The 115,343-nt window shown below is 69.8% G+C and carries 106 protein-coding genes, 2 tRNA genes and 1 pseudogene (2 of these 109 running past the window's edge); 64 read left to right on the top strand and 45 right to left on the bottom strand.

Going from position 1 to position 115,343, the window contains the following annotated elements; genetic code table 11:
- Both ACE1OA_RS17110 and ACE1OA_RS17115 read left to right on the top strand, forming a co-directional pair.
- Positions 1-56 carry the 3' portion of a relaxase/mobilization nuclease domain-containing protein gene (locus ACE1OA_RS17110; protein WP_432753005.1) on the top strand. 1,657 nt of this gene lie to the left of the window's left edge, so the window shows 56 of its 1,713 coding nt (coding positions 1,658-1,713); the start codon falls outside the window, past its left edge; its stop codon occupies positions 54-56.
- A gap of 52 nt (positions 57-108) precedes the next feature.
- Positions 109-978 (top strand): hypothetical protein, encoded by an 870-nt coding sequence (locus tag ACE1OA_RS17115; protein WP_432753006.1) that lies wholly within the window; start codon positions 109-111, stop codon positions 976-978.
- 75 nt (positions 979-1,053) lie between these two features.
- Here the strand turns inward: ACE1OA_RS17115 and ACE1OA_RS17120 are convergent, their stop codons facing one another.
- From ACE1OA_RS17120 to ACE1OA_RS17130, 3 genes are all read right to left on the bottom strand, one after another.
- Positions 1,054-1,290 (bottom strand): hypothetical protein, encoded by a 237-nt coding sequence (locus ACE1OA_RS17120; protein ID WP_362166062.1) that lies wholly within the window; start codon positions 1,288-1,290, stop codon positions 1,054-1,056.
- A gap of 133 nt (positions 1,291-1,423) precedes the next feature.
- Positions 1,424-1,993, bottom strand: a complete 570-nt coding sequence (locus ACE1OA_RS17125) for a peptide deformylase (protein ID WP_206302303.1) — start codon at positions 1,991-1,993, stop codon at positions 1,424-1,426.
- Positions 1,990-2,961, bottom strand: a complete 972-nt coding sequence (locus tag ACE1OA_RS17130; protein WP_432753007.1) for a helix-turn-helix domain-containing protein — start codon at positions 2,959-2,961, stop codon at positions 1,990-1,992. The genes ACE1OA_RS17125 and ACE1OA_RS17130 overlap by 4 nt, the downstream gene beginning before the upstream one ends.
- Before the next feature lie 144 nt (positions 2,962-3,105).
- On the opposite strand from ACE1OA_RS17130, the gene ACE1OA_RS17135 reads away from it, so the two are divergent.
- From ACE1OA_RS17135 to ACE1OA_RS17150, 4 genes are read left to right on the top strand one after another with little or no spacing between them, the layout of a single operon-like run.
- Entirely contained in the window at positions 3,106-4,260 is a 1,155-nt protein-coding gene (locus tag ACE1OA_RS17135) for a glycosyltransferase family 1 protein (RefSeq protein ID WP_432753008.1), read from the top strand.
- Positions 4,257-4,961: a hypothetical protein gene (locus ACE1OA_RS17140; protein WP_432753009.1), complete on the top strand. Its 705-nt coding sequence runs from the start codon at positions 4,257-4,259 to the stop codon at positions 4,959-4,961. The genes ACE1OA_RS17135 and ACE1OA_RS17140 overlap by 4 nt, the downstream gene beginning before the upstream one ends.
- Positions 4,958-6,193, top strand: coding sequence for a hypothetical protein (locus tag ACE1OA_RS17145; RefSeq protein ID WP_432753010.1), 1,236 nt, complete (start codon positions 4,958-4,960; stop codon positions 6,191-6,193). The genes ACE1OA_RS17140 and ACE1OA_RS17145 overlap by 4 nt, the downstream gene beginning before the upstream one ends.
- Positions 6,190-7,080, top strand: a complete 891-nt coding sequence (locus ACE1OA_RS17150) for a glycosyltransferase family 2 protein (protein ID WP_432753011.1) — start codon at positions 6,190-6,192, stop codon at positions 7,078-7,080. The genes ACE1OA_RS17145 and ACE1OA_RS17150 overlap by 4 nt, the downstream gene beginning before the upstream one ends.
- Here the strand turns inward: ACE1OA_RS17150 and ACE1OA_RS17155 are convergent.
- The gene (locus ACE1OA_RS17155) at positions 7,044-7,538 is read right to left on the bottom strand and encodes an AAA family ATPase (RefSeq protein ID WP_432753012.1); all 495 of its coding nucleotides are present in this window, start codon (positions 7,536-7,538) and stop codon (positions 7,044-7,046) included. The two genes, ACE1OA_RS17150 and ACE1OA_RS17155, sit on opposite strands and share 37 nt — an antisense overlap.
- 101 nt (positions 7,539-7,639) lie before the next feature.
- Here ACE1OA_RS17155 and ACE1OA_RS17160 point away from each other — a divergent pair, with 101 nt between their 5' ends.
- The 7 genes from ACE1OA_RS17160 to ACE1OA_RS17190 all read left to right on the top strand — a co-directional run bounded on the left by ACE1OA_RS17160 (position 7,640) and on the right by ACE1OA_RS17190 (position 14,938).
- On the top strand, positions 7,640-8,557 hold the full coding sequence (locus ACE1OA_RS17160) for an FkbM family methyltransferase (protein ID WP_432753013.1): 918 nt from the start codon (positions 7,640-7,642) through the stop codon (positions 8,555-8,557).
- Between the two features lie 91 nt (positions 8,558-8,648).
- A complete protein-coding gene (locus ACE1OA_RS17165; protein ID WP_432753014.1) occupies positions 8,649-9,128 on the top strand; it encodes an NUDIX domain-containing protein in 480 nt (159 codons plus the stop codon).
- A 155-nt stretch (positions 9,129-9,283) separates the two neighbouring features.
- Positions 9,284-10,186 (top strand): LLM class flavin-dependent oxidoreductase, encoded by a 903-nt coding sequence (locus tag ACE1OA_RS17170; protein ID WP_432753015.1) that lies wholly within the window; start codon positions 9,284-9,286, stop codon positions 10,184-10,186.
- A 227-nt stretch (positions 10,187-10,413) separates the two neighbouring features.
- Entirely contained in the window at positions 10,414-11,352 is a 939-nt protein-coding gene (locus tag ACE1OA_RS17175; protein ID WP_071267663.1) for a restriction endonuclease, read from the top strand.
- Between the two features lie 280 nt (positions 11,353-11,632).
- Entirely contained in the window at positions 11,633-12,802 is a 1,170-nt protein-coding gene (locus tag ACE1OA_RS17180; protein ID WP_432753016.1) for a DUF262 domain-containing protein, read from the top strand.
- Positions 12,799-13,920, top strand: a complete 1,122-nt coding sequence (locus tag ACE1OA_RS17185; protein WP_071267660.1) for an AAA family ATPase — start codon at positions 12,799-12,801, stop codon at positions 13,918-13,920. Before ACE1OA_RS17180 ends, ACE1OA_RS17185 begins: the two co-directional genes overlap by 4 nt.
- Positions 13,901-14,938 carry a hypothetical protein gene (locus ACE1OA_RS17190; protein WP_432753017.1) on the top strand — a complete coding sequence of 346 codons (1,038 nt, stop codon included), beginning with the start codon at positions 13,901-13,903 and terminating at the stop codon, positions 14,936-14,938. Before ACE1OA_RS17185 ends, ACE1OA_RS17190 begins: the two co-directional genes overlap by 20 nt.
- 66 nt (positions 14,939-15,004) lie before the next feature.
- Here the strand turns inward: ACE1OA_RS17190 and ACE1OA_RS17195 are convergent.
- Positions 15,005-15,250, bottom strand: a pseudogene (locus tag ACE1OA_RS17195) (LLM class flavin-dependent oxidoreductase); the annotation flags it as partial.
- 119 nt (positions 15,251-15,369) lie between these two features.
- Between ACE1OA_RS17195 and ACE1OA_RS17200 the strand changes: the two are divergent.
- A complete protein-coding gene (locus tag ACE1OA_RS17200) occupies positions 15,370-16,242 on the top strand; it encodes an HAD family hydrolase (protein WP_356601282.1) in 873 nt (290 codons plus the stop codon).
- Between the two features lie 126 nt (positions 16,243-16,368).
- Here the strand turns inward: ACE1OA_RS17200 and ACE1OA_RS17205 are convergent, their stop codons facing one another.
- The 4 genes from ACE1OA_RS17205 to ACE1OA_RS17220 all read right to left on the bottom strand — a co-directional run bounded on the left by ACE1OA_RS17205 (position 16,369) and on the right by ACE1OA_RS17220 (position 24,388).
- A complete protein-coding gene (locus ACE1OA_RS17205) occupies positions 16,369-18,084 on the bottom strand; it encodes a GAF domain-containing sensor histidine kinase (RefSeq protein ID WP_384867913.1) in 1,716 nt (571 codons plus the stop codon).
- A 198-nt stretch (positions 18,085-18,282) separates the two neighbouring features.
- Positions 18,283-21,819: a thiol reductant ABC exporter subunit CydD gene (cydD, locus tag ACE1OA_RS17210; RefSeq protein WP_386540725.1), complete on the bottom strand. Its 3,537-nt coding sequence runs from the start codon at positions 21,817-21,819 to the stop codon at positions 18,283-18,285.
- 37 nt (positions 21,820-21,856) lie between these two features.
- Complete coding sequence (cydB, locus tag ACE1OA_RS17215) at positions 21,857-22,861, bottom strand: cytochrome d ubiquinol oxidase subunit II (RefSeq protein WP_384867909.1); 1,005 nt, start codon at positions 22,859-22,861, stop codon at positions 21,857-21,859.
- A gap of 18 nt (positions 22,862-22,879) precedes the next feature.
- Complete coding sequence (locus ACE1OA_RS17220) at positions 22,880-24,388, bottom strand: cytochrome ubiquinol oxidase subunit I (RefSeq protein ID WP_356601286.1); 1,509 nt, start codon at positions 24,386-24,388, stop codon at positions 22,880-22,882.
- Positions 24,389-24,592: 204 nt separating this feature from the next.
- Here ACE1OA_RS17220 and ACE1OA_RS17225 point away from each other — a divergent pair, with 204 nt between their 5' ends.
- Positions 24,593-25,000, top strand: a complete 408-nt coding sequence (locus ACE1OA_RS17225; protein WP_386540724.1) for a cyclophilin-like fold protein — start codon at positions 24,593-24,595, stop codon at positions 24,998-25,000.
- A gap of 106 nt (positions 25,001-25,106) precedes the next feature.
- Here the strand turns inward: ACE1OA_RS17225 and hisC are convergent, their stop codons facing one another.
- On the bottom strand, positions 25,107-26,204 hold the full coding sequence (hisC, locus tag ACE1OA_RS17230; RefSeq protein ID WP_356601413.1) for a histidinol-phosphate transaminase: 1,098 nt from the start codon (positions 26,202-26,204) through the stop codon (positions 25,107-25,109).
- A gap of 378 nt (positions 26,205-26,582) precedes the next feature.
- On the opposite strand from hisC, the gene ACE1OA_RS17235 reads away from it, so the two are divergent.
- From ACE1OA_RS17235 to ACE1OA_RS17245, 3 genes are all read left to right on the top strand, one after another.
- Positions 26,583-27,689, top strand: coding sequence for a LacI family DNA-binding transcriptional regulator (locus tag ACE1OA_RS17235; protein ID WP_356601288.1), 1,107 nt, complete (start codon positions 26,583-26,585; stop codon positions 27,687-27,689).
- 418 nt (positions 27,690-28,107) lie between these two features.
- Complete coding sequence (locus ACE1OA_RS17240; RefSeq protein ID WP_432753018.1) at positions 28,108-29,340, top strand: metallophosphoesterase; 1,233 nt, start codon at positions 28,108-28,110, stop codon at positions 29,338-29,340.
- A 159-nt stretch (positions 29,341-29,499) separates the two neighbouring features.
- The gene (locus ACE1OA_RS17245; RefSeq protein ID WP_432753019.1) at positions 29,500-30,327 is read left to right on the top strand and encodes a hypothetical protein; all 828 of its coding nucleotides are present in this window, start codon (positions 29,500-29,502) and stop codon (positions 30,325-30,327) included.
- Positions 30,328-30,498: 171 nt separating this feature from the next.
- Here ACE1OA_RS17245 and ACE1OA_RS17250 read toward each other — a convergent pair whose 3' ends face one another.
- Together ACE1OA_RS17250 and thiC are read right to left on the bottom strand one after the other, a co-directional pair.
- Entirely contained in the window at positions 30,499-30,990 is a 492-nt protein-coding gene (locus tag ACE1OA_RS17250) for a hypothetical protein (protein ID WP_432753020.1), read from the bottom strand.
- Between the two features lie 148 nt (positions 30,991-31,138).
- Positions 31,139-32,926, bottom strand: a complete 1,788-nt coding sequence (gene thiC, locus ACE1OA_RS17255) for a phosphomethylpyrimidine synthase ThiC (RefSeq protein ID WP_356601291.1) — start codon at positions 32,924-32,926, stop codon at positions 31,139-31,141.
- Positions 32,927-33,136: 210 nt separating this feature from the next.
- On the opposite strand from thiC, the gene ACE1OA_RS17260 reads away from it, so the two are divergent.
- Complete coding sequence (locus tag ACE1OA_RS17260; RefSeq protein WP_386540719.1) at positions 33,137-34,495, top strand: YibE/F family protein; 1,359 nt, start codon at positions 33,137-33,139, stop codon at positions 34,493-34,495.
- Between the two features lie 112 nt (positions 34,496-34,607).
- Here ACE1OA_RS17260 and ACE1OA_RS17265 read toward each other — a convergent pair whose 3' ends face one another.
- The 4 genes from ACE1OA_RS17265 to ACE1OA_RS17280 form a co-directional block, all read right to left on the bottom strand.
- Positions 34,608-35,042, bottom strand: a complete 435-nt coding sequence (locus tag ACE1OA_RS17265; protein ID WP_356601415.1) for an SsgA family sporulation/cell division regulator — start codon at positions 35,040-35,042, stop codon at positions 34,608-34,610.
- Between the two features lie 138 nt (positions 35,043-35,180).
- Positions 35,181-35,951: an IclR family transcriptional regulator gene (locus ACE1OA_RS17270; RefSeq protein WP_356601293.1), complete on the bottom strand. Its 771-nt coding sequence runs from the start codon at positions 35,949-35,951 to the stop codon at positions 35,181-35,183.
- A gap of 281 nt (positions 35,952-36,232) precedes the next feature.
- Positions 36,233-36,451, bottom strand: coding sequence for a DUF5326 family protein (locus ACE1OA_RS17275; protein WP_356601294.1), 219 nt, complete (start codon positions 36,449-36,451; stop codon positions 36,233-36,235).
- A 214-nt stretch (positions 36,452-36,665) separates the two neighbouring features.
- Positions 36,666-36,983 (bottom strand): cupin domain-containing protein, encoded by a 318-nt coding sequence (locus ACE1OA_RS17280; protein WP_356601416.1) that lies wholly within the window; start codon positions 36,981-36,983, stop codon positions 36,666-36,668.
- Positions 36,984-37,032: 49 nt separating this feature from the next.
- Between ACE1OA_RS17280 and ACE1OA_RS17285 the strand changes: the two genes are divergently transcribed.
- The 5 genes from ACE1OA_RS17285 (at position 37,033) to ACE1OA_RS17305 (ending at position 40,709) form a co-directional block, all read left to right on the top strand.
- On the top strand, positions 37,033-37,410 hold the full coding sequence (locus ACE1OA_RS17285; protein WP_386540716.1) for a phage holin family protein: 378 nt from the start codon (positions 37,033-37,035) through the stop codon (positions 37,408-37,410).
- Between the two features lie 6 nt (positions 37,411-37,416).
- Positions 37,417-37,905: a low molecular weight protein-tyrosine-phosphatase gene (locus tag ACE1OA_RS17290; protein WP_356775147.1), complete on the top strand. Its 489-nt coding sequence runs from the start codon at positions 37,417-37,419 to the stop codon at positions 37,903-37,905.
- Complete coding sequence (locus tag ACE1OA_RS17295; RefSeq protein ID WP_384867895.1) at positions 37,902-39,053, top strand: cystathionine gamma-lyase; 1,152 nt, start codon at positions 37,902-37,904, stop codon at positions 39,051-39,053. Before ACE1OA_RS17290 ends, ACE1OA_RS17295 begins: the two co-directional genes overlap by 4 nt.
- Positions 39,054-39,297: 244 nt before the next feature.
- The gene (locus ACE1OA_RS17300; RefSeq protein ID WP_386540712.1) at positions 39,298-40,194 is read left to right on the top strand and encodes a LysR family transcriptional regulator; all 897 of its coding nucleotides are present in this window, start codon (positions 39,298-39,300) and stop codon (positions 40,192-40,194) included.
- Positions 40,195-40,229: 35 nt separating this feature from the next.
- On the top strand, positions 40,230-40,709 hold the full coding sequence (locus ACE1OA_RS17305; RefSeq protein WP_356601299.1) for an NUDIX hydrolase: 480 nt from the start codon (positions 40,230-40,232) through the stop codon (positions 40,707-40,709).
- A 14-nt stretch (positions 40,710-40,723) separates the two neighbouring features.
- Here the strand turns inward: ACE1OA_RS17305 and ACE1OA_RS17310 are convergent, their stop codons facing one another.
- Complete coding sequence (locus tag ACE1OA_RS17310) at positions 40,724-41,890, bottom strand: globin domain-containing protein (protein ID WP_384867891.1); 1,167 nt, start codon at positions 41,888-41,890, stop codon at positions 40,724-40,726.
- A 175-nt stretch (positions 41,891-42,065) separates the two neighbouring features.
- Positions 42,066-42,731: an HAD family hydrolase gene (locus ACE1OA_RS17315; protein ID WP_384867889.1), complete on the bottom strand. Its 666-nt coding sequence runs from the start codon at positions 42,729-42,731 to the stop codon at positions 42,066-42,068.
- 76 nt (positions 42,732-42,807) lie between these two features.
- Here ACE1OA_RS17315 and ACE1OA_RS17320 point away from each other — a divergent pair, with 76 nt between their 5' ends.
- The 4 genes from ACE1OA_RS17320 (at position 42,808) to ACE1OA_RS17335 (ending at position 45,220) form a co-directional block, all read left to right on the top strand.
- Positions 42,808-43,335, top strand: coding sequence for a DUF2269 domain-containing protein (locus ACE1OA_RS17320; protein WP_432753021.1), 528 nt, complete (start codon positions 42,808-42,810; stop codon positions 43,333-43,335).
- A 5-nt stretch (positions 43,336-43,340) separates the two neighbouring features.
- Complete coding sequence (locus ACE1OA_RS17325; protein WP_432753022.1) at positions 43,341-44,204, top strand: GNAT family N-acetyltransferase; 864 nt, start codon at positions 43,341-43,343, stop codon at positions 44,202-44,204.
- A 78-nt stretch (positions 44,205-44,282) separates the two neighbouring features.
- Positions 44,283-44,741, top strand: a complete 459-nt coding sequence (locus tag ACE1OA_RS17330; RefSeq protein WP_356601304.1) for a MarR family winged helix-turn-helix transcriptional regulator — start codon at positions 44,283-44,285, stop codon at positions 44,739-44,741.
- A gap of 26 nt (positions 44,742-44,767) precedes the next feature.
- A complete protein-coding gene (locus ACE1OA_RS17335; RefSeq protein ID WP_432753023.1) occupies positions 44,768-45,220 on the top strand; it encodes a GNAT family N-acetyltransferase in 453 nt (150 codons plus the stop codon).
- A gap of 67 nt (positions 45,221-45,287) precedes the next feature.
- Here the strand turns inward: ACE1OA_RS17335 and ACE1OA_RS17340 are convergent, their stop codons facing one another.
- Positions 45,288-46,682, bottom strand: a complete 1,395-nt coding sequence (locus ACE1OA_RS17340) for a serine hydrolase domain-containing protein (RefSeq protein WP_432753024.1) — start codon at positions 46,680-46,682, stop codon at positions 45,288-45,290.
- Positions 46,683-46,870: 188 nt separating this feature from the next.
- Positions 46,871-48,358: a replicative DNA helicase gene (gene dnaB, locus ACE1OA_RS17345; protein WP_147978767.1), complete on the bottom strand. Its 1,488-nt coding sequence runs from the start codon at positions 48,356-48,358 to the stop codon at positions 46,871-46,873.
- Positions 48,359-48,782: 424 nt separating this feature from the next.
- Here dnaB and ACE1OA_RS17350 point away from each other — a divergent pair, with 424 nt between their 5' ends.
- A complete protein-coding gene (locus ACE1OA_RS17350) occupies positions 48,783-50,120 on the top strand; it encodes an MATE family efflux transporter (protein ID WP_432753025.1) in 1,338 nt (445 codons plus the stop codon).
- Positions 50,121-50,222: 102 nt separating this feature from the next.
- On the opposite strand, the gene rplI is transcribed toward ACE1OA_RS17350, so the two are convergent.
- The 4 genes from rplI to rpsF all read right to left on the bottom strand — a co-directional run bounded on the left by rplI (position 50,223) and on the right by rpsF (position 51,947).
- A complete protein-coding gene (gene rplI, locus ACE1OA_RS17355) occupies positions 50,223-50,669 on the bottom strand; it encodes a 50S ribosomal protein L9 (RefSeq protein ID WP_147978769.1) in 447 nt (148 codons plus the stop codon).
- 18 nt (positions 50,670-50,687) lie between these two features.
- Complete coding sequence (gene rpsR, locus ACE1OA_RS17360) at positions 50,688-50,924, bottom strand: 30S ribosomal protein S18 (protein ID WP_005315025.1); 237 nt, start codon at positions 50,922-50,924, stop codon at positions 50,688-50,690.
- A gap of 58 nt (positions 50,925-50,982) precedes the next feature.
- Positions 50,983-51,582, bottom strand: coding sequence for a single-stranded DNA-binding protein (locus ACE1OA_RS17365; RefSeq protein ID WP_356601308.1), 600 nt, complete (start codon positions 51,580-51,582; stop codon positions 50,983-50,985).
- Between the two features lie 74 nt (positions 51,583-51,656).
- Positions 51,657-51,947, bottom strand: a complete 291-nt coding sequence (gene rpsF, locus ACE1OA_RS17370) for a 30S ribosomal protein S6 (RefSeq protein WP_004950685.1) — start codon at positions 51,945-51,947, stop codon at positions 51,657-51,659.
- Between the two features lie 285 nt (positions 51,948-52,232).
- Here rpsF and ACE1OA_RS17375 point away from each other — a divergent pair, with 285 nt between their 5' ends.
- The 3 genes from ACE1OA_RS17375 (at position 52,233) to ACE1OA_RS17385 (ending at position 54,882) form a co-directional block, all read left to right on the top strand.
- Positions 52,233-52,532 carry a hypothetical protein gene (locus ACE1OA_RS17375; protein ID WP_356601309.1) on the top strand — a complete coding sequence of 100 codons (300 nt, stop codon included), beginning with the start codon at positions 52,233-52,235 and terminating at the stop codon, positions 52,530-52,532.
- 114 nt (positions 52,533-52,646) lie between these two features.
- The gene (locus tag ACE1OA_RS17380; RefSeq protein WP_356601310.1) at positions 52,647-53,765 is read left to right on the top strand and encodes a lipid II:glycine glycyltransferase FemX; all 1,119 of its coding nucleotides are present in this window, start codon (positions 52,647-52,649) and stop codon (positions 53,763-53,765) included.
- An 85-nt stretch (positions 53,766-53,850) separates the two neighbouring features.
- Positions 53,851-54,882 carry an alanine racemase gene (locus tag ACE1OA_RS17385; RefSeq protein WP_147978773.1) on the top strand — a complete coding sequence of 344 codons (1,032 nt, stop codon included), beginning with the start codon at positions 53,851-53,853 and terminating at the stop codon, positions 54,880-54,882.
- A 122-nt stretch (positions 54,883-55,004) separates the two neighbouring features.
- On the opposite strand, the gene ACE1OA_RS17390 is transcribed toward ACE1OA_RS17385, so the two are convergent.
- A complete protein-coding gene (locus tag ACE1OA_RS17390; protein WP_432753026.1) occupies positions 55,005-56,498 on the bottom strand; it encodes a glycosyltransferase family 87 protein in 1,494 nt (497 codons plus the stop codon).
- A gap of 110 nt (positions 56,499-56,608) precedes the next feature.
- Complete coding sequence (locus ACE1OA_RS17395) at positions 56,609-59,335, bottom strand: transglycosylase domain-containing protein (RefSeq protein ID WP_432753027.1); 2,727 nt, start codon at positions 59,333-59,335, stop codon at positions 56,609-56,611.
- Between the two features lie 368 nt (positions 59,336-59,703).
- On the opposite strand from ACE1OA_RS17395, the gene ACE1OA_RS17400 reads away from it, so the two are divergent.
- From ACE1OA_RS17400 to ACE1OA_RS17410, 3 genes are all read left to right on the top strand, one after another.
- Positions 59,704-60,393 carry a PadR family transcriptional regulator gene (locus ACE1OA_RS17400; RefSeq protein WP_147978776.1) on the top strand — a complete coding sequence of 230 codons (690 nt, stop codon included), beginning with the start codon at positions 59,704-59,706 and terminating at the stop codon, positions 60,391-60,393.
- Between the two features lie 49 nt (positions 60,394-60,442).
- On the top strand, positions 60,443-61,525 hold the full coding sequence (locus ACE1OA_RS17405) for an inositol-3-phosphate synthase (protein WP_432753028.1): 1,083 nt from the start codon (positions 60,443-60,445) through the stop codon (positions 61,523-61,525).
- Positions 61,526-61,601: 76 nt separating this feature from the next.
- Positions 61,602-62,861: an MFS transporter gene (locus ACE1OA_RS17410; protein ID WP_384867869.1), complete on the top strand. Its 1,260-nt coding sequence runs from the start codon at positions 61,602-61,604 to the stop codon at positions 62,859-62,861.
- Between the two features lie 74 nt (positions 62,862-62,935).
- Here the strand turns inward: ACE1OA_RS17410 and ACE1OA_RS17415 are convergent, their stop codons facing one another.
- Positions 62,936-64,378 (bottom strand): CCA tRNA nucleotidyltransferase, encoded by a 1,443-nt coding sequence (locus tag ACE1OA_RS17415; protein ID WP_384867867.1) that lies wholly within the window; start codon positions 64,376-64,378, stop codon positions 62,936-62,938.
- A 191-nt stretch (positions 64,379-64,569) separates the two neighbouring features.
- Between ACE1OA_RS17415 and ACE1OA_RS17420 the strand changes: the two genes are divergently transcribed.
- From ACE1OA_RS17420 to trxA, 7 genes are all read left to right on the top strand, one after another.
- The gene (locus ACE1OA_RS17420) at positions 64,570-66,885 is read left to right on the top strand and encodes a DUF6049 family protein (protein WP_432753029.1); all 2,316 of its coding nucleotides are present in this window, start codon (positions 64,570-64,572) and stop codon (positions 66,883-66,885) included.
- A gap of 45 nt (positions 66,886-66,930) precedes the next feature.
- A complete protein-coding gene (gene murJ, locus ACE1OA_RS17425; protein WP_356775116.1) occupies positions 66,931-69,135 on the top strand; it encodes a murein biosynthesis integral membrane protein MurJ in 2,205 nt (734 codons plus the stop codon).
- Between the two features lie 117 nt (positions 69,136-69,252).
- On the top strand, positions 69,253-70,953 hold the full coding sequence (locus ACE1OA_RS17430) for a protein kinase family protein (protein WP_356775114.1): 1,701 nt from the start codon (positions 69,253-69,255) through the stop codon (positions 70,951-70,953).
- Between the two features lie 26 nt (positions 70,954-70,979).
- The gene (gene sigM, locus ACE1OA_RS17435) at positions 70,980-71,684 is read left to right on the top strand and encodes an RNA polymerase sigma factor SigM (RefSeq protein WP_356601318.1); all 705 of its coding nucleotides are present in this window, start codon (positions 70,980-70,982) and stop codon (positions 71,682-71,684) included.
- Complete coding sequence (locus ACE1OA_RS17440) at positions 71,681-72,595, top strand: hypothetical protein (RefSeq protein ID WP_432753030.1); 915 nt, start codon at positions 71,681-71,683, stop codon at positions 72,593-72,595. Before sigM ends, ACE1OA_RS17440 begins: the two co-directional genes overlap by 4 nt.
- 159 nt (positions 72,596-72,754) lie before the next feature.
- Positions 72,755-73,720 carry a thioredoxin-disulfide reductase gene (gene trxB, locus ACE1OA_RS17445; RefSeq protein WP_147978785.1) on the top strand — a complete coding sequence of 322 codons (966 nt, stop codon included), beginning with the start codon at positions 72,755-72,757 and terminating at the stop codon, positions 73,718-73,720.
- A gap of 50 nt (positions 73,721-73,770) precedes the next feature.
- A complete protein-coding gene (trxA, locus tag ACE1OA_RS17450) occupies positions 73,771-74,115 on the top strand; it encodes a thioredoxin (RefSeq protein ID WP_147978786.1) in 345 nt (114 codons plus the stop codon).
- Between the two features lie 102 nt (positions 74,116-74,217).
- On the opposite strand, the gene ACE1OA_RS17455 is transcribed toward trxA, so the two are convergent.
- The 9 genes from ACE1OA_RS17455 to rpmH all read right to left on the bottom strand — a co-directional run bounded on the left by ACE1OA_RS17455 (position 74,218) and on the right by rpmH (position 80,966).
- Positions 74,218-74,835 carry a GNAT family N-acetyltransferase gene (locus tag ACE1OA_RS17455; protein WP_356601320.1) on the bottom strand — a complete coding sequence of 206 codons (618 nt, stop codon included), beginning with the start codon at positions 74,833-74,835 and terminating at the stop codon, positions 74,218-74,220.
- A 153-nt stretch (positions 74,836-74,988) separates the two neighbouring features.
- A complete protein-coding gene (locus ACE1OA_RS17460; RefSeq protein ID WP_356601321.1) occupies positions 74,989-76,092 on the bottom strand; it encodes a ParB/RepB/Spo0J family partition protein in 1,104 nt (367 codons plus the stop codon).
- Positions 76,089-77,165 (bottom strand): ParA family protein, encoded by a 1,077-nt coding sequence (locus ACE1OA_RS17465; RefSeq protein ID WP_356601322.1) that lies wholly within the window; start codon positions 77,163-77,165, stop codon positions 76,089-76,091. The genes ACE1OA_RS17460 and ACE1OA_RS17465 overlap by 4 nt, the downstream gene beginning before the upstream one ends.
- A 267-nt stretch (positions 77,166-77,432) precedes the next feature.
- Positions 77,433-78,149 (bottom strand): 16S rRNA (guanine(527)-N(7))-methyltransferase RsmG, encoded by a 717-nt coding sequence (gene rsmG / locus ACE1OA_RS17470; protein ID WP_356601323.1) that lies wholly within the window; start codon positions 78,147-78,149, stop codon positions 77,433-77,435.
- 114 nt (positions 78,150-78,263) lie between these two features.
- Positions 78,264-78,779: a protein jag gene (locus ACE1OA_RS17475; protein WP_356601324.1), complete on the bottom strand. Its 516-nt coding sequence runs from the start codon at positions 78,777-78,779 to the stop codon at positions 78,264-78,266.
- Positions 78,780-78,792: 13 nt separating this feature from the next.
- Positions 78,793-80,109: a membrane protein insertase YidC gene (yidC, locus tag ACE1OA_RS17480; protein WP_356601325.1), complete on the bottom strand. Its 1,317-nt coding sequence runs from the start codon at positions 80,107-80,109 to the stop codon at positions 78,793-78,795.
- A 3-nt stretch (positions 80,110-80,112) separates the two neighbouring features.
- Positions 80,113-80,439 (bottom strand): membrane protein insertion efficiency factor YidD, encoded by a 327-nt coding sequence (gene yidD / locus ACE1OA_RS17485; protein WP_147978793.1) that lies wholly within the window; start codon positions 80,437-80,439, stop codon positions 80,113-80,115.
- Positions 80,436-80,807 (bottom strand): ribonuclease P protein component, encoded by a 372-nt coding sequence (rnpA, locus tag ACE1OA_RS17490; RefSeq protein WP_356601326.1) that lies wholly within the window; start codon positions 80,805-80,807, stop codon positions 80,436-80,438. Before rnpA ends, yidD begins: the two co-directional genes overlap by 4 nt.
- A gap of 21 nt (positions 80,808-80,828) precedes the next feature.
- On the bottom strand, positions 80,829-80,966 hold the full coding sequence (gene rpmH, locus ACE1OA_RS17495) for a 50S ribosomal protein L34 (RefSeq protein ID WP_015659252.1): 138 nt from the start codon (positions 80,964-80,966) through the stop codon (positions 80,829-80,831).
- 382 nt (positions 80,967-81,348) lie between these two features.
- Here rpmH and dnaA point away from each other — a divergent pair, with 382 nt between their 5' ends.
- From dnaA to ACE1OA_RS17550, 11 genes are all read left to right on the top strand, one after another.
- On the top strand, positions 81,349-83,127 hold the full coding sequence (gene dnaA / locus ACE1OA_RS17500) for a chromosomal replication initiator protein DnaA (protein ID WP_356775104.1): 1,779 nt from the start codon (positions 81,349-81,351) through the stop codon (positions 83,125-83,127).
- 974 nt (positions 83,128-84,101) lie between these two features.
- The gene (dnaN, locus tag ACE1OA_RS17505) at positions 84,102-85,232 is read left to right on the top strand and encodes a DNA polymerase III subunit beta (protein WP_356601328.1); all 1,131 of its coding nucleotides are present in this window, start codon (positions 84,102-84,104) and stop codon (positions 85,230-85,232) included.
- A gap of 100 nt (positions 85,233-85,332) precedes the next feature.
- Positions 85,333-86,211, top strand: coding sequence for a phosphogluconate dehydrogenase (NAD(+)-dependent, decarboxylating) (gene gnd, locus ACE1OA_RS17510; protein WP_356601329.1), 879 nt, complete (start codon positions 85,333-85,335; stop codon positions 86,209-86,211).
- Positions 86,212-86,267: 56 nt separating this feature from the next.
- Positions 86,268-87,389, top strand: coding sequence for a DNA replication/repair protein RecF (gene recF / locus ACE1OA_RS17515; RefSeq protein ID WP_356601330.1), 1,122 nt, complete (start codon positions 86,268-86,270; stop codon positions 87,387-87,389).
- 4 nt (positions 87,390-87,393) lie between these two features.
- Positions 87,394-87,942: a DUF721 domain-containing protein gene (locus ACE1OA_RS17520; protein ID WP_432753031.1), complete on the top strand. Its 549-nt coding sequence runs from the start codon at positions 87,394-87,396 to the stop codon at positions 87,940-87,942.
- Between the two features lie 416 nt (positions 87,943-88,358).
- A complete protein-coding gene (gene gyrB, locus ACE1OA_RS17525; protein ID WP_356601332.1) occupies positions 88,359-90,389 on the top strand; it encodes a DNA topoisomerase (ATP-hydrolyzing) subunit B in 2,031 nt (676 codons plus the stop codon).
- 41 nt (positions 90,390-90,430) lie between these two features.
- The gene (gyrA, locus tag ACE1OA_RS17530; RefSeq protein ID WP_356601333.1) at positions 90,431-93,019 is read left to right on the top strand and encodes a DNA gyrase subunit A; all 2,589 of its coding nucleotides are present in this window, start codon (positions 90,431-90,433) and stop codon (positions 93,017-93,019) included.
- Between the two features lie 99 nt (positions 93,020-93,118).
- Positions 93,119-93,691, top strand: a complete 573-nt coding sequence (locus ACE1OA_RS17535; protein ID WP_356601334.1) for a DUF3566 domain-containing protein — start codon at positions 93,119-93,121, stop codon at positions 93,689-93,691.
- Between the two features lie 99 nt (positions 93,692-93,790).
- Positions 93,791-93,864: transfer RNA gene (locus ACE1OA_RS17540), tRNA-Ile, on the top strand.
- Between the two features lie 157 nt (positions 93,865-94,021).
- Complete coding sequence (locus ACE1OA_RS17545; protein ID WP_003958712.1) at positions 94,022-94,156, top strand: DLW-39 family protein; 135 nt, start codon at positions 94,022-94,024, stop codon at positions 94,154-94,156.
- Positions 94,157-94,459: 303 nt separating this feature from the next.
- A complete protein-coding gene (locus ACE1OA_RS17550; RefSeq protein ID WP_384867847.1) occupies positions 94,460-95,734 on the top strand; it encodes a hypothetical protein in 1,275 nt (424 codons plus the stop codon).
- A gap of 43 nt (positions 95,735-95,777) precedes the next feature.
- Here the strand turns inward: ACE1OA_RS17550 and ACE1OA_RS17555 are convergent, their stop codons facing one another.
- Both ACE1OA_RS17555 and ACE1OA_RS17560 read right to left on the bottom strand, forming a co-directional pair.
- Positions 95,778-97,115, bottom strand: coding sequence for a serine/threonine-protein kinase (locus tag ACE1OA_RS17555; RefSeq protein ID WP_384867845.1), 1,338 nt, complete (start codon positions 97,113-97,115; stop codon positions 95,778-95,780).
- A 65-nt stretch (positions 97,116-97,180) separates the two neighbouring features.
- Positions 97,181-97,729, bottom strand: a complete 549-nt coding sequence (locus ACE1OA_RS17560) for a helix-turn-helix domain-containing protein (RefSeq protein WP_147978804.1) — start codon at positions 97,727-97,729, stop codon at positions 97,181-97,183.
- A gap of 129 nt (positions 97,730-97,858) precedes the next feature.
- Between ACE1OA_RS17560 and ACE1OA_RS17565 the strand changes: the two genes are divergently transcribed.
- The 3 genes from ACE1OA_RS17565 to ACE1OA_RS17575 all read left to right on the top strand — a co-directional run bounded on the left by ACE1OA_RS17565 (position 97,859) and on the right by ACE1OA_RS17575 (position 99,926).
- Positions 97,859-97,931, top strand: a tRNA-Ala gene (locus tag ACE1OA_RS17565).
- Positions 97,932-98,122: 191 nt separating this feature from the next.
- Positions 98,123-99,403 carry an MFS transporter gene (locus ACE1OA_RS17570; RefSeq protein WP_432753032.1) on the top strand — a complete coding sequence of 427 codons (1,281 nt, stop codon included), beginning with the start codon at positions 98,123-98,125 and terminating at the stop codon, positions 99,401-99,403.
- Positions 99,404-99,548: 145 nt separating this feature from the next.
- Entirely contained in the window at positions 99,549-99,926 is a 378-nt protein-coding gene (locus ACE1OA_RS17575; RefSeq protein WP_356775096.1) for a DUF6344 domain-containing protein, read from the top strand.
- 514 nt (positions 99,927-100,440) lie between these two features.
- Here ACE1OA_RS17575 and ACE1OA_RS17580 read toward each other — a convergent pair.
- Positions 100,441-101,172: a DUF5324 family protein gene (locus tag ACE1OA_RS17580; RefSeq protein WP_432754072.1), complete on the bottom strand. Its 732-nt coding sequence runs from the start codon at positions 101,170-101,172 to the stop codon at positions 100,441-100,443.
- A gap of 148 nt (positions 101,173-101,320) precedes the next feature.
- On the opposite strand from ACE1OA_RS17580, the gene ACE1OA_RS17585 reads away from it, so the two are divergent.
- Both ACE1OA_RS17585 and ACE1OA_RS17590 read left to right on the top strand, forming a co-directional pair.
- On the top strand, positions 101,321-101,848 hold the full coding sequence (locus ACE1OA_RS17585; RefSeq protein ID WP_356601339.1) for a peptidylprolyl isomerase: 528 nt from the start codon (positions 101,321-101,323) through the stop codon (positions 101,846-101,848).
- A 149-nt stretch (positions 101,849-101,997) separates the two neighbouring features.
- Positions 101,998-102,864 carry a rhomboid family intramembrane serine protease gene (locus tag ACE1OA_RS17590; protein WP_356601340.1) on the top strand — a complete coding sequence of 289 codons (867 nt, stop codon included), beginning with the start codon at positions 101,998-102,000 and terminating at the stop codon, positions 102,862-102,864.
- A 281-nt stretch (positions 102,865-103,145) separates the two neighbouring features.
- Here the strand turns inward: ACE1OA_RS17590 and crgA are convergent, their stop codons facing one another.
- Complete coding sequence (gene crgA, locus ACE1OA_RS17595) at positions 103,146-103,400, bottom strand: cell division protein CrgA (RefSeq protein ID WP_137988265.1); 255 nt, start codon at positions 103,398-103,400, stop codon at positions 103,146-103,148.
- 140 nt (positions 103,401-103,540) lie between these two features.
- Here crgA and ACE1OA_RS17600 point away from each other — a divergent pair, with 140 nt between their 5' ends.
- The 6 genes from ACE1OA_RS17600 (at position 103,541) to ACE1OA_RS17625 (ending at position 108,064) form a co-directional block, all read left to right on the top strand.
- Positions 103,541-104,308: a DUF881 domain-containing protein gene (locus ACE1OA_RS17600; RefSeq protein ID WP_147978809.1), complete on the top strand. Its 768-nt coding sequence runs from the start codon at positions 103,541-103,543 to the stop codon at positions 104,306-104,308.
- A 92-nt stretch (positions 104,309-104,400) separates the two neighbouring features.
- On the top strand, positions 104,401-105,111 hold the full coding sequence (locus tag ACE1OA_RS17605; RefSeq protein ID WP_432753033.1) for a class E sortase: 711 nt from the start codon (positions 104,401-104,403) through the stop codon (positions 105,109-105,111).
- A gap of 64 nt (positions 105,112-105,175) precedes the next feature.
- A complete protein-coding gene (locus ACE1OA_RS17610; protein WP_187282707.1) occupies positions 105,176-105,337 on the top strand; it encodes a hypothetical protein in 162 nt (53 codons plus the stop codon).
- The gene (locus tag ACE1OA_RS17615; protein ID WP_356601343.1) at positions 105,334-105,972 is read left to right on the top strand and encodes an aminodeoxychorismate/anthranilate synthase component II; all 639 of its coding nucleotides are present in this window, start codon (positions 105,334-105,336) and stop codon (positions 105,970-105,972) included. Before ACE1OA_RS17610 ends, ACE1OA_RS17615 begins: the two co-directional genes overlap by 4 nt.
- Positions 105,969-107,345 carry a class E sortase gene (locus tag ACE1OA_RS17620; RefSeq protein WP_432753034.1) on the top strand — a complete coding sequence of 459 codons (1,377 nt, stop codon included), beginning with the start codon at positions 105,969-105,971 and terminating at the stop codon, positions 107,343-107,345. Before ACE1OA_RS17615 ends, ACE1OA_RS17620 begins: the two co-directional genes overlap by 4 nt.
- Positions 107,346-107,383: 38 nt before the next feature.
- Positions 107,384-108,064 (top strand): class E sortase, encoded by a 681-nt coding sequence (locus ACE1OA_RS17625; RefSeq protein ID WP_356775090.1) that lies wholly within the window; start codon positions 107,384-107,386, stop codon positions 108,062-108,064.
- A gap of 107 nt (positions 108,065-108,171) precedes the next feature.
- On the opposite strand, the gene ACE1OA_RS17630 is transcribed toward ACE1OA_RS17625, so the two are convergent.
- The 5 genes from ACE1OA_RS17630 to ACE1OA_RS17650 form a co-directional block, all read right to left on the bottom strand.
- Positions 108,172-109,206 carry a restriction endonuclease gene (locus ACE1OA_RS17630; RefSeq protein ID WP_432753035.1) on the bottom strand — a complete coding sequence of 345 codons (1,035 nt, stop codon included), beginning with the start codon at positions 109,204-109,206 and terminating at the stop codon, positions 108,172-108,174.
- Between the two features lie 202 nt (positions 109,207-109,408).
- Positions 109,409-111,373: a Stk1 family PASTA domain-containing Ser/Thr kinase gene (gene pknB / locus ACE1OA_RS17635; RefSeq protein ID WP_356775086.1), complete on the bottom strand. Its 1,965-nt coding sequence runs from the start codon at positions 111,371-111,373 to the stop codon at positions 109,409-109,411.
- Between the two features lie 153 nt (positions 111,374-111,526).
- Positions 111,527-112,993 carry a peptidoglycan D,D-transpeptidase FtsI family protein gene (locus ACE1OA_RS17640; protein WP_432753036.1) on the bottom strand — a complete coding sequence of 489 codons (1,467 nt, stop codon included), beginning with the start codon at positions 112,991-112,993 and terminating at the stop codon, positions 111,527-111,529.
- Complete coding sequence (locus tag ACE1OA_RS17645; protein ID WP_386542531.1) at positions 112,990-114,414, bottom strand: FtsW/RodA/SpoVE family cell cycle protein; 1,425 nt, start codon at positions 114,412-114,414, stop codon at positions 112,990-112,992. Before ACE1OA_RS17645 ends, ACE1OA_RS17640 begins: the two co-directional genes overlap by 4 nt.
- Before the next feature lie 26 nt (positions 114,415-114,440).
- A protein-coding gene (locus ACE1OA_RS17650) for a Stp1/IreP family PP2C-type Ser/Thr phosphatase (RefSeq protein WP_356601349.1) crosses the window boundary here: on the bottom strand, positions 114,441-115,343 show its 3' portion. It continues 600 nt past the right edge of the window; 903 of the gene's 1,503 nt are visible here — the last part of the coding sequence; its start codon lies off the right edge, out of view; the stop codon is at positions 114,441-114,443.

The raw sequence follows: 115,343 nt of genomic DNA on the forward strand, positions 1-115,343 counted from the left end.
CCCAGCCCACCACAGCACCGGCGATACCCACCGCCCAGCGCCACCGACAGCGCTGACAACCACAAGGAGCACACCCTGAAGATCCACCCCGTCACCAGCCTGTTCCCGATGCTCAGCGAGGGCGAGCTGCTCGACCTCGCCGAGTCGATCAGGACCGAGGGTCAGCACGAGGACATCGTCATCGACGCCGACGGCGTCCTCCTCGACGGCCGCAACCGACTCGCCGCCTGCAAGATCGCCTGCGTCGAACCCCGCTTCACCACCTACACCGGCGACAACCCCACGGCACTGATCTTCACCAAGAACATATTCCGCCGACACCTCAGCAAGGGCCAGCAGGCCATGATCACCGTGATGGCCCGTTCATTTTCGGGACACTCCCTGCGTCGCGAGGCCAAGATCCACGGCCTCAGCCGCAGCCGCCTGTCCGCCGCCAACGTCGTCCTCAAGCACTCCCCCGACCTCGCCGAACAGGTCCGCACCGGCACCCTCAGCCTCGACAACGCCTACAACACAGTCGCCGAGCGCAAGGCTCGGGCCGCCGCCCTGCAGAAGCAGTACGACCACCTCCGCGAGCACGCCCCCGACCTCGCCGAGCAGGTCACCGAAAGCGAGATCACCCTCGCCGACGCCACAACGGCGCTGAACGGGCGGCTGGAGACGGAACGGCTCCGGCGGTACGTGATCAATGCCGACACCATCCGCATCGCCGATGGCGACACCACCCCGCCTCTGGCCGAGCTCGTCGAACGGGGAGACATCACCTGGCCCGAGGCCCACCAGCGCGCCGAGGAGTTCGCCGTCCACCGACGGGACACCATCCAGCGGTCCAGGCAGGCTCTCCATCTCATCGCCGAGAACTGGGGCGTCGTCCAGGACCTCTCCGCCCGCCCGAACACCGCCTACGCCCAGGAGATCACCAACGGCCTCAGCCCGGCTGCCCGGGCCCTCGTCACCCAACTGATCACGAGCAGCTGACACTCCGAGCACCCCGGCGGGGCCAACACCGAAACGTGTTGGCCCCGCCGTCGCTGGCTTTCCTGGATGGAGTGGTCAGTCGCCGTGGTTGAGGACGTTGCCGTTGGTGCAGTGGTTGAAGGTGTCGCCCGTCCACGCGCCACCCACAGGTACGACCGCCAGTTCCTGGAAGCAGACGGAGGCGGCGCTGAAGTTCCAGTTGTTGGCGGCGTTGACGCCGGGGCCGAAGTTGCTGTCGTCGTCGGCGTGAGCAGGAGCAGCCAGGGCGAGGGCCGCGAGGGCGAGTGCGGAGGCGGTGATGATCTTCTTCATGGTCCGCCCAACGACCGTCACCAGCCACAGTCACCGAACCTGCGCAGGAACCCTCCCGATGCCGCTCCGCATTCCCATTCCCGCTGGGTACGCCGACGCCGACGGCTCACCGCCCCTGTCGGCCCGGCAGGCGCTACTGCTCGTAGGCCCACGAGCGGCCGGTCTGGCGGTACTGCTCGACAGGAATCGGAGCGACGCCCGTCCGCATCCGGGCGGTGTAAAGCAGGCCGTCCAGGTGGTCGATCTCGTGGTGGATCAGTCGAGCGAGCCCGCGTTCGTAGGTGGTGGTCACCAGCTGGCCCTCCAGCGTGGTGGTCTCCACGGTGATCCGTAGCGGCCGGGGGACCAGGCCGCGGACGTCAAAGAACGACAGGCAGCCCTCGTACTGCTCGTCCTCGTCGTTGGAGCGGTCGGTGATTCGGGGGTTCAGCAGGACGATCGCCGGGGCGCCGGGGTCGGGGGGCTGGACCACGGCGGCGGCCCGGCCGATCGCGATCTGCGGGGCCGCGATGCCCATGCCCTTGGCGAAGGGGTGGACCTGCCCGATTCGCTCCATCGCGGAGAAGAGCTGCTCGATGACGTGCTCGGCTGCCTCGCGCTCGGCCGGCAGGTCGAAGGCGCGGGCAGGCTCGGCGAGGACGGGGGCTCCGTTCTGCACGACGCCGAGGCCACGCATCTGCTCGCTGGGCCGCACCTGGATCACCTGAACTCCCCTTGGTTCGCTTCACGTTCGGGTCGCGCCCGGAACCGCCATTCCAGACGGTACCGGGCATGGAGTGCGGGTGTGGACGTGCTCCAGGAGAAGACCCGCATCCCGTTCTCCTCGCGCTGGACCGGGGCCGTTCGCAGCGGTGCTGCCTCAGCGGTCATGGAGGTCTCGGTGCCCCACACCGCGGGGTCGAGTTCGGCGGGGAAGGCGAGTTCGACCGCCAGGTGCTCCGTGGGCAGGCGGACGGCGCGTTGGAACCAGCGGCCCCACTTCTCCTCGCCCACGGAGTAGGCGTACTCGATCCACACCGACTCGCCCGGGTAGAGAGGGAAGCGGCCCTGTTCGTTCTCGAACAGCAGCCACACCTCCTTGAAGGCGTCGCGGTCGTGCTTGGCCTGCCAGCGCATCTCCTCACCGCGGCAGGTCGCGGTCAGGGAGAGCTCGTCCCAGGTCAGCGGGTGCTCGCGGTAGTGGGCGTTGGAGCGTTCCGGCTCGCCCGGGTAGCGGTCGACGCTGATGCGGATCAGGTAGCGGGTGATCGGCTCACTGCCGGTGTTCCGCAGCAGCCGGCGCATCGTGAGCCGGTAGAGGTGCCCGTCGTAGTCGAGGCGGGCCGCGTCGTGCTCGACGACAATCGCCGAGCCGGTCGCGTACGGCTGCTCGGCCCTGCGAGGGGTCGGCACGGCCGCCACTGGCACCGCAGGAGCCTTGGCCGCCTCGTAGTCCAGCCAGCGCTTCCAGATGGCCTTGCCCGCGTTGAGGGCTTCCTCCGCACGGCGGGCGAAGTCCTCCGTCGGCTTGTGACGGCCCGATTCGACATGGCTCACGTAGGACGGGTCGAAGCCCATCCTCCGGGCTAACTCCCGCTTGGCCAGACCCCGCACCTCGCGCCAGTAGGCGACTTCCGCCGCGAACGCCTCGGCGGCCTGCTCGACCGTCAAGGCGTCGTCCCGCGCGTCCATCAAAGCCCCCGCCCTGGCCGTCGGATGAGATGAATGAACCGTGAGTGATCTCGATTCACCATTCTGTCACGGTCCCGGCTGCCAGTTTCCTTCCTTCACCGGCCCAGGTCGACCCCCGGGCCCCAAGAAGGAGGGTCCCCAGCGATGCGCGTGCTGTATCTGCTCAACGTCTCCAACTCCAGTCAGCTGTCCGCCGACTCCGGCTTCACCTTCGCCGACATGCTTGCCCCGGCCCTGACCGACGCCGGGGCAGAGGTGACCGTGGCCTCGCCGGTCCCGGTCGGCGACACCCGCGTGCACTTCGCGCCCGCCACCTCGCCGTCCACCAAGTACCGGGCCCGCTTCGACCCCGGCATGAACGCCCTGGTCACCCTGATCCGCGACTGGCGGCCCGAGGTAGTGGTGGCCAACCAGATCGAGGCCGCCCCCGCGATCCGGGCCGCACTCCTGGAAGCCGGGCTGGACGCGCTGATCGCCGGCTACTGCCACTACCTGCCGTTCTCCTTCACCGACACCGGCGTCCTGGAGCTGGATCCCGCAATGAACGACGGCAGCCTCGGTCGCAGCGTGCTGCTGGCCTTCGCCGCCGGCCTCGCGGCCTGCGACCGCATCCTGGTCCACTCCTCCACCGCCGCCTCCTGGACCACTGCGGCTGCCGCCCGCACCGGCGTCGACCTCGGCGACAAGCTGCACATCGTCCCCGCCCCCAGGGACGTACGGCTCGTGCGCGACCCGGCCGACATCACCCCGCCCGAAGGCCGGGCCACCGGCATCTACAACCACCGCCTGTACCGGCACTACGGCACCGCCCGATTCACCCAGCTCGCCCGCCGCCTCGTCGCCGACGCCCCGGTGCGGCTCACGGTGATGGACCTGTTCGGCACCCGCAGCCCCGAGCGCATCCGCCTCGACCCCAGCCCCGAACGGCACCTGGAGGAGCTTGCGACCACGGATGGCGTCACCATCGCCTCCGACCGCGGCGACCGCATCCGCTACCGCAACCTGCTGGCCGGCGCCCACTTCGGCATCGCCCCCTTCCGACCTGGCTGCCCCTGGTCGATGTCGGTGATCGACTGCCAGGCGATGGGCCTGCCCGTGATCGGCCCGCGTACCGGCTGGCTTGCCGAGCACATCGACCACGAGCTGCTGTTCGACACCGACGAGCAGGCCGTCCAGATCGCCGAGCGCCTCGCCACGGACGCCGAGTTCTACCTGGTGCACGCCAAGCGCGCGTACGCCTCCACCGCCGACCTCACGCCCGCCGTGGTGGCCGCCCGCTACCTGGAGGCGATCAAGTGACCGGCTTCGACGCGGTCCAGCTCTCCTACGATGAGCCGCTTGCCGGCTCCCTGCACACCCGCCTCACCCGGGTGCTGGGCGGCACCGTCAAGCGCCTGCACGGAGTCCGCGGGATGCGACGTGCCTACCGGCTCACCGCCGAGCTGGTCGACACCGAGCAGTTCTTCCTCGCCGACGGTGACTTCGCCATCGACCCCGAGTTCCCCACCGCCGCAGTCCAGCCGCTGGCCGACGGGGTGGCGATGCGGGTCTGGCAGGCCGTCAACCCGGTCAACGGCCTGACCTACGGCTACGGCGGGCTCAAGCTGATCCGCCGTACGGCGCTGAGGGAGATGGGCCAGGCCGTCGACGTGCTGGCCGCACTGCCCGGCCGGGTCGAGTTCTGCCGCCAGACCGCCGGGGTCACGCGGTTCAATCAGAGCCCGTTTCACGCGTGGAAGGCGGGCTTCCGCGAGTGCGCGATGCTCGCGCGCGGCAGCGAGTACGGCATGACCGACGCCTCCGCCCAGGAACGCATCGCCGCCTGGACGGCCAGCCGCGACGGCGAATTCGCCCCCTACGCGGCGGCCGGAGCCCGCGACGGAATCGCCTTCGCCCAGGCCGCCGCCCGCGACCCGCAGCGCTTCGAGGCGCTCAACGACCCGCCCTGGCTGCACCAGCACTTCACCACGCTGTACGGCGAGCAGGCGGTGACCGGATGAGCGCCGCCCCCGGGCCGCTGGTGCTGATCGAGCCGTACGCGCACCGGGGCGGCGGACACCACCAGCGCACGTTGGCGGCGCTCGCCAGCGCGCGGCCGGACAGCCTCGTCATCGCCCCGGGCGGCCTGAGCGAGGACCTGGGCCCGCTGGTGCGGGCCGGTACCCGGGTCGCTGTCGGTGCGGCCGGGCCCGCGGCGAAGATCCTTCTGGCTGCCGCGCGGGCGGCAGCACGGGTCTCCGCCGCCGGCCAGCAGGTCTTCGCCTCCCGGCGCTGGCCGCAGGCGGTCCGCAGGTCCCCGCACCAAGTCATCCTTCTCGCCCGGTGCCTGACCGAGGCCGCCTGCCTTCGCACCGCACGCCGCCTCGCCCCGAGGGCCTCGGCGGTGGTGATCCTCAGCGCGAGCGAGGCCCTGCACGGTGCCACCGCCCTGCTCGGCGGCACCCCGCACCTGCGGTTCATCCACGAGGCGGTCACCACCGAAGACCGTCCCGTCCGGTGGCTGGGCCGACTCGCCCGCGCAGGCGAGAAGCGGGTGATCGCGCTGTACCCGACCACCGCCGTCCGCGGCCAGGTCGCGCCAGCCTTCCCTCACCTTCGTGGTGAGGTGCGGGCGTTCGCGGTCGACGACGGCCGGCCGCTGACGGACGCCGAGCGCGACGGTGCTCGCACTGCCTTCACGATCCCCGCCGACGCGAAGGCGGTGTGCGTGGTCGGCGGCTGGTGGCCGTACAAGGACATCGCCACCGTCGACGCCGCCCTCGCCCGCCTCACCATCCCGCTGCACGTCCTGGTGTGCGGCGCCCCACTGGACGACGCCGTCCTCACGCGCTGGCACCAGCTCCCCAACGTCCACCTTCACACCGTGCCCGGTCCGGTCGGCGACCAGGTCCTGCGGCTCGTCTACGCCGCCGCCGACGCGGCCCTCGTCGCCCGGATGCCCGGCGTGGGCAAGGAATCAGGACTGGTCATGGACGCCGCCCGCCTCGCCGTCCCGCTGATCGTCTCGGCACACGACCCTGAGCTGACCGCCCGCCTCACCGGGGAACCGTGGGCCCGACTCTTCCCGGCAGGTGATCCGGACACCCTCGCCAAGACGCTGGACCACCTCACGGCCGACGCGCCCGCCCGCCCGGGACCATCGGCGCGCGGGGTCCTGGGCATGAACTCGGCAGCCGAGCAGGCCGCCTTCCTCACCGACACCTACACCCGTCTGACCAAGGAGTGCCGATGAAGCCGCCCGTCTCTCCCGCCCTGGTCGCGGTGGTCGGCCCGGTCGAACCGGCCCTGCTGGCCGCCTGGACCGCCCACTACCGCCGACTCGGCATCGAGCGGTTCCACCTCGCCTTCCACTTCCCCGATCACGTCCACGACGCCTGGCGACACCAGCTCCTCGCAGCCAGCCACGACCTCGGCATCGTCCCCGCCCGGATCAGCACCGGACCGTGGCACGAGCACACCAACACCCAGCTCCGCGACTCCTTGCGCGAGCAGGCCGGCGCCGGCTGGCACCTGATCGCCGACTCCGACGAGTTCCAGACCCACCCCGCCCCGCTCGCCGAGATGATCGCCCAGGCCGAGGCCGCCAGGCACAAGGTGATCGGCGGGCTGATGCTCGACCGCGCCACGAACGACGGCCGCCTGGCCATCTGGCGCCCGGAAACCGGACTGGACCGGGCCTTCCCGCTCGGCGGACACCTCACCCACCGGCTCCTCAAGGGCGACCCCCGCAAGATCGTCCTCGCCCACTCCTCGGTGACCGTGGCGTCCGGCAACCACTGGGCACCAGGCCACCGGCCCGACCCGGACACGCTCGCGTGCGTGCACCACTTCAAGTGGCGCTCGGGCGTCCTGGACGACCTGCGCCGGCGGGTCGACCGGTTCACCTCCGGCGAGTGGGCCGAGCACACCCCGGCCGTCCGCAGCGAGGCGTCCCGCCTACTGCAGCACATCGACCGCCACAACGGCCGCATCGATGTCGCCGATCCCCGTCTGGCCTTCCGCCGCGTCACCCTCGACCGCCTGCCGGACGGCTGGGCAGCCGAAGCCGCCAAGATCGCCACCACCTGGCGCCCCCACACTCCTCAGAGCCGCTCCACGATCTCCTCGCCCTCGCCCTGAGGCACTTCGAAGCGGGCGAAGAAGTCGTCCAGGGCCTCCGGCGTCACAACCAGTGCGTTCGCGTCCCCGCGCTCGTTGCGCTCCGCCAGCCTGCGCAGCAACTCGTCACGCTCCACCGGGAAGTACAGCAGCCGCCACCGCCCACCGGCCGACTCCACCAGCTCCTTCATCGCGTCGCGGTCCTTACGCGGCCACAGCCCGTGGTCCCACACCACATCCCGGCCCTCGGCAACCAGCTCGGCAAGCCGCTCGTGCAGCTCGGCGACGACCGGGGCCTCCTTCTCGAAGTAGGTGTTCTCCGGGTAGTCGACGCCGTACCGGCCGTGCCGCTCATAGACGACCTCGTCCACGGACAGCCGCACAGCACCCTCGGGCTCCAGCTTCCGCTGGGCATAGGTGGTCTTCCCCGAGCCGGTGAGCCCCACCAGCAGGAATACCACCGGAGTGCGCTCGGCCACCGCCAACTCCCCTCAACACCACCAGCGTTCCTTGGCCAGTCTGCCACCGCCGGCAAGCCCAGGACCCCGTTCCTCCTCACCACCACCCGAAGGAGCCGCCCGTGTCCGCCTCCGCACTCGCCCGCGCGCTACGGGCCTACGTCCGCCACGCCCCCGGAACGGTGGGCAAGGCCCGGCTCGTCGGCAGCTTCCTCGACGAGCACCTGCGCACCCACCCCGTCCGCACCACCGTCCGGCTGCGGTCCGGCGACAAGGTCGGCGTCACCACCAGCGACGTCATCCAGCGCTACCAGTACCTGTTCGGCGAGTGGGAGCCGAACCTGAGCGCCTTCCTGCGCGACCGGCTCCGCCCTGGGGACACCTTCATCGACGTCGGAGCCCACCGCGGCGCCTTCAGCCTCTTGGCCTCCCACGCCGTCGGCCCCCACGGCCGCGTCGTCACCATTGAGCCCTCCCCGCAGTTCCACAACGACCTGACCGCCGCGGCCACCGCCAACCACCGCACCAACATCCGGGCCGTCCGCTCCGCCGCCTCCGACACCCACGGCACCCTGACCCTCTACCTGGAGGACCCCGCCAACCTCGGCCACACCACCGCCGTCCGGCCCCGCCACGTACACACGGCCTTCGACGTGCCGACCGCACCCCTGGCCGACCTGATCAGCCGGCCTGAGCTCGCCACCACCCGCGTCATCAAGATCGACGTCGAAGGCGCCGAGGCAGCAGCCATCCGAGGGCTGCTGCCCGCGCTCGCGCACCTGCGCGACGATGCGGAACTCGTCGTGGAAGTCACACCCAGACTCCTGGCCAAGCAGGGCGAGAGCGCCGCCGACATCATCGACACCCTGCGCGAACACGGCTTCTACGCGTACACGCTCGCCAACGACTACGACCCGGCCACCTACCCCCGAGCCATGCGCCGACCGCAGCCGCCCGCCCGGTGCAACGAAACCCCGAAGGACATGACCGACCTGGTCTTCTCCCGCACCAACGCCGACGGCCTCACGCTCGGGCGCTGAGCAGCACCTCCACGTTCCAAGCGGCTCGGCCAGTCCGAGCCGCGCGCCAGGACCACCGACACCTTCCGGCACCTCGACGAGGAGTGGGCACGTGATCAACACCAGCGTGATGAACAGCCGCAACGCAGTCTGCGTGATCGTCCACGACAAGGACGCCGACACGATCGCCGCCGTGCTCTACGGAGCCCGCAACTGGTCCCCGCAGCCGGCCTGGACCCTCCCCGGTGGCAAGGCCGAACCCGGCGAAGCCCTCGACGAGGCCGCCGCCCGCGAACTCAAGGAGGAGACCGGTCTGCTCGTCGACCCGGCGGATCTCGCCCTCGTCCACGTCATCCACGTCGAACAGGGCTGGGACCAGGCCGGGCAGTTCGTCCTGTTCGTCTTCTCCACCGACACGTGGGCCGGTGAGCTGACCAACACCGAGCCGGACAAGCACCTGACGGCCGAGTGGGTCGCCGCGAGCCGCCTGCCCACCCCCGCGTTCCCGACCTCCACACAGGCCCTGGCGGCGTACCAGGACGAAGGCCCATCTTTCTCCCGCTATGGATGGTCGGTCACCGCTGCGCAATGAGCCGGCACCAGGGTGATCGGCGGGCCCGGCCGCCACACTGAGACGGCTCCGGCGGGCGCCGCCCACCTCGCACCAGGCCGGATCGCCGCAGCGTGAGGGCGTCACGCTCCGGAGTCGCATGGGAACACCCCTGGGTCCGACGTAGGCTCGGTGGCATGAGCCTGCGCCTGAGCACCGTGATTCTTCCCGTCGACCGCTGGCACGAGGGAGGCCGCGCGAAGTGGCAGCGCGCCGAGGAACTCGGCTTCCACGCCGCGTACACGTACGACCACCTCTCCTGGCGGACCTTCCGCGACGGCCCCTGGTTCGGCGCCCTGCCCACCCTTACCGCCGCCGCCACGGCCACGGACCGCCTGCGCCTGGGGACCCTCGTCACGTCGCCTAATTTCAGGCATCCAGTGACGCTCGCCAAGGAGCTGATCTCGCTCGACGACATCTCCGGCGGGCGGGTCACCCTCGGCATCGGGGCCGGCGGCAACGGCTTCGACGCCACCGCGCTCGGCCAGGAGCCGTGGACGCCGAAGGAGCGGGCCGACCGCTTCGGCGAGTTCGTGCCGCTGCTCGACCGCCTGCTCACCGAGGGCGCGGTCTCGCAGAAGGGCGACTTCTACACGGCGGAGGAGGCGCGGAACATCCCAGGCTGTGTCCAGCGCCCGCGGCTGCCGTTCGCGGTCGCGGCGACCGGGCCGCGCGGGCTGAAGCTCGCAGCGCGCCACGGGCAGGCGTGGGTGACGACCGGCGACCCGAAGCTGTACGAGGAGGGGACCCCGGAGCAGTCGGTAGCGGCCCTGCGTGGGCAGGTCGAGAAGCTCGGCAAGGCGTGTGCCGAGTCCGGGCGGGATGTCGCGGAGCTGGACAAGATCCTGCTGACCGGCTTCACCCCGGACCGCGGTCGGCCGCTGGAGTCTGTGGACGCCTTCGTCGACTTCGCCGGCCGCCACCAGGAGCTCGGCTTCACCGAGATCGTGATCCACTGGCCGATCCCCGACTCGGACTTCGCTGCCGACCAGCAGGTCTTCGAGCAACTCGCCTCCGAGGCCCTCACCCAGCTGAATTGATCAAGGGCCGTGCTGATGGCCACGCCGCTGCGTTCCACGTGGCTCCTGCCGCCGAACCACGTGGAGCAATCACCAGTGGACGGAGCTACGGGGCTGCTCCGACCACCCGACCGGGAGCGTGGTGGCGAGCGCCGTAGAGCGGCTCAACTGCCCCGCAGGACAGTAGAATCAATCAGATCATCCCGCAGTTGAGCAGCAGGTAAGCGAGCATAGATCTGGGGTGGGCCATGGTGGGGGCACAGTCGGGCGTTGCAAAGAAGATCCACTCCGACGCTTACGGGGCGCTCATCGAGGCGCTGACCACGATCAACTGGAACAAGGCCCCGTTCGAGCAGGACATTCGACGTAGGCTCCGAGAGCACCCCGAGTTGCTCATGCACCTCGACTTCGCCACGACGAAGCGCCAGACAGCAGCACAACTGGTGCACATGCTGATGGACCGGGAGTCGGAGTACCGGGACTTCACCATCGAGCTGATGATCGATGTGTCCAGGCTGGACACCTTCCCGAACCTGATGAAGCAGGTGGACGCCAAGGAGCTTCTGGCCGAGGCTCAGGCTGCCGTGGCGAACCTGGCCAGGTGGGTCGAACGGCATGCCGGTCTAGTCGAAGAGCGGGAGAGACTAGCTGCGGACCTCGCGGCTCACCAGGACGAAGCCAATCGGAGTCGCAGTTTCGCCCAGGTGCTACAGGAGCTGACGCAGGACTTCCTACGGCTCCATTCAATGGAGAACCGCCAGCAGGCGGGTCGCGAGTTCGAAACCTTCCTGCATCGGCTGTTCACCCTGTTCGATCTTGAGCCCACGCTCGCGTACAACCTGAAGGGCGAGCAGATAGACGGGGCGATCTACTACAACACGGACCACTTCATCGTCGAGGCCAAGTGGTTGGCCGGCACCGTCGAGGCCGAGGACCTGATGAAGTTCGACAGCAAGGTGCGTCTAAAGAGCAAGAACGCCCTGGGCTTGTTCGTGAGCGTGAACGGATTCTCCGCAGGTGGCCGCGACATCTTCAAGCGGGGAACGTCGTTCATCACCATCGAAGGCGGAGACCTCTACTGCGTGTTGGAGGGGCGCATCCGCCTGGACGAGCTGCTCAGCCGTAAGCTCCTCCACGCAAGCACCACCGGCAATTGCTACTACCCGGCAGCAGAGATACTGGGCTGATTCTGAGCCTGCCGCCTCGATGAGGCACCACCCGACCTGGCCGCCCGATCCGACAGCAGCCGCTGGAGACCGGGACGGTCACCCTGTGTCGCACCCGAGCGACTCCAGGCGACGGTGGGCGCCTCACGGGCGAAGAATCCATCGCACCGTTCGCCGCCCGGTCCTGTCCGTGAATAGGTTCTTCGCCCTCGCCAGCGGCAAGTGTCACGTCCTGTCGGGTAAAGCGGAGGAGGTCAGCAAACTCCTTCGGCCTGGGCTGTTGGCCCATAGAATGGCCTGCATGGCTATGGACGGCACGCAGACGACTCCGGACGTGGTGGAGGACGTGTTTGATGGACACGCCACGGGTATCGAGGTCGAGGACTCGGGCGAGGACACCACCCAGATTCAGCGGCCGTGGAACCCTGACCAGATCCGGGTGAACACCAGCCAGTTCTCCTTGCGCAACATCCTCGACCAGATCGACGAGGGTTCCATCGAGCTCGCTCCGGACTTCCAGCGGTTGCAGGTCTGGCGGACGGACCAAAAGTCCCTGCTGGTCGAGTCGCTGCTGCTCCAGATCCCGCTGCCCGCGTTCTACTTCGCGGAGGACGCGGACGGTTCTTTCCGCGTTGTCGACGGCCTTCAGCGGCTGTCGACGCTACACGCGTTCGTCCGGGGTGGAGACAGCGGCTTCGCTCTTGGAAAGCTGGAACACCTGAACGATCTGAAGGACATGCGCTTCAGTGATCTCCCTGTACCGTCCCAGCGGCGAATCAACAACACCCAGCTGATCGTCAACGTGATCGACCCGACGACGCCGCGCGGGGTCACGTACGAGATCTTCAAGCGCATCAACACAGGCGGAACCCCGCTCAACGCCCAAGAGATCCGCCACTGCATGAGCAGCCCGCGTAGCAGGGGCATCTTGCACCGGATGACTCATACGGATGCTTTTGCGAAGGCCACTGGGGGCCGCCTCACCGATCACATCCGGATGAATGATCGGGAGATGGCCCTGCGGTTCGCCGCGTTCTGGCTGAAGGGGGTCTTGGCCTACCAGGAGCGGCCCTTCATGGAGCAGTTCCTGATGGACGCCACCGAGATGCTGGATGATCCGAAGCAGGTCCCAGATGAGCAGGTGACTGAGCTGGAGGCCGCCTTCGAGCGGGCGATGACTCATGCGTATCTCGTCTTCGGCGAGCACGCTTTCCGCAAGTGGCCGGAGGGTGACGACTACCGTCGCCCGATCAACCGTGCCATGTTCGAGAGCTGGTCCATGGCCTTGGCCGACCCCGACTGCACGACTGCCGACCTGCGTACACGTCGAACAGCCATTGTGAAGGCGGCCCGTGGGCGGATGACCACCGACGTCACGTACCTCAACGCCATCACCTCCTCCACCGCCGACCGGTTTAGGGTGGACTACCGCTTCAAGGCCGCCGTGGCGGACGCGGGAGCCGGCCTGTGATCACTTCCTTGGAGATTCGGGGCTTCAAGCGGTTTGAATCGGCGTCGTTTGGCCTGCGTCCTTTCACGGTCCTGACCGGAGTTAACGGCGGTGGCAAGAGCACCTTGATCCAGTCCCTGCTGCTGGCGAGGTTGGCAGGTACGTCAGGTGCAGCGGCAGGTGCCACGATCCGGCTAAATGGCCCGCTCGGGCTGGCTCTCGGCGAGGCCCGGGACGTGCTGAACTGGACGACCGACGCGCGTGAGATCAGCATTCGACTGGGCGGCCCGGACGGCGAGTCATGGGTGTATGGCTTCGGGCTGCCTGACGCCGAGCAGGCACTGCACCTTGATGTGCGGCGGCTCCCAGTGGCGCACGTGCCGGGCATCGGGTCCGCTGTCACAGACCCCGCTTTCACCTACCTGTGCGCCGAGCGTCTGGGCCCCCGTGACACGCTGTCGGTGTCCGCCGAGGAGCCCGACCGGATCGGAGTCGGAGTGCGGGGTGAGTTCACCGCGCAGGTGCTGGCACTGCGCGAGTCCCGCGCGGTAAGTACTCGGAGGGCGGTCCGAGGTGCATTGCACCACCCAGATTCTGCAGGACCGCAGTTGAGGGTCCAGGCCGAATCGTGGGCCTCCGAGATCATCCGTCCTCTCCAGATCACTGCACGGGTCGCCGTGGGAATCATGGCCACGACGATCCGGTTCGGAGAGACGGGGCTGAGCGGCGAGGAGATCCGCCCAGTCAATACCGGGTTCGGCATCTCCTACGCCCTGCCGGTCATCGTCGCGGGGCTACTCACAGAGCCAGGCGATCTGTTGATCGTGGAGAACCCCGAGGCGCATCTGCATCCGGCGGGACAGTCCCGGTTGGGCCGGTTCCTCGCGCGGGTGGCGGGCAGCGGGGTACAGGTCGTGGTGGAGACGCACAGCGATCACGTCCTCAACGGAGCCCGACTCGCCGTCGCGCAGGATCGCTCGCTCCCAGCGGCAGACATGATCACCCACTACTTCGATCACGACCAGACCCTGTCCATCGACGTCAATGACAAGGGCGAACTCAGCTATTGGCCCAGCGGTTTCTTCGACCAGATCGAGACCGACCTCGGGAGGCTGGCTCGTGCCCAACGCGGCAGGTAGGAACGGAAAGGGAACCGAGCAGGACTTATTGGGTGCCTCCGCTGCCCTCGATGCCGACGACTATCGCGTCGTAGTCGCGGAGGAGTGCTTCAACTGGCGGGAGCTGACGGACTCCGGTCTGCGAGACGCCCTCGACGTCCTTGTGGAAGTCCTCCAACCGTTTGCTGACGGCCGCAAAGCCGCGTTCATGGAGCCCGCGTATGACGTCGAGTGCCGCCCCTCGGTCACGCTGATCGACGCCCTGTACTCCCCGGACGGAGGGCTACCACGTGACAAGCGGGCTCTGCTGCAGCAACTGGTGAGTAAGTGTCGGTGCGTAATACCGGACGAGGCGGATCTGCCCCAGCCGGCCCGGGTAGCCGAGGGCTCCTGGCAGGAACCATCCTGGGGTACGGCCCACGCCCTGGCACGGGCCGCGATGGGCCGCGCTATGTCCTGTCTCCTGGTGCCTTACGCCACAGAACCCGACTGGCCGTCCGGATGGGTCACCGTCACGCGGACGACGGAGGCTGGCCAGGACGAGGTGAAGTTGCACGTTCTACGACACCCTGACGACGTACCGATCTTCTGGCGTGGTGTCCTCACCCACGAGAACGTGCCAGCCGAGCACTTCTTCACCATCACAGAGGACGCGTTCCCCCGGCTGTTGTTCGCGGACTCTCTGCGTCTGCACCACTTCAAGGGCGCCTACACCGAAGTCCTGCCATGGCTTGTGAAGTTGCTGGGGGCGATCGACGACCACTTCGCCCGGATGCTGGCTGAATGCGGCGGCGACCAGACACAGGTTGTCCGGAGGTTCAGTGCTTTGGGCCTGGATATCTCGCCTGAGAGCCCGAACACGAAGAAGAACGCGAAGGCGTGGGAGCAGCGCAACGTCAGATACGGCGATGGCACCTATCGATGCGAGTGGCACGGCAAGCGGCTCTGGGATCGCGACAGGGTCCACTTCTCATTGCCGATCGCCGAGCACGGCGACCGGATCCTCATCGGGATCTTCGTGGAGCATCTGGCGACCTGAGCGAAGGAGACCGAAGGGCGTGGCCATGGTCGTTCCTCTCGCACATCAACGACCAGGTCAGTCCGCGATGGGTGAACGAGGCTTGACTGAGGTGACGAGCGTGCCGACGCGCAGTCGCTCGGTGGCGGCCGCGGCGGCGGTCAGCGTCGGTATGGCACCGAACCACGGGCCGTCCCGGAAGGTCCGCCAGGACAGGTGGTCGTAGGTGTACGCGGTGTGGAAGCCGAGCTGCTCGGCGCGCAGCCACTGATCGCGGCCGCCCTCGTGCCAGCGACGGGAGGGAAGGATGACGGTGCTCAGACGCATACGCACGACCCTACGCCGCCGTACGGACACCCGGCATGGCCGGACCGGCCACCCTGGCCGGAAATGTCCCTCTCAGATGTGCGCCCCCGCGCACGCCCGTGCACGGGGTGCGGAAGAATGAATCGGTGACCACACCCCGAACTCAGCGCCCCGCCGCCCGGACCCCCCGGCTGATCGCCACCGACCTCGACGGCACTCTGCTGCGCGACGACAAGTCCGTCTCGGAGCGCACGGTCGCGGCGCTCGCCGCCGCCGAGGAGGCCGGCGTCGAGGTCTTCTTCGTCACCGGACGGCCGGCACGCTGGATGGACGTGGTGGCCGACCACGTGCACGGCCACGGGCTCGCCATCTGCGCCAACGGGGCCGCGGTCGTCGACCTGCACGCAGGCGGAACATTTCTTGAGGTGCGCCCGCTGGAGCGGGAGGTCGCGCTCGCCGTCGTGCGGACCCTGCGCGCCGCCGCCCCCGGCACCTCCTTCGCGGTCGAGCTCACCACCGGCATCCACTACGAGCCGGACTACCCCCCGTTCTTCCTCGACCCCGGCGCGACGGTCGCCACCGCGGAGAAGCTGCTGTACGAGGAGGCGCCCGGCGCCGCGGCCCCCGTGCTCAAACTGCTCGCCCAGCACCCGGAGCTCGACCCCGACGCCTTCCTGACCGTGGCCCGCACGGCCGCGGGCGAACTGGCCTCCTTCACCCGGTCCAGTCCGACCGCCCTGCTGGAGGTCAGCGGCCTCGGGGTCTCGAAGGCGTCCACGCTGGCCCTCTGCTGTGCCGAGCGCGGCATCTCCGCGGACGAGGTCGTCGCGTTCGGGGACATGCCCAACGACATCGAGATGCTCCGCTGGGCGGGGCGCTCGTACGCGATGGGCAACGCCCACCCGGACGTCCTCGCCGCCGCCTCCGGCCGTACGGCGGGCAACAACGAGGACGGCGTGGCCGTCGTGGTCGAGGAGATCCTCGAAGAGGTCCGCGCGGCGTCGCAGGCCGGGGCGTAGGCCGGCGGCGCCGCGGGTCGGCATGGCGGGCCCCGGCGGCGTCCAGCCGGTGCCCGCCGGCAGGATCGGCAGGTCACTCCCTAGGGGTGTCCTGGCGAGGTGTCCTGGCGCAAGCCCGGCAGGACCCTAGAGCGGGGCCTGCCAGAACACCGTCGTGCCGCCTCCGTCGTCACCGATGCCCGGGCCGCACCAGCTCGATCCGCCCAGCGACTCGGCGCGCCGCGTGAGGTTGCGCAGCCCGCTGCGCCGGCCGCCCTGGGGGATGCCGACGCCGTCGTCGGCGACCGAGAGCCGGACCGCGGAGGATCCGTCGGGAAGCTCCGCGCCGGCGTCGACGACGACCTCGATCCGGGTGGCCGAGGCGTGCCGGAAGGCGTTGGAGAGGGCCTCGCGGAGCGCCGCCACCAGGTTCTTCCCCGTGAGCTCGCCGACCGTCGCGTCGACCGGGCCGAGGAAGCGGTGTGCGGGCTTGAAGCCGAGGGGCACGGCCGCCATGTTGATCTCGCGCAGGACCCGGGTCCGCAGCCCGGAGGGGGCCTCGGCCGGTCCCTGCTGGAGGGCGAAGATCGCGGTACGGATCTCCTGGATGGTCACGTCCAGTTCGTCCACGGCCTTGCCGACGCCGTCCCGCACGGCGGGCACGATCGACTTGCGCTGGGCGCTCTCCAGCATCATCCCGGTGGCGAACAGCCGTTGGATGACGAGGTCGTGCAGGTCGCGGGCGATCCGGTCGCGGTCCTCGTAGACGGCGAGCCGCTCCCGGTCGCGCTGGGCGTCGGCCATCATCAGGGCGAGAGCCGCCTGGGAGGCGAACTGCGTGGCGAGGGTGCGCTCGGCCTCGGTGAACGGACGGGCGCCCCGCGCACGGGGGGTCGCGAGCGCGCCGAGGACCTTGCCCCCGCTGTGCAGGGGGAGCAGCATGCTGGGCCCGTACTGGTCCGCCAGCCGGCTGAGCATGCGGGGGTCGGTGGAGGCGTCGTCCACGAACACCGCCTCGCCCGCGAGCAGCCGCTCCACCACCGGGCTCTCCGGCGGGATCACGACGCCGAGCGACTTGGCGGGCCGGTCGGAGGAGACGGCGACGATCTCCAGACCGCCCTCCTCTCCGGCGGGCAGGAGCACGATTCCGGCGGCGGAGTCGGCGAGGCGGCGGGCCTGTTCGGCGACCACCGCCAGGGCGTCGTCGGCGTCGCCGCCGGAGAGCAGGGCGGTGGTGACGGCGACCGAGCCGTCGATCCACCGCTCGCGCTGGCGCGCGGCCTCGTAGAGGCGGGCGTTGCCGATGGCGATCCCCGCCTCGGTGGCGAGGACCCGGACCATGTGGAGGTCGTAGTCGTTGAACTCCCCTCCGTCGTGCTTCTCGGAGAGGTAGAGGTTGCCGAAGATCTCGCCCTGCACCCGGATCGGCACCCCGAGGAAGGTCCGCATCGGGGGGTGCCCGGGCGGGAATCCGGCAGCCCGCGGATCGCTCGACAGATCGGCCAGCCTGATGGTCTGCGGTTCGCGGATGAGTGCGCCGAGGAGCCCCGCATGGCCGTCGGGGCGCCGCCCGATCCGGCGGGCGGTGTCCTCGTCCACGCCGTGGGTGACGAAGTCGGAGAGGCCGTCGCCCTCCTCGTCGACGACGCCGATGGCGGCGTAGCGGGCGTCGGCGAGTTCGGCCGCGGTCTCGCAGATCCGGTCGAGGGTGGAGTGCAGTTCGAGCCCGGTGCCCACCGAGCGCATGGCCTCCAGGAGCTGCGGCACCCGTGCGGTGAGCTCCGTGGACAGACCCTGCAGGCTGCGGGTGGCCTGGGTCGCGGCTTCGAGGGGGTCCGGCAGGTCGGGCACGGCGGCGGTCATGGCCTTGAGCCTAGTAAGTCCGATTTGGCGAGAAAAGTCGGCCGCTCGATCTCGTCACCCGAGGACCGTCCGCCGAGACGCCCCCTCGCGGCGTTGTCGGAGTCGCCCGAGTACACCCGGTACGAGGGCGGTCCTCCGCCTTGCGACGCACCACATCCGACGCCGCGGGCCGGTCCTCGAAGACCGCCCGGCCAGGACCTAACGCGGCGCGGTGAGCAGCCGGTCGCTCTCCCGCTCCCGTTCCAGCATCCGGCGCAGCGGCCCCTCGGCCCCGGCGAGGTCCGCGTACGTTCCGCGCTGCACGGTGCGCCCCTCGTCGAGGACGACCACCTCGTCGACGGCGTCGAGTCCGCGCAGGCGGTGGGTGATCAGTACGGTGGTGCGTCCCTCGGTGGCCCGCAGCAGATCGTCGGTGAGCGCGTCGGCCGTGGCCAGGTCGAGGTGCTCGGCCGGCTCGTCGAGCACCAGGACGGGGAAGTCCGCGAGGAGCGCCCGGGCGAGGGCGAGGCGCTGCCGCTGGCCGCCGGACAGCCGCGAGCCGTGCTCTCCGACCAGGGTGTCGAGGCCGTGCGGCAGCCCGTCCACCCAGTCGAGGAGCCGGGCCCGGCGCAGGGCGGTCCGCAGCTCGTCGTCGTGAGCGCCGGGACGCGCGAGGCGCAGGTTCTCCCGGAGCGAGCTGTCGAAGGTGTGCGCGTCCTGCGCGCAGAGTCCGACGAAGCGCCGGACGTCGTCGGAGTCGAGCGCGGACGTCTCCGTCCCGCCGAGGCGGTAGGTGCCCGATCCGGCGTCCAGGAAGCGCAGCAGTACCTGGGCGAGGGTCGTCTTGCCCGATCCGGACGAGCCGACGACGGCGACCCGGCGGCCGGCCTCCAGGGTGAGCGTGAAGTCGCTGAGCGCGTCCCGCTCCTGGCCCGCGTGACGGGCGGAGAGGCCGGCGACCTCCACCGGGAAGGGGCTCTTCGGAGGCGAGGCGGGGTGCTCCGGCTCGTGTACGGGCACAGGCGCGTCGAGCACCTCGTGGACCCGCTCGGCGCTGCGCCGCACGCGCTGGCGGTACTGCACGGCGAGCGGGAGCCCGGTGACGGCCTCGAAGGCGGCGAGCGGTGTCAGGACGACGACGGCCAGGGTGACTCCGGCCAGCCGGCCGTCGTGGACGGCCTGGACGCCCACGACGGCCGCGGCGGCGACCGTCAGACCGCAGGCGAGCGCGGAGAGGCCGGCGCCGAGTGCGGTCGCGGCGGCCTGCCGGGAGGCGATGGCGGTGAGGGTGCGGTCGGCGGCCCGGGCCCGGCCGATCCGGTCGTTCAGGGCGCCGGCGACCGTCAGTTCGGCGCAGCCGCGGAGCAGGTCGACGACCGTCGTGGCCAGCGTTCCGCGGGCCGGCGCGAGCCGGCTCTCGGCCCGGCGGGCCAGCACTCCGCCGGCGGCGGGGACGGCCACGCCCGCGGCCAGCAGGCCCGCGGCGAGCACGGCTCCCGCCTCGGGCAGCAGCCAGGCGGTGAAGCCGACGGAGCCGGCCCCGACGACGAGGGCGGCGCCGGCGGGAAGCAACCAGCGCAGCCAGTAGTCCTGGAGGGCGTCGACGTCCTGGACGAGGCGGGACAGCAGGTCGCCCCGCCGGGTCCGGCGCAGCCCCGCGGGAGCGATGCGCTCCAGACGCCGGTAGACGGCGACGCGCAGCTCCGCGAGCATCCGCAGCACGGCGTCGTGGGACACGAGGCGCTCGGCGTAACGGAACACGGCCCGCCCGATGCCGAAGGCCCGTGTGGCGGTGACGGCCACCATCAGATAGAGGACGGGCGGCTGTTCGGAGGCTCGCGAGATGAGCCAGCCGGACACCGCCATGAGCCCCACGGCGGAGCCGAGCGCCAGACTGCCGAGCAGCAGGGCGAGGGCCATCCGCCCCTTCAGTCCGCCGGCCATGGCTCGGACCCGCGCGAGGGCGCCGCGGCCCGCGTAGCCCGTCGGCTCGGTCGCCGCTTCGGGTTCCGCGCCCGGCTCGGCCGAACCGGCCCGTACGGAGGTCTCGACGGCCGGCTCGGAAACCGGCCGCGGCGTCCCGGGGGCGGTCCCCGGCTCGGCCTCCGCCGCGGCGGCCCCGGCAAAGCCGATGGGCACCATGCGGTCCGCGATCGCGAGCAGCGCCGGACGGTGGACGACCAGCACGACCGTGCGGCCCTGTGCGAGACGGCGGACGGCGTCGACCACGGCCGCTTCCGTCTCCCCGTCCAGCGCGGCCGTGGGCTCGTCCAGCAGGAGCAACGGCCGGTCGGCCAGGAAGGCCCGGGCCAGAGCGAGGCGCTGGCGCTGGCCCGCCGAGAGTCCGGCACCGTCCTCACCCAGCAGGGTTCCGGCCCCCTCCGGGAGCTCGGCCACGAAGTCGTCCGCGCCGGCGTCCCGCAGCGCCCGCCGCACCGCGTCGTCGGAGGCGTCCGGCCGGGCGAGGCGCACGTTCTCCGCGATGGTTCCCGCGAAGAGGTACGGCCGTTGAGGCACCCAGGCGATCGTCGAGCGCCATTCCTCCAGGCTCAGCGTGCCGAGGTCCACGCCGCCGACCTTGACCGTGCCGCCCGCTTCCGGGGTGGCGAAGCCCAGTACGACATCGAGCAGGGTGGACTTGCCCGCCCCGCTCGGCCCCACCAGGGCCACCGTCTCCCCCGGGGCCACCGTCAGGGAGACCGAGTCCAGCGAGGGCTCGGCCCGCCCCGGGTGACGTACGGTCACGTTCTCGAGTTCCAGACCCACGGAGGCCGGGACGGCGGCCGTGCCGCCCTGCGGCGCGGGACTCTCCAGGACCTCGAAGATCTCCTCCGCAGCGGCCAGTCCTTCCGCCGCCGCGTGGTACTGCGCCCCCACCTGCCGGATCGGCAGGTAGGCCTCGGGCGCCAGGATCAGGATGACCAGGCCGGTGTACAGGTCGAGGTCGCCGTGGACCAGCCGCATGCCGATGCCGACCGCGACCAGCGCCACCGACAGCGTCGAGAGAAGTTCCAGGGCGAACGACGACAGGAACGCGATCCGCAGCGTCCTCATCGTCGCCTGCCGGTATTCGGACGTGATGGCGCGGATCGACTCAGCCTGCGCCTTCGCCCGGCCGAAGACCTTGAGCGTCGGCAGTCCCGCCACCACGTCCAGGAAGTGCCCGGAGAGCCGGGACAGCAACGTCCACTGCCGGTCCATCCGCGCTTGGGTGTACCACCCGATCAGGACCATGAAGAGGGGGATGAGCGGGAGGGTGACGACGATGACCGCGGCCGAGACCCAGTCCTCGGTGACGATCCGCGCCAGCACCGCCACCGGAACCACGACGGCGAGACCCAGCTGCGGCAGATAGCGGGAGAAGTAGTCGTCGAGCGCGTCCACGCCCCGGGTCGCGAGCGCGACCAGCGACCCTGCCTTCTGCCCGCTGAGCCACCCCGGCCCCAGGTCGGCCGACCGTGCGAGCAGCCGTCCCCGCAGATCCGACTTGACCGCAGCGCTGGCCCGGTGGGCGGCCAGCTCGGTCAGCCAGGAGACGAGTCCGCGCCCCGCCGCGACTCCCGCCAGGAGCAGGAGCGGCGTGGTCAGGCCGGACAGCGCGAGGTCCTCCTGAAAGGCCCCCACCACCACCTCGGCGATGAGCATCGCCTGGGCGACGACCAGCGCCGCCCCGGCCAGACCGAGGACCACCACGGCCGCCAGGAAGAAGCGGGTGGCCCGGGCGTACCGGAGCAGACGCGGGTCGATCGGTTTCACGTGAAACATCCCTCTGGAGAGGCAGGTACCGCGGACATCAGTGTGCGGCGTCGGCCAGGTGCTGCGTGCCGATCCGCTTCCGGAAGACCCAGTAGGTCCAGCCCTGGTAGAGCAGCACCAGCGGGGTCGCGATCGCCGCACACCACGTCATGATCTTCAGGGTGTACGGGCTCGACGAGGCGTTGGTGACCGTGAGGCTCCACGCCGGGTCGAGCGAGGACGGCATGACGTTCGGGAAGAGCGTCAGGAAGAGCATCGCCACCGCGGCGGCGATCGTGATGCCCGAGAGGGCGAACGACCAGCCCTCGCGTCCCACCTTGATCGCTCCGATCGCTCCGACGAGTGCGACCACGGCGACCAGCATGGCGACGAGACTCCAGCCGTCGCCCTTGTCGGCCTGGGTCCAGACCAGGAAGCCGAGGGCGAGCGCGGCCGTGACCAGTCCCAGCCTCAGGGCCAGCGAACGTGCCCGGACCCGGATGTCCCCCACGGTCTTGAGGGCGGCGAAGACCGCCCCGTGAAAGGTGAAGAGGGTGAGCGTGACCAGGCCGCCGAGGATCGCGTACGGGTTGAGCAGGTCCCAGAGGGTGCCGACGTACTCCTTCTGCGCGTCGATCTTCACGCCGCGCACGATGTTGCCGAAGGCGACACCCCACAGCAGGGCGGGGATCAGCGAGGTCCAGAAGATGGCCTGCTCCCAGTTCCGCTGCCAGCTCTCCTCGGCGCGCTTCACCCGGTACTCGAAGGCGACACCGCGCACGATCAGGCACACGAGGATGATCAACAGGGGCAGGTAGAAGCCGGAGAAGAGCGTCGCGTACCACTCGGGGAACGCGGCGAAGGTCGCGCCTCCGGCGGTCAGCAGCCACACCTCGTTGCCGTCCCAGACGGGTCCGATCGTGTTGATCAGAACCCGCTTCTCGGCGCGGTCGCGGGCGAGCAGCTTGGTCAGGACGCCGACCCCGAAGTCGAAGCCCTCGAGGAAGAAGTAGCCGATCCAGAGGACGGCGATCAGTACGAACCAGACGTTGTGGAGTTCCATGCCTCGATCTCCTGAGTCTCAGTACGAGAAGGCCATGGGCCGGTCGGGGTCACGGTCGTCCCCGCCGATCTTGGTGGGCGGGTTGAGGTCGGACTCGGTGAGCTCGGGCGGTCCGGCCTTGACGTACTTCACCAGGAGGCGGACCTCGATCACGGCGAGTACGGCGTAGAGGAGGGTGAAGACGATCATCGAGGTGAGGACCTCGCCCTGGGAGACACCGGGGGAGACGGCGTCCCTGGTGCGCAGCACGCCGTACACGACCCAGGGCTGGCGGCCCATCTCGGTGAAGATCCAGCCCCAGGAGTTGGCGATCAGCGGGAAGAGCATGGTCCAGAGCGCGATGATCCAGTACCACTTGGTCAGGCGGGGGCTGAGCGCCTTCCGCTTGAACAGGACCAGGTTCGGCACCTCGTCCTCACCGGTCCGCATCCCCGGCGGCAGCAGGAACTTCTTCCGGGTGAGCCACAGACCGAGCATGCCGATGCCCAGCGAGGCCATGCCGAAGCCGATCATCCAGCGGAAGCCCCAGTAGGCGACGGGGATGTTGGGCCGGTAGTCGCCGGGCCCGTACTTCTCCTGCTCGGCCTTGTTGACGTCGTTGATGCCCGGGACGAACGAGCTGAAGTCGTCGTTCGCGAGGAAGGACAGCAGTCCCGGGATCTCTATGGCGACCGAGTTGTGGCCCTTCTCCACGTCTCCGTAGGCGAAGACGGAGAAGGGTGCGGGCGCCTCGCCGTCCCAGAGCGCCTCGGCGGCGGCCATCTTCATCGGCTGCTGCTTGAACATCACCTTGCCGAGCAGGTCGCCGCTGATCGCGGTGCCCAGGCCGGCGATGATCAGGGTGATCAGGCCGAGGCGCAGGGAGGTCCGCATCACCGGGATGTGCCGCTTGCGCGCCAGGTGGAAGGCCGAGATGCCGACCATGAACGCGCCGCCCACCAGGAAGGCGGCCGTCATGGTGTGGAAGAACTGCGTGAGGGCGGTGTTCTGGGTGAGCACCTGCCAGAAGTCGGTGAGCTCGGCCCGGCCCCGCTCCTCGTTGATGCGGTAGCCGACCGGGTGCTGCATCCAGGAGTTGGCCGCCAGGATGAAGTACGCGGAGAGGATCGTGCCGATCGACACCATCCACATGCAGGCGAGGTGGATCCGCTTGGGCAGCTTGTCCCAGCCGAAGATCCACAGACCGATGAACGTGGACTCGAAGAAGAACGCGATCAGCGCCTCGAAGGCGAGCGGCGCCCCGAAGATGTCACCGACGAAGCGGGAGTAGTCGGACCAGTTCATACCGAACTGGAACTCCTGCACGATGCCGGTGACGACACCCATCGCGATGTTGATCAGGAAGAGCTTGCCCCAGAACTTCGTCGCCCTGAGGTACTTCTCGTTCTCCGTGCGCACCCAGGCGGTCTGCAGTCCGGCGGTGAGCGCGGCGAGCGAGATCGTCAGGGGAACGAAGAGGAAGTGGTAGACGGTCGTGATGCCGAACTGCCAGCGCGCCAAGGTCTCTGGCGCCAGAGCTAGGTCCACGTCAACTTCTCCTTACACGCCGTGGTCACGAGGGGCAGTCTGCCCCTTGAATGCCACCTATCCCGACCCAAACCGGGACACGCTTGTGAACGCGTTCACATTCACAAGCATTATGTCTCATACGAAATCCGTATCGGCAAGGGGGTCCCCCCTAACGAAGGCCACCTCTTCCCAAGAACTTCAACATATTGTTGAATCCGGGCTATGAGCCTTCGGATACGCATCTCCTGGCCGGCCGGACAGACCACGGCCACCCTTGAGGAAACCCCCACGAGCAAGGCGCTCGCAGGGGTTCTCCCGATCTCCTCCGCCGCCCGGACCTGGGGCGAGGAGGTCTACTTCGACACACCCGTCTCCGCCGTCGTCGAAGCCGGCGCCCGGCAGGTGGTGGCGCCGGGCACCGTGGCCTTCTGGACCGAGGGGGACGCGCTCGCCCTCCCCTTCGGACCGACGCCCATCTCCCAGGGCTGGGGATCACCGCGGGCGGAGTTCGCGGGCGAGTGCCGGCTCGCCAGTCCCTGCAACCTGCTGGGCGCGCTGGACGGCGACCCTGGCGTCCTGGCCACCGTCAGGGACGGCGACCCGATCCGTGTCGAGGCCGTCCACGAGTAGCGGTGCCCCGTCCGCCCGGACGGAACCCGGGCGGCTCCTCGTCGCTCCGCACCCGGCCGAGGGCCGACGCCGCTGCGCCGACCCACCGCGCGTGACGGGACAGCCCTCAGGCCTCCCGGCGGAAGCCCTCCGCCGTCTTCAGGAACAGGTCGTTCGCCTCGCACTCACCGATCGTGACGCGCACGCCCTCACCCGCGAACGGCCGCACCACCACACCGTGCCGCTCGCACTCCGCGGCGAAGTCCATCGTCCGCTCACCGAGCCGCAGCCAGACGAAGTTGGCCTGGGTGTCCGGCACGGTCCAGCCCTGGGCCACGAGCCCGGCGTGGACCCGCTCGCGCTCGGCCACCAGCGAACCGACCCGCCCGAGCAGCTCGTCCTCGGCCTGCAGCGACGCCACGGCCGCGTCCTGAGCCAGCTGGCTCACCCCGAACGGCACCGCCGTCTTGCGCAGCGCCGCGGCCACCGGCTCGTGGGCGATCGCGAAGCCGACCCGCAGTCCGGCCAGGCCGTACGCCTTGGAGAAGGTGCGCAGCACGGCGACGTTCGGCCGGTCACGGTAGAGCTCGATCCCGTCGGGGATGTCCGCGTCACGGACGAACTCGCGGTACGCCTCGTCGATGACTACCAGGATGTCGGAGGGCACCCGGTCCAGGAAGCGCTCCAGCTCGGCACGGCGGACCGCCGTGCCCGTGGGGTTGTTCGGGTTGCAGACGAAGATCAGCCGCGTCCGCTCGGTGATCGCCTCGGCCATCGCGTCGAGGTCGTGCACATCGCCGTCGGTCAGCGGCACCTGCACGGGGGTCGCCCCGCTGATCTGCGTGATGATCGGGTACGCCTCGAAGGACCGCCAGGCGTACATGACCTCGTCGCCCGGGCCGGCCGTCGCCTGGATCAGCGACTGGGCGACGCCGACCGAGCCGGTGCCGGTGGCCAGGTGCGAGACGGGGACGCCGAAGCGCTCGGCGAGCTCCTCCATGAGGCCGGAGCAGGCCATGTCGGGGTACCGGTTGAACTGGGCGGCGGCGGCCAGCGCGCTCTCCATGACACCCGGCAGCGGCGGGTACGGGTTCTCGTTGGAGGACAGCTTGAAGGCGACCGGTCCGCCCGCGGCGGCCGGCTTGCCCGGCTTGTAGGTGGGGATGCCGTCCAGCACGGCGCGCAGCCTCGGGCCGCCCGCGCTCGTCCCGCCGGTCTCGCTCACTGCACTCACTGTGGTCCTCCTCGACCGTCCGTACCACCAATACTCCTCACCTTATGAGGATTCGCCTCCGCTGCGAATGGGCTGTGGACAACGGACGGGACACGCTGTGGAAAACCGAGGGAGCGCGGGCCCGGGTGGCGCGCGCCGGTGGCGGGCGCCGTGGCGCGCATCCCCCGTAGAGGTGAGTTGAGACCTCTTCGAGACCTGCCCCCCTTGGCAGGCTCATCCGCGTCGACAAGCACAGGTCCCACGCCGGAACCCCCAACGCCTTTGATTTCCAAGGCGATTGACGCTTAATGATCATGCAGAAACGTGCCTGTCAACGCGTGCATATGCGACCGTCCCAACCACCCGCCCTCGCCCTACTATCGGCTCGCCATGACAGCAGCAGGGAAGCACCAGGTGAGCCGGGCACAGACCCGGGGGAGCCGGCAGGGACGAGCGGGCATCCGGGACGTGGCCGCCGCCGCCGGAGTCTCCATCACGACCGTCTCCGACGCGCTCAACGGCAAGGGCCGGCTCCCGGACGCCACCCGCCGTCACGTCCGCGAGGTCGCAGACCGGCTGGGCTACCGCCCATCCGCGGCGGCCCGCACGCTCCGTACCGGCAAGTCGGGCCTCATCGGCCTGACCGTGACGACCTACGGGGATGAACCTTTCACCTTCACCGAATTCGCGTACTTCGCGGAGATGGCCAGAGCCGCCACCTCGGCCGCGCTCGCGCGCGGCTACGCCCTGGTCATCCTGCCCGCCACCTCCCGCCATGACGTCTGGTCGAACGTCGCCCTCGACGGCACCGTCGTCATCGACCCCTCCGACCACGATCCGGTCGTCACCGAACTGGTCCGCCAGGGCCTGCCGGTCGTCTCCGACGGGCGCCCCGCCGGCACCCTCCCGGTGACCGCCTGGGTCGACAACGACCACGAAGCCGCCGTCCTCGACCTCCTCGACCACCTCGCCGCCGCCGGCGCCCGCCGGATCGGCCTCCTCACCGGCACCACCACCGACACGTACACCCGGCTGTCCACCACCGCGTACCTCGACTGGTGCGAGCGGGTCGGACAGGACCCCGTCTACGAGGCCTATCCGGCGCACGACCCGTGCGCGGGCGCCGTCGCGGCCGACCGGCTGCTCGCCCGCCCGGACCGGCCCGACGCCGTCTACGGACTCTTCGACCCCAACGGGACGGACCTGCTCGCCGCGGCCCGCCGCTACGGACTGCGGGTACCGGACGATCTGCTGCTGGTCTGCTGCAGCGAATCGACCGTCTACGCCACCACCGAACCGCCCATCACGACCCTCTCGCTCAAGCCGCGCCGGATCGGCACGGCCGTCGTCCAGCTCCTCATCGACGCCATCGAGGGAATCGACGCCGACGGACCGATCGAGCGGGTCATACCGACGGAGCTCATCGTGCGGACGTCCTCCCAGAGGCGTTCGCCGCGCACCACGGTCAGCCCGCCCCGGTCGCCCTCGAAGGACTGATCTCCTCGAGGACAGGACCCCGGCGGAACCGCCGTCGTCCGAATCCCCCGGCGGGATCCGGAAGCACAGCGTCACCGGATCACGCACCACGAACCGGTGACGCTGCTCCGGAAACGGCCGGACAGGCGGGCGCGCGGAGCTCCGGGGCGCGCGGGACCGGCACGTTTCCCACGGCAGGCGCCCTTCCGTGCCGCCACGATCCGACCCGAAACACGAGCCCGACCAGGAACCTTCCCTGGCCTGGACCTTCCCAATTCGGGCGAAACAACCGGTGAACCCGGAGTGGACCCGGATTCATCACCCCTGGTGCGTCACACAGGAGGACCCTCATTCCTATGATGGGCGCACGACATCGTGGACCACCCCGACCAGGTGAGTCCGTGATGTGCAGGGCATCGCGACGGTGGTGGAGGGGTCGATGACTCAGGGGGCCGGGCAGGAACCCGTGGTGCGCACGGCGACATTGCGTGACTTCCGCGTACCGCCGTACGCCCGGGTACCCGTGCAGGGCCAGGCCGCCGAGCCGCCCACGGGCGGCTCCGTGGTCGAGCCGGCCGAGGGTACCGGCGCCGACGGCGCCGTTCCCGAGGCCGACCGGCCCGTGCACAGCCCTTCGGCGCCGACCCTGCATCTCGGCCATGTCGCCGGGTCCGGTTCGTCCATCGTCGCCGTCGCCACGGGCCACCCCGGCAACGCCTTCCCCGAGAGCGAGATGCCCGAGGGGTACACCCCCACGGAACGCGACCTCCCGGTGATCAACCGCGGGGACACCGTGCAGGTCCAGGTCGAGCCCGAGGCGTCCCCCGCAGCGGCCCCGGCGGCCGGTGACGGCCCCGGACCGCTCTACGTGGTCGGGGACGTGCACGGCTACCTCGACGAACTCCTCGCCGCGCTGCGCGAGCAGGGTCTCATCGACGCGGACGGCCGCTGGGCCGCGGGCAACGCCCGCCTCTGGTTCCTCGGCGACTTCACCGACCGCGGCCCCGACGGCATCGGCGTCATCGACCTCGTCATGCGCCTGTCCGCCGAGGCCGCCGCCGCGGGCGGCTACTGCAAGGCCCTGATGGGCAATCACGAGCTCCTGCTGATCGGCGCCAAGCGTTTCGCCGACACGCCCGTCAACTCCGGCGCGGGCACCGCCACCTTCCAGGCCGCCTGGCTGCTGAACGGCGGCCAGAAGTACGACATGGACCGCCTCCAGGACGTCCACCTGCAGTGGATGTCCCGGCTCGACGCCGTGGTCGAGGAGGACGGGCATCTCCTGATGCACTCCGACACCACCGCGTACCTCGACTACGGCGACACCATCGAGGACGTCAACGAGACCGTCCACGAGATCCTGACCCGGAACGACGCGGACGAGGTCTGGGACCTGTTCCGGAAGTTCACCAAGCGCTTCGCCTTCCGGGACGACGCCGGCCCCCAGGCCGTGCAGGAGCTGCTCGGCACCTACGGCGGCCGCCGCGTCGTGCATGGTCACAGCCCCATCCCGTACCTGCTCGGCCAGGTGGGCACCGAGGACGGCGAGAGCGGCTCGGACCCGGTCGTCGACGGTCCGCACGTCTACGCCGACGGTCTGGCGATCGCCATGGACGGCGGAGTGACCATGGCCGGAAAGCTGCTGGTCGTCCAACTCCCGCTGCAGGACTGAGGCATAACCCTGCGCATCCGGGGAAGGCGATTTCCGGAAACCCCCTGTCACCCTGTGGCGTAACGGCAATACCATCGGACCACCAGTAGCAGGCTCTCCTCCGTTTCCGCCCAACTGCCCGTTTTCCGCGGTCAACCCGGCCTTACGGAGCATCGGGGGATGCACATGAACGTGGCTCCGCACCTGCTGACCGAGGACCGCGCCGAGTACGAGCGCCTCCTCGACGACGCACTGCGCACCGCACACGACCGTCCGGATCTGGCCGAGATCGGGAAACGGCTCACGATCGCACAGCTGCGCGCGATGGCCCTGAGCGCGACAGCGCTGATCACGACCGCCGCGGCGGTCGAGTACGACCACTTCGTGAAGGTCCGCCAAGAGGGCCGCTCCCCGGCCGGCGCGCGGGTCATGGGCGCCGTCCTCGCGGGGGACGGCGACCCGGGGACCAGCGGCCCGGGCGCGGGCATCGTCGCGATCGTCACGGTCCTCGCCCCCGTGCTCGCGGGCGCGGCGGCGGTGATCTTCCTGCTGGTCGGGGCCGTACTGAAGGTCATCGACCCGGCGCTCGTCTTCGCCGACACCCTCCTGACGGCGAGCTGGTTCTTCGGCGCCGTCGCGGCCGCCGGACTGCTCTGCGCGGCCGCCGGGATCCTCGTCACGGCACTGCGCAACGGCGCCACGGACACCGCGGCGGACGATCCGGGCGGCGGGGAAGCGGACGACGAACTGTCCCTGGCCAGGGCGGCGTGGCGCAGAGCGCTGCTCGAACGCGGCATCCTGCCCTTCCTGCGCGACGCGCTGGCCGACCCCGACGCCGCACCCACCCTCTCCCCGCCGCAGCAGCGCACCCCGCGCATACCGAAGGTCGGCTACAGCGGACCGGACTTCTCCAGCCCGAGCGAGGGTTCCTCGGGGATCCGACCGACGTACAGCAGCCCGGACTTCAGCAGTCCCGACTTCGGTCCGCCGGAGCACCAGCCGGAGTGAGCGGGGCGGAGGGCCGGACCCCGAACTGCCCGGCGCCCGGCAGGGACGTCCTGCCGAAGCGACCGGCTGCGCACCGCCGGCGCGCCACGACGCACGCGGACCCGCGACTCCCCCGGTGGGTCGCGGGTCCGGTGTCAACCGCCCGATCAGCCGTTCTTCACGGCCGGGCCGTCAGCACCACGCCGAGCCATCGTGGCTCGCGGTCACATCCAGGCCGTACTCCTTGGCGTTGGCCCGAGGCTCCCCCTCCATGTCGTAGGAGCTTGGGAACCACACGGACAGATAGGCGGTGACAGCGCCGTACGGCTTGGAGAAGCACAGGCCGTCATCGCGCCTGTCACGGCCCGGCTGCCATCCGTCCTTCGCCGCCATGGCACGGTAGAAGGCGAGCAACTCCTCGCGGGTGCCGGTGTGCTCATAGTGCTGGCCGGCGTCGGCGAAGCCGTCGTCCTCGTCACAAGACGAGTAGCGCTTGCCCGACTTCCGTGCATCCGGCGGGCGGACATCGAGGACGGCGAACGTCGCCAGCTCGTCTGTCAACTCCTCGTCCCTGAAGGTGCAGCCGTAGAGCCCCCCGGAGACGGCCCAGACACCAGTCACGCCGCAACCCGCCAGGAAGGTGAGGCCCAGCAGCCCCGACACGATCGCTTTCCGAACCTTCATGACGCGGAGCCTAGCGATCACCTCCGGGTACGGCACCAGGCAGAGCGACCAGCGGGCGGCGGGCGACAGGATGTGGACCAGTGACGACGCGCTGCTCCGGGAAGCCCCTTCCCCTCCCAGAGCAGCACGCTCGTCGGTCTGCTCGGTGTCAGTCCGCCAGCGGCAGGTAGACCCGGTTGCCCGAGGCCGCGAACTCCGCGGACTTCTCCGCCATCCCGGCCTCGATCTCGTCCGACCGGAGGTCGCCGCCGTGCTCGCGCCGGATGTCCTGCGAGATCTTCATCGAGCAGAACTTGGGTCCGCACATGGAACAGAAGTGCGCGGTCTTCGCGGGCTCCGCCGGCAGCGTCTCGTCGTGGAACTCACGTGCCGTGTCGGGGTCGAGGGCCAGGTTGAACTGGTCCTCCCACCGGAACTCGAAGCGCGCGTCCGACAGCGCGTCGTCCCACTCCTGCGCGCCCGGGTGCCCCTTGGCCAGGTCGGCCGCGTGCGCCGCGATCTTGTACGTGATGACACCGGTCTTCACGTCGTCGCGGTTGGGCAGGCCGAGGTGCTCCTTGGGCGTGACGTAGCAGAGCATCGCCGTGCCCCACCAGGCGATCATCGCGGCGCCGATGCCCGAGGTGATGTGGTCGTAGGCCGGGGCCACGTCCGTGGTGAGCGGGCCGAGCGTGTAGAACGGCGCCTCCTCGCAGATCTCCTGCTGGAGGTCGATGTTCTCCTTGATCTTGTGCATCGGGACGTGTCCCGGGCCCTCGATCATCGTCTGGACGTTGTGGCGCTTGGCGATCGTGTTCAGCTCGCCGAGGGTGCGCAGCTCCGCGAACTGCGCCTCGTCGTTGGCGTCCGCGATCGAGCCGGGGCGCAGGCCGTCGCCCAGCGAGTAGGTGACGTCGTACGTCGCCAGGATCTCGCAGAGCTCCTCGAAGTTCGTGTAGAGGAAGTTCTCCTTGTGGTGCGCCAGGCACCACGCGGCCATGATCGAGCCGCCGCGGGAGACGATGCCGGTCTTGCGGCGGGCGGTGAGAGGGACGTACGGCAGCAGCACGCCGGCGTGCACCGTCATGTAGTCGACGCCCTGCTCCGCCTGCTCGATGACGGTGTCCTTGTAGATCTCCCAGGTCAGGTCCTCGGCCCGGCCGTCGACCTTCTCCAGCGCCTGGTAGAGCGGCACGGTGCCGATCGGGACGGGGGAGTTGCGCAGCACCCACTCGCGGGTGGTGTGGATGTTGCGGCCGGTGGACAGGTCCATGACCGTGTCCGCGCCCCACTTGGTGGCCCAGGTCATCTTCTCCACCTCCTCCTCGATGGAGGAGGTGACGGCGGAGTTGCCGATGTTGGCGTTGACCTTCACCAGGAACCGCTTGCCGATGATCATCGGCTCGATCTCCGGGTGGTTGACGTTGGCCGGGAGCACCGCGCGACCTGCGGCGATCTCCTCCCGGACGACCTCGGGGGAGACGTTCTCGCGGATCGCGACGTACTCCATCTCCGGGGTGATCTCGCCCCGGCGGGCGTAGGCGAGCTGCGTCACGGCCTGCCCGTCGCGACCGCGGCGGGGCTGGCGCGGGCGCCCGGGGAAGACGGCGTCGAGGTTCTTCAGTCCGCCGCGCGGCGAGGTGTGCTTGATGCCGTCGTCCTCGGGACGGACGGGACGGCCCGCGTACTCCTCCGTGTCGCCGCGGCCGATGATCCAGTTCTCGCGCAGCGGCGGCAGTCCGCGCCGCACGTCGGTGTCGATGGTGGGGTCGGTGTACGGACCGGACGTGTCGTAGAGCGTCACGTCCTTGCCGTTGGTGAGGTGCACCTGACGGACCGGCACCCTGAGGTCGGGACGCGAGCCCTCGATGTACCCCTTGTGCCAGCCCGGCGTGCGGCCGGCCTGATCCTGGTCGCCCTGATCGACGGCAGGCGTGCGTGCATCCTGAATGGTCATGAGACCTACTCCCTACGCCGGCATTACCCGGTAACAGGTTCGGCGGTCGGCGCAGCCTCCTCCCGTACGTACGTCAGTACGCGCGTACGGTGATCAGCGCCCTCTCAGCCCGGTGCTCCGAGCTCCCGCGTGTGCAAAGGTGCCACCACGCTAGCGTCATCCCTGGCGTGCTGAACAGTGGGCCCCCGCCGTTCTTGCGATGATCTGTCGGTGACTTCCTCGCAGCAGACCCCCGAACCCGAAGGCCACGGCGACGGTCCGGGCGGTGGCCACGACGGGCACGCGCACGGCCACTCCCACTCCCACTCCCACGGTCCGGCCGCTCCGGTCTCGCGTCACCTGCGGAAGGTGATCGCCGCGGTGGTGATCCCCTTCGCCACCGCGGTCGTCGTCGGGCTCGTGGTCCTGTGGCCGGGCGGGACGCCCGCGCACGAGCGCACCGGAGTCGGCTTCGACCGGCAGACCGAGCAGGGGCGGGTCGTCTCCGTCGAGAAGGTCGACTGCAAGGACGTGAACGCCGCCCAGGTCCCGCCGACCGGCGACACGTCCACGCCCGAGGGGCGAGAGGCGGTCGAATCCCAGCGGGGCGAGTGCGGCAAGGCGACGATCGAGGTCACCACCGGTGCGAACGCGGGCCGTCGGTTCGTCGAGATCGTGCAGCCGGACGCGCCGCGGCAGTTGGAGGAGGGGCAGGGCGTGGTCGTGGCGTACGCGCCCGACGCCCCGCGCGATCTGCAGTACTCGGTGATCGACGTCAACCGCAAGGTGCCGCTGACGGTGCTCGCCGCGATCTTCGCGATCGCGGTCGTGCTGGTCGGCAGGATGCGCGGCGTCATGGCGCTGATCGCCCTCGCCGCCAGCTTCGTGGTCCTGACCTTCTTCATCCTGCCGGCGATTCTGGAGGGCTCGAATCCGCTGGTCGTGGCGGTGGTGGGGGCCAGCGCGATCATGTTGATCGCCCTCTATCTCTGCCACGGTCTGTCGGCCCGCACCTCGGTCGCGGTGCTGGGGACGCTGATCTCCCTGTTGCTGATCGGACTGTTGGGCTCGCTGTTCATCGACTGGGCGTCGCTGTCCGGCAACACCGACGACAACACCGGTCTGATCCACGGTCTGTACCCGGAGATCGACCTGTCGGGTCTGCTGCTGGCCGGCATCATCATCGGTTCGCTGGGCGTGCTCGACGACGTGACCGTGACCCAGACGTCGGCCGTGTGGGAGCTGCATCAGGCCGATCCGCGGATGGGGCCGCGGGCGCTGTACCGGGCGGCGATCCGGATCGGACGGGACCACATCGCGTCGGTGGTGAACACGCTGGTGCTCGCCTACGCCGGTGCGGCCCTGCCGTTGTTGCTGCTCTTCTCCATCGCGCAGAGCAGCGTGGGGACGGTGGCCAACAGCGAGCTGGTCGCCGAGGAGATCGTCCGGACGCTGGTCGGATCGATCGGTCTGGTCGCCTCGGTGCCCGTCACCACGGTCCTCGCGGCGTTGGTCGTCTCCGCCGACCGGGAGGGATCGTCCGAGGCGCGGCCGGCCGGCCGGGGCGGACGCCGCCGGCGGGCGAAGTGACTTCGGGAGGCTCGGGGAAGCACGGGGCCTGGGGGCCGTCGTTCCCGGTCTCACCCGTCCGTACGCCGCCGACGGGCCTGCGGGGCCGCTCCCGGCCCGGGGCTCGGGCGGATCAGCCCGCGTTCTCCTCCGCCAGAATCCGGCCGAGCGCCGCTTCCAGGTTGTCCTCGAAGTCGCCCAGTGTCCTCTCCTGACCGAGCGGAACGAGCTTGTCCGTACGGTCGAGGAAGGCCACCAGCGGCGGAGCGCTGGCGCGGAACAGCGCCCGGTCACTGCCGACCTGGAGCCGGATGGTGACGTCCGACAGGCCCTCGGGGTCGATCGGGGCGATGTGGACATCGCCGTCCCCGCTCGGTCCGTTGATCCCGTCGAGCAGCAGCTCCCGGCCGAACGCCCAGGTCACCGGGGCGTCTCCGGGAAGGTGGAAGGTCATCCGCACCGCGTAGGGATCCCGGGTCTCGTATCGCAGTTCCACCGGGATTCTGAAGGAGAGCTCCTCGGAGACGAGGAAGCTCATCAGGACCTCGGCCTGAACCGACTCTCGCATCATGTACCCCGCAGTAGATGGAGCAGTTGTGTAAACACGGCTGCTGAAAGCTGTGATCAAAACGGCCAGGAATGATCCCTCATGGCCCTCTTGACGCAATCGTGCTGTAAGCGCTAGCAGATCACAAGGAGTGATTTTTCAGATACTGATAGAGAACGCGAAGGAGCTGAAGAGCTTTCCGATCTCGTTGCGTAGTCGGTCAACTGCGGGCAGCAACCGTTCTTCCTGGTGGAGGGGCAGGGAAATGGCCATCGCGGCGGCTGTGGACCCCGCGGTGATGGGGATGGCGGCACAGACCGTGCCGAGTGCATATTCCTGACGCTCCACCAGGGGTTCCATTCGCCCCATACCGCCCAAACGCTCCAAAAGGGCCGGACGGTTACGCACCGTATACGGAGTGATGGCTTCGACGGGGTGGCGATCGAGGTGGTCTTGACGACTTCTCAGATCGAGTTGGCTCAGCAGGCACTGGCCGATCGCATGAGCGTGACCGGTCTCGCGAAAATCCGCCCATTCGGCGACCGCGGGGGCGGCGGGAGTGTCGGCGACGGCGACGAGTTCGATCTCGCCCTCGCGGTAGATGGCGAAGTAGACGGGGACGCCGATCTCGTCGCGCCAGTGGGCGAGAGAGTCCTCGATCTTGGTGCGACGATTCTGCAGAACTCCCCCGCCGGCCAGCCGACCGGCCGCGTCGCCGAAGACGAACACACCCTTCTCGCGGCGCAGATAGCCCTCGTGCGTCAGGGTGCGGAGCAGGTGGTACGCGGTGGGAAGCGGGAGACCCGCCTCGCGCGCGAGCTGTTTGGCCGGAGCTCCGTCCTCGTGGGAGCCGACGGCCTCCAGGAGTCTCAGTGCCCGCTGCACCGAGCCGATCAGGGTGGGAACTGCGGAATGCGAAGCCGTGGCCAAAGGTCACCCCCAGGCGAGTCGACGGGTGCCCTGCACCCGCCCGCGGGGGCCGCCCCCGCGCGCCCGCCGCGGCCTGGAAAACCGATGGGGTCCCGTCAACGGACCTGCCCGGAACGGATGGAAATCGCTGGTCGGCGTGGAGGTCTACACCTGATTTCCCCGGGGCGGCAGAGGAATTCCACTCTAATGGCAGCCCCGGGACCTCCACCCGGTTTCGACCTGCGCGTTCCCTCGGCCGGGCTAACGCCCGACGGCAGGTCCGAACCGGTGGGTCGCGGCCGCTACCAGTCCTCGCGCGACGTCGAGGACGAGGTGAACTTCCGTACGACGTAGATCAGTCCGCCGACCAGGGCGACGAAGACCAGCACCTTGAAGAGCAGGCCGATCACGAACACGGCGATGCTGGTGATCAGTCCGCCGAAGACGAGCAGGGCGATCAGGGGTATGGCGACCCACTTCACCCACCAGGGCATTCCCGCGAGCAGCTCTTTGACGGCCATTGTCCCTACCTCATCTCCGAAGAGTCCGTCCCGCGCGCTCTGCACCGAACACCTCCGATGCTAGGGGCGGCACCACCGTGCACGGGGGCCCCGCAGCCCTTGAACTCCCCTGATCCGCCCCCTAGGGAATCCGGGAACGGAACCCTGGGGAACATGAGGGCCACCGCGCTCCGCCGGCGGGAACGGGCGGCGCTTCCGCCGGAGGAGCCGCCGGTCAGCCTTCCGGCGGCGAGAACACCACCATGACCCGGAGGTCCTCCGTGATGTGGTGGAACTTGTGGGCCACCCCCGCCGGGACGTAGACCACACTGCCCCGCGCCACCTGCGTGGTCTCGGTCCCGACCGTGATCGCGGCCCGGCCGCTGACCACGAAGTACACCTCGTCCTGAGCGTGCGGCTGCTGCGGGTCGAGCGAGCCGGCGTCCAGCGCGTACAGACCGACCGACATGTTCCGCTCGCGCAGGAACTGGAGGTAGGCGCCGTCGTTGGCGGCGCGCTCCGCCTCCAGTTCGTCCAGCCGGAATGCCTTCATGTCCGTTCGCCCCTGCCTTGGCTCGATCATGTCTGCCACGATCAGACACATGATGAATTTCGTAGTCAAGACGCTCGCCAACGCGGGCGCCCTGGCCGTGGCCATCTGGCTCCTCCAGGACATCACCCTGACCGGTGACAGCACCGCCAGGAAGGCGTGGACGCTGATCCTCGTCGCCCTGGTCTTCGGCCTCGTCAACATCGTGGTCAAGCCGGTCGTGAAGCTGCTGACGCTCCCCGTGTTCATAGTCACGCTCGGCCTGATCACCCTGGTGGTCAACGCCCTGATGCTGCTGCTCACATCCTGGCTGGCCGAGCAGTTCGACCTCAGCTTCCACGTCGAGGGCTTCTGGACCGCCGTCCTCGGCGGCCTGATCATCTCCGTCGTGTCCTGGGCCCTCAACGTCGTTCTTCCCGACGGGGACTGAGCGACGATGACCTACCGCGTCTGTTTCGTCTGCACCGGCAACATCTGCCGCTCGCCCATGGCCGAGTCCGTCTTCCGCGCCCGCGTGGAGGAGGCCGGCCTGGCCGACGCGGTGGAGATCGACAGTGCGGGCACCGGCGGCTGGCACGAGGGGAGCGGGGCCGATCCGCGCACCGTCGCCGTCCTCGAGGAGCACGGCTACCCCACCGCGCACACCGCCCGCAGGTTCCGCTCCAGCTGGTTCCCGGCACTCGATCTCGTCATCGCCCTGGACGAGGAACACCTGCGGGACCTGCGACGGCTCGCCCCGACCCCACAGGACGCGGCCAAGGTGAGGCTGCTGCGCTCCTACGACCCGGGGGCCGACGGGATCGACGTCCCCGACCCCTACTACGGCGGCACGGCAGACTTCGAGGAATGCCTGGAGATGGTGGAGGCGGCGAGCGAGGGACTCCTCGCCGCGGTACGCGAGAGCATGGAGGAACGCGCGGTATGAACACGGACGCGACGGACGGCGGGCGCACGCTCGGCGACGGGACCCGGGCCGTACGGGCGGGGCTGCCCGAGCCGGTGAAGTACGAGCCGACGCTCCCGGGGCCGGTCTTCGCCGCCCACTTCCATCTGCCGGGCGACCCCACCGGCCCCTACACGTACGGGCGGGACGAGAACCCGACCTGGACCCATCTGGAACGCGCCATCGGCGAACTGGAGGCACCGGGGGAGCCGGAGGTCGAGACGCTCGTGTTCGCCTCGGGGATGGCCGCGATCTCCGCCGTCCTCTTCTCCCAGCTCAAGGCCGGCGACACGGTCGTCGTGCCCTCCGACGGCTACCAGGCGCTGCCGCTGGTCCACGAACAGCTGCGGGCGTACGGGATCGAGGTCCGCACCGCGCCGACCGCGGGCGACGCACAGCTGTCCGAGCTTCAGGGGGCGCGGCTGCTGTGGATCGAGACACCCTCGAACCCCGGCCTGGACGTCTGTGACATCCGCCGGCTCGTCGACGCGGCGCACGAGGCGGGAGCCCTCGTCGCGGTCGACAACACCCTGGCCACGCCGCTCGGCCAGCGCCCCCTCCTGCTGGGCGCGGATTTCTCCGTCGCCAGCGACACCAAGGGGATGACCGGCCACGGGGACATCCTCCTCGGCCACGTCAGCTGCCGCGACCCGCTGCGCGCGGCGGAGGTGCGGCGCTGGCGCAAGATCGTCGGCGCCATCCCCGGCCCGATGGAGGCCTGGCTCGCGCACCGTTCCCTGGCCACGCTCCAGCTCCGCATCGACCGGCAGTGCACCACCGCCCTGGCGCTCGCGGAGGCCCTCTCCAAGCGCGAGGACGTGACCGGACTGCGCTACCCCGGGCTTCCCGGCGACCCCTCGCACACGGTGGCGGCGTCCCAGATGCGGCGCTTCGGGCCCGTGGTGTCCTTCGTGCTGCCGGACAAGGCCGTGGCGGAGAGCTTCCTGGGCGGACTGCGTCTGGTGGACGACGCCACCAGCTTCGGCGGCGTGCGCTCCACGGCCGAGCGACGCGGACGCTGGGGCGGCGACTCCGTCCCGGAGGGCTTCGTCCGCTTCTCGGTCGGCGCGGAGGACCCGGAGGACCTGATCGCGGACGTGATGCGGGCTCTCGACAGGGCCGCCGGCTGATTCAGGCCTGCGCGGACCGAGTCCGCGCAGGACGGAACGGGACGCTCCGAGCCTCCCCCCTCATGGCTCGGAACGCCCCGGTTCCACGCGCGGAGAACCGCCTGTACAAGGCTAGTTGACTGTGCGTCAGTGTCCAATCACGGTAGCGACAGAGGCCTATCGACTTATTTATAGTTGGACGGTCCTGAGGCGCCGTCAGTCGACCGCCTGAGTCGAACGGCCGCACGGCCGGGAGGGGGCGGACATGGATCTCGCCCTGCTGCGCACGTTCGTCGCGGTGCACCGGGCCGGCTCCTTCACCCGCGCCGCGGCCCTGCTCGGCCTCTCACAGCCCGCCGTGACCAGCCAGATCCGCACCCTGGAGCGGCAGCTCGGCCGCCCGCTCTTCCTCAGACAGGCCCGCGGGGTCACGCCCACCACCATCGGCGACGAGCTCGCCCACCGGGCCGCCCCGCATCTGGACGCGCTGGTCGAGATCGCCGGGACCGGTCAGGAGGAGGCGAGCGGGACCCGGACGCTCCATCTCGCCGGGCCACCGGAGTTCACCTCGCTCCGCGCCCTGCCGGCCCTCACCCCGCTGGTCTCCCAGGGGCTCTCCGTGCGGGTCTCCTTCCTCGGGAACGCCGACGAGGTCCTCGGCGGGCTCGCCGCCGGGCATCACGATCTGGCCATCGCCACGGCCCGCCCTCGCGGCGGACTGCTCACGTCGACTCCGCTCTGCGACGAGGAGCACGTCCTGGTCGCCGCTCCGCGCTGGGCGGCTCGGCTCGCACCGGAGGTACTGCTGCGGAAGGGAGCGGTGGTCCTGGAGCAGCTTCCGGTGGTGGAGGTGCACGAGTCACTGCCGTTCGTCTCCCGCTACTGGGCCGAGGTCTTCGAGACCAAGCCGGCCGCCGCGGCCACCGTCATCGTCCCCGACCTGCGGGCGGTCCTGGAGTCGGCCGCCGCCGGCGCCGGGCTCGCGGTGCTGCCGCGGTATCTGTGCGAGGAGTCTCTGGAGCGGGGCCGCCTCGTGACGCTGATCGATCCGCCGGTTCCGCCGTTGCGGACCTACTTCCTGGCCGTCCGCACCGGAACCCTCGCTCTGGCACCGCTCGCGCGGGCGCACGAGTGGCTCCTGCGGGCTGCCGGGGGCTGGTGAGTTTCAGGACGCCGGATGCGGGCCATTTTCTTCCCATGACCGAACGTCCTGTGGTCAAGCGCACCGCACGCGCCATCCTGCTCGATGGAAACGACCTCATCCTCATCAAGCGGACCAAGCCGGGGGTGGATCCCTACTGGGTGACGCCCGGTGGCGGGGTCGAGCCCTCGGACACCACGGTCGTCGAGGCCCTCCACCGCGAGGTGCACGAGGAGCTCGGGGCCAAGATCACCGATGTGGTCCCCTGCTTCGTGGACACCGTCGAGCACATCGTCGACGGCGGTGTCTCGGGCGTGAAGGTCCAGCACTTCTTCGTCTGCCGGCTCGACTCGATGGATCCCTCTCTGCGGCACGGCCCCGAGATCGACGAACCGTGCGGTGAGTACGAGATCGTCCGGGTGCCGTTCAGCCGGGTCGGCATCGCGGCCGTCCACCTCGTACCGCTCTCCCTGCGGCACTACCTCGACGGCAATATCGAGGGCGTCCGCGCGATGCACGCCCCCGACCTGGGCTGAGCCCCGGACAGCTCCTAAGGGCCGCCGACGGCCACCAGGTCCTCCAGGGAGTCGTGACGGATCCGCTCGGAGGGCATGCCGATGCGCCGGAGCGCGTCGATCCCGCTGCGGATCATGCCGGGCGGCCCGGAGAGATAGGCGTCGTACTCGTTCCACGGGCCGTACCGGCACACGGCCTCCGGCAGCCGCCCCTGGTCCTCGGTGACCGGGCGCACCGAGAGCCACGGAAAGGTGTTCTGGAGCCGCATCATCGTGTCGATGTCGTAGAGGTCATGGCCGCTGCGTGCCCCGTAGAAGACCTCGACGGGTCGCCGGTCCCCGTGCTCGGCGACGTCCTCGACGAGCGCCTTGATGGGGGCGATTCCCGTGCCCCCGCCGAGACAGAGCAGGCCGTTGTCGGTGGAGTGGTCGACCGTCATGGAACCCGCGGGCGGGCCGAGCCGGAGCACGTCGCCGGGGCGCGCATGGTGCACCAGCGCGTTCGAGACCCAGCCTGCGGGGACCGCCTTGACGTGCAGGGAGAGCAGCCCGTCGGGCCGCGGGGCGGTGGCGAAGGAGTAGTGCCGCCACACACGTGGCCACCACGGAGTCTCCAGCGTCGTGTACTGGCCGGCGACGAAGGGGTACGGCTGCGCGGGGCGCAGTGTGATCACCGCGATGTCGGGCGTCCGCAGATCGTGCGAGACGACCTCGGCGTGCCACCAGGGCGGGGCCTTCCGCTCGTCGTCGGCCGCCGCGTCGATCATGATCTGCGAGATCGTGGTGTACGTCCGGATCCACGCGGCCTGGGCCTCGTCGTTCCAGGTCGTCGTGGCGTACCTGATCAGTGCCCCGATCAGGGCCTCCCCGACGGCCGGATAGTGCGTCGGCAGGGTGCCGTACTTGCGGTGTCCGCGCCCCAGGTTCTGGAGGTACTCGGTGAGGACCGGGGCGTTGTCCAGGTGCTCGGCCGCGGTCAGCAGAGCCTTGAGCAGGCGGTCCCGCTGGGCGTCCATCGCGGCGGGGAACATCGAACGCAGCTCGGGGTGCCGGACGAAGAGCAGAGCGTAGAAGTACGACGTCACCCGGTCGGCGACGGGGCCGATCTCGGCCAGGGTGCGGCGGATCTGGATCGCGTCGGGAGAGGGACCCGAAAGTATCCGGGGAAGTGCGTCGGCGTCGTCGTCCGTGTTGTCGTCCACGTCGTGGTCCTCAGCGGCTGACGTGGTGGTCGGAGCATCCATCGTGTGCCTCGCCTCGCGCAACGGGCTGTTGTCGACGCAGCATGACAGTTCCCGACGCCGCTTCGGACAGAAAGTGGAATTCCCGGGCATTCACCCCCTGGCAGCGGCTACTGTCTTTACTTTGGTTTCGACCTCATGGGGACGAGAGGTCTCCGTCGGCGCTTTCCCGCACCAGCGCGTACGCCTCGCGGAGATCGGATCCCGCATAGCTGTGGCGGGAGAGTCCGGCGAGATGGTGATCGGCATTCACCGCCACCGTCAACGGCACCGCCGCGAAAAGCTCCGCGTCGGACATGGAGTCCCCATAGGCGACGCAGGACTCGAAGGTCACTCCGTATTGGACGCAGAGCCGGCGCGCGATCGTCACCTTGGCCGCGGCATTGAGAATGCCGGGACGGTGAATGGGCTGGGTGAAGGGCACGGCGGGCCAGCGGGATCCGTGGACGGAATCGACCCCCCAGTCCAGCAGTCGCTCCACGAAGAAGTCCGGCGAGAGGGAGATCACCGCACAGCGGCCTCCCTGGGACCGGATGTCCGCCCAGACCTCCCGAATGCCGCTCAGCCAGGGAGCGCCCTCGAAGGCGGCCGTGACCTGCTCGGCGGTGAGAGCGGACCAGAGGGCATGGGCTTGGACGGCGAACTCGTCCGGCGACAGACCACGCAGCAGGAAGTCCCTCTCCAGTGCGGCGATCTCCTCGCTCACCCCGAGTTGACGGGAGATCTCCACGGCGGCGGCCGATCCCCGGATCAGGGTGCCGTCGAGGTCGAAAAGGTGGAGTCTGCCGGTGAGAGTCGTCATATACGCCGAGGCTAGTACGTGCGGTTACTCCCGCGGTCAGACGCGGAGAACGCGAACGGACGGCACGGTGTTTCACGTGAAACATCTCCGACGTCCCGCTCGGCGGGCACTCCTCGTCGTCCATGTCTCCGTCTCCGTGGCCTGGCTCGGGCTCAGCGTGGGACTGCTGGCGCTCGGCGTCGCGGCCTTCACGACAAGCGACGCCTCACTGACGGAAGCCGCCTACCGCGCGATGACGGTGTTCGCGGACTGGCTGCTGGCGCCGATCGCGGTGGTGACGCTCGTGAGCGGCCTCGTGCTCTCGCTGGGCACTCCCTGGGGGCTGGCCCGGCATCGGTGGGTCTGGATCAAGTTCTGGGTCACCATGGCCACGGCAGCCGCGACGGTGTTCGCCCTTCGCCCGGAGATCGGACAGGCGGCAGCGGCCGGTGTGCCGGACGCCGGCCTCGTGGCCGCCCCCGTGGTGTCCACGACCGCCTATCTCTTCATGACGGCGATCTCGGTCCTCAAGCCCTGGGGGCTGACCCGACGCGGCCGCCGGCTGCGGCAGGCGGGGGGCTCACGAAAACCAGTGGACGGTCGACCCGCACGTCAGACAGCCTGACCGTCATGCCGACCTCGCTCACCGCGCTCGACCAGCTCCCCATCCGGCTTCTCGACACCGGCGACCTGCTCGCCTGCTCCGATCTCTCCGAGGATCGGGGGTGGCCGCGCGAGGAACACAAGTGGGGCCTCCTGCTCAGCGCGGGAACGGGCTACGGCATCGACGACCCCACCGGCAAGGGCCTGATCGCCGCCTGCGTGGTCACCTCGTACGGCCCTGACCTGGCCGCCATCGGCATGGTCCTGGTCGCCGAGCGCTGCGCCCGTCAGGGCGTCGGGCGCCGCCTGATGCGCCATGTGCTGGAGCTGTCCGGGGACACGCCGCTCACCCTGCACGCCACGCCGAACGGGCAGCCGCTCTACGAAGAACTGGGCTTCGCCCAGACCGGCCGGGCGGAGATGATCCTTGGCCGCTTCACCCCGACGGAGCCCGTGCCCGACGTGCCGACCCGGCCGGCCACCGCCGAGGACCTCCCGGCGATCCTGCGCCTGGACCGCGAGGTGTTCGGCCTCGACCGCACCCACATGATCACTCGCCTCCCCGCCTTCGCCGATCAGCTGCGGGTCGCGGAGGAGAACGGCGAGATCACCGGCTTCGCGGCGGCATGGCCGAACATGGACACCCATGTCATCGGCCCGCTGATCGCCCGCGAGCCGGCCACCGCGCAGGCCCTGATCGCCTCGCTGGCCACCGTCACGGACCGGCCGCTGCGTACGGACATCGACGTGCGCCACACCTCGCTGCTGGACTGGCTGAAGGCGAACGGCCTCGCCTCGATCGCCTTCAACGCGGTGATGACACGCTCCGTCCCCGGACTTCCGGGCGACTGGACCCGCCGGTTCGCCCCCCTGACGGTGGCAGCGGGATAGCGACCATTTGATTGCAGACGCGGACTATTGCGGTCATCGTCTACTCTGGGAGCAGCAGCTCCGGACAGAGGAGAGACCATGACCGCGACCGACCCCGCACTCACCGCCCTCTCCCAGGGCTGGTGCGCCCTCTCGCTGCTGCACGGCCGGATCGAATCCCACATCGAACGCGCCCTGGAATCCCGGCACGGGCTGAGCATGCGCGAGTACTCCCTTCTCGACGTCCTCAGCCGCCAGCACAGCGGCCCCGGGGGCCATCTGCAGATGAAGCAGGTCGCCGACGCCGTCGTGCTCAGCCAGAGCGCCACCACCCGGCTCGTGACCCGCCTGGAGGACCGTGGGCTGCTCACCCGGTACCTCTGCGCCACCGACCGCCGCGGCATCTACACCGACGTCACCGAGGCCGGCCTGAAGCTGCTCGAAGAGGCCCGGCCGACGAACGACGGCGCCCTGCGCGAAGCCCTCGACCAGGCGTCGGAGAACCCGGAGCTCGCTCCCCTGGTCCGCGTCGTCGAAGGCTTGAGCGTCCCGGCTTAGGGCCTGCCAGGCGTAGCCTGCGCTCCATGAACGATCTTCAGATACGGCCCGCCACCGCGGGCGACCTCGCGGCGATCGTCGCCATGCTCGCGGACGATCCCCTCGGTGCCCAGCGGGAGTCCCCCGACGACCTCACCCCGTACACGGCGGCTTTCGAACGGCTCGCCCACGACCCGAACCAGCACCTGGTCGTGGCCGTGCGCGCGGACAAGGTCGTGGGAACGCTTCAGCTCACGATCGTCCCGGGGCTCTCCCGCCGCGGATCGACCCGGTCGATCATCGAAGGCGTCCGCATCCATTCCGAGGAGCGCGGCAGCGGGCTCGGCACCCAGCTGATCGAGTGGGCCGTCGAGGAATCCCGTCGCCAGGACTGCAGGCTGGTCCAGCTGACCTCCGATGCCACCCGTACCGAGGCGCACCGCTTCTACGAGCGGCTCGGCTTCGAGGCGTCCCATCTGGGGTTCAAGCTCAGCCTCTGAGGCGCGCCCCAGGACGACAACGGGCCCCGGGGACGTCCCGGGGCCCGTTTCACGTGAAACAGCCCGGTCAGAGACCGCGCCAGCCCGCTTCGTCCACCCCTCCGGGAACCGCCTCACCCTGCTCGTACGGCTCGCGCGTGAAGACGAAGGAAGCAAGATCGAGGTGGCTCACCGAGCCGTCCGGCCGTCGGACGACGCGCAGCGTCTCCCCCGCGTAATAGCCGTCCAGGCCGATCCAGCCGCCCTCGGGCAGCGCGCGGAACCGGGCACTGCGCCCGGCGCCGGCGAGCGGCTCCAGGCTGACGCTCCGCCCCGCCCCCAGCCGCAGGCCGTACGCGTACGTGCCCCAGTACCAGGGACCGGTCAGAGCGAGCAGATCCTGGTCCACCTCCGCCTGCGGCAAGGGCCGCCACGGCTCCGGGAACCGGGGCTCGGCGTCGGCCACGATCCGTACGAGATCGGCGGCCACCGTGCCGGTCAGCGGACCCGAGGTGGCGTTCGCCAGCGCCACGGCCGCCACTCCTTCCTCCACATCCACCCAGAGGCAGGCGACGAAGCCCGGCAACGAACCGGTGTGCCCGATCAGCGTCCGGCCGTGCCGACGCACCAGCTGCAGGCCGAGACCGTAGCCACCCGTCCACTCGCCCACGCCGGGGGCCGCAGCGGGTGCCCGCATCTCCTCCACGGAGGCGGCGCTCAGGACACGGTCGTCGCCCTGTGCGAGGAATCCACCGAACCGGCACAGGTCCTCGGCGGTCGACCAGAGCTGACCGGCCGGTGCCATCAGCCCCAGGTCCTCGGACGGTTCGGGCAGCATCACATCGGCCCACGGATGCACGGCCCAGCCGCCTGCGTGCGGGGCGACCGGCTGCGCGGTCGTCCGCTGCATGCCGAGCGGCTCCAGGATCTCCGCGCGCAGCGCCTCTTCCCAGGACACCCCTCGGATCGACTCGACCAGCGAACCCAGCAGCGTGTAGCCGGGGTTGGAGTAGTGGTGCACGCGCCCCGCCGGATGCCGGAAGGGCTCCTTGCCGAGGACGTCGGCCAGCTCCGGCCGCACCGTGCCGGGCGTACGCTCCCACCACGGACCGGGCGTCTCCGCCCCGAGCCCCGTGCTGTGGCCGAGAAGCTGTGCGATGGTCACCTCGCCCACTCCCGGGCCGAGTTCCGCCGCCTCGAGGTGCTTCCCCAGCACGTCGTTCAGATCGAGGAGTCCCTCGTCCCGGAGCCGCATCACCAGAACGGCGGTGAAGACCTTGGTGAGCGAGCCGATCCGGTACTGGGTGTCGGCGTCCGGTGCATGGCCGTCGACACAGGTGCGCGCCCCGCTCCACACCAGCTTCCCGTCACGGGCGATCGCGCCGACGAAGGACGGCGACCGCCCTTCGGACTGGGCGACGGCGACACGGTGGAGGAGCGCCCGTTCCGTGCTCGGGAGCAGGGCTTCCAGGAATGAAGTCATGGGTCGATCCAACGCTCCGTCCAGGCCGGCGTCGACCACATTTCACTCGCGGCGCAGCACGCCCTCCACACCGGTCGCCGCCCGGATGCCCGCGGACCTGCACGAACTGCTGATGTCACCGGACGCCGCCCGGAGGATGCTCGCGTTCTTCCAGCCTGACGGAGCCTGAGACTCCGCACAGGGGCCGATCAGGTCTGGGCCATGTCCACGAAACGGGAGTAGTGGCCCTGGAAGGCCACCGTGATCGTCGCGGTCGGGCCGTTACGGTGCTTGCCGACGATGATGTCCGCCTCGCCCGCGCGCGGTGACTCCTTCTCGTAGGCGTCCTCGCGGTGCAGCAGGATGACCATGTCCGCGTCCTGCTCGATGGAGCCGGACTCACGGAGGTCGGAGACCATCGGCTTCTTGTCGGTGCGCTGCTCGGGGCCACGGTTCAGCTGCGAGAGCGCGATCACCGGCAGCTCCAGCTCCTTGGCCAGGAGCTTGAGGTTTCGCGACATGTCGGAGACTTCCTGCTGACGGCTCTCCTGCCGCTTGGAGCCGCCCGACTGCATCAGCTGGAGGTAGTCGATGACCACGAGCTTGAGGCCGTTGCGCTGCTTGAGGCGACGGCACTTGGCGCGGATCTCCATCATCGACAGGTTCGGCGAGTCGTCGATGTACAGCGGAGCCTGGGAGACGTCGGGCATCCGGCGGGCCAGCCGGGTCCAGTCCTCGTCGGTCATCGTGCCCGAGCGCATGTGGTGCAGCGCGACGCGGGCCTCCGCCGAGAGCAGGCGCATGGCGATCTCGTTGCGGCCCATTTCGAGGGAGAAGATGACGCTGGGCAGGTTGTGCTTGATGGAGCAGGCCCGGGCGAAGTCCAGCGCGAGCGTGGACTTACCCATGGCGGGCCGGGCCGCGATGATGATCATCTGGCCGGGGTGCAGACCGTTGGTGAGCTGGTCGAGGTCGGTGAAGCCGGTGGGCACACCGGTCATCTCGCCGCTGCGGGACCCGATCGCCTCGATCTCGTCGAGCGCGCCCTCCATGATGTCGCCGAGCGGCAGGTAGTCCTCGGTGGTCCGCTGCTCGGTGACCGCGTAGATCTCCGCCTGGGCGGAGTTCACGATCTCGTCGACGTCGCCGTCCGCCGCGTAGCCCATCTGCGTGATCTTGGTGCCGGCCTCCACGAGGCGGCGCAGCACGGCCCGCTCGTGGACGATCTCCGCGTAGTAGGAGGCGTTGGCCGCGGTCGGCACCGACTGGACGAGGGTGTGCAGGTACGACGCACCGCCGACGCGGGTGATCTCGCCGCGCTTGGTGAGCTCGGCGCCGACCGTGATCGGGTCCGCCGGCTCGCCCTTGGCGTAGAGGTCGAGGATCGCCGCGTAGACCGTCTCGTGGGCCGGCTTGTAGAAGTCGTGGCCCTTGATGATCTCCACGACGTCCGCGATGGCGTCCTTGGACAGCAGCATGCCGCCGAGGACGGACTGCTCGGCGTCCAGGTCCTGCGGGGGCACCCGCTCGAAGCCGGAGAGGCCGCCGTCCCAGGGGCCGGAATCGCTGCCCCGGTCGTGCTGGTCCTCACGGCCTCGACCGCGTCCACGGGCCTCACCACGGGGGCGGGTCACGGGCAGCCGGTCGCTCGGTCCGCTGTCCGCCCAGGGGTCGTCCAAAGGCTCGGGAATGCTCACGAGCCACCTCCTCCCGTCCGCTCCGCGGACGTTGCCGTGCCACTCTTTCTTACGCCACGGCTCGGACAAACAAGAGGCTTTGACTCCGCTTCTGGCGCGTTGGGCGCCGGACCACGGTAGGCCCGCGGGCACCGTCAGCCAATCTGGTTATCCACAGGGCCTGTGGGTGAAGGACCAGATGCTGTGGAGAACTCCGCAGAACCTGTGCACGGACCAGGGGACAGCCATGTGGACAAACTCATAAGGACCCCCATCACACCCCGCTGACCTGGGAGTTTTCCGTCCACGGGCTGTGGGGGAGAAAAACTTTCCCCTGCGGACCAAGATCAGAACAAACGGCCCACACCCGAAGCTCCACACCGGCCCACGGTAAGGCCCTGCGACACATTGCATCTCTTACCTGTGGAAGATTAGATTGAGGCTCATGACCCAGGCACCCGCGCCCCCCAGGGCCGCACGTCGACGGCACGACCGAGAGATCGTCTCGCTCGCCCTGCCGGCCTTCGGTGCGCTCGTCGCCGAGCCCCTCTTCCTCATGGTCGACAGCGCCATCGTCGGCCACCTCGGCACCCCGCAACTGGCCGGGCTCGCCATCGCGGCGGCGCTGCTGTCCACCGCGGTGAGTGTCTTCGTCTTCCTGGCCTACGCCACCACAGCCGCCGTCGCCCGCCGTGTCGGAGCCGGCGATCTCCAGGCCGCGATCCGTCAGGGCATGGACGGCATCTGGCTCGCACTCCTTCTCGGTGTCGCCGTCGTCGTCCTCACGATTCCCACCGCTCCCTGGCTGGTCGACATCTTCGGCGCCTCCGGCACCGCCGGACCCTACGCCGTCACCTACCTCCGCGTCTCCAGCCTCGGTATCCCCGCCATGCTCGTCGTCCTGGCCGCCACCGGCATCCTGCGCGGCCTCCAGGACACCCGTACGCCCCTCTACGTGGCCATCGGCGGATTCGCCACCAACGCCCTACTCAACGTGGGTCTCGTCTACGGCGCCGGACTCGGCATCGCCGGCTCGGCCTGGGGCACCGTGATCGCCCAGTGCGGCATGGCCGTCGCCTACCTCGTCGTGGTCGTCCGCGGCGCCCGGCGCCACGGAGCCTCGCTGCGCCCGGACGCGGCCGGCATACGCGCCAGCGCGCAGGCCGGCGCTCCCCTTCTCGTCCGCACGCTCTCGCTCCGCGCCGTCCTGCTGATCGCCACGGCGGTCGCGGCCGGCCTGGGCGACGCGCAGGTCGCCGCCCACCAGATCATCCTCTCCCTGTGGAGCCTGATGGCCTTCGCCCTGGACGCGATCGCGATCGCCGGGCAGGCCATCATCGGCCGCTATCTCGGCGCCGACGACGCCGAGGGGGCACGTCAGGTCTGCCGCCGCATGGTCCAGTGGGGCGTGGTGTCCGGCGTGGTCCTCGGCGCGCTGGTCATCGTGGCGCGGCCGTTGTTCATCCCGCTGTTCACCAGCGATAGCGCCGTCCAGGACACCCTGCTCCCGGCCCTGCTCGTCGTCGCACTCTCTCAGCCCATCGCCGGCGTCGTCTTCGTCCTCGACGGTGTCCTGATGGGCGCGGGAGACGGCCCGTACCTGGCCCGGGCCATGCTCCTGACGCTCGCCGTCTTCGCGCCGGTCGCACTCCTGGTCCCGGTGCTCGGCGGCGGTCTGACGGCCCTGTGGTGGGCAATGACGCTGATGATGACCGTACGGATGCTGACGCTCTGGCTCCGCTCGCGCTCCGGCCGCTGGATCGTCACGGGCGCCTCGCGCTGACGGTTTCACGTGAAACGGCCGCGAGGACGCCTCTGCGCGCCAGGCAACGCGGAAGGGCCGCACCCCGAGGGGTGCGGCCCTTCCTGACTGCTGAGAGCAGCGTTACGCGGCGACGACCTCGACGCCGAGCTTCGCGGCAACCTCGGGGTGCAGACGCACGGACACCTGGTGCGAGCCCAGGGTCTTGATCGGCGAGCCGAGCTCGACGCGACGCTTGTCGACGTCGGGGCCACCCGCGGACTTGATCGCCGTGGCGATGTCGGCCGGGGTCACGGAGCCGAAGAGGCGGCCGGCGTCGCCGGAGCGAACGGCCAGACGCACCTTCACGCCCTCGAGCTTGGCCTTGATCTCGTTGGCCTGCTCGATGGTCGCGATCTCGTGGATCTTGCGAGCGCGGCGGATCTGCGCCACGTCCTTCTCGCCACCCTTGGTCCAGCGGATCGCGAAACCACGCGGGACCAGGTAGTTGCGAGCGTAGCCGTCCTTGACGTCGACGACGTCGCCAGCGGCACCGAGGCCAGAGACCTCGTGGGTGAGGATGATCTTCATTTTCCGGTCACCCTTCCCTTATCGCGCGGTGGACGTGTAGGGCAGCAGCGCCATCTCACGGCTGTTCTTGACGGCCGTGGCGACGTCACGCTGGTGCTGCGTGCAGTTGCCGGTCACGCGACGGGCACGGATCTTGCCGCGGTCGGAAATGAACTTCCGCAGCATGTTCGTGTCCTTGTAGTCCACGTACGCGGTCTTGTCCTTGCAGAAAGCGCAGACCTTCTTCTTAGGCTTGCGCACAGGCGGCTTCGCCATGGTGTTTCTCCTGTGTGATCAAGAAGTGTGGGTACGAGCTTCCTTCGGGGGCTGTGCCCTAGAAGGGGGGCTCGTCCGAGTAGCCGCCGCCGCTGGAGTTCCCACCCCAGCCGCTTCCGCCGCCCTGCTGCTGGCCGCCGCCGGCCGGCGCGCTGGTCGCCCACGGGTCGTCGGCGGGAGCACCGCCACCACCCTGCTGGGCGCCGCCGCCGGAGTTTCCACCCCAGCTGCCGCCGCCCTGCTGACCGCCGCCACCGCCGCCGTAGCCACCCTGGCCGCCCTGACCACCGCGACCGGTGGTCTTGGTGACCTTGGCCGTGGCGTTCTTGAGGCTGGGGCCGACTTCGTCGACGTCCAGCTCGTAGACCGTGCGCTTGACGCCCTCGCGGTCCTCGTAGGACCGCTGCTTCAGCCGGCCCTGCACGACGACGCGCATGCCTCGCTGGAGCGACTCGGCGACGTTCTCCGCCGCCTGACGCCAGACCGAGCAGGTGAGGAAGAGGCTCTCGCCGTCCTTCCACTCATTGGTCTGACGGTCGAAGGTGCGGGGAGTGGACGCGATACGGAACTTCGCGACCGCCGCACCGGACGGGGTGAAGCGCAGCTCGGGGTCTTCGACAAGATTGCCGACGACCGTGATGACGGTCTCGCCTGCCATGGTGAACCTCTCGGCGGGATTGCTGCTGGCTGCTTGCTGCTACTCGAACCCGATGACCTCTGAGCGGTGAAAGCTCAGTGGGTCTCGGGACGGAGGACCTTGGTCCGGAGGACCGACTCGTTCAGGTTCATCTGTCGGTCGAGCTCCTTGACGACCGCAGGCTCGGCCTGCAGGTCGATGACCGAGTAGATGCCCTCGGGCTTCTTCTTGATCTCGTAGGCGAGACGACGACGGCCCCAGGTGTCGACCTTCTCGACCTTTCCGTTGCCCTCACGGACGACGGAGAGGAAGTTCTCGATCAGCGGGGAGACAGCGCGCTCCTCGAGATCGGGGTCGAGGATGACCATCACCTCGTAGTGACGCATGTGGAACCCACCTCCTTTGGACTCAGCGGCCACGGTCGTTCCGTGGCAGGAGGGTCGTGATGCGTAAGCAACGGTATCGGCCACCACTGACAATCCCCTCGGTGAGAGGGAATCGCCGGTACGGGTCCAGGACGGACCTGGGCAGACACCGGTGCAGACCGTACAGAGTACCCGCACACCGCCCTGCGGTTGAAATCCGGTGGCCGGGGGACGCAATCTGTACACATCGGATGTCGGCGGCGCGATGACGCGCCGCCGTCCGGCAGGCACGCCAGGAGGTGCCCCATGGCACAGGCAATGCGACCCGACCCCGGACATTCCCTCCTCGCCAGCGACGGGAGGCCCCACCCGCTCCAGGACACCCTGGTCGGGGTGACGCTCTTCCTCGGAGTCCTCTCCTTCATCACCGCGCAGTTCCACGGTCTGCACGTGCTGGCTTCCTGGACCGGGCTGGTCGGCATCCTGACCGGCGCGTACGGACAGTTCATCTCCGTGACCACCAGAGAACGCTTCGCCTTGATCATCGGGCTCGGCGCCTCCGCGGTGGGCTTCTACCTCGGCATGTTCTACGGAGGCCTCGCCTGAGGGAGCGGTGAGGCCCCACACGGCCCATCGGGGCGCTCCCCGGTCACAGTAGGCTTCGGCGCGAGAGCCGGAGCCCCTGTACCGATGGGGACACACCTGCCGAGGAGCGCCCCCATGAGCCTGACCCTGAGGACCATCAGTCGTGAGCAGCATCTGGCATTCATCCAGAGCCAGCCCTCGGCGAGCCACTGCCAGGTCCCGGCGTGGGCTGATGTGAAGACCGAATGGCGCTCGGAGAACCTGGGTTGGTTCGACAAGTCCGGCGAACTCGTCGGCGCCGGTCTGGTTCTCTACCGTCAGCTGCCGAAGATCAAGCGGTACTTGGCCTACCTGCCCGAGGGCCCGGTCATCAACTGGTACGCCCCGAACCTCGACGAGTGGCTCCAGCCGATGCTGGCGCACCTCAAGCAGCAGGGCGCCTTCTCGGTGAAGATGGGCCCGCCGGTGGTCATCCGCCGCTGGGACTCGGCCGCGATCAAGTCCGGCATCCAGGACCCGGACGTCAAGCGCCTGAAGGACGTCGAGGCCACCCACATCGAGCCGCGCGCCTTCGAAGTGGCCGACCGGCTGCGGAAGATGGGCTGGCAGCAGGGCGAGGACGGCGGCGCCGGCTTCGGCGACGTCCAGCCCCGCTACGTCTTCCAGGTCCCGCTCGCCAACCGCTCGCTGGACGACGTCCTCAAGGGCTTCAACCAGCTGTGGCGCCGCAACATCAAGAAGGCCGACAAGGCCGGTGTCGAGGTCGTCCAGGGCGGCTACGAGGACCTCGCCGAGTGGCAGCGGCTGTACGAGATCACCGCCGTCCGGGACCACTTCCGGCCGCGCCCCCTGTCCTACTTCCAGCGGATGTGGACCGTCCTCAACAGCGAGGACCCCAACCGCATGCGGCTCTACTTCGCGCGGCACGAGGGAGTGAACCTGTCCGCCGCCACGATGCTCGTCGTCGGCGGTCACGTCTGGTACTCCTACGGCGCCTCCGACAACATCGGCCGCGAGGTCAGGCCCTCGAACGCCATGCAGTGGCGGATGCTGCGCGACGCGTACGCGATGGGCGCCACCGTCTACGACCTGCGCGGCATCTCGGACTCCCTGGACGAGACCGACCACCTCTTCGGCCTCATCCAGTTCAAGGTGGGCACGGGCGGCGAGGCCGTGGAGTACGTCGGCGAGTGGGACTTCCCGCTCAACAAGCTCCTGCACAAGGCGCTGGACATCTACATGTCGCGCCGCTGACGGTTGCGTAGTCTCGTACGTAATCTGTAGGTCTCGTACATACCTCTGAATACACCGCAGCCACCAGAAAGGTCCCGGGCCGGCCATGGCGCTCTCCCTCTACGTCGACACCGCTCGCTGGCGGGCGCACCAGAAGACCGTGATCGACCAGTTCCCCGGTCTGATCCCGGTCTGCAAGGGCAACGGCTACGGCTTCGGCCACGAGCGGCTGGCGGACGAGGCGGCCCGGTTCGGCTCGGACATGCTGGCCGTCGGCACCACCTACGAAGCCGCGAAGATCAAGGACTGGTTCGGCGGTGACCTGCTGGTCCTCACCCCCTTCCGACGGGGTGAGGAACCGGTTCCGCTGCCGGACCGGGTGATCCGCTCGGTGTCCTCCGTGGACGGTGTGCACGCCCTGGTGGGCGCGCGGGTCGTCATCGAGTGCATGAGCTCGATGAAGCGCCACGGCGTCCTCGAGGAGGACCTCGGCCGGCTGCACGCCGCCATCGAGGACGTACGGCTGGAGGGCTTCGCCCTGCACCTCCCGCTGGACCGCACGGACGGCACCGACGCGGTCGAGGAGGTCATCGGCTGGATGGACCGCCTGCGGGCCGCCCGGCTGCCGCTGCACACGATGTTCGTGAGCCACCTGCGGGCCGAGGAGCAGGCCAGGCTGCGCCAGCAGTTCCCGCAGACCCGGTTCCGCGCCCGGATCGGCACCCGGCTGTGGCTCGGGGACCACGAGGCCACCGAGTACCGCGGCTCCGTCCTGGACGTCACCCGCGTGGCCAAGGGGGACCGCTTCGGCTACCGGCAGCAGAAGGCCGCCTCCGACGGCTGGCTGGTGGTCGTCGCCGGCGGCACCTCGCACGGCGTGGGGCTGGAGGCCCCCAAGGCGATGCACGGGGTGATGCCCCGCGCGAAGGGCGTGGCCCGGGCAGGTCTGGCGACCGTCAACCGGAACCTGTCGCCCTTCGTCTGGGCCGGCAAGCAGCGCTGGTTCGCCGAGCCGCCGCACATGCAGGTCTCGATCCTGTTCGTGCCGTCCGACGCCCAGGAGCCGAAGGTCGGCGACGAGCTGGTGGCCCACCTCCGCCACACGACGACCCAGTTCGACCGGCTCGTCGAGCGCTGAGCCGCCGCTCCGGCTCCCGTGGCCGAGCCGGGCCGCGCACCCCGCACCACGAGCCCGTCAGGGCACACGAGAACCGCGTCCGACCCGGGGTGATCCCGGTGCCCGGACGCGGTTCTCGGGCGTTATTCGCCGACCGCGCCCCACTGCACGCGCGGTCCTTCCACGGCCTGCGCCGCGTGCCGGGCCGGATGGGCGGCCCTGCCCCGGACGAAGACGTCCTCGGCGCCGTCCAGGACGCCCCCGGAGGGATCGTCCGAGCCGTCCTGCCGGACCACGTCCCGTTCGGGCGCCAGAACGTCGCGTACGACCACGGCGCACAGGTACAGCGTGCCGACCACGTGCAGGACGAGGACGAAGTGGTAGCCGTCCGTCGGCAGGCCCTGCTTGCTGCCGCTGGTGGTGAAGGCCAGGTACAGCCAGATGCCCAGGAAGTACAGGACCTCGCACGCCTGCCAGATCAGGAAGTCGCGCCAGCGCGGCCGTGCCAGCGCGGCCAGCGGGATCAGCCAGAGGACGTACTGCGGGGAGTACACCTTGTTGGTCAGGACGAACGCGGCCACGACCAGGAAGGCGAGCTGGACGAACCGGGGCCGGCGGGGTGCGGTCAGCGCGAGCACGCCCAGGCCCGCGCAGGCGAGAAGCATGAGCAGGATCGCGAGGATGTTCGCGGTGCCCGGCGCGATCTGCTCGCCCGTCCGCTGGCTGATCAGGAGCCACACCGAACCGAAGTCGACGTTCCGTTCGGTGCTGAACGTGTAGAACTGCTTCCACCCCTCGGGGGCCGGCAGCATCACCGGCAGGTTGACCAGCAGCCACGCGCCGCCCGCCCCGAGCAGGGCCGTGCCGAACTCCCGCCACTTGCCGGCCCGCCAGCAGAGCAGGAACAGCGGTCCGAGCAGCAGGACCGGATAGAACTTGGCCGCGGTGGCGAGTCCGATGAGGACGCCGAAGGCGAGGACCCGGCCTCGTGACCACATGAGGACGGCGGCGGCGGTCAGGGCGACCGCCAGCAGGTCCCAGTTGATGGTGGCCGTCAGGGCGAACGCGGGGGCGAGGGCGACGAGCAGGGCGTCCCAGGGCCGGCGGCGGTGCGTCCGGGCGACGCAGACGACCAGGACCGCGGCGCACACCATCAGCATGGCCGCGTTGATCATCCAGTAGGTCTGCTCGCGGTGCGTCATGTCGGCGCCGCCGGGCGTCAGCCAGGCCGCGACCTCCATGAACAGGCCCGTCAGGACGGGGTACTCCAGGAACTCTATGTCGCCGCTCAGCCGGTCGAAGTAGGGCACGAGCCCTTCGGCGAAGCCCCGCGCCACGAAGAGGTGCGGGATGTCCGAGTAGCAGGCGTGGGTGTACTGCGAGGTCGTGCCCCGGAACCACGCCCAGTCGTAGCAGGGGATCTTCTGCACCATGCCCAGCGCGAACATCCCGAGGGCGACCAGGGCGATCACGCGTACGGGGGTGAAGGCGCCGGTGCCGAGCAGGGCGCGGCGGCCCATCGGTCCGCCGATGAGTTCACTGCCCGCGGCGGCCACCTCGTCCCGGTGCGTGGGGCACACCACCGCCCGGTCCTGCGGCCGGTCCTGTGGCGGACTCGTCTTCTGGAGGCTCGGCATGGGGGACATCCTGCCGTACGCCCCCGGGAACACGGCGAGGGCCGCCGCACCCGACGCGTACACGAGGTACGGATCGGGTGCGGCGGCCCTCAGGGCGCTGCCGGGAGCGGTCAGCCGCCGCCCAGGAAGCCGGTGCCGCCATTGGGTCTGCCGCCCCCGCTGGTGTCGGTCGGTGTCGGCGTGGGCGTCCCCGTGGAGCCGCTCGTCGTCCCGGTGTTCGTCCCGCCGTTGTCGTTGCCCGAGGTGGCCCCGCCGTCCTGACCACTGCTGGTGCTGCACTGCCAGTCCCAGACGTCACAGGTCTTGCCCGGCTTGCCCGGGGTCTGGCTGGGCGTCGTCGGGGGAGTCGTCGACGGGGTGTCGGACGGGGTCGCCGACGGCGTGTCGGTCGGCGTCGGGGTCGGGCTGACGGCGCCGCCGCCGTACACGGGCTCGGTGTCGAGGTCCTCCGGCTCGGGGAAGGACATGACCTTCTCGCCCTTGAGCACCGTGCTCATGTAGTCGTTCCAGATCTGCGACGGGAACGACGAACCGTGGATCTTGGGCTGGGCGCCGGTGCCGTACATGGACTCGAACTTGCGCTTCGTGTTCTTGGCGTTGTCGTCGAAGCGGTACATGTCGATCGCCGTGGAGAGCTGCGGGGTGTAGCCCACGAACCAGGCGGAGTTGTTGCCGTCGGTCGTACCCGTCTTGCCGGCCGCGTCGCGGTCGTCGAGCCTGGCCTTCTTGCCGGTGCCCTTCTCGACGACGTCCTTGAGCACGTCGGTGATGTTGCTGGCGACCGCGGTGGAGAAGACCCGCTTGCCCACGGTCTTGTGCTCGTAGATGACCTGGCCCTTCTCCATGACCTTCTTCACGGAGAACGGGTCGTTGCGCTCGCCGTTGTTGGCGAAGGTCGCGTAGGAGCCGGCCATCCGGATCGCGCTGGGGTCGGAGATACCGAGGGAGAACGACGGCACGTTCGCCTTCACCAGCGAGCTCTCGAGCAGCCCGGCGTCGACGGCGGCCTGGCGGACCTTGTCGATGCCGACGTCCATGCCGAGCTGGACGTACGGGGAGTTGGCGGAACGGATCATGGCCTCACGCAGGGTCATGTCCTTGTAGCTCGCGTTGTCGTCGTTGACCTGGAGCCACTCGTTGCCGTTCTCGTCGTGCCAGACCGAGCCGTCGTAGCGCTTGATGCGGAGCTTGTTCTGGCCGTTGTAGCGGGCCGTGTCCGGGTCGACGAGCTTCCGGGTGGACGCGTCCTGCACGTCGCCCCCGTCCTTGTCCCTGACGCCGTCCTTCATCGCGGCGGCCAGCACGAAGGGCTTGAAGGTCGATCCGACCTGGGCACCGGTCTGGTCGGCGTTGTTGGTGAAGTGCGTGGTGGCGTTGGTCCCGCCGTAGATGGCGACGATCGCACCGGTCCGCGGATCCACCGAAGCGCCGCCGAACTGGACGTGGGTGTCCTCCTTAGGGCGCTTCTTCGGGTCGATGTGCTCGGTGTAGATCTTCTTGACGGACTTCTCCAGGGCGGCGACCTTCTTCTTGTCGAAGGTCGTGTAGATCTCGAACCCGCCGCGGGCGAGGTCCGTCTCCGTCTTGCCCTGGTCGTTGTTGTTGATGAAGTACGCCTTGGCGAGGCTCACCAGGTAACCGGTCTGGCCGCTCAGCGCCGCGCTCTTCTTCGGCGGCAGCGGGTCGGGGAACTTGTCCTCGCCGAGGAACGGCTGGGCCTTCGCCTCCGAGAGGTGGCCGTCCTTGACCATCTCGGAGAGGATCCAGCCCCAGCGCTCCTTGGCGCGCTCGGTGTTGGCGGCGGCGCTGGCCTTCGGGTCGATCTCGGGGTAGCCGGCCGGGTCGTAGTACGTGGCTCCCTTGAGCAGCGCGGCGAGGAAGGCGCACTCGCTGGCGTTCAGCTCCTTGGCGTCCTTGCCGTAGTACGTGCGGGCCGCCGCCTGGATGCCGTAGGCGCCACGGCCGTAGTAGGCGGTGTTGAGGTACCCCGCCATGATTTCTTTCTTGTCCAGGTCGGTGCCGACCTTGATGGAGATGAAGAGCTCCTTCACCTTCCGGCTCAGGGTCTGCGACTGGTCGGCGAGCCGGTTGTTCTTCACGTACTGCTGGGTGATGGTCGAGCCACCCTGGGTGTCGCCGCCCTTGGCCATGTTCCACACGGCCCGGCCGATGCCCATCGGGTCGATGCCGGAGTCCTCGCGGAACGTCTTGTTCTCGGCCGAGATCACCGCGTTCTGCATGTCCAGCGGGATGTTCTCGATCCCGATGATCTGCCGGTTGACCTCACCACCGGTCGCGGCCATCTGGCTGCCGTCGGACCAGTAGTAGACGTTGTTCTGCGCCTTGGCGGCCAGGTCCTCGTTGGGCACGCCCACCAGGGCGTACGCGACGGTCGCCGCGCCCATCAGGCTGCCGAAGAAGGCCAGGAAGAGGCCGGTCGTCAGCTTCCAGGACGGCATCCAGCGACGCCAGCCGTACTTGCCGTACCGCGGGTAGTCGATCAGCCGCTTGCGGCCCGGCGGAGGACCGCCACGGCCGCCCCGGCCGGGGCCGCCCTGTCCGCCGCCGCCACCGCGGCGGCCGCCACCGTTACCCCCGGGACCGGCGTTGTCGGGGCCGCGGCGCCTGCCGCCGCCACCGCGCTGCGCGGCACGGCGGGCCTCGGCCCGGCCACCGTAGGGCCGCTCCTCCTCGTACCCGGACGAAGGAGATCCGGTACTGACGTCCCGCGCCTGGGCCGACCTGCGGCCCGTGGGCTGCTGGGCGGCGCGCCGGGCCGCCGCACGTCCGCCACCGGGCGGCTGTTGCTGCGGCATTCTGCGACGGTGCTCGCTCATCGAACGACTACTCCTCGGGCAGGCGCGTACGCCTGGAAGCGGCAGTTGAGTTCCGGTCCCCCCGAAATGCGCAGGAACGCACCTCGTGGGAGGCAGTTCCGTGCTGCAGCCGGTCACCTGGATCACTGACGTCTCGCGGCGTCGCCTGGTTCCCGGTGGTCTGCATGCCGCACAGACTACGCACGGTCAAAACCTGCCTAGGGGCTAAGTTCACCCCAAATCAGGCAAGTCGATTGCTGTGAATTGATGATGTGACGCCGGTCACGGCGACCTCACTTGTCGCAGCAGAATCGCCGTTCTATCGTCAGGATGTATCGAGTCGATACATCAGTACGGCATAAGAGTCCCGATGGCGGAGGAGGCGACGGATGAGCAGACGCTCCGGAATCCTTGAGTTCGCCGTCCTCGGCCTGCTCAGGGAAGCCCCGATGCACGGGTACGAGCTGCGGAAGCGGCTCAACACGTCACTGGGAATCTTCCGGGCCTTCAGCTACGGGACCCTCTACCCCTGCCTCAAGACGCTGGTCGGCAACGGCTGGTTGATCGAGGAGCCCGGCAGCGCCCCGGAGGACGCGCTCGCGGCATCACTCGCAGGGCGCCGCGCCAAGATCGTCTACCGGTTGACGGCGGAAGGTAAGGAGCACTTCGAGGAGCTCCTCTCCCACGCCGGTCCGGACGCCTGGGAGGACGAACACTTCGCCGCCCGCTTCGCCTTCTTCGGTCAGACCGAGCGCGAGGTGCGGATGCGCGTACTGGAAGGCCGCCGCAGCCGGCTGGAGGAGCGTCTGGAGAAGATGCGCGCCTCTCTGGCCCGGACCCGCGAGCGCCTCGACGACTACACGCTTGAGCTGCAGCGCCACGGAATGGAGTCCGTGGAGCGCGAAGTGCGCTGGCTGAACGAGCTCATCGAGAGCGAGCGGGCGGGGCGGGATCAGCGATCCGGCCCCGACGCCCCCGAGGGCGCCGCTCAGCAGGACAACGATTCTGGAGAAACGGGCGGCCTGCCCCGGCACGGGGGCAGTACCCGGCCGGATCCGTCCGACGACACCGCCAAGTGAAACCCTGCGACCTGCAGGGCTTCCACGATCACACAGGGAGCAACCGGAAATGGGTTCGGTTCGCGTAGCCATCGTCGGCGTGGGCAACTGCGCCGCCTCGCTGGTGCAGGGCGTCGAGTACTACAAGGACGCCGACCCGGCGACCAAGGTGCCCGGCCTGATGCACGTCCAGTTCGGCGAGTACCACGTCGGTGACGTCGACTTCGTCGCCGCCTTCGACGTCGACGCCAAGAAGGTCGGCCTCGACCTCTCCGACGCCATCGGCGCCAGCGAGAACAACACCATCAAGATCTGCGACGTCCCGAACAAGAGCGTCACGGTGCAGCGCGGCCACACCCTCGACGGTCTCGGCAAGTACTACCGCATGACCATCGAAGAGTCCGCCGAGGAGCCGGTGGACGTCGTCCAGATCCTCAAGGACCGCCAGGTCGACGTGCTGGTCTGCTACCTGCCCGTGGGCTCCGAGGACGCGGCGAAGTTCTACGCGCAGTGCGCCATCGACGCCAAGGTCGCCTTCGTCAACGCCCTCCCGGTCTTCATCGCCGGCACCAAGGAGTGGGCCGACAAGTTCACCGAGGCCGGTGTCCCGATCGTCGGCGACGACATCAAGTCCCAGGTCGGCGCCACCATCACGCACCGCGTGATGGCGAAGCTGTTCGAGGACCGCGGTGTCCGTCTTGAGCGCACCATGCAGCTCAACGTCGGCGGCAACATGGACTTCAAGAACATGCTCGAGCGCGACCGCCTCGAGTCGAAGAAGATCTCGAAGACCCAGGCCGTCACCTCGCAGATCCCCGACCGCGAGCTGGGCGAGAAGAACGTCCACATCGGTCCGTCGGACTACGTGGCCTGGCTGGACGACCGCAAGTGGGCGTACGTCCGCCTCGAGGGTCGCGCCTTCGGCGACGTCCCGCTGAACCTGGAGTACAAGCTCGAGGTGTGGGACTCCCCGAACTCGGCCGGTGTCATCATCGACGCCCTGCGCGCCGCGAAGATCGCCAAGGACCGGGGCATCGGCGGCCCCATCCTCTCCGCGTCCTCGTACTTCATGAAGTCCCCGCCGGTGCAGTACTTCGACGACGAGGCCCTGGTCAACGTCGAGAAGTTCATCAAGGGTGAGGTCGAGCGCTAAGCGCCACACCCACGCGTCGCACGAGTGCCCCCGGCCTGTCGTCCGGGGGCACTCCGCGTATGTGAGTCTTGCTGCCATGTCCGTCGTACGTGATCTGCGCGTACTCCTGCGCCTGACCGACTTCCGCCGCCTGCTCGCCGTCCGCCTGCTCTCGCAAGCCGCCGACGGCGTCTACCAGGTGGCGCTGGCCACGTACGTCGTCTTCTCCCCGGAGAAACAGACCTCGCCGGCCGCCATCGCCTCGGCCATGGCCGTCCTCCTGCTCCCCTACTCGCTCATCGGCCCCTTCGCCGGCGTCCTGCTCGACCGATGGCAGCGCCGTCAGGTCTTCCTCTACGGCAACCTACTCCGCACCGTCCTGGCCTGCGGCACGGCAGCCCTGATGCTCGCCTCCGCGCCGGACTGGCTCTTCTACGCCTCCGCGCTGTCCGTCACCGCCGTCAACCGCTTCGTCCTGGCCGGCCTCTCGGCCTCGCTGCCGCGCGTGGTCGACGAGGAGCGGCTGGTCGTGGCCAACTCCCTCTCCCCGACCGCCGGCACTCTCGCCGCGACGCTGGGCGGGGGGCTCGCGTTCGGCGTGCGTCTGATCTCCTCGGAGTCCGATGCCGCGGTGGTCGCCCTGGGCGCCGTCCTCTATCTCTGTGCCGCTCTCGCTTCGCTGCGCATGTCCCGCGAACTCCTCGGCCCGGATCCCGAGCAGGTGCAGACCTCACTCACCGCCGCCCTGGGATCGACGGTACGGGGGCTGATGGCGGGAGTGCGCCACCTCGCCGAACGACGCCCCGCGGTGCAGGCACTGGCCGCGATGACCCTGGTGCGCTTCTGCTACGGCGCGGTGACCGTGACCGTGTTCATGCTGTGCCGGTACGCCTGGAGCAGCACCGAGTCCCAGGGGCTTGCCCTGCTGGGCCTCGCCCTCGCCTTCTCGGGTGCCGGCTTCTTCGCCGCCGCGGTGGCTTCCCCCTGGGCGGTGGGACGCTTCGGACCGTTCGGCTGGATGGCCGTCTGCACGGGAACCGCGGCGGTCCTGGTACCCGCCCTGGGGCTGACCTTCGCTCCGGCGCCGTTCCTGATTTCCGCCTTCGTCCTCGGCCTGATCACCCAGGGCACCAAGATCGCGACGGACACCGTGGTGCAGACGACGGTGGACGACGCCTACCGGGGACGGATCTTCTCGCTCTACGACGTGCTCTTCAACGTCGCCTTCGTCAGCGCGGCGGCGGTCGCGGCCCTGATGCTGCCGCCGGACGGTCGCTCCACCCTCCTGATCGCCATGGTCGCGTCCCTGTACGCGGCGACCACCCTCCTCCTGATGCGCCGACGCGATGAGGGGTGATGTTTCACGTGAAACATCACCCCTCATCGCGTCCAATCCGTCGATGTTTCACGTGAAACATCGACGGAGCCGACTCAGCCCTGAGTCGTCCACCAGTCCTTGAGTGCCGCGACGGCAGCCTCGTGCTCCATCGGCCCGTTCTCCAGGCGCAGCTCCAGCAGGAACTTGTACGCCTGGCCGACGGCCGGGCCCGGGCGGATCCCCAGCACTTCCTGGATCTGGTTGCCGTCCAGGTCGGGCCTGATCGAGTCCAGCTCCTCCTGCTCCTGCAGCTGGGCGATCCGCTCCTCCAGGCCGTCGTAGGCGCGGGAGAGGGCACCTGCCTTGCGCTTGTTGCGCGTCGTGCAGTCCGAACGGGTCAGCTTGTGCAGCCGCGAGAGCAGGGGGCCGGCGTCCCGCACGTAGCGGCGCACCGCGGAGTCGGTCCACTCGCCGGTTCCGTAGCCGTGGAAGCGCAGGTGCAGCTCCACCAGGCGCGAGACGTCCTTGATCATCTCGTTCGAGTATTTGAGCGCCGTCATGCGCTTCTTGGTCATCTTCGCCCCGACCACCTCGTGGTGGTGGAAGGAGACCCGGCCGTCCTTCTCGAAGCGGCGCGTGCGCGGCTTGCCGATGTCGTGGAGCAGGGCCGCCAGCCGCAGCACCAGGTCCGGCCCGTCCTCCTCCAGGTCGATCGCCTGGTCCAGGACGGTCAGGGAGTGCTCGTAGACGTCCTTGTGCCGGTGGTGCTCGTCACTCTCCAGTCGCAGCGCGGGCAGTTCCGGCAGCACCCGCTCGGCGAGGCCGGTGGTGACCAGCAGGCCGAGGCCCTTGCGAGGGTGGGTGGAGAGCAGGAGCTTGTTGAACTCGTCCCGGACCCGCTCCGCGGAGACGATCTCGATCCGGTCGGCCATCTCCGTCATGGCCGTGACGACCTCGGGAGCCACCTCGAAGTCCAGCTGGGCGGCGAACCGTGCGGCACGCATCATGCGCAGCGGGTCGTCGGAGAAGGACTCCTCCGGGGTTCCGGGGGTACGCAGCACCCGCGCGGAAAGATCGTCGCGGCCACCGTGCGGGTCGATGAACTCCTTCTCGGGGAGGGCGACGGCCATGGCGTTGACCGTGAAGTCCCGTCGGACGAGGTCCTCCTCGATGGAGTCGCCGTAGGAGACCTCAGGCTTGCGCGACGTCCGGTCGTAGGCCTCGGAGCGGTACGTGGTCACCTCGATCTGGTAGCCGCTCTTCTGGCAGCCGACCGTGCCGAAGGCGATCCCGACCTCCCAGACCGCGTCGGCCCAGGGGCGGACGATCTTGAGGACGTCCTCCGGGCGCGCGTCCGTGGTGAAGTCCAGGTCGTTGCCGAGCCTGCCGAGCAAGGCATCCCGGACCGAGCCGCCGACCAGCGCGAGGCGGAACCCCGCCTCCTGGAAACGGACGGCGAGGTCGTCGGCGACAGGGGAGACGCGCAGCAGTTCGCTGACCGCGCGGCGCTGCACCTGGCTCAGTTCAGTCGGGGTGTCTTCGTTGGCGTTCGGCACAACAGAAAAGGGTACGTGCCCCGGCCCCTGGTGACGTCCTCGATTTCCCGCGGAACCGGCCGCTCGGCACCGCGTCGACCCATCGGCTGGAGCAGTCCCCGGCACTTGGCCACAGCGTGCCTCGTTACCATGCCTGGACACAGCAACCGGAAACCACCGACACCACTGATACGACGAGGATGGGCGAACGCGTGGCCGAGGCGGCAGACATCCAGGGGACCTCACCCTCTCCTGCCCGTCGATGGCTGCGGCGGGCGGCGGCGTTCGCCGCGGCGGCGCCGTTGCTGGCCGGACTCCTCCAGCTGCCGGCCGCTCCCACGGCGGTCGCCGCCGGGACGGTCGCACCCCAGGCCGCACCTCAGGCCGCCCCCACCGGATCCCGCACCGTCGCTGTGTCTCTCGACACGCTCACACCGAGCGCGCCGGTCGAGGGCGACACCCTGACGATCTCCGGCACGCTGACGAACCAGGGCAAGCAGACGATCACGGATGCCACGGTGGACGTCCGGGTCGGTCCCCGGATGACCAGTCGAAGCGAGATCGAGCAGGTGGCCGGGCGGACCGGATTCCGCCCGGACAGCGACCCCGCGGCGCTGGGTGGCGCCTACACCCTGAAGATTCCGCGGCTTGCGGCCGGGCTGGCCCAGGAGTTCACGCTCGCGGTCCCCGTGTCCAAGCTCGGCCTCGACGAGGAGGGGGTCTACCAGCTGGGCGTCTCCCTGACCGGCCACACCGTGGCGCAGCCCGGTGACCGGGTCCTCGGGATCAAGCGGACCTTCCTCCCGTACCAGCCCGATCCAGCCGAGAAGAAGACCCGGCTCACCTACCTCTGGCCGCTGATCTCCACGTCCCACGTGGCCGCGCAGACCGGATCGGACGACCAGCAGACGCCCGTCTTCGAGACCGACGAGCTGGCCGGCGAGCTGGCCCCCGGCGGGCGGCTGGAGCAGATGGTCACGCTGGGCAAGGACCTCCCCATCACCTGGGTGATCGATCCGGACCTGCTGGCCACCGTCGACGCCATGACGAAGAACTACCGCGTCAAGAGCGGTGCGGGCGACGTGCCCGGCCGGAACCAGGCCGTGGCCAAGCAGTGGCTGGACTCCCTGGAGAAGGCCGTCGCGGGGGACAAGATCGTCGCCCTGCCGTTCGCCGACCCCGACATCGCCTCCCTGGCCCACTCGGGGAAGAGCGTCCCGGGCTCGCTCAGCAACCTCCAGACCGCGACGGAGCTGGCCGGGTCGACCGTCGAGACCGTCCTCCACGTGAAGCCGTCCACGGACTTCTCCTGGCCGGTGGACGGCGCCGTCGACCCCTCGATCATGGCGGTGGCCACCTCGGCCGGCGCTCGCAAGGTGATCGCGCGCAGCGACAGCTTCCGGGACGACCTCCCGTACACGCCCACGGCCGCGCGCCCCATCGGCGGGGGCACCACCGCCGTCGTGAGCGACGCCTCCCTCTCCACCGCCTTCGAGGGCGACATGCTCCACACCGGGAACTCGACGACGGCGGTCCAGGAATTCCTGGCTCAGTCGCTCGCCGTGACCCTGGAGCAGCCGGACCGGCAGCGCAGCATCGTCGTCGCTCCGCAGCGCATCCCGACGACCTCGCAGGTGCAGACCATGGCGAGCGCGCTGCGCGGGCTGTCGGCCAAGCGGTGGACCGAGCCGCTGGACCTGCTGGCCGCCGCCGAGACGACGTCCCCGGAGGCCTCGACCAGGGTGCCCGGCTCCTCCAGGTATCCGCGGGAGCTGCGGAAGCAGGAGCTGGGTCTGGAGGCGTTCCGCCGGATGCGGGAGACGCGGGAGGGCCTGGACGACTTCAAGGTCATCCTGACCCAGCCGGACCGTGTCGTGACACCGTTCGGCACCGCGATCAGCCGGGAGATGTCGACCTCGTGGCGTGGCCGGCCCGAGGCCGCCGGCGCGTACCGGACCCAGGTGTCCCTCTACCTCGAGGGCATCACCGACGAGGTCAGGCTGATCGAGAAGTCCGACCTCACCCTGTCGGGCCGCAGCGCGACCATCCCGGTCACGGTGCAGAACAAGCTCCTGCAGGGCGTCGACCACCTGGTGCTGCGACTGACCTCCAGCAACAAGACCCGTCTGCAGCTCAACGGCGACGAGCCCTTCGCCGAGCTGCCGGTCAAGATCGGCGCCGGGCACAGCCAGTCCGTGAAGTTCCCCGCTTCGGCCAACGCCAACGGCCCGGTCCCGATGACGGCCCAGCTCTACACGGAGGAGGGCGAGCCGTACGGTGACCCCATCACCTTCACCGTGCGGGTCTCCGAGATCACCTCGACCGTGATGCTCGTCATCGCCGGTGGCGTGCTGCTGCTCGTGCTCGCCGGGGTACGGATGTACACCCAGCGGAAGCGCGCGGCGGCCCGAAACTCCGAGGCAGAGACCACGGAGAGCGACGAACCGGAGCAGCCGAGTGACCCTGTGCCGGACACCGGTCCCGAAAGCGGCGACCCGTCCGGCGCGGGTGAGAAAGTGGACCGTTGAGCGATGTCGTGGCCGGTCGGCCGGGGACGATGAGGTGGGGTAACCATGAACGCGCCGTACGACGGTGACCGCGGCCAGGGCGCGGGCGGCACCGAGCCGTCCGGCGGCACGCCTGCGGGCCCCCAGGGACCCGGCCGAGGGCCGATGCCCCCGCCGCAGCCCGCCCCCGACCCGCACGGAGAGAATCCGTACGCCCAGGACCCCTACGTCCAGGACGCCTACGCCCACGATCCCTATCGGGCCCAGGACCTGTCCTCACAGGACCCGGTGGGAGAGGCGCTCTACGACCGCGCCGCCCACCCGCCGCCCCCGCCGGGCACCTACCAGGAACCGCAGCCGCTCTACCAGCAGCCGGCGTCGCCTCCGCACGCCCCGGACCCGCGGGTGTGGGCCCAGACCCCGGCACCCGAGCCGGACGGCCCCTCGCGCCACCTGCCCTACGGCGACGACGCCCGCACGGTCCAGTTCACCGGCGTCGACGACCTGGTCACCCGGGCCGGGGACGAGGAACCCGAGCCGGATGCCTTCGCGCACCTCTACCGGGACCAGCAGACCCCGGGGCAGGTGCCCCCGCCCGCTCCGGAGCCGAACCCGATGCCCGCGCCCGCACCGAAGAAGTCCGGCCGCGCCTCCGGCCTGCTGAAGTCGAGCGCGGTCATGGCGGCCGGCACGCTGGTCTCCCGGCTCACCGGCTTCGTCCGCAGCCTCGTGATCACGGGCGCGCTCGGCGCCGCCCTGCTCGGTGACACCTTCACCGTCGCGTACACGCTGCCCACGATGATCTACATCCTCACTGTCGGCGGCGGCCTCAACTCGGTCTTCGTGCCGCAGCTGGTCCGCTCGATGAAGAACGACGAGGACGGCGGCGAGGCGTACGCCAACCGGCTGCTCACGCTCGTCATGGTGGCGCTCGGCGCGATCGTGGCCATCGCCGTCTTCGCGGCCCCTCTGCTGATCCGGCTGATGTCGAACACCATCGCCGACGACGCCGCGGCCAACAGCGTCGCGGTCACCTTCGCCCGCTACTGCCTGCCCACCATCTTCTTCATGGGTGTGCATGTGGTGATGGGTCAGATCCTCAACGCACGAGGCAAGTTCGGCGCGATGATGTGGACCCCGGTCCTCAACAACATCGTCATGATCGTCACCTTCGGCCTCTTCATCTGGGTCTACGGGACCTCCGCCGAATCCCACATGGGCGTGCAGACGATCCCGGAGGAGGGTGTCCGGCTGCTCGGCATCGGTACCCTGCTCGGCCTCGTCGTCCAGGCCCTGGCGATGATCCCGTACCTCCGCGAGACCGGCTTCCGCTTCCGTCCTCGCTTCGACTGGAAGGGCCACGGGCTCGGCAAGACGGTCAGACTGGCCAAGTGGACCGTGCTGTTCGTGCTGGCCAACCAGGCCGGCGTCCTGGTCGTGACCCAGCTCGCCACCGCGGCCGGTGAGGAGTCCGGCAGGAACGGTGCCGGCTTCCTGGCCTACTCCAACGCCCAGTTGATCTGGGGCATGCCGCAGGCCATCATCACCGTCTCCGTCATGGCCGCCCTGCTGCCGCGCATCTCGCGCGCCGCACACGACGGCGATCCGGGTGCCGTCCGGGACGACATCTCGCAGGGCCTGCGGAACTCGGCCGTCGCGATCGTGCCGGTCTCCTTCGCCTTCCTGGCCCTCGGCGTCCCGATGTGCACCCTGCTCTACGCGTCCAGCGGCGTCGAGGCGGCCCAGGGCATGGGCTTCATCCTGATGGCCTTCGGCCTCGGTCTGATCCCCTACTCGGTCCAGTACGTCGTCCTGCGCGGCTTCTACGCCTACGAGGACACCCGGACGCCCTTCTACAACACGGTCATCGTCGCCGCGGTCAACGCGGCGGCATCGGCGGCCTGTTACTTCGTCCTTCCCGCCCAGTGGGCCGTGGTCGGCATGGCCGCCTCCTACGGTCTCGCGTACATGGTCGGCGTGGGCGTCGCCTGGCGCCGGCTGCGTAATCGCCTGGGGGGCGATCTGGACGGTGCCCATGTCATGCGAACCTATGCACGTCTCTGCCTTGCCTCGGTGCCTGCGGCGGTCGTGGCCGGTGCGGTGGGCTTCGGACTTCTGAAGCTTCTCGGGGAGGGTGCTCTGGGTTCGCTCGTCGCCCTTCTGGTGGGCGGAGCGGTCCTGCTGGGTGTCTTCTTCGTGGCGGCGAAGCGCATGCGGATCGAGGAGCTGAACTCCATGGTCGGTATGGTCCGCGGACGGCTGGGACGCTAGGAAGGCAGTCCCGCACAACCATCGTCGGCCGCCGCGTGTCGTGCATAGCGGCCGACTGTGGGCACAATTGGCATGGCTGTTGGATGTGGCGCAACGGATGGGGAGGCAGGAACGACGGTGGCGGAACGTAGCACGGCTGCCGTCGACGTGGCCGACAACAGCGGTGACGACCCGCTGACCGCGAAGGCGGAGAAGGCCGCGACCGACGGGGTGGCGGAAGAGCAGGACACGGCGGACACGACCGCCGACGACGCAGAGAACAAGGCCGGCGACCGGCAGAACGGCGAACAGTCCTCCATCGAGACCCCCGAGCTGCACAGCGGTCACAAACTGGCCAGACGCTACCGGCTCGAGGAATGCGTCACTCGTCTGGACGGATTCAGCAGTTGGCGTGCCGTGGACGAGAAGCTGCGGCGTGCGGTCGGGGTCCATCTCCTGCCTGCCGACCATCCACGAGCGCGTTCGGTACTCGCCGCGGCCCGCTCCGCGGCGCTGCTCGGCGACCCCCGCTTCGTCCAGGTCCTCGACGCCGTCGAGGAGAACGACCTCGTGTACGTCGTGCACGAATGGCTGCCCGACTCCACCGAACTGACGACCCTGCTCGCCGCCGGCCCACTGGAGCCGCACGACGCGTACCAGCTCGTCAGCCAGGTCTCCCAGGCGATGGCGGCGGCCCACCGTGAAGGGCTCGCCCACCTCCGGCTCACCCCGAGCGCGGTGCTGCGCAGCTCCTCCGGTCAGTACCGCATCCGCGGCCTCGCCGTGAACGCCGCCCTGCGCGGCATCAGCGCCGAACGGCCTCAGCGCACGGACACCGAGGCGATCGGCGCCCTGCTGTACGCGGCGCTGACCCAGCGCTGGCCGTACGACAGCGACGCCCACGGCCTCTCCGGCCTTCCCAAGGGCGTGGGGCTGCTTCCCCCCGACCAGGTGCGGGCAGGTGTCCATCGCGGCCTGGCCGAGATCGCCATGCGCGCCCTGGCCAACGACGGTGCCACCGCCTCACGCCAGGAACCGCCGTGCACCACGCCGGACGAGCTCGCCAAGGCCGTGGCGGCGATGCCCCGCATCCGCCCGCCGGAGCCCGAGTTCCCGGCCCCGCCGGAGTACCAGCGCACCACGTACCAGCAGGGCAGCTACGGGCGTCCGCAGCAGGCCGGTCCCGTGGTGACCCAGGTGATGGCGCCTCCGCCACCGCCGCTGCAGAGCCGCACGGGCAAGGCCCTGAAGTGGGCCGTCTCGGCGCTGCTGATCGCCGCCCTGGGGCTCGCCAGCTGGCAGGTGGCGGACCGGCTCCTCGACCAGAACAACAAGTCGGAGACGCCGCAGAACAACCAGCCGCAGGACACCGAGGACGAGAAGGAGGCCGAGATCGGAAAGCCCGTCGCCATCGTCGGGGCCCACGACTTCGACCCGCTCGGCGACGGTTCGGAGAAGCCTCAGGGGATAAAGAACGCCTACGACGGCGACCCGAGCAGCTTCTGGAACACCGACGGCTACTACAGCGCCGACTTCGGCCGGCTCAAGGAGGGCGTGGGTCTCGTCCTCGACCTGGGCAAGGCCCAGCAGATCGGATCGGTGGACGTCTCCTTCGTGGGAGACACCTCCGTGGAGCTGCGCACCGCCCCGGCCGACGCCACGGCCGAACCGAACTCACCAGGTGCCTTCGCCACCCAGGCCAAGGGATCCGGCGGCAAGGTGACGCTGAAGCCCGCCAAGCCCGTGACGACGCGCTACGTTCTGGTCTGGCTGACCAAGCTGCCCGCCAGCGACGGCACATTCCGCGGCAAGATCACGGATATCAAGATCACCAGCTGACGGCAGGGAGGGGAGGGGGCTCACCGTTGGACGACGCGATATACGCGGACATCAGCGACCAGGAACTTCTGGAGCGCCATGTCGCGGGCGATCCCGACGCCTTCGGTGAGCTGGTGCGAAGGCACCGCGACCGACTCTGGGCGGTAGCCCTGCGCACCCTGGGGGACCGCGAGGAGGCCGCCGACGCGGTCCAGGACGCCCTCGTCTCCGCCTTCCGGGCCGCCCATACCTTCCGCGGCCAGTCGGCGGTCACCACCTGGCTGCACCGCATCACGGTGAACGCCTGTCTCGACCGGGCCCGCAAGGCCGTCTCCCGCAAGACGTCTCCCGTGGACGACACGGCCCGCTTCGAGCAGCTCCTGGAGCCCGTGGAGTCCGCCGAGGCCCCCGCCGAGCGCCAGGACCTCCATCGCGAGCTCCTGGCCGCTCTGGCCAAGCTCCCCGCAGAGCAGCGGTCGGCTCTCGTGCTGGTCGACATGCAGGGGTACCCCGTGGCCGAGGCCGCGCGCATCCTGGACGTGCCCACCGGAACCGTGAAGAGCCGCTGCGCACGGGGCCGAGCGAAACTGCTCCCCATGCTCACTCATCTGCGCGCGGACACGGTGGGTAACGAGGGCTCCGACCGGGGAAGGAACCGGACGCCGGGGACATCCGTCCCACCGGTGTCCGGGACAAGGGATAGCGGATCGAACGGTCCGACTGCTGTGAAGGGCGGAGGTGGGCGCGCGTGACATCCACGACCGGCAAGGCCGACACGACACAGCACCCGGACGTCTCGGAGATCTCCGACCTCACCGAGGGACTCCTCGCTCCGGCGCGCGCCGCGGCGGTCCGCCGCCATCTGGACGACTGCTCGCTCTGCGCCGACGTACGCACCTCCCTGGAAGAGATCCGTGGGCTGCTGGGAACCCTCCCCGGTCCTCCCCGGATGCCTGCCGACATCGCCGGCCGTATCGATGCCGCGCTGGCAGCCGAAGCACTTCTCGATGCCACCGCACCCGTCCCCGACACCGATGTTTCACGTGAAACAAGCACGCGGGCCGCGCCGCGCCCGGCCACGGCACCTTCCGGGGGTGCGGAACGTCCCACCGGCCGCTCCGGTGCCGGCACCGGTCCCGGACGCCCCCGCAAGCCCCGCCGGAGGCGCGTCGCCGCCCTGGGCGCCGCCTTCGGGGCCGCGGCCCTGGGGATCAGCCTGTTCCTCACACAGGGAGGACTCCAGAGCCTCAGCGGGGAGTCCGGCGACACGAAGAGCGACACCGCTGCCAGCAGCGCCGTCGACTCGCGTTTCGACGGTCAGGACATCGAAGCCCGCGTGCAGGCGCTCCTCCAGCAGGACCACACCTTCAAGGTTCCCCAGGACAGCAGCCCCGAGTCGATGTCCGCGACGGGCGGTGACACCCCCCGGCGCGGCCTGGTGGAGCCGCTGCCGAACTGCGTCAAGGCCGGCACCGGCCGCCCCGACACGGTGCTCGCCTTCCAGAAGGGTGACTACGAGGGGAAGCCTGCCTACCTCGTCGTCCTCCCTCATCCGACGAACGGCTCTCAGGTACAGGCGTACGTGCTTGACGCGACCTGCACCGCGGGCGGGGGAAAGAACCCGGCCGAGGTCCTCACGACGCACACCTACCCCCGCTCCTGACGTCCACGCCATGCCGGTACCCCCACTCCTGACGTTCAGGCCGTGCCGCGTGTCGGTCTCGGGAATGCCCGCCCCGTAGGATCCGTTGGGTGGGGTGAGAGTCACCGAAACGACCGCCCCGTAGGCAGTAGGCAGTCTGCAGAGACGAGGAAGAAACCCGTGAGCGACGTCCGTAACGTGATCATCATCGGCTCCGGGCCCGCGGGTTACACCGCCGCGCTCTACACGGCGCGTGCGTCGCTGAAGCCCCTGGTCTTCGAGGGTGCCGTCACCGCTGGTGGCGCCCTGATGAACACGACCGACGTGGAGAACTTCCCCGGCTTCCGCGACGGCATCATGGGCCCGGACCTGATGGACAACATGCGCGCCCAGGCAGAGCGCTTCGGCGCCGAGCTGGTTCCGGACGACGTCGTCGCCGTGGACCTGACGGGCGAGATCAAGACCGTCACGGACACCGCCGGCACCGTGCACCGCGCGAAGGCCGTCATCGTCACGACGGGCTCCCAGCACCGCAAGCTCGGCCTGCCGAACGAGGACGCCCTCTCCGGCCGTGGCGTCTCCTGGTGCGCCACCTGTGACGGGTTCTTCTTCAAGGACCAGGACATCGCCGTCATCGGCGGCGGCGACACCGCGATGGAGGAGGCCACCTTCCTCTCGCGCTTCGCCAAGTCCGTCACGATCGTCCACCGCCGTGACAGCCTGCGCGCCTCCAAGGCGATGCAGGAGCGCGCCTTCGCCGACCCGAAGATCAAGTTCGCCTGGGACAGTGAGGTCGCCGAGATCCACGGCGAGCAGAAGCTCTCCGGTCTGACCCTGCGCAACACCAAGACGGGCGAGACCAGCGAGCTGCCCGTCACCGGTCTCTTCATCGCCGTCGGCCACGACCCGCGCACCGAGCTCTTCAAGGGCCAGCTGGAGCTGGACGAGGAGGGCTACCTCAAGGTCGACGCGCCGTCGACGCGGACGAACCTGCCGGGCGTCTTCGGTGCCGGTGACGTCGTCGACCACACCTACCGCCAGGCGATCACCGCCGCCGGCACCGGCTGCTCCTCCGCACTCGACGCCGAGCGCTTCCTGGCCGCCCTCGCCGACAACGAGAAGCTCGCCGAGACCCCCGCGGTCTGATCCCCCTCAGGCTTTCCCACCCCACACCCCGCGAAGTTAAGGAGGTCGCCGTGGCCGGCGCCCTGAAGAACGTGACCGACGCATCCTTCGAGGACGACGTCCTCAAGAGCGACAAGCCCGTCCTGGTGGACTTCTGGGCCGCTTGGTGCGGACCGTGCCGTCAGATCGCCCCGTCGCTGGAGGCCATCGCCGCGGAGCACGGTGAGATCGAGATCGTGAAGCTCAACATCGACGAGAACCCGGCCACGGCCGCCAAGTACGGCGTCATGTCGATCCCGACCCTGAACGTCTACCAGAACGGCGAGGTCGTGAAGACGATCGTCGGCGCCAAGCCGAAGGCCGCGATCCTCCGCGACCTTGAGGGCTTCGTCTCCGACGAGGCCACGAAGGCCTGACGCCACGTCTGTTTCACGTGAAACACGAACGGCCCGCCCCGGATCGGGGCGGGCCGTTCGTGTGCCCTGGGGCAGCGGCGGGCGGCGCGTCCCCCACGGGCCCTACAGCGGCCGCAGCGCGGGCTCCTTCTGCACCGCGCCGAGGAGACGGTCCAGCGCCATCTCGACGTCCTCCTTCCAGGAGAGCGTCGTACGGAGCTCCAGCCTCAGCCGCGGGTACGCCGGATGGGGCCGCACCGTCTTGAAGCCCACGGCCAGCAGATGATCGGCCGGCAGAACACAGGCCGGCTCCTTCCAGCGACCGTCGCCGAAGGCCTCGATCGCCTTGAAGCCGCGCCGGAGAAGGTCCTTGGCGACGGTCTGCACCATCGTGCGGCCGATCCCCTGCCCTTGGTACCCGGGCATGATCCACGCCGTTATCAACTGGACCGCGTCCGCGGAGACCGGACTCGTGGGGAAGGCCATGGAGCGCGGCACATAGGCCGGAGGCGCGTAGAGAACGAAGCCGACCGGCACGTCGTCGACGTAGACCACCCGACCGCAGGATCCCCACTCCAGCAGGACGGCGGAGATCCAGGCTTCCTTCTCCAGCTCGGGCCGCCCCGCCTTCACGGCGGCCTCCCCGCTCACCGGGTCGAGCTCCCAGAAGACACAGGAGCGGCACCTCTTCGGGAGATCCGGAAGGTTGTCCAGCGTGAGTGGTACGAGCCGACGCCCCACGGCTGTTCCTCTCTTCCCGCTGCCGGCGCAGCACCGGTTTCGCCTCCCAGAATCGTATCGATGGGGCGTTCGGGGCGATACCGCGCGCAGGCAAAGGGACGGGCCGTGTCCCGGTCTTCACCGGTACACGGCCCGCCATGAGTCGCAGAGGGCTCAGCCCTCGGCGTCCTCCTCGTCCGTCTCGGCGTTCCCGTGGTCCATGACGCGTCCTTCGCCCGGAGCCAGCGTCGACAGGATCCGCTCCAGATCGTCCAGCGAGGCGAACTCGACGACGATCTTGCCCTTCTTCTGGCCCAGGTCCACCTTCACCCGCGTCTCGAAGCGATCCGAGAGACGGGAAGCCAGTTCGGTGAGAGCCGGCGAGACACGTGCGCCCGCCCGGGGGCCCTTGGGCTTGACCGTCGACGTGGGCTCCGAGCCCATGAGCGTGACGATCTCCTCGACCGCACGCACCGAGAGGCCCTCAGCGACGATCCGGTACGCGAGCTTGTCCTGCGTCTCGGGGTCGTCCACGGACAGCAGGGCACGGGCGTGGCCCGCCGACAGGACCCCGGCGGCCACCCGGCGCTGGACCGGCGGGGAGAGGCGCAGCAGACGCAGCGTGTTGGAGACCTGGGGACGCGAGCGCCCGATCCGGTCGGCCAGCTGGTCGTGCGTGCAGTTGAAGTCCTTCAGCAGCTGGTCGTAGGCGGCGGCCTCTTCCAGCGGATTCAGCTGTGCCCGGTGCAGGTTCTCCAGGAGGGCGTCCAGAAGGAGCTTCTCGTCCTCCGTGGCCCGGACGATCGCGGGGATGCGCTCCAGACCGGCTTCACGGCAGGCCCTCCAGCGCCGCTCACCCATGATGAGCTCGTAGCGCTCGGTGCCCAGCTGCCGGACGACGACAGGCTGGAGCAGACCGACCTCCTTGATGGAGGTGACCAGTTCCGCGAGCGCGTCCTCGTCGAAGACCTCACGCGGCTGCTTGGGGTTGGGCGTGATGAAGTCCAACGGCAGTTCGGCGAAGTGAGCACCCGCGGGCGCTTCCGGCTCCTCCACCACGGCAGGCTCGACCACGGGCACCACGGAGTCCGGGGACTGCGGGCTCTGCGGGAGGGTCGCCATCTTCGCGGCGGCCACCCCCCGCTCGGAAGGCAGCACCGGGGTGGAGACGGACGAGGAAGGTCCCGCCACACCCACCGCCGGCACCTGCCGCTCCTGGGGAGCGGCAGGAATCAGCGCACCGAGCCCACGCCCCAATCCCCTACGTCGCTCGCTCACTGGATCCCCTCCGACATGTTGCTCTGGTTGTTCTGCTGCCCGACGTGGGCGTGCTCGGCGTCGTAGCGGATACCGACCCCGCGCAGCGCGATCTCACGGGCCGCCTCGAGGTACGAGAGCGAGCCGCTGGAGCCCGGATCGTACGTGAGGACGGTCTGGCCGTAACTCGGGGCCTCCGAGATACGCACGGACCGGGGGATGCTGGTCCTCAGCACCTCCTCACCGAAGTGGCTGCGCACCTCGTCGGCGACCTGGGAGGCGAGCCTCGTCCGGCCGTCGTACATGGTCAGGAGGATCGTCGACACGTGCAGCGTGGGGTTCAGGTGCCCCCGCACCAGGTCGACGTTCCGCAGCAGCTGTCCCAGGCCCTCCAGCGCGTAGTACTCGCACTGGATGGGGATCAGCACCTCGGCACCCGCCACGAGGGCGTTGACCGTGAGCAGTCCCAGGGACGGCGGGCAGTCGATGAGGATGTAGTCCAGGGGCTGCTCGTAGGCCTGGATGGCTCGCTGCAGGCGGCTCTCACGCGCCACCAGCGACACCAGCTCGATCTCCGCACCGGCGAGATCGATGGTGGCGGGGGCGCAGAAGAGACCTTCGACGTCCTGGACGGGCTGGACCACGTCGGAGAGCGGCTTGCTCTCCACCAGGACGTCGTAGATCGAGGGCACGTCGGCGTGGTGATCGATGCCCAGGGCGGTCGAGGCGTTGCCCTGCGGGTCGAGGTCGATGACCAGGACCCGGGCTCCGTGCAGGGCCAGCGAGGCGGCAACGTTGACCGTCGTGGTCGTCTTGCCGACGCCGCCCTTCTGGTTGGCGACCACCATCACGCGTGTCTGGGCAGGCCGGGGGAGCCCCTCACCAGCGCGCCCCAACGCCTCTACGGCAAGTTGGGCTGCACGACCAATAGGGGTGTCGTCCATCGGGGGCGGTGTTTCACGTGAAACATCCTCCCCGACCGATTCGGTTCGGGGACCGGGGACCGGGTCGGTCATCGGTCCCGCGATGTTGGCGTCGGACCGCAAGGATTCACTCTCCTCGGCTTCAGGCTCGCGATGGACAGAGCCTGCCATGCTTTCGGGGTCGTGAACCAGCGAGGCCCGTGGTTCTGTGGGTGAATCCACCTCTGTGGACAATCCCGTAACCCTCACGGGGGGTTTCGAGAGGGGTTTCCGGTCCCGGGGCGTGGCAGCCGCGCGACCGCGGCCGATGATCCCCTGCAGCAGTGAGCGACGTTTCACGTGAAACACGATGCACTCGCCGCTGATCCCGGGCCGTTCGACACTCCGAAATGCTCACGTATGGCAGCTTGTAAGGATCAGACACGCCGCGTCGACGGCTCAGCGACGGCGACGCGTCCTGCTGGGTCGGGCGGCCTTCGCCCGCTTTGCGGCGAACCTCACACCGCCGGGGCTCTCACCGACCTCCACCCGGACCACCGTCGTCATGGGGTCGACGATGCCCTCGCCGACCTGCAGGACCGAGGTCCCGACCACGCCCAGCTTGGCGAGGGCGGCGCGTGCACCGCTGATCTCCTCCTCGGCGGTGTCCCCCTTGAGGGCCAGCATCTCGCCGTACGGACGCAGCAGGGGAACGCCCCAGCCGGCGAGCCGGTCGAGCGGCGCCACGGCGCGGGCGGTCACCACGTGCACCGGCGAGACCTTGCCCAGCATCTCCTCGGCACGGCCGCGGACGACGGTCACATGGCTCAGCCCCAGCAGCTCCACGACTTCCTGGAGGAAGTTCGTCCGGCGCAGCAGCGGCTCCAGGAGCGTGATCTTCAGGTCGGGCCGGACGAGTGCCAGCGGGATGCCGGGAAGTCCGGCGCCCGAGCCCACGTCACACACGGAGACGCCCTCGGGGACCACTTCGGACAGCACCGCACAGTTCAGCAGGTGCCGCTCCCACAGCCGGGGGACCTCGCGTGGGCCGATCAGCCCCCGCTTGACTCCCGCGTCCGCGAGGAGCTCCGCGTAGCGAACGGCCTCCGGGAAGTGCTCACCGAATACCGTCCGCGCCTGCTCAGGCGCAGGGGGAAGCTCCGCTGCCTCCGTCACGGGAACCGTCCTTCCGTAGCGCACATCCTGCGCGCGCACTGTGGTGGCTGAACTATCAGGCTTACAAAGATCGGCCCCGCCTGCGAGCAGACGGGGCCGACACTGCGAAGGAGGTCAGGCAGGGAGAACGACGACGAAGCGCTGCGGCTCCTCGCCCTCGGACTCGCTGCGCAGACCGGCGGCGGCGACCGCGTCGTGCACGACCTTGCGCTCGAACGGCGTCATCGGGTCCAGCTTCACCGGGGCACCGGTGGACTTCACCTCGGACGCGGCCTTGGCACCGATCTCTGCGAGCTCGGCCCGCTTCTTGGCGCGGAACCCGCTGATGTCGAGCATGAGGCGGCTGCGGTCACCGGTCTCCCGGAGCACGGCCAGCCGGGTCAGCTCCTGAAGCGCCTCCAGCACCTCGCCGTCGCGACCCACAAGCTTCTGCAGGTCGCGGCTGCTCGAGTCGCTGACGATGGAGACCGCGGCCCGGTCCGCCTCGACGTCCATGTCGATGTCGCCGTCGAGATCGGCGATGTCGAGCAGACCCTCGAGGTAGTCGGCCGCGATCTCACCCTCCTGCTCCAGGCGGGTCAGGGTGTCGCCACCCTCTGCGGCGGCGGCGGTGGTGGTGCCTTCCGTCACGGATGGACTCCTTCTACTTCTTGGAGGACGGGTGCTTGGGCCGCTGCTGGCCCTTGCGCTGACCGGACTTGGCCTGGCGGGAAGCCCCGGAGTTGGCGCGGCTGGGACGCACGGACTGATCGCCCGAGGCGTTCTTCGCCGTGTCCTTGGCGTCCTTGGCCTCGTCGTGGGGCTTCTTCTCCAGCGAGGTGGTGGGCTCCGCGGAGGGGGACTCGTCCTTCTCCTCGCCGCCCTTCGCCGGGGCCGGGTGGGCACCGCCGGCCTGGCGCTTCGCCTTGGTCTGGCGCTTCGGCTGCTGACGCTTGACCGCGCCGGCACCCTCGGCCTCGGCCGCGATCGTGTCGCTCTTGATCACGGTGCCGTCGGCCTGGGCGGCGTAGCCGGCCTTGGCCAGGCCCGCGAAGAAGCGGCGCTCGTTGTCGTTGCGCTCGGCGCCCTTGGCGACCACGACCTTGACGATGTTCTTGCGGCGACGGCCGCGGACCTCGTCGTGCGTGGTGATGCTCTTCAGCAGGCGCTGGAGGTAGGCGTCCTGCGCCTTGCTGCCCGGGGTCGGGTTCTGGTTGATCACGTACATCTGCTGGCCCATGGTCCACACGTTCGTGGTCAGCCAGTAGACGAGAACACCGACGGGGAAGTTGATGCCCATGACGGCGAAGATCAGCGGGAAGATGTACATCAGCATCTTCTGCTGCTGCATGTACGGCGTCTTCACCGAGAGGTCGACGTTCTTCATCATCAGCTGGCGCTGCGTGAAGAACTGCGAGGCCGACATCATGATGATCATGACCGCGGTGACGATGCGGACCGAGGTCAGCGAGGCGTCGAGCGCGGCGACCTCGGCAGCGCTGTCGGTGAAGGTGGCGGCCAGCGGGGCACCGAAGATGTGCGCCTGGCGGGCGCTCTCCAGCAGAGGCTGGTCGATGACACCGATCGTCTTGCCCTCGGCGATGTGGGAGAGCACCGCGTACAGCGCGAAGAAGAAGGGGGACTGCGCCAGGATGGGCAGGCACGAGGAGAGCGGGTTGGTGCCCGTCTCCTTGTACAGCTTCATCATCTCTTCGGACTGACGCTGCTTGTCGCTCTTGTAGCGCTCCTGGATCGCCTTCATCTTCGGCTGGAGCGCCTGCATGTTCCGGGTCGACTTGATCTGCTTGACGAACAGCGGGATCAGGCAGATACGGATCAGCACCACGAGGGACACGATCGACAGGCCCCAGGCCCAGCCCGTGTCAGGGCCGAAGATCGCCCCGTACAGCTTGTGGAACTGGACGATCACCCATGAGACAGGTGTGGTGATGAAGCTGAAAAAATTGGCAATCGTGTCCACTAATCAGGCTCCTTGAGCATTGGGCGAGGTCTCTGCGGCCGGGCTCGTCTCGGCGGTGGACCCGCCCGTGTCGCCGCGCAGTGCGTTCCGCAGCATTTCGTGCCAGCGAGGACGCTTGCGTGCGGGGACATGGTCCACGCCGCCGGGCGACCACGGGTTGCACCGCAGGATGCGCCAGGCGGTCAGGGCTGTGCCCTTGATCGCGCCATGCCGGTCGATGGCCGTGAATCCGTAGTGGGAACACGACGGGTAGTACCGGCAGACGGGCCCGAGGAGCGGGCTGATCGTCCACTGGTACAGCTTGATGAGAGCCAGCAGCGGGTACTTCATCGCGCGCCCCCTCCCAGGAGCCGCTCGAGAGCGGCGTCCAGGTCTCGGGCCAGCTGTGCGTGATCGGCGTCGCCGGCTCCGGGCAACGCCCGTACGACCACCAGGCTACCGGGGGGCAGCTCGGAGAGCCGATCGCGGACGAGATGGCGCAGACGTCGCTTCACCTGATTGCGTACGACGGCGCCGCCCACGGCCTTGCTCACGACGAAACCCGCACGCGTCGGGGAAGCGCTCTCCCCAGGCGCGTGCGGGTCCGTTGCACCGCTGCGTAGGTGGACGACGAGGAGTGGGCGACCGGCCCGGCGTCCTCGACGTACCGCGGTTGCGAAGTCCTCGCGCCGCCTCAGCCGATTCTCGGTAGGCAGCACGTCATGACCTGTTTAAGAAGATCAGGCGGACAGGCTCGCGCGACCCTTGGCGCGACGGTTCGCCAGGATGGCGCGACCGGCACGCGTGCGCATCCGCAGGCGGAAGCCGTGGGTCTTGGCGCGACGACGGTTGTTCGGCTGGAAGGTGCGCTTGCTCACTCGGGGGCTCCAGAAATGATTCGTGTGGTGGCGGGACATCGCCTGGCTGTCACCGTGCGCCCACGAGAAGCTCGCAATACGCCCGAGTGCACCGCTTCACGATCACAGACCGTGATCTTTGCCCATCGGAGGCAGGCGGCAGCAGCCATCGACAACTCGACCTGGTTACGGTACGCGCGGCTACGCCATCCGGTCAAACCGACCGGTCACCGGGGTCCATTGTGCACAGGCTGTGGACAACAACTTGAACCACGTCAGCCGCCCCGACTACCGTGGCTGGACTCCTGAATCTTTTTCCGTTCTGTCCTTTCCTGTCCTAACGGACTTCGACCTGCCGTCCCGAGAACCACACATTCGTGGGACCTGCGAGGAAGCGTGCCCCGTGGCTGACGTACCTGCCGATCTTGCCGCAGTGTGGCCACGCGTGCTCGAGCATCTCCTCGGAGAAGGCCAACAAGGCATCGAGTCCAAGGACAAGCAGTGGATCGAGCGCTGCCAGCCTCTCGCACTGGTGGCCGACACCGCGCTCCTCGCCGTCCCGAACGAGTGGGGCAAGCGCGTCCTCGAAGGCCGGCTGGCCCCGCTGATCAGCGAGACGCTGAGCCGCGAGTGCGGCCGCCCCATCCGGATCGCGATCACCGTCGACGACTCGGTCGGCGAGCCGACCCCGCCCGCGCCGCCGGTCCAGCAGCAGCCCCGCTACGACGAGCGGCCGCCCGCCGACACGTACGAGAAGTACGACGGCTACGGTCACCGCCCGATGCAGGACGACGGGCTGCCGACCGCACGCCCGGCCTACCCGGACTACCAGCAGCCGCGTCCCGACCCCGGCTCCTGGCCGCGCACCCAGGAGGACCTCTCCTGGCAGCAGCCGCGGCTCGGCGGGTTCCAGGAGCGCGACCCGTACACCGGCCCGCGCCCGCAGCAGCCCCAGCCGCCGCGCTACGACGAGCGTCCGTCGGCCTACCAGCAGCAGCCGCAGCGGCCGGAGCGCCCCGAGCCGCAGGGCCCGGGTGCCGGCCAGGGGATCGGTCCGGGCTCGCGCCCGGGCGGTCCGGCGTCGGGTCCCGTGGGCGGCCCCGGCCACTCCTCGGGGCAGGGCTCCGCGCCGGGTGCCCCGGGTGAGCAGCACGCCCGCCTGAACCCCAAGTACCTCTTCGACACCTTCGTCATCGGCTCGTCGAACCGCTTCGCGCACGCCGCCGCCGTCGCGGTGGCCGAGGCGCCGGCGAAGGCCTACAACCCCCTCTTCATCTACGGGGAGTCGGGCCTCGGCAAGACGCACCTGCTGCACGCGATCGGTCACTACGCGCGCAGCCTCTACCCGGGGACCCGCGTGCGGTACGTGAGCTCGGAGGAGTTCACCAACGAGTTCATCAACTCGATCCGCGACGGCAAGGGCGACACCTTCCGCAAGCGCTACCGCGACGTGGACATCCTGCTCGTCGACGACATCCAGTTCCTCGCGAGCAAGGAGTCGACGCAGGAGGAGTTCTTCCACACCTTCAACACGCTCCACAACGCGAACAAGCAGATCGTGCTCTCCTCGGACCGGCCGCCCAAGCAGCTGGTGACGCTGGAGGACCGGCTCCGCAACCGCTTCGAGTGGGGCCTGACCACCGACGTGCAGCCGCCGGAGCTGGAGACGCGGATCGCGATCCTCCGCAAGAAGGCGGTGCAGGAGCAGCTCAACGCCCCGCCGGAGGTACTGGAGTTCATCGCCTCCCGGATCTCGCGGAACATCCGTGAGCTGGAGGGCGCGCTGATCCGGGTGACGGCCTTCGCGAGCCTCAACCGGCAGCCGGTGGACCTGGGGCTGACCGAGATCGTCCTCAAGGACCTGATCCCGGGCGGCGAGGACTCGGCGCCGGAGATCACGGCCGGCGCGATCATGGCGGCGACCGCCGACTACTTCGGCCTGACGGTGGAGGACCTCTGCGGGTCCTCGCGCAGCCGGGTGCTGGTGACGGCACGCCAGATCGCGATGTACCTGTGCCGGGAGCTCACCGACCTGTCGCTGCCGAAGATCGGCGCGCAGTTCGGCGGCCGGGACCACACCACGGTGATGCACGCGGACCGCAAGATCCGCGCGCTGATGGCCGAGCGGCGCTCCATCTACAACCAGGTCACCGAGCTCACCAACCGCATCAAGAACGGCTGAGCCGGCCGGCGGACAGAGCGGTGAAGGGCGCCCGGGACACGTTCCCGGGCGCCCTTCACGCGTTCCCGGAGCCTCTCCGCGTGTCCCTGCCGGAGCCTTCCCCTGCGTATGTCGGGTGCCCTGGGGAACGCCCGTCGCGTGCCCACGCGGAGTTCTCCGGGCGCCCCCGCGGACCTTCCCGACGCCTCCGCGGAGCCCCCGGACGTCCTCTCCGGACGCGCGAGACGACTGTGCACAGCCCTGTGAGCGGACCACGCTGTTCGAATCAACGGGACGGGTGGCGTGTTCTCCACAGATTGAGGGATGATCTTCCGTCCACAGGGTGGGGACTGCCGAGTTATCCGGATCATGTCCACAGGCTGGGCAGAGGGCATCCCATCAGCCCAGGTCAGGAGGGTGTGGATTTGTTGGCAACCTTGATCCACACCCTGTGGATGAATCTTTCGTCCACAGGGGCGGCTTTCGGTTGTCCACTGGCAACCCACAGGCGGCTCTCGGTTGCCCACAGCTTCTCCACACCGCTGTCCACTGTTCGGCAACGAAACCACCCCTCTCACTGCGTCGAGTGAAAGCGGTCACACCAAGGGGGGCGGTTGGGCTGTGGGGAACGCGGGTAAAGCTGGGGACAGCGCTGGGGAGAAGTCAGGCCGCCCTGTGTACCGGGTGTGCAGAACTTTCGGGTGTCCACAGAACCGCCTGGTTGTCCACGGGCTCCACCCACAGGCGCGGTGGACAAAAAACGGGTGCTGACCTGCGAAAACGGGGTTATCCACGGTTTCCACAGCCCCTACTACTACTCCCACTTAGAGTTAGCTAGGAATCCGCTTCGAAGTGGGACCTGTGCACAACTCGACGCCGGGGCTTCGGCGACCTCTTGTCGCGACTTGACCCCGAGCCGCACCGAGTGTCGGCGGCGTACGTCAGACTGGTTCCCGCAGTCGACGAAGAGCCAGCAACAGCAGGAGGCGGTTCCGGTGAAGATCCGGGTGGAGCGCGATGTACTCGCGGAGGCGGTGGCCTGGGTGGCCCGCAGCCTTCCGGCCCGTCCGCCGGCGCCGGTGCTCGCGGGCCTTCTGCTGAAGGCCGAGGACGGCGCCCTGAGCTTCTCGAGCTTCGACTACGAGGTCTCGGCCCGCGTCTCCGTCGAGGCGGAGGTCGAGGAGGACGGCACCGTCCTCGTCTCCGGCCGCCTGCTCGCCGACATCTGCCGCGCCCTCCCCAACCGTCCGGTGGAGATCTCCACAGACGGTGTACGGGCGACCGTGGTCTGCGGCTCCTCCCGCTTCACCCTCCACACCCTGCCTGTGGAGGAGTACCCGGCGCTGCCCGAGATGCCCACCGCGACCGGCACCGTCCCCGGTGAGGTCTTCGCCTCCGCCGCCGCGCAGGTCGCCATCGCGGCCGGCCGCGACGACACGCTGCCCGTCCTGACCGGTGTGCGCATCGAGATCGAGGGCGACACGGTCACCCTGGCCTCCACCGACCGCTACCGCTTCGCGGTCCGTGAGTTCCTGTGGAAGCCGGAGTCCCCGGACGCCTCCGCGGTCGCCTTGGTGCCCGCGAAGACCCTGCTGGACACCGCCAAGGCGCTCACCAGCGGCGACACCGTCACCCTGGCGCTCTCCGGCTCCGGCAAGGGCGAGGGCCTGATCGGCTTCGAGGGCGCGGGCCGCCGCACCACCACCCGCCTGCTCGAGGGCGACCTGCCGAAGTACCGCACGCTCTTCCCCACCGAGTTCAACTCGGTCGCGGTGATCGAGACCGCCCCGTTCGTCGAGGCCGTCAAGCGTGTGGCCCTGGTGGCCGAGCGCAACACCCCGGTCCGCCTGAGCTTCGAGCAGGGCGTGCTGATCCTGGAGGCCGGCTCCAGCGACGACGCACAGGCTGTGGAGCGTGTGGACGCGGTGCTGGAGGGCGACGACATCTCGATCGCCTTCAACCCGACGTTCCTGCTGGACGGTCTCAGCGCGATCGACTCCCCGGTCGCCCAGCTCTCCTTCACGACGTCCACGAAGCCCGCGCTGCTGAGCGGCAAGCCGGCCCTGGATGCCGAGGCGGACGAGGCGTACAAGTACCTGATCATGCCGGTGCGTCTGTCGGGCTGACACCCGTCGACTGAGCGGCCGACCCCACAGGTGTGCACCCGTGTCCGGGCGTAGGCTCGGGCACGGGTACGAACCGCACACGACGCTTAAGGAATCTCTGATGGAGCTCGGTCTCGTCGGTCTCGGCAAGATGGGCGGCAACATGCGTGAGCGCATCCGCCGCGCAGGCCACACCGTCATCGGATACGACCGCAACCCGGACCTCGCGGATGTCCACAGCCTGGAAGAGCTTGTGGGCAAGCTCAAGGGACCGCGCGTCGTGTGGGTGATGGTCCCGGCCGGTGCCGCGACCCAGTCCACGGTCGACGAGCTTTCCGAGCTGCTCTCCCCCGGCGACATCGTGGTGGACGGCGGGAACTCCCGCTGGACCGACGACGAGAAGCACGCCGAGGAACTCGCCGCCAAGGGCATCGGCTTCGTCGACTGCGGCGTCTCCGGCGGCGTGTGGGGCCTGGAGAACGGCTACGCGCTGATGTACGGCGGCGACGCCGAGAACGTGGCGAAGGTCCAGCCGATCTTCGACGCGCTCAAGCCGGAGGGCGAGTTCGGTTCCGTCCACGCCGGCAAGGTCGGCGCCGGCCACTTCGCCAAGATGGTCCACAACGGCATCGAGTACGCCATGATGCAGGCGTACGCCGAGGGCTGGGAGCTGCTGGAGAAGGTCGACTCCGTCACCGACGTGCGCGAGGTCTTCCGCTCCTGGCAGGAGGGCACCGTCATCCGCTCGTGGCTGCTCGACCTGGCGGTCAACGCCCTGGACGAGGACGAGCACCTGGACCAGCTCCGCGGCTTCGCGCAGGACTCCGGCGAGGGCCGGTGGACCGTCGAGGCCGCCATCGACAACGCCGTGCCGCTGCCCGCGATCACCGCTTCGCTGTTCGCGCGCTTCGCGTCCCGGCAGGACGACTCCCCGCAGATGAAGATGATCGCCGCGCTGCGCAACCAGTTCGGCGGCCACGCGGTCGAGTCCAAGAAGTAGTCCACAGGCTGTGCACCCACCGGTGCACAGCAGTCGGGGGAAGGCCGGCGCACACCATGCACGTCACGCATCTGTCGCTGGCCGACTTCCGTTCCTACGCCCGGATCGAGGTCCCGCTCGATCCGGGCGTCACCGCTTTCGTGGGTGCCAACGGGCAGGGCAAGACCAATCTGGTCGAGGCCGTGGGCTACCTCGCCACCCTCGGCAGCCACCGGGTCGCCTCGGACGCCCCGCTGGTCCGCATGGGGGCGGACCGGGCGATCATCCGTGCGGCGGTCACCCAGGGCGAGCGCTCCCAGCTGGTCGAGCTCGAGCTCAACCCGGGGCGCGCCAACCGCGCCCGGATCAACCGGTCCTCCCAGGTCAGGCCCCGTGACGTGCTGGGCATCGTGCGGACCGTGCTGTTCGCGCCGGAGGACCTCGCGCTGGTCAAGGGCGATCCGGGCGAGCGCCGGCGCTTCCTGGACGAGCTGATCACGGCACGCGCGCCGCGCATGGCCGGTGTGCGCGCCGACTACGAGCGGGTGCTCAAGCAGCGCAACACGCTGCTGAAGTCCGCCGCGATGGCCCGCCGGCACGGCGGCCGCGGCATGGACCTGTCCACCCTCGACGTCTGGGACCAGCACCTGGCCCGGGCGGGGGCGGAGCTGCTCGCCCAGCGGCTGGACCTGATCGCCGTGCTGCAGCCGCTCGCCGACAAGGCGTACGACCAGCTCGCCCCGGGCGGCGGACCGATTCTGCTGGAGTACCGGCCGTCCGCGCCGGGTGCCGGGCACACCCGGGAGGAGCTCTACGAGCAGGTGCTCGCCGCGCTCGCGGAGGTGCGCAAGCAGGAGATCGAGCGGGGCGTGACGCTGGTCGGTCCGCACCGGGACGAACTGCTGCTCAAGCTCGGCGACCTGCCGGCCAAGGGGTACGCGAGCCACGGGGAGTCCTGGTCGTACGCGCTGGCGCTGCGGCTGGCCTCGTACGACCTGCTGCGAGCGGAGGGGAACGAGCCGGTGCTCGTCCTCGACGACGTCTTCGCGGAGCTGGACGCCCGGCGGCGCGAGCGGCTCGCGGAACTGGTGGCTCCGGGCGAGCAGGTGCTGGTGACGGCGGCGGTGGACGACGACGTTCCGGGAGTTCTCGCGGGGATCCGGTACGGGGTCGCGGGAGGTTCGGTGGAGAGGCTGTGAGGTCGTGAGCGAGACCGAGGGCCCGAGCGGAGCCCCGAAGGCCCCCGAGCCCACCGGGGTCGACCTCGCCCGGGTCGCGCTGCGGGCCGCCAAGGAACAGGCGAAGGCGAGGGGCGCGGCCGCCCAGCAGAAGAAGCAGGCCCGGCGGGGCGGCGGGCTGCGCTCCGGCTCGGGTGCCGACGGGCGTGACCCGATGGCGCTGGGCTCGGCGATCAACCGGCTCATCACCGAGCGCGGCTGGGAGACCCCGGCGGCGGTGGGCGGTGTCATGGGCCGCTGGCCCCAGATCGTGGGCGACGACCTGGCGAAGCACTGCGTGCCGCTGAAGTACGACGAGGACCCGGACGCCCGGGTGCTCACGGTGCAGTGCGACTCGACGGCATGGGCGACGCAGCTGCGGTTGCTCGCTCCGAGGCTGGTGGCACGGCTGAACGAGGACCTCGGGCACGGCACGGTCCGGGTGATCAAGGTGCTGGGTCCGGGGGCTCCGCGGCGTGACTACGGGCCGCTGCGCGCGCCCGGTTCGGTCGGGCCCGGCGACACCTACGGGTAGCGGGGACCTTCGCCGGGGCCGGGTCCCCACCGTCGCCCGATGCCGGCGCGCCCTTTCTCCACAGCCGGCGCCCACCTGTGGAGGGTGCCTGTGCGCGGTGCCGCCCCCCGCGTCCGGTCGTCCACACGGCTGTGCGAAGCGTCCGACGGCCGTGGTCCGGAGGGTGCTTCCGGCCCGGGGGACCGGTCGCCCACGGGGCGCTACGACCCGAAGCGCTGGGTGGCCGTCAGAGGCGTTTGGAGGCCCGTCCCGAATATGGGGAGTCGGGGCGCTCCCGCTCAGGGCGGCACATGCGGACTCAGGTACCGGCAAACCCCCATCAGTGTCAGCGCTACCGGTAGACTGGTAGATAATCCCGCCACCCTGCGGAACATGTCGAACGACGCAGCCGCTCCCGTATGCCCGGAGAACGGCCTGTGCTGTGCCAGAAAGGGCGCTTCGTGGCCGATTCCGGCAACCCCAACGAGAACAACCAGTACACCGCCAGCAACATCCAGGTACTCGAGGGTCTGGATGCGGTGCGCAAGCGCCCCGGCATGTACATCGGCTCGACCGGTGAGCGCGGTCTTCACCACATGGTGCAGGAGGTCGTCGACAACTCCGTCGACGAGGCCCTGGCCGGGCACGCGGACACCATCGACGTGACGATCCTGGCCGACGGGGGTGTGCGTGTCGTCGACAACGGCCGTGGCATCCCGGTGGGCATCGTCCCGTCCGAGGGCAAGCCGGCCGTCGAGGTCGTGCTGACCGTGCTGCACGCGGGCGGCAAGTTCGGCGGCGGCGGCTACGCGGTCTCCGGCGGCCTGCACGGCGTCGGCGTCTCCGTCGTGAACGCCCTGTCCACGAAGGTCGCCGTCGAGGTGAGGACCGACGGACACCGCTGGACGCAGGACTACAAGATGGGCGCCCCGACGGCGGCCCTCGCGAAGCACGAGGCGACCGAGGAGACCGGCACCTCGGTCACGTTCTGGTCCGACCCGGACATCTTCGAGACGACCGAGTACTCCTTCGAGACGCTCTCGCGCCGCTTCCAGGAGATGGCCTTCCTCAACAAGGGCCTGACGATCACGCTCACCGACGAGCGGGAGTCCGCCAAGGCCACGGTCGGCGCCGACGACCCGGACGCCGAGGCTGCCGCCGAGCCCGCCGCGCGCACGGTGAAGTACCACTACGAGGGCGGCATCGTCGACTTCGTGAAGTACCTCAACTCGCGCAAGGGCGAGCTGATCAACCCCACCGTCATCGACATCGAGGCCGAGGACAAGGAGCGCCAGCTCTCGGTCGAGATCGCGATGCAGTGGAACTCCTCGTACTCCGAGGGTGTGTACTCGTTCGCGAACACGATCCACACCCACGAGGGCGGTACGCACGAGGAGGGCTTCCGCGCCGCTCTGACGACGCTCGTCAACAAGTACGCGCGCGACAAGAAGCTGCTCCGCGAGAAGGACGACAACCTCACCGGCGACGACATCCGCGAGGGTCTCACCGCGATCATCTCGATCAAGCTGGGTGAGCCGCAGTTCGAGGGCCAGACGAAGACCAAGCTCGGCAACACCGAGGCGAAGACCTTCGTCCAGAAGGTGGTCCACGAGCACCTCACGGACTGGTTCGACCGCAACCCCAACGAGGCCGCGGACATCATCCGCAAGGGCATCACCGCCGCCACCGCGCGCGTGGCCGCCCGCAAGGCCCGTGACCTGACGCGGCGCAAGGGTCTCCTGGAGTCGGCGTCCCTGCCGGGCAAGCTGTCCGACTGCCAGTCGAACGACCCCACCAAGTGCGAGATCTTCATCGTCGAGGGTGACTCCGCCGGTGGCTCGGCCAAGTCCGGCCGCAACCCGATGTACCAGGCCATCCTGCCGATCCGCGGCAAGATCCTGAACGTCGAGAAGGCCCGGATCGACAAGATCCTGCAGAACACCGAGGTCCAGGCGCTGATCTCCGCCTTCGGCACCGGTGTGCACGAGGACTTCGACATCGAGAAGCTCCGCTATCACAAGATCATCCTGATGGCGGACGCCGACGTCGACGGTCAGCACATCAACACGCTGCTCCTGACCTTCCTGTTCCGCTTCATGCGGCCGCTGGTCGAGGCCGGGCACGTCTACCTCTCCCGCCCGCCGCTCTACAAGATCAAGTGGGGCCGGGACGACTTCGAGTACGCGTACTCGGACCGCGAGCGCGACGCCCTGGTCGAGCTGGGCAAGCAGAACGGCAAGCGGATCAGGGAAGACTCGATCCAGCGCTTCAAGGGTCTGGGCGAGATGAACGCCGAGGAGCTGCGCGTCACCACGATGGACGTGGACCACCGTGTCCTCGGCCAGGTGACCCTGGACGACGCCGCGCAGGCGGACGACCTGTTCTCGGTGCTGATGGGTGAGGACGTCGAGGCCCGGCGCTCCTTCATCCAGCGCAACGCCAAGGACGTTCGCTTCCTCGACATCTGAGTCGGTCTCAGCTGACCGTACGAAAGGACTGACGACCAGCAATGGCCGACGAGAACACCCCGACCACCGAAGAGACCGAGGCGGAAGGCCAGCAGATGCGGATCGAGCCCGTGGGGCTCGAGACGGAGATGCAGCGCTCCTACCTCGACTACGCGATGTCCGTCATCGTGTCCCGCGCCCTGCCCGACGTACGGGACGGCCTGAAGCCGGTCCACCGTCGCGTGCTGTACGCGATGTACGACGGCGGCTACCGGCCCGAGAAGGGCTTCTACAAGTGCGCCCGCGTCGTCGGTGACGTCATGGGCACGTACCACCCGCACGGCGACTCCTCGATCTACGACGCGCTGGTCCGCCTGGCGCAGCCGTGGTCGATGCGGATGCCGCTGGTCGACTCCAACGGAAACTTCGGCTCCCCGGGCAACGACCCGGCCGCCGCCATGCGCTACACCGAGTGCAAGATGGCGCCGCTGTCCATGGAGATGCTCCGGGACATCGACGAGGAGACCGTCGACTTCACGGACAACTACGACGGCCGGAACCAGGAGCCGACGGTCCTGCCGGCGCGCTTCCCGAACCTGCTGGTCAACGGTTCGGCCGGTATCGCGGTCGGCATGGCGACCAACATCCCGCCGCACAACCTCCGCGAGGTCGCGGCAGGTGCCCAGTGGGCGCTGGAGCACCCCGAGGCCACCCACGAGGAGCTCCTCGACGCGCTCATCGAGCGCATCAAGGGCCCCGACTTCCCGACCGGCGCGCTGGTCGTGGGCCGCAAGGGCATCGAGGAGGCCTACCGCACGGGCCGCGGCTCGATCACGATGCGCGCGGTGGTCGAGGTCGAGGAGATCCAGAACCGCCAGTGCCTGGTGGTCACGGAGCTTCCGTACCAGGTCAACCCGGACAACCTCGCGCAGAAGATCGCGGACCTGGTGAAGGACGGCAAGGTCGGGGGCATCGCGGACGTCCGCGACGAGACCTCGTCCCGCACCGGCCAGCGCCTGGTGATCGTGCTCAAGCGCGACGCCGTGGCCAAGGTCGTCCTGAACAACCTGTACAAGCACACCGACCTGCAGACGAACTTCGGCGCGAACATGCTGGCGCTCGTCGACGGCGTGCCGCGCACGCTCTCGCTGGACGCGTTCATCCGTCACTGGGTGACGCACCAGATCGAGGTCATCGTCCGGCGGACCCGCTTCCGGCTGCGCAAGGCCGAGGAGCGCGCCCACATCCTGCGGGGCCTGCTCAAGGCGCTGGACGCGATCGACGAGGTCATCGCCCTCATCCGGCGCAGCGACACCGTCGAGGTCGCGCGCGAGGGCCTGATGGGCCTCCTGGAGATCGACGAGATCCAGGCCAACGCCATCCTCGAGATGCAGCTGCGCCGCCTGGCCGCCCTGGAGCGCCAGAAGATCGTCGCCGAGCACGACGAGCTCCAGGCGAAGATCAACGAGTACAACGCGATCCTCGCCTCGGAGGAGCGTCAGCGCACCATCGTCAGCGAGGAGCTGGCGCTGATCGTCGACAAGTTCGGCGACGACCGCCGCTCCAAGCTGGTGCCCTTCGACGGTGACATGTCCATCGAGGACCTGATCGCCGAGGAGGACATCGTCGTCACCATCACGCGTGGCGGCTACGTGAAGCGGACGAAGACCGAGGACTACCGCTCGCAGAAGCGCGGCGGCAAGGGCGTGCGGGGCACGAAGCTGAAGCAGGACGACATCGTCGACCACTTCTTCGTCTCCACGACCCATCACTGGCTGCTGTTCTTCACGAACAAGGGCCGCGTCTACCGGGCCAAGGCCTACGAGCTGCCGGACGCCGGCCGGGACGCCCGCGGCCAGCACGTGGCCAACCTGCTGGCCTTCCAGCCGGACGAGCAGATCGCCGAGATCCTGGCGATCCGCGACTACGAGGCCGCGCCCTACCTGGTGCTCGCCACCAAGGCCGGTCTGGTGAAGAAGACCGCGCTGAAGGACTACGACTCGCCGCGCTCGGGCGGTGTCATCGCGATCAACCTCCGCGAGACGGACGAGGGCGCCGACGACGAGCTGATCGGCGCGGAGCTGGTCTCCGCCGAGGACGATCTGCTGCTCATCAGCAAGAAGGCGCAGTCCATCCGCTTCACCGCCACGGACGACGCGCTGCGCCCGATGGGACGCGCGACATCCGGGGTGAAGGGGATGAGTTTCCGCGAGGGCGACGAGCTGCTCTCGATGAATGTCGTCCGGCCGGGTACGTTCGTCTTCACCGCCACCGACGGCGGGTACGCGAAGCGCACCCCCGTCGACGAGTACCGCGTCCAGGGTCGCGGTGGCCTCGGTATCAAGGCCGCCAAGATCGTGGAGGACCGCGGTTCGCTCGTGGGCGCGCTGGTGGTCGAGGAGACGGACGAGATCCTCGCCATCACGCTGTCCGGTGGTGTGATCCGCACGCGAGTCAACGAAGTCAGGGAGACCGGCCGTGACACCATGGGCGTCCAGCTGATCAACCTGGGCAAGCGGGATGCCGTCGTCGGCATCGCGCGGAACGCCGAGGCGGGCAGCGAGGCCGACGAGGTCGACGGTGCCGACGACGCCGAGGGTGTCGAGGCAGCCGAGGGCACCCAGCCCTCGGCCGGGGAGCACGAGGAGTAGAGCGTGAGTGGAGCCACGGGCGCCGGATCGGCCGCTGCCGGAGCTTCTGCTGGAGCGAACGGTGCCCGTGGGTCTGCCACGGACTCCCAGGGGGTTGCGGTGACGGACACTCGAGGGTCCAATCCCTCGTACGAGACCTACAACGGGCCGCTGCCCGGCGACCGCGCGGGAGCGCAGCAGCCGGCGGCAGGGCCGTACCACCCGCCGCAGGCGTACGGTGCTCAGGCGCCGGGCGCGACCGGCGGGGGGCAGAACACCGGGGCGGTGCGCCGGCCGCGGACCGGGGCGCGCACCACGCCCCGGACGCGCAAGGCGCGGCTGCGGGTGGCCAAGGCCGACCCGTGGTCGGTGATGAAGGTGAGCTTCCTGCTCTCCATCGCACTGGGCGTCTGCACGGTCGTGGCCGCGTCGGTGCTGTGGATGGTCATGGACGCCATGGGCGTCTTCTCGACCGTCGGCGGCACCATCAGCGAGGCGACCGGTTCGAACGAGTCGAACGGATTCGACCTGCAGTCGTTCCTGTCGCTGCCGCGGGTGCTCATGTTCACCTCGGTGATCGCCGTGATCGACGTGGTGCTGATGACCGCGCTGGCGACGCTGGGCGCGTTCATCTACAACCTGTCGGCCGGCTTCGTGGGCGGCGTGGAGCTCACGCTGGCGGAGGACGAGTAGCGACGCGGCGGGGGGCCGGAGGAACCGATTTTGGGACTGGCCCCCACGTGCGCTAATCTTCAGAAGTCAGCGCGCGGGACACACACCGCAAAGCGCGGCGGGGCTATAGCTCAGTTGGTTAGAGCGCATCCCTGATAAGGATGAGGCCACAGGTTCAAATCCTGTTAGCCCCACAGTGAAGATCGGCCCGGACGGATTATCCGTCCGGGCCGATCTCTTGTGCGTGGCCGGTAGGGGGAACGACGTCCGGGCAGGTCACCGATCGGTATCGGTCGGTGTGTAGAGTGGGCGTCAGAAGTCCCCTACGTCAATGAAGGACGAGGTCGCGCGGTGAAGAAGCTTCTCCTGGTCGCACTGGCCGCCATCGGCGGGCTCCTCGTGTACCGCCAGATCCAGGCGGATCGCGCCGAGCAGGATCTGTGGACGGAGGCGACCGACTCCGTGCCCGCAGGTTCGGGTGTGTGAGTCGCAGACTGATTGTGGGTGAGGCCCCGGCCGCGTGAAGCGGCCGGGGCCTCACGCTTTTTCCGGGCCGTGACCGGCCCCTTCCGGATTCACGTGCGGGAATGCCGTGCTTGCAGCGGCAAAGATGCCGGGGGCCGGCCGCCGCCCGGGCGGGGCGAAACGTCACCGCGCGCAGACAGCGCGGGGACGGCCGGGGCAGGATGGACCGGCGCCCGGGCCGTACGGGGCGGGCGACCCGGCGGTCGCGCGGGCCGCACGGGGCCCGGAGGCGGGCGGAACGGCTACGGACACGAGGAGAGGCGCGTGAAGACGCAACGGGGGCGGAGGCGGACGGCCGGGGCCCTGATCGCGGCCGTGATCACGACGGGCGCGGCGCTGCCCGGAACGGCGTGGGCGGCCGGCGACGACCCGTACGCCTTCGACGGCGGCGCGCAGCGGGTCCGGGGCGCCACCACGAGCCTGGACGCCCAGCCATTGAAGGCGGGGTCGACCTACCGCGACACCATCAAGAAGGACGGCAAGCTCTACTACCGCGTCGACCTCGGCGCGACGGAGAACGCCTACGTCTCCGTCGTGGCCGTGCCCAGGCCGGGCAGGAAGGCGGAGTACGGCGACGGCATCAAGGTCAGCCTCCAGGACGGCTCGAACTCCCAGTGCGGCTACCAGGACGTGTCGTTCGGCTCCGCCGGGTTCACGCGCCCCCTCACCGCGTACGCCCACCGCACGATCGAGGCCGGCGGTTCCACCTGCCAGCGGGCCGGCGCCTACTACGTGCTGGTCGAGCGGACCTCCAAGTCCGTGTCCACGACGGAGGACTGGGACCTGGAGATCCGCCATCTGTCCGAGCCGGGCGTGAAGCGGACCGGTCCCACGGCGCTGCCGGAGAACTGGCCCTCCTCGACTCCCCCGCCGCCTGCGGGCGGCCCGCAGAAGCGGCAGGGCGGCGCCGGGTTCCAGGACGCCACCTCGCTGCGGCACGGGGAGTGGCGCGCCGACATCAAGCCCGGCCAGACGCTGTTCTACCGGGTGCCGGTCGACTGGGGGCAGCAGATCTTCGCCACGGCCGAGCTGGGCACCAGCGTGAGCGGCGACGACTACATCGGCAACGCGCTCGTGCTCTCGCTCGACAACCCGGCCCGCGGCCACGTCGACCAGGGCACCGTCAGCTACGACGGCGATCCGGCGACGCTGGCGCTGGACCCGCAGCGGCCGGTGTCCTTCGAGAACCGCTACTCCTCCGACGACGGGACGAGCGCCCTGCGGTTCGCCGGCTGGTACTACCTGTCGGCGACGCTCAGCCCCGAGGTCGCCAAGGCGTACGGCGACAAGCCCGTGCCGCTGTCCCTCCGGGTGAGCGTGACCGGGACGGCGAAGGCCGGACCCGCCTACGACGGGGACGCCGGACCCTTCCGGATCACCGACGAGGACCGGGACGCGGCCGCCAGCGGCCAGAGCGGGCCGCAGGCGGCCAGGAGCGGATCGATGCGGCTGATCGCGGTGGCCGGGCTCGGCGCCGGCACCGTGCTCGTGCTCGCGCTCGGGGTGTGGACGGTCGTGGCCCGGCGGCGGGCGGCCTGACGACGGCCGACCGGTCCGCGCGGGACCGGTCGGCGGCGAACCGTCAGGACTGGGTGAGCGCCCAGATGCCGACGGCGAAGCAGACCAGCGCGAGGAACAGCACCGGGACCGCCACCTTCGGGGGCGGTCCCGGTCGCCGTGCCGGCGCCGCGGCCGGCACCGGGACCGGGGGCGCGAACGGGCCGGGGACCTGGGCGGCCTGAGCCGTGTACTGGTGGGTGGCGGCCTGCGGGTACGCGACCGCGGCCGTGGGGGCCTGGGCGAAGTCCGGCGCGGCCGCGGGATGGGGGGAGGCCGTGTGCGCGGGGACCGGGTACGGCGCCGGGGCCGCCGGCTGCGGGGGGACGGCCTGGCGGGGCGGCGGCGGCAGATGGAAGCTGCCCGTCTCCGAGGGGCCGGGCAGCGGCTGCCGCGACGGTTCCTCGGGCTGCGGCGGTGCGGACGGCGTCCGCGGCTCGGCGGGGGTCTCCTGTGCCGTCTGACGTGCCGCGGGGGCCGCCGCCTCGGGGCCGTTCGGGCCGAAGCCGGGCGGCAGCGGGCCGATCTGGTCGAAGACCTCGACGGGCTCGTCGTCGGCGCCCGGATCGGCCAGCAGCTCGACGGCGGAGCCGAGCGCCTTGCGCGCGCCCGTGGCCGTCCGGAAGCGGGCCTGCGGGTCGGGCTGCAGCAGCCCGGCGAGCACCTGCCACAGCGGCTCCGGAATGCCCTCGGGGGCGCCCGGGGTGCCGTGCGCCATGAAGTACTCGATCAGGGCCCGCGAGTCGGGCTTCTGGCCCTGGAGCAGGTAGAGCGCGACCAGGCCGACCGCGAACAGGTCTGCCGGGAAGTCCGGCTCGGCGCCCATCATCTGCTCGGGCGCGAAGTAACCGGGCGTCCCCACCACGTAGTTGGTCTCGGTCAGCCGGGGCTCGCCCTTGCGCATCGAGATCCCGAAGTCGGACAGCCGCAGATGCGGCCGTCCGGTCCCGGTGACGTCGAGCAGGATGTTCGCCGGCTTGATGTCACGGTGCACGACCCCCTCGGCGTGCACCGCCGCCAGACCGGACAGCAGCTGGTCCAGCAGGGTGCAGACGAAGCGGGGCGGCAGCGGGCCGTAGTCCCCGATGACGTGCGCCAGGGAACCGCCGGCCACCAGATCCATGGTGAACAGCACCTTGTCGTCGTCCGCGGCCCAGCTGGCCGGGGCGAGGACGTGCGGGTGGTCGATCCTGAGCGCCTGCTCGCGCACGAAGCGCAGCAGGGTGTGGGCGTCGCTCTGCTGGAGGACCTTCGCCGCCACGTACCGCCGGCGTCTCTGGTCCCAGGCACGCCAGACCGCTCCGACACCACCCCGCCCGATCGGGTCGACCAGTTCGTACCGACCAGCGAAAACCTCACCCATCGCGCTGCGCCCGCTCCCCGTCGTGCCGTGCCGGCCGGGCCGAGGGCCCCGCCGGCGGCTCTGCGTCAGTTCTGGTGCGACTCGTAATGGGCGACCGCGTCGGCGGTGCGCCCGGCGCCGTACACCCGGAGGAACTCTGCCAGCTCCGGGTGGGCCGGGGCGAGGGAGTCGGCCGCATCGATGATGTCGCCCGCGGCCGACACCGACCGCAGCAGCGACTGGATCTCGCGCACCACCCGGCGCACGGTCGGCGCGCCCGAGCTGGTCGTCGTCTGGCTCGTGCCGGTCAGGACGGAACCTCCCTGGGACTTCTTGATCTCGTCCATCCGGTCGGTGGCCTCGGCGGCGCTCACGCTGCCGTCGGCGACCTGGCTCGCGAGTTCCTGCAGGGCCTGGACGCGCTGCACGACGGCCGGGTTGCCGATCTTGGCCCGCTGGCCGCTCATCAGCTGGGAGAGCATGGGTGCGGACAGTCCGAGCACGGCCGCAAGCCTGGCCTGGTTCAGCCCGAGATCGTCGATCAGCCGGCGGAAGAGCGCCCCCAGCGGCTCTCCGTACCAACTGCGCTGAAGCTCCCGGGCTCTTGCCGTGGCTTCCTGCTGCGCTGCATCCATTACTTCTCCCCATCCCTGCGGTTCGCCACTGCGAACCTCGATCAGCATCTTACGGAGCGTGGTCGCCCACCGGGAGTCCCAATGTTTTTGCGGGATACGGGGGGTGACCCGGTACTCTGTTCTCGTTCCGGGGCCTTAGCTCAGTTGGTAGAGCGCTGTCTTTGCATGGCAGATGTCAGGGGTTCGACTCCCCTAGGCTCCACCGGAAAAGAGGCCCTCCGACCTGCGTTCTCGCAGTTCGGAGGGCCTCTTTCGGTGGAGATGGGTCACTCGTCCGGTACCGTCCCGAAGACGTACGGGGTCCGGGGCCGCCTCGGACGCGGCAAGTGGCCCGCTTTCCGGGCCCCCCAATGGACCACCCCGGCCGGGCCACCCGCGCCTAGCGTCGTGTCCATGGCGAAACCCTCACTCCCCGCCTCCCGGGCTCCCCGCGCCCTCCTCGTCGCCCAGCTGAGCAACGCGATCGGCGACGGCGCCTTCTACGTCTCCTCGGCGCTCTACTTCACCCGGATCGTCGGCCTCTCCTCCGGCCAGATCGGTATCGGCCTCACCCTGGCCTGGGCCGTCGGCTCGCTCGTCGGCGTACCCCTCGGACACCTCGCCGACCGGCGCGGACCACGTACGACCGCGGTGCTGCTCGCCCTGACCACGGCCACCGCCGTCGGTTCGTTCCTCGCCATCCGGGCCTTCGTGCCCTTCCTGATCGCGGCCACGGTCTACGCCACCGCCCAGAGCGGCCTCGCCGCCGCCCGGCAGGCCCTGCTCGCCGGACTGGTCGAGCCGGCGGCCCGCACCGAGGTGCTGGCACGCCTGCAGTCCACCCTCAACGCGGGACTCGCCGTCGGCGCCGGGCTCGGCGGACTCGCCCTGCACGCCGGCACGCGCGGCGCCCATCTCGCCGTCTTCGTCCTGGACACGGTCGGCTTCCTGGTCTGCGCCCTGGTGCTCCTGCGCCTGCCGGCCGTGCCCGGCACCCCCGCCACGGCCGCCGGCGAGCCGCGACTGGCGGTGCTCCGCGACCGCCCGTACGCCCTGCTCACGCTCCTCAACGCCCTGCTGCTCCTGCGCCTGCCGCTGCTCAGCCTCGCCCTGCCCCTGTGGATCGTGCAGCGCACCTCGGCGCCGGGCTGGACCGTGTCGGCGCTGTTCGTCCTCAACACCGGGGCCGTGATGCTCTTCCAGGTCCGCACGGCCCGCGCGGTGACCGGCCTGCCGGAGGCCACCCGGGCGGTGCGCGTCGCCGGTCTCGTCATGCTCGCGTCGTGCGCGGTCTTCGCCGTGACCGCGGCCGGCCTCGGCACGTGGACGACGGTCGCCGTCCTCGTCCTCGGCGCCGCGCTCCAGGTCGCCGCCGAGATGCGGCACTCCGCCGGAGCCTGGCAGATCGGACTGGCGCTCGCCCCGGCCGACCGGATCGGCCAGTACCAGGGCTTCTACGGCACCGGGGTCCCGCTCGCCCGCACGCTCGGACCGCTGCTGGTGACCACGTTCCTGGTGACCTGGGGCGTCCCCGGATGGTTCGTCTTCGGAGGGATCTTCCTCCTGGCCGCGGCGGCGACGGCGCCCGCCGTGCGCTGGGCGGAGCGCTCCCGGCCACCGGCCGGGCGGCCCGCCGGGCCCGTGACCGCGCCGCCCGCCTCGGCCTCCGGCGGCGAGCTCGCCGGCAGCCGCTGAGCCGGACGGGTGGTGTTCATCGGAAGAACTGCGCGGCGGCGGCGTCGCTCCGGGCATTCCGGGACCGCGTACACATCATGAGAAAGGTATGTAAAGCGCGCAACCCGAAATGAACCATCCGAGAACGTCACGAAAGTGAGGGGCCATGGCCACCGCCAAGGTCAAGCAGTTCTGGACCGCCTTCATCTCCGTACTCTTCGCCCTGCTCGCCTCCGTCGGCCTGGCGAGCACCGCCACCGCCGCGCAGGCACCCGCCGTCCAGCAGCCGGAGGAGCCGGCCACGGGCGCCACCGTCCACACCGCCGAGACGCGCGCCCTCGCCGCCGCCGTGCCGGAACAGCGAGCGAACCAGTGGAACCCGGTCCGCGACCGCTCCCTGCCGCCGACGATCAAGCAGCGCATCGGCGCCGAGGCGCACGGATCCTCGCCCTCCGTACGCCACCTGCGCACCGACTCCTCGATCGACACCGACGCCGCCGAGCAGTCCGAGCTGTCGGGCGTGGCCCTCGCCTCCGCGGCGTGACGCCGCCGCCGCTTCCGCCGGCCCCGTGCACGTCGTCACCGGCGTCCGCCCGTCCGGCCCGACCGCCCGGCCGTCCACCGGGACGCGGGGAACCGTCCTTCCGGTCCACGCGGTCCACACGGTCCACGCGGTGCACGCGGTGCACGCGGTGCACGCGGTCTTCGAGGCACACGCAGCCCGGGCAGCCGTTGCGGCCCAGGCAGACGGTGCGGCTCGGACAGGCCGTGCCGACCGAGTCCGTCAGGCAGTCCGTACGGGTCACCCGGGTCCCCGTGCGTCCCGCAGAACCCGCCGTACCCGCGGCAGACGCGGTCCACCCGGAACCCGCAGCCCACCCGGAACCCCCAGCCCGCCCGGGACCTGCGGCCCACTCAGCCCGCTGGAACCACTCCGCCCGCCGGAACGACCCGGCCCGTCCCCCACACGCAGCGACTCCCCCCGACGCGAACCACCCGGAACGCGCACGCCGTACGGCGCACGCACTCCAGGCGGCCCATGCAGAGAGATCCCGCGGTCAGCGGAGCTCGTCGCCCTTCGACTCGTCCTCGGAGGCGTCGGCCTCGGCCTGCTTGGCCTCCACATCGGCTTCGAGGGACCCACTGCCGTCGACGGACGACAGGGTCGTCTTCTCGTTCACCTCGGTGGGCTCGGGCGGCTCGACCAGCCAGTCGGGGTTGGCCTGCTTGTCCCACCACTTCCATGCGGCGAACGCGCAGCCGGCCAGCAGGCCGACGACGACGAGCCGCTTGGTGACGCGTCCGGCCGTGGCCCGGCGCTCGTGCTTCCTCACGATCTTCTGAATCTCCTTCGGCGTCACCTGACCGCGGAGAGCGGCCCAGGCTGCGAGGGAGCGTGACCCGGCCTCATCGAGAACGGGACCGGTCGCGGCGACCGCTTGTTCCACGCGCGGAACGGTGTAGTCGGCTGCCTGACGGGCGGCCTTGCGGGTCTCGAGCGCTGCGCGCTGCGCCGCGTCCCCGACCTGCGGCGGTACATGCGGTGCGACGTAGACGTCGTACTGCACACGCGCCTGGGCGCGGGCCTGTTGAGCGGCCTTCGAGACCTTCGGCGCGAGTCGGACGCGTGCCTCCTGCGCATAGAGCGCGGCGTGGTCCTTTGCCGTGCCTGCGTACTGCACGGCGTGCTCCCTGGCCGTGACGGCGTAGGGCGCCACCACATCCGCCGCGTGCAGCACGCTTTCCCTGGCCGAATCGGTCGCGGCGCGCACGCTGTCCATCCGGGTCACGAGAACCTCCTCCTCGATGGCGCTGTCTGTTTTTCGCCTGTCCACCCTTTTCGAAATCATGCCTGCCCTTTCGCGGTCCGGCATGCGGGGCGGGCATCCGGGGCATGCGAGGATCGGATCCGCCAGCACACCTGAGGGAAGGCGGATCGTGGCCGAGCAGCTCTACGCCACTCTGAAGACCAGCCACGGCGACATCGAGATCCGGCTGATGCCGTTCCACGCGCCGAAGACGGTCAAGAACTTCGTCGAACTCGCCAAGGGCGAGCGCGAGTGGACCGACCCCACCACCGGCAAGGTCTCCACGGACCCCCTCTACGACGGCACGGTCTTCCACCGGGTCATCAAGGACTTCATGATCCAGGGCGGCGATCCGCTGGGCAACGGCACCGGCGGCCCCGGCTACGAGTTCGCCGACGAGTTCCACCCCGAGCTGTACTTCGATCGTCCCTACCTGCTGGCCATGGCCAACGCGGGTCCGGGCACCAACGGGTCGCAGTTCTTCATCACGGTGGGCGCCACGATGTGGCTGAACCGCAAGCACACCATCTTCGGCGAGGTCGTCGGGGCGCAGAGCAAGAAGGTCGTCGACGCGATCGCCACCACCGAGACCACGCCGCGCACCGAGCGGCCGGTCCGGGACGTGGTCATCGAGACCGTCGTCATCGAGAGCCGCTGACCGCCCGCACCGGCGGGCCCGCGCGCCCGTCCCCACCCGCCCCGGGGCGCGCCGGACCGGCGGGGAACCTTTTCGCCCCGCCCGTCCGTATGGAGGGCGGGGCGGTGTCGTGCGCGCCCCCAGCTGCCCATCTCCCCGGGAGGACGTCCATGGAGCCGGAGTCCGGCCTGCCGCGCTGTTACCGCCACCCGGACGTCGACACCGGCATCCGCTGCACGCGGTGCGAGAAGCCGATCTGCCCGCAGTGCATGGTCTCCGCCTCGGTCGGCTTCCAGTGCCCCGACTGCGTACGGAACGGTTCCGGCACCGGCCACGCGGCCACGGCCAACCAGCCGCGCACCCTCGCCGGTGGACGCGTGGCCGGCGACGGCCGCCTCGTCACCAAGGTCCTCATCGCGATCAACCTGGCCCTCTTCATCGCCGTCCAGGTGGCCGGCGACCGGCTCGTGGACCAGCTGGCGCTGATCGGCTACGCGTACGATCCGGGGCTCGGCGAGGTCGTCGGCGTCGCGGACGGCGAGTGGTACCGGCTGCTGACGGCGACGTTCCTGCACCAGGAGATCCCGCACTTCGTCTTCAACATGCTGGGCCTGTGGATCATCGGCGGGATCGTGGAGCCCGAGCTCGGACGGCTGCGCTACGCCGTGCTCTGCCTGCTCTCCGGTCTCTCCGGCACCGCGCTCGCCTATCTGCTCGCCGCGCCGAACCAGCCCTCGCTGGGCGCCTCGGGCATCGTGTTCGGCCTGATCGGCGCCTGGGCGGTGCTCGCCCGCCGCCGCCGCTACGACATGCGGCCGGTGGCCCTCTTCGTGGGCCTGTCGCTGCTGCTGACGTTCACCCGCCCCGGCATCTCCTGGGAGGCGCACATCGGCGGCCTCGTCGGGGGAGCCCTGGTGGCCTACGGGCTGCTGCACGCGCCGCGGGCCAAGCGGGACCTCGTCCAGTACGCGGCCTGTGGACTGGTGCTGCTGATCGATCTGGGGATGATCCTCACCCGCTCGGCCGCGCTCACCTGAGCGAGGGGCGCTGTGGACGAGCTCGTACCAAGCTTTCCCCAGAGTTATCCACAGCGCGTGGCGGATCTTGTGCGTCCGGTGGGGAACGACTGCGCCCCTCGCCCCTGAACTGGGATTTTCCAGTGGGGGCGAGGGGCGCGGCACTCCCTGGACGGGGTTGCGGCAGTCACACCGGCGTCAACCTCGTGTGAGTTATCCACAGATCTTCGTAAGTTATCCAGTGCTGTGCACAACGCTGTGGATAACCTCAGGGCAAGGCTTGACCGGCAGGGCGGGAAGGGCTACTTCCACTGCGTCGAGACGCCGAACCCCGCCGCGATGAAGCCGAAGCCCACCACGATGTTCCAGTTGTTGATCGACTTCACCGGCAGCGTGCCGTCGGTGACGTAGAAGACCACGATCCACACCAGTCCGATGAGGAACAGTGCCAGCATCACCGGAGCCACCCAGCTGCGGTTGGTCAGCTTGATGTTGGTGGCCTGCTTGGCGGGCGGAGGCGTGAAGTCGGCCTTCTTGCGGATCCGTGACTTCGGCACGAGGGACTCTCCTGTCGATGCGCTGCGTGACCGCGCAGATAACTGTGGCTGGCGCCGGGATGTGACGCAGGAGGACCACTGCGTCCCCCGGGCGTCCGTTAGCGTAGTGCTTCCGCGGCACCGAAGGGGATCAGGGTACGTTGAGCAATTCCGCCGACTCTCCCTCCGGACCGGGCCGACCTGGACGATGGCGGCCGGTCCGGCTGCTGACCGCTGCCGTTTTCGCCCTCGCCGGGCTGATCTTCGTCACCAGCTTCATCACCGCCAAAGGCACCAATCTCCGCACCGACGCCTCGCTCCTGCGGCTCTCCGACCTGATCGAGGAGCGCAGCCACAAGAACGCCGGCCTGGACGAGTCCACCGCGGCGGTGCGCGACCAGGTCGACTCCCTGGCGGCCCGCGACGACGGCTCCACCAGGGCCGAGGACGCCCGGCTGCACGCCCTGGAGGAGGCCGCGGGGACGACCGAGACCTCCGGCCCGGGGCTGACCGTCACCCTCGACGACGCCCCGGCCGACGCCCAGGCGGCCCCCGGCTACCCGGAACCCCAGGCCAACGACCTCGTCATCCACCAGCAGGACCTCCAAGCCGTGGTGAACGCCCTGTGGAAGGGCGGCGCCAAGGGGATCAAGGTCATGGACCAGCGGCTCATCTCGACCAGCGCCGTGCGCTGCGTGGGCAACACCCTGATCCTCCAGGGCCGGGTCTACTCCCCGCCGTACAAGATCACCGCGGTGGGTGACCGGGACAGGCTCAACAAGGCGCTCACGGACTCCCCGGCGATCCAGAACTACCAGCTGTACGTGAAGGCCTACGGGCTCGGCTGGAAAGTCGACGAGCACAGGGCGGTGACTCTTCCCGGCTACTCGGGCACAGTGGATCTCCACTACGCGAAGCCTGTGGGCTAGGGACGCTCCGGGACGTGGCGCCGCCGTCCGGGCGGGGCTCCCCGGACAGGTCCCGGGTCCGGACGGGCCTCAGCCGCGGGGAGGTCCGGCCGGTGTCGGTGCGACTGATCGTCAGGACGTTCAGCGAGCTGTGCATCACCGCCGGATCCCTGATCGTCCTCTTCGTCGTCTACGTGCTCCTGTGGACCGGGGTGAAGGCCGACGGCGCCGCGGCCGGGCAGATCGACACGCTCCACAGGGAATGGCGGGACCGGCCCGCCGCGACCCCCGCGGCCGCCCCCGACGCCGCCCCCGACCCGGCACCCGCCCGGCGCTACGAGCCCGGCCGCGGCATCGCCGTCATGTACGTCCCGCGCCTGGGCCGCGACTGGGAGTGGCCCGTCCTGGAGGGCACCGGGACCGGCGTCCTGAAGAAGGGCCTCGGCCACTACGCCACCGGCGCCCGGCTCGGCGCGACCGGCAACTTCGCGGTGGCCGGCCACCGCCGCACCTACGGAGATCCGTTCAAGGACTTCCCCCGGCTGCGCGCCGGTGACGCGGTCGTCCTGACCGACGGGACGACCTGGTACACCTACCGCGTCGCCCGGGCCCCGTACCGGACGGTGCCCACCGACACCGGCGTGATCGCGCCGGTGCCCGCGCCCCTGCGGAAGGGCGCGGCCGCCTTCGACGGGCCGGGCCGCTACCTGACCCTCACCACCTGCGACCCGGAGTGGGGCAGCAGCCACCGGCTGGTCGTCTGGGCCCATCTGGACGCCACCCGGCCTGTGACGCAGGGCAAGCCGCCGTCTTTGGGCAGCTGACACCTCGCGGGGGCGTCGACCCGTACTCTGGGTGCCGTAACGAACGGAAGGGGCAGCGGACGTCATGTACGGCTGGATCTGGCGGCATCTGCCGGGCAACGCGTGGGTGCGGGGACTCCTGTCGCTCGTACTGGTCCTCGCGGTCGTCTACGCGCTCTTCCAGTACGTGTTCCCCTGGGCGGAGCCGCTGCTTCCGTTCAACGATGTGACGGTGGACGGCCAGTGAGCGCGCGAATTCTCGTCGTCGACAACTACGACAGCTTCGTCTTCAACCTCGTTCAGTACCTCTACCAGCTCGGCGCCGAGTGCGAGGTGCGGCGCAACGACGAGGTCGAACTGAGCCACGCCCAGGACGGTTTCGACGGCGTCCTGCTGTCGCCCGGCCCCGGAGCGCCCGAACAGGCCGGTGTCTGCATCGACATGGTGCGCCACTGCGCCGCAACCGGCGTGCCCGTCTTCGGCGTCTGCCTCGGCATGCAATCCATGGCCGTCGCCTACGGCGGAGTCGTCGACCGCGCCCCCGAGCTGCTCCACGGGAAGACCTCGCTCGTCACCCACGGCGGCCAGGGCGTCTTCGCCGGGCTGCCCTCGCCGTTCACCGCGACCCGCTACCACTCGCTGGCCGCCGAGCCCGCCGCGCTGCCGGACGAGCTGGAGGTCACCGCCCGGACCGACGACGGCATCATCATGGGACTGCGCCACCGTGACCTGGCCGTCGAGGGCGTGCAGTTCCACCCCGAGTCGGTGCTGACCGAGCACGGCCACCTGATGCTCGCCAACTGGCTGGAGCAGTGCGGCGACCAGGGGGCGGTCGGACGGTCGGCGGGCCTCGCGCCGGTGGTGGGCAAGGCCGTCGCGTGACCGCGGGGTCGCCTTGGTTCCGGGCGACGGACCCCCCGGAGGGGGAGCCGGAACCCGGCGTCGCGCCCCCGGCCGCGTCCGTGCCCGAGCCGGCGCCCGTGCCGGCGTACGAGGCGTCCCCCGAGACGGCCTACGGGGCCGGATACGCGGGCGGTTACGCGGCCGGCGGGTACGAGACGCCGTCACCGTCCTACGACGCCACGGCGTACACCGACACGTCCTACCAGGGCGCGTACCCGGCCGCCGCCGCGGAGCCCCTGCCGCGACAGACCGAGTACGGGACGGGGGACGCCGCGCCCGGATACTCCTCCGGGTACGAGCCGACGGCGCCCGAGCAGGCGTACGAGCCGACGGCCGCCCCTGCCGGGTACGAGCCGCAGGCCCCCGAGCAGGCGTACGAGCCGCCCGCCCCCGAGTCCGCCGCGTACGGCACGACGGCCCCCGAGGCCGTGTACGAGCCGATACCGGCCGCCGAGGAGCCCTACGAGCCCCACGACGAGACGATGGCTCTGCGGTCCGTGGAGCGGCCCCCAGCGCCCGAGCCGGGCCCGGGACGGGCCGAGCGCCGGCGGGCCGCCAAGGGCCGCGGGAGGCGTGCCGCGCCCGCGGCCGCCGCGGCCGCCGCGGCCGCCGCGACGGCGCCCACAGCCCCGCTCTCGCGCGTCGAGGCCCGGCGGGCGGCCCGCGCCCGCAAGGAGAGCGTCGGCGTCGTCGCCAGCCGCGTCGTGGGCGAGCTGTTCATCACCTTCGGCGTCGTCATGCTGCTGTTCGTCACGTACCAGTTGTGGTGGACGAACGTCCGCGCCGGGCAGCAGACCGACCGGGCCAAGCAGCAGATCGAGAACGACTGGTCGCAGGAGGACAAGAGCGACGTCCCGGCCGCCTTCGAGCCGGGCCAGGGCTTCGCGATCATGTACATCCCCAAGCTGGACGTGGTCGTCCCCATCGCCGAGGGCATCAGCAAGCCCAAGGTCCTGGACCGGGGCATGGTCGGCCACTACGCGGAGGGCACCCTCAAGACGGCGATGCCCGCCGACAAGGAGGGCAACTTCGCGGTGGCCGGCCACCGCAACACGCATGGCGAACCGTTCCGCTACATCAACCAGTTGCAGCCGGGCGACCCGATCGTCGTCGAGACCCGGGACGCCTACTACACGTACGAGATGGCGAGCATCCTTCCGCAGACCTCCCCGTCCAACGTCTCGGTGATCCGTCCGGTGCCCGAGGGCTCCGGCTTCAAGGGGCCCGGCCGCTACATCACGCTGACGACCTGCACCCCCGAGTTCACGAGCACGTACCGCATGATCGTCTGGGGGAAGATGGTCGAGGAGCGCCCGCGCAGCAAGGGAAAACCCGATGCACTCGTAGGCTGAGGCGCTGAGATCACCACCCCTCCAGACGGGACGACGTAGTGGCACGTGCGCGCAACCGGATCGCAGGCTTCATCAGCGTCCTCGGCGAGCTCCTCATCACGGCCGGGCTCGTGCTCGGCCTGTTCGTCGTCTACTCGCTGTGGTGGACCAACGTCCTCGCCGACCGTGCCGCCGACGAGGAGGGCGACCAGGTCCGCGACCACTGGGCGGCCGGCCCGGGAGCCCTGGACACCAAGGACGGCATCGGCTTCCTGCACGTCCCGGCCATGGACGACGACGAGATACTCGTCAAGAAGGGCACCGACACCGCCATCCTCAACAACGGTGTCGCCGGCTACTACACCGAGCCGATCAAGTCGGCCCTGCCGCAGGACAAGCAGGGCAACTTCACGCTCGCGGCGCACCGCGACGGGCACGGCGCGAAGTTCCACAACATCCACAAGCTGAAGAACGGCGACGCGATCGTCTTCGAGACCAAGGACACCTGGTACGTGTACAAGGTCTACCGGACGATGCCGTCGACGACGAAGTACAACGTGGACGTCCTCCAGCCGGTCCCCAAGGGGTCGGGCCGCACCAAGCCGGGCCGCTACGTCACGCTGACGACGTGTACGCCGATGTACACCTCAGACTTCCGCTACATCGTGTGGGGCGAGCTGGAGCGCACGGAGAAGGTCGACCACGACCGCACACCTCCGGCGGAGCTGCGCCAGCGGTGACCGACTCGCTCGTCGCGAGTCGGTCACGACCGAAGTCCTAGACTGGCCGGAGCCCGAAGCCGCAACTTCTCCTTGCGGCTTCGGGCCTTTCCGTCCCGTGGGCTCGGTCAGTCGAGGACCGGGAGCGGCACGCCGGCGCTCCACTTCTCCAGGGCGGCCCGATCCACGACGGTCACGCCGTGCTCCTCGGCGATGGCGCGGGCATCCGGCGTGAAGGCGGTCGTGGCGACGAAGAGAGCCAGATCGGCCCGGTGCTGGACGAACGAGGCCCCGAGGAACTTCTGCAGCTCACCACTCCACACGGGTCGGTACGGCGCGAAGCTCTTGCACTGCACGACGAGCCGGCGCCCGTTTGCGGTTTGTCCGGTGATGTCCACGCCCCGGTCTCCGGGCCCGCCGTGGACGATGATGTCGGTGCAGCCGTCGCGGCGGAGCAGGACGGCGACGTGGTGCTCGAACTCCCGCCAGTTCATGCCGTCGATGGACGCCATGATGCCGGTGAAGGGGCGGGGACCTTGCGTGCGTTCGAGGTTTCTGAGTCTGACATGGTGCGCGCACAGCCTCTGCGTGACCTTCTCCACGTCCTCTCGGAGAGAGATCAGCTCCCGGCGGTGCTCACCCGACGACTCGATGAGCGCGTTGAACATGGGGACGACCGTCGTGCCGAGGACGTGGGTGATGCGCTGATCGATGTGGTCGGAGAGTGACATGCCGCCGTTTTCGACCGAGTTGTCCGCAGGCCGCTGGGCGCGTGCCGTGTACTCCATGTCGAGCAGGTACATACGCGTCTGACGCGCGACTTCGCTGTCTCGGAGCAGCATGGCCACGTTCAGGATGGTGCGTCGGGAGTACAGAGCCAGGGCTCGCGAACGCGACTGAATCCCACTGGCCTCCTTGAAGGAGGCCAGTTCTGCACCCGACAGAACCCTGTAGCCATTTCCTTCCAGCTCTGCCCGGTGATCCACCACGACGGACTCGATTGCCTTGAGGCCGACCTCGAAGTAGGCCGCGACCATCGCTGTCGTCACATGCATTCCATCCGGCAGTAGCGACAATCCCTTGACTCTGTCGAGCACCTCGGTCCGTTCGGCGACGCCGTCACGCATCGCCCTCGACTCCAGCAACACCACTTCGCTGATCACGTTTCGGGCCTTCCTCCGGGGATGCCGGGGCAGGGCGTGGTCCCCACCCCACCCAGCCAACGAGTCAGGACATATGAAGACACGACCGGTTATCGACAGTGGATGCGAACAGCTGAGGGATAGCCCGGGCGGGAACCACGGGCCACGCGAAGAGCCCCGGCATCCTGGATGCCGGGGCTCTTCGCGTGGTGCGGTCGGGCGGCTAGTCGAAGATGCCGCCGTTGTTGTTCCCGCCGAACGTCTTCACGTTGATCGCCTGGTTCGGCTGGCCCGTGGTGCCGGCCGGGACGTCCTGTTCCCGGATGCGGGCGTTGCCGTCGTTCGACCCGTCGACGTTGCCGAGCTGGTAGCCGGCGGCGGCGAGCGTCTGGCGTGCCTGGTCCAGGGTCTGGCCGAACAGGTTGGGCACCGGCTGTCCGGTCGGCTGCTGCGGGCCCCGGGAGACCTTCAGCGTGATCTGGACGTCCTTGGCCTGGTTGGTGTTCCCGTTCGGGGTCTGTCCCACGACCGTGTTGGCGGGCTGGTCGCTGTCGACCTCCTGGCGGGCGACGTTCGTGAAGCCGAGCAGCTTCAGGTCCTGGACCGCCTGGTCGAAGGGGCGTCCGGTGACGTCCGGCAGCTGGGACTTCTCCTGCTTGGCCACCGTGATGACGACCGTGGAGTTCTTCTCCGCCTGGGAGCCGCCCTGGGGCTTCTGCTTCAGGACGGTGCCCGGGTCCTCGTCGGACTCCTCCTGCTTGACCTCGACCGTGAATCCCTTGTCCTTGAGCTGCTGCTCGGCGGAGTCGCGGGACTTCTCGGTGACGTCCGGGACCTCGATGAGCGGCGCGCCCTCGGAGAGGGTGACCGTGATCGTCTCGTTGACGTTCATCTTGGCCGTGCCGTCCGCGACGGGCGTCTGCTTGCAGATGGTGCCCTTGGGCTGGTCGCAGCGCTCGGTGCCGCTGGAGGCCACCTTGACCTGGCTGTTGACCGCCAGGCCCTCGGCCTCCTTGAGCGTCTTGCCGACGAACTGCGGCACGATCACCTGGTCCGCGCCGTCCTTGCCGCTGACGAGGGAACGGCCGATCAGGATCGCGCCGACCAGCACCAGGATGCCCGCCAGCACCAGCAGGATCGTCGAGGTGTTCGACTTCTTCTGCCGGCGGCGGTCGGGGCGGTCGTCGTAGCCGTAGCCGCCGTCGTCCGGGTTCATGGGCGGCAGCATGGAGGTCTGGCCGGCCGGGTCGGCCTGGCGCAGCGCCGTCGTCGGCTGGTCGTCCGGCGCGTAGCCGCCGTAGCCGCCGCCGTACGCCACGGCTCCCATGCCCGCGGCGGCCGCGACCGGCTGACCGTCGAGGCAGGCCTCGATGTCGGCGCGCATCTCGTCCGCGGACTGGTAGCGGTAGTCGGGGTCCTTGACCAGTGCCTTCAGGACGATGGCGTCCATCGGGGGCGTGATCTCGGGGTCGAAGTTGCTCGGGGGCTGCGGTTCCTCGCGGACGTGCTGGTACGCGACGGCGACCGGGGAGTCGCCGACGAACGGCGGCCGGACGGTGAGCAGCTCGTAGAGCAGGCAGCCGGTGGAGTACAGGTCGGAGCGGGCGTCGACCTGCTCGCCCTTGGCCTGCTCCGGGGAGAGGTACTGCGCCGTGCCGATGACCGCCGAGGTCTGCGTCATGGTCATGCCGGAGTCGCCCATGGCGCGCGCGATGCCGAAGTCCATGACCTTGACCTGGCCGGTGCGCGTCAGCATGACGTTCGCCGGCTTGATGTCGCGGTGCACGATGCCGGCGCGGTGCGAGTACTCCAGTGCCTGGAGGATGCCGACCGTCATCTCGAGCGTGCGCTCGGGCAGCAGCTTGCGCCCGGAGTGCAGCAGCTCGCGCAGGGTCGAGCCGTCGACGTACTCCATCACGATGTACGGGATGGACACGCCGTCGACGTAGTCCTCGCCCGTGTCGTAGACGGCGACGATCGCCGGGTGGTTGAGCGAGGCGGCCGACTGGGCCTCACGGCGGAACCGGGCCTGGAAGGACGGGTCGCGGGCGAGGTCGGCCCGCAGCGTCTTCACGGCGACGGTGCGGCCGAGCCGGGTGTCGTGGGCGAGGTAGACCTCCGCCATGCCACCACGGCCGAGCACCGAGCCCAGCTCGTACCGGCCGCCGAGGCGACGCGGCTCTTCCATAACTGATCCAGCCCTCTCCGTCTGTCCCGACCGCACCCGTGTGTGGTCCGGCGGTGTGCTGTTCGCGCATACGCTACCGGCCACGGGAAGGGGTTCCGCCCGTGACCGGCACCTGATACCTGACCGGTACCTGGCCGGTGCCCGGCCGTGGGGTCAGCTCCTGCTCTTCAGGACCGCCTTCATCACGGCCTTGGCGATCGGGGCGGCCAGGCCGCCACCGCTGATGTCCTCGCGGTCGGTGCCCTCGGAGTCCTCGACGATGACGGCGACGGCGACCGGGGAGCCCTGCGAGGTCTTGGCGTAGGAGATGAACCAGGCGTAGGGACGCTTGGCGTTCTTCGCGCCGTGCTGGGCCGTTCCGGTCTTGCCGCCGACCTTCACGCCGTCCATCTCGACGTCGGCGTTGCCGCCGGTGCCGTTGGTGACGACGTTCTCCATCATGGTCTGGATGAGCTGGGCGTTCTGCTGCGAGACCGGGCGGCTCATCTCCTCGGGCTCGGTCTTCTTGAGCACGTCGAGGTTGGGGGCGCGGAGCTCCTGGATCATGTACGGCTTCATGAGCTTGCCGTCGTTCGCGATCGCGGAGGCGACCATCGCCATCTGCAGCGGGGTCGTCGCGGTGTTGAACTGGCCGATGGAGGAGAGCGCGTTGCCGCCGCGGTCGGCCTGCTTGTCGTACACGGAGGCGGCGGAGCGGACCGGGGTGAACTGCTCGGCGTTGAAGCCGAACTTCTCGGCCATCTCGACCATCTTGTCGCGGCCCACGTCGTCGCCGAGCTTGGCGAAGACGGAGTTGCAGGAGATCTCCAGGGCCCGGTTGAGGCTGGCGTTGGCGCAGCCCTGGGCGTGGTTGACCATCGGCTTGGTGGAGAGCGGGATCTTCCAGCCCTCGGGGGTGTCGGTCGCCGCGTTGATGTCGGTGACCTTGCCGTTCTCCAGCGCGGCCGCGGCCGTGACGACCTTGAAGACGGAGCCGGGCGGGTAGATCTCGCGGATCGCCCGGTTCAGCTTCGGCTTGTTCTTGTCCTTCTCGAGGGCCACCCAGGCCTTCTCATCGTCGCCGGAGTAGCCGGCGAACGAGGAGGGGTCGTACGAGGGGGTGGACGCCATCGCGAGGATCTTGCCGGTGGACGGTTCGAGGGCGACGACCGCGCCCGTCTTGTCGCCGAGGCCCTTGAACGCGGCCTTCTGGGCGGCGCCGCTCAGGGTGGTGACGACGTCGCCGCCCTTCTTCTTCTCGCCCGTGAACATCGCCATGGTGCGGTCGAAGAAGAGCCGGTCGTCGTTGCCGGTGAGGATGCCGTCCTCGATCTTCTCGATCTGGTTGGCGTCGTAGGCCTGGGAGGCGTAGCCGGTGACGGGCGACCACATCGGGCCGTCGGTGTAGGTCCGCTTGAACCGGTAGAACGTGTCGCCGGAGTCGACGGATCCGGTGATCGGCTTGCCGTCCACGATGATGTTGCCGCGCTTGTTGGCGTACCGCTCGATCATCACGCGCTTGTTCGTCGGATGGGCGTTCAGTTCGTCGGCGCGGACGTACTGGATCCAGTTGTCCCGCAGCAGCAGCGCGAGGACCAGCAGGCCGCAGAAGATCGCGACCCGGCGCAGGGGCTTGTTCACGGACGGACCACCTGGGTCATCTCGGCGTCGGGGGACGGGGCGGGGGCGGGCGCCGGGCGGCGCGCGGTGTCGCTGATCCGGATCAGGATGCCGATCAGGGCCCAGTTGGCGATCACGGAGGATCCGCCGTACGCGAGGAACGGCATCGTCATACCGGTCAGCGGGATGAGGCCCATCACACCGCCGGCGACGACGAAGACCTGGAGCGCGAAGGCGCCGGACAGGCCCATGGCGAGCAGCTTGCCGAACGGGTCGCGGGCGGCGAGGGCGGTGCGGACACCGCGCTCGATGATCAGGCCGTAGAGGAGCAGGAAGGCCATCACGCCGGCCAGTCCGAGCTCCTCGCCGACGGTGGCGAAGATGAAGTCGGAGTTGGCGGCGAAGCCGATGAGGTCGGAGTTGCCCTGGCCGAGGCCGGTGCCGAGGATGCCGCCGGAACCGAACGACATCAGGACCTGGCTCATCTGCTGGCAGGCGGCGGAGCCTTCGGTCGCGCAGGCGAAGGGGTCCTTCCAGGCGTCGACACGGGCCTGGACGTGGCCGGCGAAGGAGGCGACGCCGACCGCGCCGACGACCGACATCAGCAGACCCATGACGATCCAGCTGGTCCGCTCGGTGGCGACGTACAGCATGATCACGAACATGCCGAAGAACAGCAGCGAGGTGCCGAGGTCGTTCTCGAAGACCAGGATCAGGAGGCTGACGGCCCAGATCGTGAGGATCGGGCCGAGGTCGCGGCCGCGCGGCAGGTAGAGCCCCATGAAGCGGCGGCTGGCCAGGGCGAGCGCGTCCCGCTTCACCATCAGGTAGCCGGAGAAGAACACCGCGAGGACGATCTTGGCGAACTCGCCGGGCTGGATGGAGAAGCCGCCGACGTTGATCCAGATCTTGGCGCCGAAGACGTCCGAGCCGAGGCCGGGGACGAGCGGCAGCAGCAGCAGGACGAGGGCGGCCACCATCGAGATGTACGTGTAGCGCTGCAGGACCCGGTGGTCCTTCAGGAGCAGCAGCACGCCGACGAACATGGCGATGCCGATCGCCGAGTACAGCATCTGCTTGGGGGCGTCCGGGCTGAAGCTCTTGTACAGCCGCATCGACTGGGCGATCAGCCGCGGCGACTGGTCCAGTCGCCAGATCAGCACCAGGCCGAGGCCGTTGAGCAGGGTCCCGAGGGGGAGCAGCAGCGGGTCCGCGTAGGGCGCGAACTTGCGCACCACGAGATGGGCGACGCCCGCGAGCAGGCCGAGGCCGAGCCCGTAACCGGCCATGCCCGGGGGCACCGTGCCGTCCAGCGCCAGGCCGACGTTGAGGTACGCGAACACCGGGATGACGACGGCGAACGCGAGCAGCGCAAGCTCGGTGTTGCGGCGGCTCGGCGCCTCGATGGCGCCGATGGTGGTCGTGTTGGTGACAACGCTCATGGTGGTGAAAGGCCCCCTACGGGTGCTTACTGCTTGCCGCAGTTCGAGGCCAGCTTCTGCTCGTCCTCCGAGAGGGTGGGGCCCGGGGAGGGAGCGGCTGCGGTGGGCTTGGTGGACGGTGCGGTCGAGGGCGCCGTGGTGCCGGTGGTGGGCGGCGGCGTGCTCGCCTTGTCCGCGGCGTCGGCGGCGGCCTTGCGGCGCTGCTCGGACTTCTTGCAGGCCGAGGCCTGCAGCGACAGTTCCTGGATCTTGGTCTGCGCCTTGGGGAGGTTGCCGCCCGCGATCGTCTCCTCGACCTGCTTCCGCTGGTAGGCCGGGAGGTACTTGAGTTCGATCTCGGGGTGGTCCTTCTCCACCTCCGACAGCGAGACCCAGGCCAGGTCCTGGCTGATGCCCCGGTACAGCGCGACGTGCTGGTCCTTGGAGCCGACGTAGTACTGCGTCTGCGTCCAGCGGTAGCCGCCGTACAGGCCGCCGCCGATCACGGCGACGGCGAGCAGCAGGAAGAAGCTCCGCTTCAGCCACCTGCGGCCGGTGCGCGGCTTGTCGAAGTCCTCGTCGGTGTAGGCGCCGAAGGAGCCCTGCGGCGGCATCCCGCCGTAGCCGTGGTCACCGCCGCCGCTGCCGGGCGGGCCGAACCCGCCCGCCGGGGGCTGCTGGTGGGGCGCGGTGCGGCCGAGGCCGGAGGCGCGGCCGGCGGGGGTCTGCATGGCGCCGCCGTCGTTCAGCTGGGCCGCCTGGTTCTCGGCGACCGCGCCGACGATGACCGGGGTGTCGCTGAGGTGTCCGGCGAGGGTGTCGCCGCCGTCGACGTCGAGGACGTCGGCGACGATCACCGTGATGTTGTCGGGGCCGCCGCCGCGCAGCGCGAGCTGGATCAGCTCCTGCACGGTCTCCTGCGGGCCGTGGTAGCTGGCGAGGGTGTCCTC

It is taken from the genome of Streptomyces sp. JL2001 (assembly GCF_050917515.1).
In the GTDB taxonomy this organism is placed as follows: Bacteria; Actinomycetota; Actinomycetes; order Streptomycetales; family Streptomycetaceae; genus Streptomyces.

Coding starts and splice junctions, on each gene's coding strand:
- ACE1OA_RS17115 (WP_432753006.1), top strand. CDS start 109: ATGCTCAGCGAGGGCGAGCTGCTCGACCTCGCCGAGTCGATCAGGACC.
- ACE1OA_RS17120 (WP_362166062.1), bottom strand. CDS start 1,290: ATGAAGAAGATCATCACCGCCTCCGCACTCGCCCTCGCGGCCCTCGCC.
- ACE1OA_RS17130 (WP_432753007.1), bottom strand. CDS start 2,961: ATGGACGCGCGGGACGACGCCTTGACGGTCGAGCAGGCCGCCGAGGCG.
- ACE1OA_RS17135 (WP_432753008.1), top strand. CDS start 3,106: ATGCGCGTGCTGTATCTGCTCAACGTCTCCAACTCCAGTCAGCTGTCC.
- ACE1OA_RS17145 (WP_432753010.1), top strand. CDS start 4,958: ATGAGCGCCGCCCCCGGGCCGCTGGTGCTGATCGAGCCGTACGCGCAC.
- ACE1OA_RS17150 (WP_432753011.1), top strand. CDS start 6,190: ATGAAGCCGCCCGTCTCTCCCGCCCTGGTCGCGGTGGTCGGCCCGGTC.
- ACE1OA_RS17170 (WP_432753015.1), top strand. CDS start 9,284: ATGAGCCTGCGCCTGAGCACCGTGATTCTTCCCGTCGACCGCTGGCAC.
- ACE1OA_RS17175 (WP_071267663.1), top strand. CDS start 10,414: ATGGTGGGGGCACAGTCGGGCGTTGCAAAGAAGATCCACTCCGACGCT.
- ACE1OA_RS17180 (WP_432753016.1), top strand. CDS start 11,633: ATGGCTATGGACGGCACGCAGACGACTCCGGACGTGGTGGAGGACGTG.
- ACE1OA_RS17205 (WP_384867913.1), bottom strand. CDS start 18,084: ATGACCGCCGCCGTGCCCGACCTGCCGGACCCCCTCGAAGCCGCGACC.
- cydB (WP_384867909.1), bottom strand. CDS start 22,861: ATGGAACTCCACAACGTCTGGTTCGTACTGATCGCCGTCCTCTGGATC.
- ACE1OA_RS17225 (WP_386540724.1), top strand. CDS start 24,593: ATGAGCCTTCGGATACGCATCTCCTGGCCGGCCGGACAGACCACGGCC.
- ACE1OA_RS17235 (WP_356601288.1), top strand. CDS start 26,583: ATGACAGCAGCAGGGAAGCACCAGGTGAGCCGGGCACAGACCCGGGGG.
- ACE1OA_RS17240 (WP_432753018.1), top strand. CDS start 28,108: ATGACTCAGGGGGCCGGGCAGGAACCCGTGGTGCGCACGGCGACATTG.
- ACE1OA_RS17245 (WP_432753019.1), top strand. CDS start 29,500: ATGCACATGAACGTGGCTCCGCACCTGCTGACCGAGGACCGCGCCGAG.
- ACE1OA_RS17250 (WP_432753020.1), bottom strand. CDS start 30,990: ATGAAGGTTCGGAAAGCGATCGTGTCGGGGCTGCTGGGCCTCACCTTC.
- thiC (WP_356601291.1), bottom strand. CDS start 32,926: ATGACCATTCAGGATGCACGCACGCCTGCCGTCGATCAGGGCGACCAG.
- ACE1OA_RS17265 (WP_356601415.1), bottom strand. CDS start 35,042: ATGCGAGAGTCGGTTCAGGCCGAGGTCCTGATGAGCTTCCTCGTCTCC.
- ACE1OA_RS17275 (WP_356601294.1), bottom strand. CDS start 36,451: ATGGCCGTCAAAGAGCTGCTCGCGGGAATGCCCTGGTGGGTGAAGTGG.
- ACE1OA_RS17280 (WP_356601416.1), bottom strand. CDS start 36,983: ATGAAGGCATTCCGGCTGGACGAACTGGAGGCGGAGCGCGCCGCCAAC.
- ACE1OA_RS17285 (WP_386540716.1), top strand. CDS start 37,033: ATGATGAATTTCGTAGTCAAGACGCTCGCCAACGCGGGCGCCCTGGCC.
- ACE1OA_RS17290 (WP_356775147.1), top strand. CDS start 37,417: ATGACCTACCGCGTCTGTTTCGTCTGCACCGGCAACATCTGCCGCTCG.
- ACE1OA_RS17295 (WP_384867895.1), top strand. CDS start 37,902: ATGAACACGGACGCGACGGACGGCGGGCGCACGCTCGGCGACGGGACC.
- ACE1OA_RS17300 (WP_386540712.1), top strand. CDS start 39,298: ATGGATCTCGCCCTGCTGCGCACGTTCGTCGCGGTGCACCGGGCCGGC.
- ACE1OA_RS17305 (WP_356601299.1), top strand. CDS start 40,230: ATGACCGAACGTCCTGTGGTCAAGCGCACCGCACGCGCCATCCTGCTC.
- ACE1OA_RS17315 (WP_384867889.1), bottom strand. CDS start 42,731: ATGACGACTCTCACCGGCAGACTCCACCTTTTCGACCTCGACGGCACC.
- ACE1OA_RS17325 (WP_432753022.1), top strand. CDS start 43,341: ATGCCGACCTCGCTCACCGCGCTCGACCAGCTCCCCATCCGGCTTCTC.
- ACE1OA_RS17330 (WP_356601304.1), top strand. CDS start 44,283: ATGACCGCGACCGACCCCGCACTCACCGCCCTCTCCCAGGGCTGGTGC.
- ACE1OA_RS17335 (WP_432753023.1), top strand. CDS start 44,768: ATGAACGATCTTCAGATACGGCCCGCCACCGCGGGCGACCTCGCGGCG.
- ACE1OA_RS17340 (WP_432753024.1), bottom strand. CDS start 46,682: ATGACTTCATTCCTGGAAGCCCTGCTCCCGAGCACGGAACGGGCGCTC.
- ACE1OA_RS17350 (WP_432753025.1), top strand. CDS start 48,783: ATGACCCAGGCACCCGCGCCCCCCAGGGCCGCACGTCGACGGCACGAC.
- rplI (WP_147978769.1), bottom strand. CDS start 50,669: ATGAAGATCATCCTCACCCACGAGGTCTCTGGCCTCGGTGCCGCTGGC.
- rpsR (WP_005315025.1), bottom strand. CDS start 50,924: ATGGCGAAGCCGCCTGTGCGCAAGCCTAAGAAGAAGGTCTGCGCTTTC.
- ACE1OA_RS17365 (WP_356601308.1), bottom strand. CDS start 51,582: ATGGCAGGCGAGACCGTCATCACGGTCGTCGGCAATCTTGTCGAAGAC.
- rpsF (WP_004950685.1), bottom strand. CDS start 51,947: ATGCGTCACTACGAGGTGATGGTCATCCTCGACCCCGATCTCGAGGAG.
- ACE1OA_RS17375 (WP_356601309.1), top strand. CDS start 52,233: ATGGCACAGGCAATGCGACCCGACCCCGGACATTCCCTCCTCGCCAGC.
- ACE1OA_RS17380 (WP_356601310.1), top strand. CDS start 52,647: ATGAGCCTGACCCTGAGGACCATCAGTCGTGAGCAGCATCTGGCATTC.
- ACE1OA_RS17385 (WP_147978773.1), top strand. CDS start 53,851: ATGGCGCTCTCCCTCTACGTCGACACCGCTCGCTGGCGGGCGCACCAG.
- ACE1OA_RS17390 (WP_432753026.1), bottom strand. CDS start 56,498: ATGCCGAGCCTCCAGAAGACGAGTCCGCCACAGGACCGGCCGCAGGAC.
- ACE1OA_RS17395 (WP_432753027.1), bottom strand. CDS start 59,335: ATGAGCGAGCACCGTCGCAGAATGCCGCAGCAACAGCCGCCCGGTGGC.
- ACE1OA_RS17400 (WP_147978776.1), top strand. CDS start 59,704: ATGAGCAGACGCTCCGGAATCCTTGAGTTCGCCGTCCTCGGCCTGCTC.
- ACE1OA_RS17405 (WP_432753028.1), top strand. CDS start 60,443: ATGGGTTCGGTTCGCGTAGCCATCGTCGGCGTGGGCAACTGCGCCGCC.
- ACE1OA_RS17410 (WP_384867869.1), top strand. CDS start 61,602: ATGTCCGTCGTACGTGATCTGCGCGTACTCCTGCGCCTGACCGACTTC.
- murJ (WP_356775116.1), top strand. CDS start 66,931: ATGAACGCGCCGTACGACGGTGACCGCGGCCAGGGCGCGGGCGGCACC.
- ACE1OA_RS17465 (WP_356601322.1), bottom strand. CDS start 77,165: ATGGCAGGCTCTGTCCATCGCGAGCCTGAAGCCGAGGAGAGTGAATCC.
- yidD (WP_147978793.1), bottom strand. CDS start 80,439: ATGAAGTACCCGCTGCTGGCTCTCATCAAGCTGTACCAGTGGACGATC.
- gnd (WP_356601329.1), top strand. CDS start 85,333: ATGGAGCTCGGTCTCGTCGGTCTCGGCAAGATGGGCGGCAACATGCGT.
- recF (WP_356601330.1), top strand. CDS start 86,268: ATGCACGTCACGCATCTGTCGCTGGCCGACTTCCGTTCCTACGCCCGG.
- gyrA (WP_356601333.1), top strand. CDS start 90,431: ATGGCCGACGAGAACACCCCGACCACCGAAGAGACCGAGGCGGAAGGC.
- ACE1OA_RS17555 (WP_384867845.1), bottom strand. CDS start 97,115: ATGGGTGAGGTTTTCGCTGGTCGGTACGAACTGGTCGACCCGATCGGG.
- ACE1OA_RS17560 (WP_147978804.1), bottom strand. CDS start 97,729: ATGGATGCAGCGCAGCAGGAAGCCACGGCAAGAGCCCGGGAGCTTCAG.
- ACE1OA_RS17570 (WP_432753032.1), top strand. CDS start 98,123: ATGGCGAAACCCTCACTCCCCGCCTCCCGGGCTCCCCGCGCCCTCCTC.
- ACE1OA_RS17575 (WP_356775096.1), top strand. CDS start 99,549: ATGGCCACCGCCAAGGTCAAGCAGTTCTGGACCGCCTTCATCTCCGTA.
- ACE1OA_RS17590 (WP_356601340.1), top strand. CDS start 101,998: ATGGAGCCGGAGTCCGGCCTGCCGCGCTGTTACCGCCACCCGGACGTC.
- ACE1OA_RS17610 (WP_187282707.1), top strand. CDS start 105,176: ATGTACGGCTGGATCTGGCGGCATCTGCCGGGCAACGCGTGGGTGCGG.
- pknB (WP_356775086.1), bottom strand. CDS start 111,373: ATGGAAGAGCCGCGTCGCCTCGGCGGCCGGTACGAGCTGGGCTCGGTG.
- ACE1OA_RS17645 (WP_386542531.1), bottom strand. CDS start 114,414: ATGAGCGTTGTCACCAACACGACCACCATCGGCGCCATCGAGGCGCCG.